The organism is Flavicella sediminum, assembly GCF_006381105.1.
Classification (GTDB): Bacteria; Bacteroidota; Bacteroidia; order Flavobacteriales; family Flavobacteriaceae; genus Flavicella; species Flavicella sediminum.
In genome coordinates, this window is the sequence record NZ_VDET01000007.1 from 346,029 (window position 1) to 461,371 (window position 115,343).

The following is a 115,343-nucleotide window of genomic DNA, read 5'->3' on the forward strand; positions in this document are numbered from 1 at the left end:
TCTATATCTTCACCATATAGTTTAATGGCAATATCTTCTCTAACACCTTCAAGCAACTCATTAAAACGCATTTCTATGGGTTGCGTAAATTCATAATTTACACCCGGTAGAATTTCTACGGCAGCTTTCATTTTTTCAATTAGTTCATCTTTGGAAGAAACCGTTGTCCATTCACTTTTAGGTTTTAGAATGACAATGACATCTGCCAAATCCATAGGCATTGGATCCGTAGGAATTTCAGCTACTCCAATACGGCTTACAATTTTATCTACTTCCGGAAAATTATCTTTGACTATTTTTTCAATTTTAGTCGTCGTTTCAATGGTTTCTGTAAGTGAACTTCCTGGTTTTAAAATGGCATGAAAGGCAATATCCCCCTCATCCAACTGCGGAATAAATTCGCCACCCATTTTTGAAAACATAAAAACAGCCAAACCAAATAAAAGTAAGGCTACTCCCATAATAATTTTTCCTTTTTTCAAAGTTTTCTCTAATAAAGGCTGGTAGGTATTTTCTGCCCACTGTACAAATTTATCGCCATACGATAGCTTTGTAGATTTTGGAGCTCTTAAAATTAAGGCCGACATCATAGGAACATACGTCAAACACAAAACCATAGCCCCAATCATGGCAAAAATAAAGGTCATAGCCATCGGTTTGAACATTTTACCTTCAATACCCTGCAGTGCTAATATGGGCAGAAACACAATTAAAATAATTAGCTGACCAAAAAAGGCAGCGTTCATCATTTTTTTTGAGGCATTTGCCGCTACCTGATCGCGTTCACTTGCTGTTAATTGTTTCTTTTTTAAGATTTGTGTTGCAATCAGAAAAACCGTGCTTTCGACAATTATAACGGATCCATCGACGATAATTCCAAAATCGATTGCCCCTAAACTCATTAGGTTTGCCCAAACATCAAATACGTACATGAGTATAAAAGCAAACAATAAAGACAAGGGAATGGTAGAAGCCACAATCAATCCACCCCGCCAATTTCCTAATAAAAAAATCAAAACAAAAATAACGATCAAAGCTCCTTCAATTAAGTTTGTTGAAACTGTAGATGTGGTGTTTGCAATTAATTTACTTCTATCTAATAAAGGTTGAATGATAACCCCTTCTGGCAAAGATTTTTCTATAAGTGCCATTCGAGCTTTTACATTTTGAATAACATCATTTGAGTTGGCGCCTTTTAACATCATCACCGTTCCTCCTACAACTTCTCCTTCTCCATCTTGGGTAAGTGCCCCATAACGAATAGCAGCACCAAATTGAACCGTTGCAATATCGCCAATGGTAATAGGAATGTTATGCTGATTTTTTACGGTAATTCTTTTGATATCTTCCAAACTACGAATCAATCCTTCACCACGAATAAAATTAGCTTGATGATTTTTTTCGATATAAGCCCCACCCGTATTTTGGTTGTTTGCTTCTAAAACATTAAAAATATCGGTAATGGTAAGTCCCATAGAATTTAAAACATCTGGGTTTACCGCAACTTCATATTGTTTTATTTTACCTCCAATGGCGTTGACTTCAATTACGCCTTCTACCATAGCCATTTGGCGTTGAACAATCCAATCTTGCATGGTTCGCAATTCGGTAATGGAATATTTTCCCTTAAATTCAGGTTTTACTTTTAGAGTATATTGATAAATTTCTCCTAAACCAGAAGAAATAGGTCCCATAGTTGGTTCGCCAAATCCACTAGGGATTTGTGATTTGATTTCATTTAATTTTTCGGCCACTAATTGACGAGGCAAATAGGTTCCAGCTGCATCATCAAAAACAATGGTGACAACAGATAAGCCAAAACGAGAAATAGATCTAATTTCTTGAACATCGGGAAGGTTACTCATAGCCACTTCCACAGGATAGGTGATAATTTGTTCAATATCTTCCGTTCCTAAATTGGGTGCCTGAGTAATTACTTGCACTTGATTGTTTGTAATATCGGGTACAGCATCTATAGGTACTTTGGTCATACTCCAAAGTCCGGCTGCTACAATGGTAAGCGTAAGCAAACCAATTATAAATTTGTTATTGATTGAAAAATCAATGATTTTATTAATCATAGAAAATGTTTTTTTCAGTTAAACGTTTCAAAGAATTTCCTTTCTAAAGTAGAAAAACTTCAAAATAAATAGAAGCCTAAAGGCTCAAAATTGGATATAACTATCCTTAAAAAAACTGAATTATGCCCTAGGAGGCTGTAAAATGGAAGAAGTAAAATCTTTTTCGGTACCACTTAGGTAGAAAAAATCTTGTGTAGAAAAATACGCAATAGCAAATTTTTCATTTACAAATTTGATTTGAATGGCATTGACATGACAACACTGACAAATACAAAAAGGAGAACATAAATCGGTTCCTTGATGTTGATGCTCATGATCTGCTGCTTGTGAAATTTCTGTTTTAAATCCCTCCTCATGTGCCAAATAATCATCACAAGGCACTAAATTTAGTACAAAGATATAAATGGACAATATGAGGGCTAAAAATTTCATTGCAACAAATATATCATTTATTTCTTGTACTATTCATACAAATAATTGCAATTCAAAAAAAATATAAAAAGCTTCCGTTTAAGTTTTTTGTTTATGAAACTAGTGCATGCTTTTAGCTGAAATAAATTAGCACATACCAAAGTATTGGAATAGATTCTACCAAAAATGATGCATAATATTTAGATTGTTTTGTTTTTGAATAAAAAAGAAGCAAAGTCAAACAAACATAAATGAGCAAGCTAGAAAAGAAGAAATCAAATGCAAATACATACAAATGCAAACACAATGAAAGCAACAAGCAAAAACTTCCTACTATTTTTGTTTTGAAAAGCCCTATGACTTGTGGAATTGTTCGTAAACTACTTTGATCGAATGCAATATCTCTGATATCAAAAGGCAAGGTCAGTACAAAAACAAACAGCAGTATTTGAAAAAAATAAAAAATCTCAATTGTATCAATTGCATATGCTGCATAATATAAAGGTAGTAAAGAACCAAGACCGGCCCAAGAAAAGGCAATGCTAAATATTTTCACACCAGGAATATTCCGAAGTGACATTTTATTTTTACCGATTTTTAAAAGCGGAAGCATGTACAAAAATGTAATGATACCAAAAGGAAAAACGAGCCATAATTTTTCCAATCCGATTTTAAACGTAACAAATAGCAAAGCGGAAATTGCTAAAACAACAAAAATAAATAGCAAAGTATAGGTCTTTTGAAACCAATCTAAAATTTCAACTTTTAAAGTTTCCGTTTTAGCTTTTAAAAAGCGAATAAAATTATAAGATATAAAAGTAGACAGACCAATAAACAAAGCCAAAAGCCCTACATTTATTTTATAAAACTCTCCGGTAAGTAAAACCAAACACGCAGACGCAATAGACACGTGGATATTGGAATGCACATAAAATCGAAAAAAAATCAGTAAATTTTTCATTAGAGAATTCAAAGATAAAAACAACACTTTGAATATAACCAAAACATATCTCAAATTATTGAATACGAAACTGAAATTAATTCAATAAATAATGTTAGCTTTTTCTTTTCTCAATTAAATGCGTTAATTCTTCTTTAACAATAGGATTCCAAAGTTCATAGCCTTTCTCATTTAAATGCATCCCATCAGACAAGAAAATACTGGCTTGCAAAGTCCCATTAGCTTCATACATCGGTTTTGTAATATCTAAAAAGCAAACATATTTTTTTTGACGACTGTAATTAGCTAATAATTTATTCGCTATAAATTTATTTTCTCTCACCTTTCTACCCAAAAAATCGTCTATTAATGTAGGTTTCATAGACATTAGTAAAACATGAGTTTTAGGAAAATCGTTATGTATTTTGTCTGTCAAAAGTTTAAAAGAATTCAAAACATCAAGCGGTGCTTCACCCATTTCGATATCAATATCACAATACACAACCACTACAGATGGTTGGTATTTTAAAAGCAAAACATCGTAATAATGTAACAACTCTGGCAAACTTATCCCTCCAAGTCCTCGGTTTACTACTCGTAATTCTGGAAATGCTTTCCCCGTTTTCCATCCAGAAATACTTGAACTTCCAACAAACAAAATCGGGTTTTTAGGAGGTGAATTCTTCTGCTCAAAGAGCTCAAAATATTCTAACTTCTTTTTATAACGCTCAATTTTTCTGTTGTTGTTTTTATGAAACTTTTCTTTGGTTTTATAAAATAACTCTAGTGTTTCAGCATATTTTTCGGGCTGCAAGTTATAGGCTATTTTATGTTGATGCCAATAGGCCCATGACTTTTGTTTAAATTCTTTACTGGTTTCTGTATTTACAACCTGTTTACGTAAAGCTTCTTTTAAATAATTTATAAATTCCGTATCACCACTTGTACTTGTTACCTGCTGTGCTTGACATGCCACACAACAACAAGCCAAAAAGTAAACCAACATCCTATTTTTCATTTCTGTACTTTTTAACCTCGTAAAAACCTTTAAACTATGTTAATTTTTTCAACCAAACAACAAGTATAATGCCAAAAACAAAATTTATACATTCTATTTTTAACACAATTATGTTTTCGTTTCGTTGAGCTTTTTTTTAATAAAATGAATAAACACCAAAGCCGCTGCACCACTACTAAAAGAAATAACTGCATTCAAAATAAACAAGCTGGTATTAAAAGAATTTAGATATACAATAGAAGCTGGATCAAAACCTAACCGACCAAAGGATTTGATTATAAAAACACTTCCAAAAACACCTGCTATGGTATTTCCTATAATTCCGAAAGAATATTTTTCCAAATAAAAACCCAAGCTTATGGCGCCTAAAATCCCTAAAAGAATACTGATTAATGAAATTAAAGTTGCCGTCATAAATTTTATTTAATGACCGTAATCCATTGTATCTACTTTCCCTCCCATCAATCTTTTTTGAATAATTAAGTAAACAAATAGCAAAATAAATCCAATAATTCCCCAATTCATTGCTACAGATAATCCATACTCTTCCGTAGCCATATTATAAATAGTTAAAGGTTCATTTATAGTATTTGTAGAAGGCAATAATATTGGAAATATAGATGCCAATGAGGAAGTAATTCCACCTAAAATAAGCAAGGTAGATGCTAAAAAGGCATGACTGTCTTTTTTAATTTTCTTGACAAAAAATAACGAAATCAATCCTGAAAAATAGATTAGTGGAAAGATCAACAGATAAGGTTTGTCCATAAAATTATGCAAACATTTTGGATTCACAATATTCCAAACAATTAAAGAAAACAAGGTTAAAACCGAAAGCACAATATTTAATTTAAGCACCACATTTTTCAATTCCTTATTGATGGATGAATTTGTTTTTAAAACAATCCAATTGGCACCATGAATCGCCAAAGTAACAACGGTAATAAGCCCTATAATTATAGTAAACCAATCTATAACGCCTGGGGTTTGACTCATAGGACTAAAACTGCTGTCCCATAAAGGCAAGAAAAAGTAGTGTTTTTCATATACAGAAACACCGTTTTCAACACCTCCTAAATTTACACCTCTTACAATATTCCCTAAAGCAATTCCAAAAAACAAAGCCAATAATAAACTAGAAATTCCAAAAGACTTGTCCCAAATATCTTTCCACATTTTGTAGTTAAACTGACTTCTAAACTCCAATCCAATAGCTCTAAAAACAATCAACCATAAAACAATAATTAAAGGAAGATAAAATCCACTAAATACCGAAGCATAAAATGTAGGAAAGGCCATAAAAAGCATTCCACCTGCTGCCACCAACCAAACTTCGTTTGAATCCCAAAACAGTCCAGCAGATTTTGCAATTACTTCTTTGTCCTTTTCTTTTTTCGCTAAAAATAAATGAATAATTCCTGCGCCAAAATCGTAACCATCTAAAATAAAGAAAACCACCAAAACAATGGCAATTATTACAAACCAAAATACTTCCATAATTTAATGTTTTTGAGGCGTAGGACCTTCGTGAATAGTTTTACCAACCAATACTAAAAATAACAAACCGAGCAACATGTACAAGGCGACAAAACCCAACAAAGTAAACAAGGTATTTCCTGAAGAAACGGTAGGTGAAATTCCGTCGCTAGTTCTTAACAAACCATAAACTAAATAAGGCTGACGTCCTAATTCTGCCACATACCAACCTGTAAGATTTGCAATGTATGGAAATGGAACCAAGAACATAATCGTCCACAATAAAGGTTTTAATGTATACAATTTCTCTCTCCATAAAAAGAAAACTGCCAAGGCCATAATACCAATAAAAATAGTACCTAAACCAACCATAATATGGTAAGCGTAATACAAAGCAGGTACATTATCAGGCAATTCGTCCTTTTCAAACTGATCCATTCCAGGAATTTGTCTATCCCATTCTTGATGCGTTAAAAAACTTAAAATATTGGGTACGGCTATTTTGTTGTCTAATTTTTTTTCCACCATATTCGGCTGACCTATCAAAACAATTTCTGCTCCTGCTTCTTCTGTTTCAAAAATCCCTTCCATGGCTGCAAAAGCGGCCGGTTGATATTTCGCTACATTTTTCGCATTTAAATCGCCTGTAGGAAAAGCCAATAACAGACTAGAAACCAGGCCAAAAACGACACCTGTTTTTAAAAACAGCTTTCCGTAGGCTACGTTTTTATTTCTTAAAATATAAAAAGCACCAATACTAGCAACCACAAATGAGGAAGTCGCTACAGAAGCCACTTGATTGTGTAAGAAAGCAGGTAACAGCCATGGATTTGTAAATAAAGCTGAAAAATTCTCTAAAACAAACTTTCCGTTTTCTAAAACTTCATGCCCTACCGGGTGCTGCATCCAAGCATTAGTCGCCAAAATAAACCAACCACTAGCCCATGAACCTAAAAAAACTAAAAATCCGGTTAGGAAATGTAATTTTTGTCCCATTAATTTTTCACCAAAAATGAAAAGTGCCAAAAAAGAAGATTCTAAAAAGAAAGAAAACATACCTTCCATAGCCAATGTTTGTCCGATAATACCTCCTGTTAATTCAGAAAACTTAGCCCAATTGGTTCCAAACTGAAATTCCATAGGAATACCCGTAACCACACCCATGGTAAAATTAATGGCGAAAATTTTCATGAAAAATTTAGCCGCGTCGTTATATTTTTCAACATTTCCACGCAAATACTTCCATTTAAAATAGACAATCATTAGGGAGAGCCCCATGGTTAATTGTGGAAATATATAATGGAATGTTATTGTAAAAGCAAATTGCAATCGATCATAAAAGAGCATATCCTCCATGTAGTCTAGTATTTAATATTTAGAAATAATTTTTTCAATGTTCAAAACACATTTTATAACAACATTACTTTTTTAATGTCTTCAGCTCCTAAAGCTTCATTCATCATGGTTCTAATTTTTTCTTTTCCGTAACTCAATTCTTCTCTTAATACAGAAGAAGACAGTTTTACAAAAAGTGTTGTTCCTTTCAATTCTACTTTTTCAGTATAAGAAGCGACACCATTTCCCATCAAGCTATCCCAGTTTTCCTTAACTGAAATTTTCTTCATTCCACCGGAAAGATTATTTTCTTTTATAAAAGACCCCATTAGGTCTTTCATTGCTACATATTCATTTTCACGTTTTGCCATTTTATTTTATACTTTTTACATTTCGTTATTTACTTTTAACAAGGAAAACTCTGTTTTATAGATGTACTTAAGCAGCTATAATTGAAACATTTTATAAGATTTGTTAATTCTTTTTACAACTTCTTCTGTTCGTTCCGCATGGGTATCGGTAATAAATATTTGCCCAAAATTATCTTGATCCACCAAACGGATAAGCTGGGTCACTCTATTTTCATCCAGTTTATCAAAAATATCATCTAACAACAATAAAGGAGTGACTTTTGATTTTTGTTTGATAAAATCGAATTGAGCTAATTTTAAAGCAATCAAATACGATTTTTGCTGCCCTTGCGAGCCAAACTTTTTCACAGGAAAGCCATTAATCTCAAAAAGCAAGTCGTCTTTATGTACACCAGCACTTGTATATTGTAAAACTCTGTCCTTTTCTAAGGAATTCTTTAATAAATCTTCAAAATTCATATCAGACAACTGCGATTTATACACCAAATCTACTGCTTCTTTTCCAGCGGTTATTGTTTTATAGCGCTCATTAAATATTGGCACAAAGGCTTCTAAAAATGCATTTCTCTTTTCAAAAATAATAGTTCCGTAAGCTACCAATTGCTCATTATATACAGATAAATTTACGGGATCAAAAACCCTATTGGCTGCAAAATACTTTAGCAAAGCATTTCGTTGGGTGACCAATTTATTATAAGCTATTAATGTTTTTAAATAACCTTGATCTTGCTGCGAAATTACATTGTCTATAAATTTCCTTCTGGTTTCGCTCCCTTCAATAATTAAGTCTCTATCAGCCGGTGAAACAATTACCAAAGGAAACTGTCCTATATGGTCAGAAAACTTATCGTAAGCCTTCCCATTTCTTTTCACAACCTTCTTTTGACCTTTTTTTAAGCTACACACCAAAACTTCCTCTCGATCATTAATTTGATAGCTTCCTTCCAACATAAAAAATTCTTCTCCATGCCGAATATTCTGAATAGCCACCGAATTAAAATAACTTTTTGCAAAAGACAAATAATAAATGGCATCCATTACATTGGTTTTCCCTACACCATTATGGCCAACAAAACAATTGATTTTCTGTTCAAAATCAAACACTTGATGCACTAAATTCTTATAATTAACAAGCGATAGTTTTTGTAAATACATGCCTTTTTTTCCAATTATTTAAGAAAGTGCAAATTATTAAAATTTTGCCGAAAAGACCCTTTTAAAATCCAATTAAAAAAACTATTTTTGCTTCCCTGTGTATAAAAATGCAGACGTATAATTACGTAGCTATTTTGAAGCACATTATTAATTTTTAAGAAGAAAAGAAACATGGCAACATACAAGAAGAAAGGTCAAAAGAAAGTAAAAAACGAACCAGTTCAAGAAGTAGAAGAAGAAAGCACAACGGCTGAAGTATTTAACACCTTAGACGAAACTGCTTCAAAATCGGAAGAATGGGTTGAGAAAAATCAAAAACCTTTGTTTTCTGGATTGATTGCTATTGCTGTTGTAATTTTAGGTTATTTAGCCTATACAACCTATGTAACGGAACCTAAAGAAATTGATGCCGCCAACGAATTGGCTTTTCCAAAAGAAAGTTTTGACTTAGCTGCTGAATCAAATTCTGCTGCAGATTCATTATTTACCGTTGCTTTAGAAGGAGCAAATGGAAAATACGGTTTCTTAGATATTGCTAAAAAATACGCGGGAACAAACGCAGGAAACTTGGCAAATTATTACGCAGGTATTTCTTACTTAAAAACAAAACAGTACAAAAGCGCTATTGAGTATTTAGGGAAGTTTTCTTCAGATGATGCTTTATTAGGACCTGTTGCTCTTGGAGCTATTGGTGATGCTTTTGCAGATTTAAATCAATTAGAAGATGCTTTGTCTTATTACGAAAAAGCGGCAAACGCTAGTAGCAATTTAGCTTCTACTCCTTTATTCTTATTAAAAGCAGGAAATACCGCTTTAGAATTAGGTAAGGCAGACCAAGCTGAAAAGTTGTTTACAGAAATAAAAACAAATTATTCAAAATCAAGTCTTGCTAACAATATAGAATTATCTATCAACAAAGCAAAGTACGCTAAATAACACCTATGGCTACAACCGACTTATCAGCATACGATAAAACAAAAGTCCCAAATGCGAAAGATTTTCGATTTGGGATTGTTGTTTCTGAATGGAACGAAACTATTACAAACGGACTTGCACAAGGTGCTATAGACGCATTTATAGACAATGGTGTTTCGGAAGAAAACATTATTAGATGGGATGTTCCTGGAAGTTTTGAATTGATTTACGGATCTAAAAAAATGGTGGAAACACAAGATTTAGACGGTGTAATTGCTATTGGAAGCGTAATCAAAGGCGAAACAAAACATTTTGATTTTGTTTGTGATGGTGTTACCCAAGGAATTAAAGATTTAAACATACAACAAAACATTCCAGTAATTTTTTGTGTACTTACCGATGATACGATGGAGCAAGCAATTGCTAGATCTGGTGGAGCACATGGAAATAAAGGTGTGGAATGTGCTATTGCAGCAATTAAAATGGCGGTGTTAAAACAACTATAATTTTTCTTTATTCGCTTGACCACCTGTTTTAATTTCTGTAGTTTTGATTATCACTCTCAAATTTAAACATTATGTTAGGTACTCCTTTTAAACAAAGAGCTCATTACGTTTTCAATTACAAACCTCGTTACTTTGACGAGCGTAAACAACGTTTGGAAAATTTAGAAAAAAAGTACCATTCTGAACACGCAAACGAAGATTCAGATTACCATATTACACTTACAAAAAACAATTTAAAAGACAATTGGGCGAAGGCTAAAAATAGTGGTGCTGATACCAGTACCAGTAAACGCTTGGCCATTATTATTGCTATTCTTGTAGGAATTTGTGCCTATATTTTTGAATTACACACACTTATTTAATGTCAGATATCATCCAATTACTTCCCGACCATGTTGCCAATCAAATAGCAGCCGGTGAAGTAGTGCAAAGACCTGCTTCTGTTGTAAAAGAATTGCTAGAAAATGCGATTGATGCAGGAGCTTCTCAAATAAAACTTATCATTAAAGATGCCGGAAAAACATTAATTCAAGTAATTGATGACGGTAAAGGAATGAGCGTAACCGATGCACGATTGTGCTTTGAACGTCACGCGACTTCTAAAATAAAAGATGCACAAGATTTATTCAATTTAAATACCAAAGGATTTCGAGGTGAAGCGATGGCTTCTATTGCAGCAATTGCGCATGTCGATTTAAAAACACGACAAGAAAATGAAGAGCTAGGAACTTGTATCAAAATTGAAGGTAGTAAAATTGTGTCACAAGAAGTAGACGCTACTTCAAAAGGAACAAGTGTTGCTGTAAAAAATTTATTTTACAATATTCCTGCCAGAAGAAATTTCTTAAAATCAGATACTGTTGAGACTAGGCATATTGTCAATGAGTTTCAACGTGTGGCCTTGGCGCATAATGAAATTGGATTCTCTATGAATCATAACAATTCTGAAGTCTACAATTTAAAAGAAGGAAATCTAAAACAACGTATTGTTGCGGTATTAGGTGGTAAAACCAATGAAAAATTGGTACCTATTGAAGAACATACCGATGTGATAGAAATAAGTGGATTTGCGGCAAAACCTGAATTTTCTAAGAAAAAAAGAGGGGAACAATTCTTTTTTGTAAACGACCGATTTATTAAAAGTTCGTATTTGCATCATGCCGTTACAAGTGCTTTTGATGGTTTGTTAGGAAGTGGCTACCATCCCTCCTACTTTTTATATTTAAGAGTACCACCCGAAAGTATTGACATTAATATTCACCCAACAAAAACGGAAATTAAATTTGACAATGAAAAGGTGCTTTATGCTATTATTAGAGCTTCAGTAAAGCATAGTTTGGGTCAGTACAATGTAGCACCCGTTCTCGATTTTAACAGAGATTCCTCTATGGACACACCTTATGCATTGTCTAGTACTTCGTATTCCAGTACACCAAACATTACGGTCGACCCAAATTTCAATCCTTTTGAAACAAGTGCACCAAAAGTTAGCTCGAGTCATTCTCCTAGCTCACATTCAAATTCGAATCATTACAACTATCAAAAAGAAAATACCGACAACTGGGAGGCTTTATATACAACCATTGAAACAGACGAACCTTCTTTTAGTCAATCTGAAATGAGTTTTGAATCGGATTTTGAAAACGAAACAACAGGAAAAACTTTTCAAATTCAAAGAAAATATATTTTAAGTTCAATTAAATCAGGTGTGGTTTTAATTCATCAAAATTTAGCACATCAAAGAATTTTGTACGAAGAATTTTTAGAAAACATTACGGTAAAGGAAGCTCCCAGTCAGCAACTTTTGTTTCCGGTTGAAATTTCTTTTGAAAAACAAGACATCGAGTTGATCAAGGAATTGCAAGAAGATTTAGAAAATACCGGTTTTTTATTTGATAAAATCACGAAGGAATCTATTGTTGTCAAAGGAATACCCACTACCATTACGGAAAGCCAGATCAATATTATTATAGAACAACTTTTGGATGATTTAAAAGATGAAATTCCGGAAACTAGTTTTAGTCAGTTAGATATTATTTCAAAATCGTTAGCAAAATCGTTGGCTATAAAAACAGGAAATACTTTGTCTGGAAAAGAGCAAGAAAATTTGGTAAACAACTTATTTTCATGCAAAGATCCATCCATTTCTCCTTTTGGAAAGAAAACATTTGAAACATTAACTATTGGAGAATTGGATAAAATATTCACCTCAAAAATTTAGCTATGGGAAGAATTACTGAAGTTATAAAGCATCTGATTATTATCAACGTAATATTTTTTATTGCGCCGCAGTTATTGCAAGCCATTGACCTGCAAAGTCTGTTTGCCTTGTACCTTCCAGAAAATCCGAATTTTGGTTTTTGGCAATACCTAACGCATATTTTTATGCATGGTAGTGTATCGCATATTTTATTTAATATGTACGGTTTATGGGCCTTTGGTACTCCATTAGAACAAATGTGGGGGAAAAATAAATTTATCTTTTTCTATTTCTCTGCAGGCTTAGGTGCAGGATTAATTTATACGGCCGTCAACTATTTCCAATTCAATGGAATTTATGAGCAATTGGTTCAATTAGGTTTGTCGAGCACCGATATTCAAAATATTTTAGACACAGGAAAATACAATCAACAAGTAGTCACTTTATCAGCGGAAGAATTGGGGAAATTCTATAGTTTGTATCATGTACCTGCCGTAGGTGCATCTGGTGCAGTATACGGAGTCTTAGTAGCTTTTGGCTTATCATTTCCTAATTCAAAATTGGCTTTGATCTTTTTACCGATACCAATTGCGGCTAAATATTTTATTCCGGTGATGATTTTCGGTGATTTATTTTTCGGAGTAACAAAATACTCCATTGGAAACATTGCCCATTTTGCTCATATTGGAGGTGCTTTGATTGGATTTATCATTGCCTGGTATTGGAGAAACAATCAATTTAAACGTTGGAATTAATAGCTATTTAAATATATGAACTCAACAGTTAACAACCTTTTATACAAATATAAAAACGGAAGCATCGTAGAAAAATTGATCTACCTAAATGTGGTTGCCTTTTTATTAATGTATGTCGTAAATTCTGTCGCTTTCCTTTTCAATTACCAAGGAGCGAACTTTGTTTACGAATGGTTTTCAATGCCTGCTGATGTCGATTATTTGATCACTCGTCCATGGACCATCATCACTTATGGTTTTTTACATGGCGATTTTTTACATATCCTATTCAACCTCATTTGGCTGTATTATATAGGTAATTTATTTATCGATTATTTTACCCAAAAACAATTGTTATCTTTTTATATCTACGGAACCGTTTTTGGAGGTTTGATTTATTTGTTGAGTTATAATTTCTTTCCAGCCTTACAAAATACAAACGCAACATTGGTTGGTGCCTCTTCAGCCGTTTCTGCCATATTTATTGGTATTGCTACCTATATTCCAAATTATGAATTCCGTTTGCGATTTATCGGTTTTGTGAAATTGTGGGTGTTGGCGGCTATTTTTGTTGCCATTGATGTTATTCAACTACCTTCAGGAAACACGGGTGGGCATTTGGCACATTTAGGTGGAGCTTTATTTGGTTATTTATATGTGAGACAATTTAAAAAGTCGAGTGTAAAAATTTCCAATCCGTTTGCCAATTTATTCAAAAGAAAAAGCACTTTAAAAACAGTTTACAAATCAAAACGTAAAACAAGTACAACAGCTTCAGACAAAAACAGTCAGCAACAAATAGATGCTATTTTAGATAAAATCAGTAAATCTGGTTATGATTCTTTAAACCAAAAGGAAAAGGACTTATTGTTTAAACAAAGTAAAAAGTAAGTCGTAAACCCTAATGAAAAAATTACCTTTTACTGACAAACTTATTTTTATACTTAATTCCTTGGCGGGGTTTATATTGTTGTGCTGCTATATACTTCCATATATTCCTCCAAAACAATATCCGCTTGCCCCAATTTTTGCTTTGGCTACGCCAGGAATTATTTTGGTGAATTTTTGTTTTGTTATTTATTGGGTCGTCAAACTAAAAAAGCAATTTTTCCTTTCTACCATACTTTTAGCTTTAGGCTACAGTTATCTAAACAATTTTATAGAAATTTCGGAAAAAAAAGTTTTTTTAAATGATGATTTAAAAATCATGTCCTACAATGTCCGGTTATTTAATGCCTATGAATGGTCGAAAAAAGACAGTTTAAATTTTAAAATTTATGATTTTATCAAAGATAAAGATCCAGATATTTTAGCCATTCAAGAACATTATTTAAAAAAGGAACATCAAATACACTATAAATACTCCTATTTAAAAAAGCCCTTACATAAAAGAGCATCGACTAGTTTGGGTATTTATTCCAAGTATCCAATAATCAATAAAGGTTCTTTAGGGTTTAAAAACTCAGGTAACAATACCATTTTTTGTGATGTAAAATTCAAAAAAGATACTCTTCGCATTTATAATATTCACTTGCAATCCTTAAGCTTGGATAAGAATAAGGAAAATTTTGGAGAAGAAAATTCAGAAAAATTAATTTCTATTTTTAAAAAGTCTTTTACAGAACAACAAAATCAAGTTGTTCAAATTTTAGAGCACGCGAATAAAAGTCCGTATAAAAATATATTTATGGGCGATTTTAACAACAATGCTTTTTCTTGGGTTTACAAAGAACTTTCAAAAAACAAAAAAGACGCTTTTAAAGAAGCTGGTTCAGGACTCGGAAAATCATTTGATTATTTTTTCCCTTTCCGAATCGATTTTATGTTGACTGATAAAAGTATACAAATCAATAATTTTAAAACCTATTCTGTAAAATATTCCGATCATTACCCAATAATGGCCAGAATAAATTTGGCAAATTGATATCTTTACACAAAATAAAAATCACATGAAAATATATGACGTTGCAATAATAGGAAGCGGTCCTTCTGGTGCTTCTGCTGCCTTAAAACTTGCTGAGAACGGTATTTCTGCAGTTATTATTGAAAAAGAAACTTTGCCTCGTTACAAAACTTGTGGTGGTGGCTTTGTGTATCGTGGTCGCAAAAACATGCCTTTTGACATCAGTTCTGTGGTTTCTAAAGAATTCAACAAAATTGAAATTTATTTCGACAAATCAGGACAACACCTTACTGCCGAACGCCCAGAACCTTTAGTTACGATGGTAATGCGTGACGAGTTTGACAATTTAATTGTTGAAAAAGCAAAGGAAAAAGGAATCACGCTTTTGCAAAATCATAAATTAACTAAAATTTCTTTCGAAGAAAATATCATATTGCATACTTCGGAAGGTGAGGTACATACAAAATTTGTCATCGCAGCAGATGGCGCTCTAGGACCAACTGCAAAACTTACGGGTTGGACAGATACCAGATATATGATTCCTGCGCTTGAATATGAAGTAGAAGTATCTCCAGAAGATTTTGAGCGTTTGTCTAAAGAAGCACGCTTTGATTTTGATGCTGTTCCTTTGGGATATGCCTGGAGTTTTCCTAAAAAGAATCATTTATCCTTGGGGGTAGCCACCATGCGAAGAACAAAAATTGACTTAAAAAAATACTATAGAGACTATTTAAAAACACTTGGAATTAAAGAAGTCATCAAAGAAGAATTTCATGGTTTTCAAATTCCTGTGGGTGCAAGAACCGATGGATTTGTAAGAAAAAATGTTTTCTTAGTAGGTGATGCTGCTGGTTTTGCCGATCCAATTACTGCTGAAGGAATATCCAATGCTATTTTAACCGGTGTTATGGCTGCTGAAGCAATTGTTGAAGGAAAACTTGACTCGAAAAAATCGCAAGAATTATACGAAGCAAAATTAAATGAAGTTTTAATACCTGAGCTAAAAACAGGAGCCTACTTGGCTAAACTTTTTTATGAGAATACCAGTTTAAGAAACCTATTAATGAAACGTTACGGATCTCGTATGTGTGAGGCCATGACAGAAGTATTTATGGGAGAAAGAACCTATCCTGCAGATATCAAAAAGAAAATCACCGAAAAATTTAAAGGTATGGTTTTTAACAAATTCAAAAACTAACAATTCCAACATGCAAACCAAAAGACTAAATAAAGCCATTTCTGAAACTGGATATTGTTCTAGAAGAGCCGCTGATAAATTAATAGAAGAAAGAAGTGTCAAAGTAAATGGCGAAATAGCAGGACTTGGCGTTAAGGTTACTGCATCAGATGTTATTTCTGTTTACGACCAAGTCATTACCAAAGATGTAGAAAACATTTACTTAGTCTTCCATAAACCTGTTGGCATTACCTGTACAACCGATACGAAAATAAGGGGTAATATTATCAACTATATCAACTACCCTGAAAGAATTTTTCCTATTGGTCGTTTAGATAAACCCAGTGAAGGGCTTATTTTCATGACCAATGACGGTGATATTGTCAATAAAATTTTACGTTCAAAAAACAACCACGAAAAGGAATATATTGTTTCAGTAGATAAAAAAATAACGGAATCTTTTATTAAAAAAATGGCAAATGGAGTCCCTGTTCTTGATACCATATCTGATCCTTGCAAGGTTGAAAAAATAAACGAATACACCTTTAAAATTATTTTGACCCAAGGTTTGAATAGGCAAATTAGAAGGATGTGCGAATATTTAGGCTACGAAGTACAAAAATTAAAAAGGGTACGAATCATGAATATTGCCTTAGGAAATTTAAAACCTGGAAAATACCGCTCGTTTACAGAAAGAGAATTGCAAGTCATGAATCACCTTGTTGGTCATTCAAGTAAAACAGAAGAAGCTTCAAGATAATTGTATGAGTACTTTAGAACCTGCTTTGACAAAAGAAGATTTTCAATCCATTTTAAAAGTTGCCGCACGAAGAATAGGCTTACTTTTTCTATTTGTATTCGGCTTGTATTTTGATGGAAAAGGATTTGCAAAGATTGTCCCAAACAATCAGTTCTACCTGAATATCTTAATGATTACGGCTTTTTTCATTCTGTATTACCGTTCTACACCCAGAACAAAAAAACTTATGATTTATGGTGTTGCCATTGGTTTTGTCGGTGAACATTTATTTTCAAGAATTTTAGGGATGTACACCTACCGTTTAGAAAATGTTCCGCTCTATGTTCCCTTTGGACATGCTGCTGTATATGCCCGTGTATTTATTTTTGCGAAAGCTTCTATTATTCAAAAACACCACGACAAGATTGTAAAATTTTTAAGCATACTCGTAGCGATTTACGCCACATTATTTTTAATTTTTCTAGGAGATGTTTTCGGATTTGTCATGACCCTTGTTATTTTTCTTATTCTTTGGAAAAGACCCAAAGACAGAATGTTTTTTTTAACTATGTATACCGTGGTAGCTGTATTAGAAATTGGTGGTACTAGTTATGAATGTTGGTATTGGCCAACTACGGCTTTTGATGCTTTTCCATTCCTAAAAAGCTACAATCCACCTAGCGGAATTAGCTTATTTTATTATACTTTAGATATTGGCTGTTTTGTTTTTTACAGACTTTTTAACAAACAAGTTTGGCAACGCTATACACAAATAAAAAAAGTAACGACCTAAAAAAAGCTCTGATTCAAATCAGAGCTTTTTTTATCAAATAATAATTATTTATTTACTTGCAAACATTTTCACATCGGCTTCGGAAATTTCGTTTCCACCTAAAATAAGTAACCTTTCTACTACATTTCGTAATTCTCTCACATTACCTGTCCAATCATAACCTTTAAGTAAACTCATAGCCTCTGCAGAAAAACTTTTATTAATGGCTCCTTGTTCTTTAGAAATCATTTTTGAAAAATGAGTCACCAACAAAGGAATGTCCGACCTTCTATCATTTAGCGCTGGGACTTTTATTAGAATAACAGCCAACCTGTGGTACAAATCTTCTCTAAACCTGCCTTCTGCTATTTCTTTTCTTAAATCTTTATTGGTAGCTGCTACAACACGAACATTCACTTTAATATCCTTATCGCTACCTACCCTACTAATTTTACTTTCTTGTAAAGCCCTTAAAACTTTGGCTTGTGCCGAAAGGCTCATATCTCCAATTTCATCTAAAAAAATGGTTCCATTATTCGCGGCTTCAAATTTCCCTGCTCTATCTTTATTAGCCCCTGTAAACGAACCTTTTACATGTCCAAACAACTCACTTTCAATCAATTCAGAAGGAATCGCTGCACAATTTACCTCTATTAATGGAGCTGATGATCGCGTACTTTTTTCGTGCAACCAATGTGCGACTAATTCTTTTCCTGTACCATTAGGGCCGGTAACCAAAACTCTAGCATCTGTTGTAGCTACTTTTTCAATCATGTCCTTTATGGCAATAATTGGCGCGCTTTCACCAATCATTTCATAGCCTTTGCTTACTTTTTTCTTTAAACGTGCATTTTCAACTACCAATACTTTTCTATCTAAAGCATTTCTAACAGTATTTAATAGTCTATTCAAATCTGGTGGTTTTGATATATAATCAAATGCTCCCAACCTCATAGTATGAATAGCCGTATCTAAATCACCATGACCAGAAATCATGACAATTGGAATTTCAGGTTTAATTTTTCGTGCTTTTTCCAATACTTCCACACCGTCCATTTTAGGCATTTTAATATCACATAAAATTAAATCATAATCTTCTTTGGTTAATTTTTCTAGTCCTTCTAAACCATCTTCAGCTTCTTCTACATCATAAGAACTATTTTCTTCTGAAATAATTTTAGTCAATACTCTACGAATTGCAGCTTCATCTTCAATTATTAATATTTTACTCATTCTCTAATTTCTTTAATTAAACATCGTTAAAATTAATATTTCAACCACTTGTATAAATCTTTATAAGTAGGCTTCTTTCCATACATTAAAATACCAACTCGATAAATTTTTGCCGCCACCCAAACCATACCCACAAAACTTAGGGTAAGTAATAATAGTGAAAGTAATAGTTCCCACCAAGGAACTCCGAAAGGAATCCTCATTAACATTACAATGGAAGAAGTAAAGGGTATAATTGAAAAGATAGTCGCCACTGGGCCATTAGGATCACTTAACACAGAAGCAAAACCAATATATACCGCCAACATTAAAGGCATAATTACCGGCATCATAAATTGCTGGGTGTCTGTTTCACTATCTACTGCGGCTCCAATGGCTGCATAAATAGAGCTGTATAAGAAAAAACCTCCAATAAAATAAAAAATAAATAATACAAACATTTTAAGCAATGGCAAAGCGAGAATTTCTGCCAATAAATTTGTCAATTCTTCTGCTTTAAATCCCGATTCTTGCATCAATTCTTTGGATGGTGTATTTTGTAGATCTCCAAATTCTACTCCTACAAACAAGGAAACCACAGTCCCTAATATAAGTAACAATACAATCCATACAAAAAATTGCAACAAACCCGCACAGGCATTTCCTATAATTTTACCCAACATTAATTGAAAAGGTTTTACCGAAGAGATAATTATCTCTATAATTCTACTGGTCTTTTCTTCAATCACATTTCGCATGACAGAATTGCCATAAATAATAATAAACATCATGAGCAAATAACCAGAGCCCATACCCAAACCAATTTTTAACCCATTCCCTAATTTTGATGATTTTTCTCCAGAGGAATTACTTTGTTTGATGTTTACTGCAAAATTTGCCGCATTAATGTTTTTTTGACTGATGCCTAATTCTTTAAGTTTGTATGCTTTTAATTTATTGGCAACTAATTTTTCCAAATGCTCTAAAAACAAAATACTTGGCGCTTCTTTAGAATAAAAGGCAACAGAACTGGCCAATTCTTTTAGCCCGTTGGCTTCTGAAGGAATAGTGACCAAACCATAATAATGACCTTTGTCTATTTCTTCTTTAGAAAACGCAACTCCAAGTTGGGTAACATCTATATATTTTGTGTTTTTAGTTGTTACAAAAACCTCTTCAAAATTTAAAGACGATTCATTTACATAGGCTATTTCCTTTGCTGAATTATTATTGACTTTCGTTAAATAAAAAATTAACAGCCCCATTCCTATCATTAAAACAGGACTTAAAAAAGTCAGTATGATAAATGATTTATTTCTAACTTTTCCGATAAACTCGCGATAGATAATTAATTTTAATTTTTCCATATTATGCTGAAATTTTATCGTTACGCTTTGAAACTGCCTCTAAAAAAATTTCATTCATGGTCGGAATTTTTTCTGTAAAATGTGTCAAAGGCCCAAAGGAAGTTAGTCGATTAAAAAATGTATGCTGATCCATTTCTGGTGGCAAGGAAACGTTTAAGCGAAGACTGTCATTTAAAGAAGCAAAATTAGCCTCAGAAATCAAAAACTCTGAACTTATTTCTTTTTGTACTTTCTCCTTGTCTAAACATTGGATTCCTACTTCAAATAAATTTGTTTTGTAATCCAATTGAATCTTTTTTAAAGGCCCTTCTAAAACCTTTTCTGATTTATGGATCAAAGCAACATAGTCACACATCTCCTCTACCGACTCCATTCTATGCGTTGAAAATATTATGGTGGTCCCTTGATCTCTTAACGCTATAATTTCTTTCCCAATTAATTTTGCATTCACAGGATCAAATCCACTAAAGGGTTCATCAAAAATCAATAATTTGGGTTGGTGCAATACGGTAACAATAAATTGAATTTTTTGAGCCATTCCTTTCGACAATTCTTGAATTTTTTTATCCCACCAATCAGTAATTTCAAATTTTTCAAACCAATAGTTCAATCGCTCTGTAGCTTCAGCTTTTGTCAAACCTTTCAACCTTGCCAAATACAAAGCTTGCTCACCTACTTTCATCGACTTGTACAAACCTCTTTCTTCAGGTAGATAGCCTATCATTGAAATATGTTCTGGCGCTAAAGGTTCATTGTCTAAATAAATGGTTCCAGAATCGGGTAATAATATTTGATTTACCATTCGAATCAAAGTTGTTTTCCCAGCTCCGTTTGGTCCAAGTAATCCATAAATACTTCCTTTAGGTACCTGAATAGACAAATTATTCAAAGCCCTATAATTACCAAAATTTTTGGTTAAATTTTCAATTTTTAACAAGTGTATGTCTTTTAAGAATGCATTCAAAGATAGAATTTTTATGAGAAAAATATTTAACAGATTTAATTTTGTTTCTAGCAAATATTTTGATAGTTTTACTGTGCACGCATAATAAATTTCAAAATGAATTATAGAGAAAGTACTGTTTGTCACCACTTAAGGGCCACCTGGCAAACGGTTGCAAAAATGTATAATGAAGAAGCGAGTCATCATGGAAGTACAATGGCCACAGGATTTGCCCTCTTAAATATTGATTTAGAAACAGGAATTCAATCTACTGCACTAGGCCCCCAAATGGGCATGGAAGCAACAAGTCTTTCTCGATTATTAAAAAAAATGGAATCCAAAGGATTCATTTATCGAGAACGAAATCCAGAAGATGGCCGAGGAGTTTTGATCAAATTAACAGAATTAGGAAAAGAAAAAAGAGAAGTCTCTAAAGGAAGCGTATTGCAATTTAATAAAATTGTAAAAGACAATATCACCGAAACTCAATTGCAACATTTTTTTGAGGTGTCTAATAAAATTAATCAACTGATTTCAGAAAAAACAATCTATAACAAAAAATGATCTTAAGATCGAATACTATAAAATGAAAAAACGAATTAAAAAAATCGCAATTATTGGTTCTGGTATTATGGGATCAGGTATCGCATGTCATTTTGCCAATATTGGTATTGATGTTTTACTCTTAGACATTATTCCTAACGAATTAAATGACAAAGAAAAAGCTAAAGGACTTACTTTAGAGGACACAGTTGTTAGAAACAGAATTGTTAATGACAGTTTAAATGCTTCCTTAAAATCAAAACCCTCGCCTATTTACATACAAAGTTTTGCTGATCGAATTCGCACAGGAAATCTAGAAGACGATCTTTCTAAAATTTCTGATGTGGATTGGATTATGGAAGTTGTTGTTGAACGTTTAGACATCAAAAAAATAGTATTTGATAAAATAGAAAAATTCCGAAAACCAGGAACTTTAATTACTTCAAACACCTCGGGTATTCCTATTAAATATATGAATGAAGGAAGAAGTCAAGATTTTAAAGAGCATTTTGCGGTGACCCACTTTTTTAACCCTCCTCGCTATTTAAAATTATTTGAAGTCGTACCCGGACCTGATTGCAAACCCGAAGTTGTTGATTTTTTAATGGCCTATGGAGAAAAATTCTTAGGTAAGACTTCAGTATTAGCCAAAGACACACCCGCTTTTATAGGAAATAGAATTGGGATTTTTGGAATCATGAGTTTATTTCATATTGTAAAAGAATTAGGACTTACTGTTGAAGAAGTTGACAAACTTACTGGTCCTGTCATAGGAAGACCAAAATCTGCCACCTTTAGAACGGTGGATGTTGTTGGTTTAGACACCTTAGTGCATGTGGCCAATGGACTTTATGAAAACTGTCCGAATGATGAAGCGCACGACTTATTTAAATTGCCAGATTTTGTAAAATCCTTATTGAAGAACAAATGGTTAGGGAACAAATCAAGACAAGGTTTTTATAAAAAACAAACAGATAGCAAAGGCAAACGAGAAATATTGGCTTTAGACTTAAATTCGATGGATTATGGTCCTGCTAAAAAAATAAATTTTGCAACGCTTCAAATGACGAAAACCATAGATCATGTGATCGATCGGTTTAAAGTACTTGTAAAAGGAAAAGACAAAGCTGGAGAATTTTACAGAAAAACATTTGCCGCTCTTTTTGCCTATAGTGCCAATAGAATTCCTGAAATATCTGATGAATTGTACCGAATTGACGATGCTATGAAAGCTGGTTTTGGTTGGGAACATGGACCTTTTCAAATTTGGGATGCCATTGGTGTAGAAGCAGGAATTGAGTTGATCAAAGCTGAAGGGCTGACATTAAATAGTTGGGTTAAAGAAATGCTTTTGAAAGGACAGAAAAGTTTCTATTCCATAAAAGAAGGAGCTACTTATTATTATGATATTCCTTCTAAAGAAAATAAAAAAATTCCAGGACAAGACAGTTTTATTATTTTAAATAATATTAGAGAAACCAAAACCATTTGGTCTAATAATGATGCTGCCATTCAACATTTAGGCGATGGAGTTCTAAATGTTGAATTCAAGTCTAAAATGAATACCATTGGTGGTGGTGTATTGCAAGCCATTAATAAAGGAATTGATTTAGCAGAACAAGAATACGAAGCAGTAATTCTAGGAAATCAAGCCGCCAACTTTTCTGTGGGAGCCAATTTAGCAATGGCATTTTTATTGGCTATTGAACAAGAATACGATGAATTAAATATGGCTACAAAATTATTTCAAGACACGGTTATGCGTCTTCGATATTCTTCTGTGCCAACACTACTTACACCAAGAGGAATGACTTTTGGAGGAGCGTGTGAAATGAGTATGCATGTTGATAAAGTGGTTGCTGCTGCAGAAACTTATACTGGATTGGTAGAATTTGGTGTTGGAATTATTCCTGCCGGTGCCGGAACCAAAGAAATGACCTTAAGAGCTTCAGAATCATTTTTAAAAGATGATGTAAAATTAAACAGACTTAGAGATAGTTTTATCAATATTGCCATGGCTAAAGTTGCTACTTCTGCCCATGAAGCCTTTGATTTAGGATTTTATCAAAAAGGAAAAGACATGGTGGTCGTCAATGCCGACCGTCAAATTGCAACCGCCAAACGTTATGCTTTACAAATGTTAGATGATGGGTATACACAACCCACTCCTAAAAAAGTTAAAGTATTAGGACAACAAGTTCTAGGAATGTTTAGAGTGGGAACAGACAGTTTACAAAAAGGACATTATGCCTCTGAACACGATAAAAAAATAGCCAACAAACTTGGTTATATTATGGCAGGTGGAAATCTTTCTGAACCAAGTTTTGTAAGTGAGCAATATTTATTGGATTTAGAACGAGAAGCTATTTTATCTTTATTAGGGGAGAAAAAAACCTTAGAAAGAATTCAGCATACATTGAAAACAGGAAAACCGTTAAGAAACTAGTATTGAGTAGAAGATTCGAAAATTAAATCTGACACCATTACTAATAAAAAAATCTAAATCACAATGAAAACAGCATATATAATACAAGGATACAGAACAGCCGTAGGAAAAGCTCCTAAAGGGCTCTTCAGATTTAAACGTCCAGATGAATTGGCAGCAGAAACCATAGAACACTTATTAAAGAATGTTCCTGAATTAGACAAATCTAGAATTGATGATGTCATTGTAGGAAACGCCATGCCTGAAGCGGAACAAGGACTGAATATGGGTAGGTTAATTTCTTTAATGGGACTTAAAATTGATACCGTAGCAGGAATGACAGTTAACAGATACTGTGCTTCTGGATTGGAAACAATTAGTATTGCAGCCGCAAAAATTCAAGCTGGAATGGCCGACTGTATTATTGCTGGTGGTGTGGAAAGTATGAGTTATATTCCTATGGGTGGTTACCGCCCTGTTCCAAATTACAAAGCAGCAGCCAATGGACATGAGGATTACTATTGGGGAATGGGATTAACCGCAGAAGCAGTGGCAAATCAATACAAAGTTTCTAGAGAAGACCAAGATGAATTTGCCTTCAATTCCCATAAGAAAGCTTTACATGCATTAGACAATTCTATTTTTGATGACGATATAGTACCGATAAACATTGAAGAAATTTTCGTGGACTCGAATGGAAAAAAACAAACAAAATCTTATTCTGTAAAGCAGGACGAAGGTCCTAGAAGAGGAACTTCTGTAGAAGCTTTGTCTAAATTAAGACCTGTATTTGCTAGTGACGGAAGCGTTACAGCAGGTAATTCATCACAAATGAGTGATGGGGCTGCCTTTGTTTTAGTCATGAGTGAAGAAATGGTGAAAGAATTAAATCTAGAACCGATTGCCAGAATGGTTTCTTTCGCTGTGGCCGGAGTACCTCCAAAAATTATGGGAATTGGCCCTATAAAAGCCATCCCAAAAGCTTTAGACAGAGCAGGCATGAAATTACAAGACATAGACTTAATTGAACTAAACGAAGCCTTTGCGTCGCAGTCATTAGCTGTGCTACGAGAATTAGAAATCAATCAGGAAATTGTAAATGTAAATGGTGGAGCTATTTCTTTAGGCCATCCACTGGGCTGTACAGGTGCTAAATTATCTGTGCAACTATTTAATGAAATGAGAAGAAGAAAAAATAAATATGGTATGGTTACCATGTGTGTAGGTACAGGGCAAGGAGCCGCTGGTATTTACGAATTTTTAAAATAATTTAAACTAAACTAACACCAATTCACATGGAAACTATAAAAGGAGGAGAATTCTTACTAAAAGAAACTAAATCAAACAACATATTTATTACTGAAGATTTTTCAGAAGAGCAATTAATGATGAAGGATTCAATTCAAGAATTCATCGATAAGGAAGTATGGCCACATAAAGAACGATTTGAAAAAGGTGATTATGCCTTTACCGAAGAGTTGATGACAAAAGTAGGTGAAATGGGCTTACTAAGTATTTCCGTTCCGGAAAGTTATGGAGGAATGGGAATGGGTTTTGTATCTACCATGTTGGTTTGTGATTATATATCAGGAGCTACAGGGTCCTTAGCTACAGCATACGGTGCCCATACTGGAATTGGAACCATGCCCATATTGTTGTATGGTACGGAAGAACAAAAACAAAAATACATTCCAAAACTTGCCACAGGTGAATGGTTTGGATCTTACTGTTTAACGGAACCTGGTGCCGGTAGTGATGCAAATTCAGGAAAAACAAAAGCAACATTGACTGAAGATGGAAAACACTATTTGCTTAATGGTCAAAAAATGTGGATTTCAAATGCAGGTTTTTGTAGTTTGATGATTGTTTTTGCAAGAATTGAAAATGACAAAAATATCACTGCTTTTATTGTTGAATATGATAAAGAGAACCCAAATGGAATTACTATGGGGGAAGAAGAAAAGAAATTAGGAATTAAAGCTTCCTCTACCCGTCAAGTATTTTATAGTGACACCAAAGTTCCTGTAGAAAATATGCTTTCTGAAAGAGGAAAAGGTTTTAAAATTGCCATGAACTCTTTAAACGTTGGGCGTATAAAATTAGCAGCAGCTTGCTTAGATGCTTGTAGAAGAGTGAATACCGAAAGTGTTAAGTATGCCAACGAAAGAAAACAATTCAACACCGCTATTTCTTCATTTGGTGCTATTCAATACAAATTGGCTGAAATGGCTACAAAAACTTTTGTCACAGAAAGTGGAAGTTATCGTGCTGCGAAGGACATTCAAAATAAAATAGATGAATTATTAGCTTCTGGGTCAAGTCACCAAGAAGCAGAATTAAAAGGTGTTGAAGAATATGCTATAGAATGTGCTATTTTAAAAGTTCATGCTTCAGAAACAGCTCAATATGTTACGGATGAAGGTATTCAAGTTTTTGGAGGAATGGGATTTTCTCAGGAAACTCCGATGGAATCTGCTTGGAGAGATGCAAGAATTGGTAGAATTTACGAAGGAACAAACGAAATTAATAGATTGCTTATTGTAGGTATGTTACTAAAAAAAGCCTTCAAAGGTGAATTAGATTTAATGACACCTGCTATGGCTGTAGGAAACGATTTAATGTCTATTCCTTCTTTTGAAACACCTGACTACTCAGAATTATTTTCAGAAGAAAAAGAGATGATTGCAAAAATGAAAAAAACATTTTTGATGATTGCAGGTAAAGCTGTTGAAACTTATGGAATGGATTTGGAAAATCACCAGCAACTAATTATGGTAGCCTCAGATATTGTTATTGAAACCTATTTAGCAGAAACGGTTATCTTAAAAACAGAGAAGTTAATTTCTATGAAAAGTGCCGATGCATGTAAAGAACAAATTGCCATAGCGCAATTAAATTTATTTCACGCCGTAGAAAAAGTAAATAACAAAGGAAAAGAAGCTATAGTTTCTTTTACTGAAGGCGACGAACAGCGTATGTTGTTAATGGGCTTAAAGCGATTTACAAAATATACCAATCATCCAAATGTAATGAATTTAAGAAAAATTATTGCAGAAAAATTAATTGCAGAAAACAAATATTGTTTCTAAAAAAAATCACCTAATTTAATATTCCAAATCGTCTAAAAAGAAATTTTTAGACGATTTTCTATTGAAATCAAATACAACCAGACTATAATTATTCGCCCATAAAAACATTGTGAATCCTTCTTGAAAACACTAATTTGCGAATCAAATTTCACGAAAAAAAGTAATGCTATTTAACTCAATAGATTTTGCCATATTTTTACCTACTGTATTTATACTGTATTGGTTTGTTGCAAACAAAAATTTAAAACTTCAAAACTTATTAATCGTTCTGGCTAGTTATTTATTCTATGGTTGGTGGGATTGGCGGTTTTTATCCTTAATTTTATTCAGCACTATAATTGATTACAGTATTGGTATTCGATTATCAAATGAAGAAAACACATCAAAAAGAAAGATTTTATTATGGATAAGTATTTTGATAAATATTGGATTTTTAGGATTTTTCAAATATTACAACTTCTTTTTAGATAATTTTATTTCTGCTTTCTCCCTTTTTGGAACTACAATAAATTCCAGTGGGTTGAACATAATTTTACCTGTTGGAATAAGCTTTTACACTTTTCAAACATTGAGTTATACAATAGATATCTATAAAAAGCAACTGGAACCTACAAAAGACTTTATTGCGTTCTCTGCCTTCGTTAGCTTCTTTCCTCAATTAGTTGCTGGTCCAATTGAACGAGCTTCCAATTTACTTCCTCAGTTTTATATTAAAAGAACTTTTGAATACAATAAAGCAGTTGATGGGGCAAAACAAATAGCATGGGGCCTCTTTAAAAAAATTGTGATTGCTGACAATTGTGCCCAATATGCTAGTATTATTTTCAATAATTCTCAGGAATATTCAGGAAGTACTTTGGTGCTAGGAGCCCTATTTTTCACTTTTCAAATTTATGGAGATTTTTCTGGCTACTCAGATATCGCTATTGGGACCTCTCGTCTATTCGGTTTTAACTTAAAACAAAATTTTGCTTTTCCATATTTCTCAAGGGATATCGCTGAATTTTGGAGACGATGGCATATATCTCTTTCTACCTGGTTTCGTGATTATGTGTACATTCCTTTAGGCGGAAGTCACGGAAGTACTTGGAATAAAATAAGAAATGTTTTTATTATTTTTATTGTAAGTGGCTTTTGGCATGGAGCTAACTGGACATTTATCGCCTGGGGAGCTTTAAATGCACTCTATTTTTTACCTATACTTTTGACTAAAAAAAACAGACAACACTTAAATACAGTTGCACAAGGTAAACATTTTCCAAGTTTTAAAGACTCTTTGTCCATACTTTCAACATTTGCTCTAACGGTTTTAAGTTGGATTTTTTTTAGAGCTAATGATATGGGACATGCCATACACTATATTTCAAAAATTTTTTCAAGATCCCTTTTTACCATACCTGTATTCGAAAAAGACGATTTCACTAAGCCTTTATTTCTTTTGATATTTGTTTTCTTAACACTTGAATGGTTTGGAAGAGAACAAAAATATGCTATCGCTCAATTAGGTTTAAAATGGAAGTGGCCATTTAGATACTTCGCATACTACCTATTAATAATTGCCATTTTTTGGTTTTCCGGAAATAAACAAGAGTTTATATATTTTCAGTTTTAATTATGAAAAAATTCATTACTAAAATCATCTTTCTAGCTTTACCAATCATTGTTTTAATGTTTGTTGCTGATTATTATATAACCCAAAAAACAAAAAACAACCACGAAGGACCTGGTGAAATTGAAGTTTGGAATGATATATATAATGGAAATATAACTGCTGATATAGCAATATATGGTTCTTCTCGCGCTTGGGTTCATATAAACTCTAGTATACTAGAAAATTATCTAGCTACAAAAGTTTATAATTTTGGTATGGATGGTCATAATTTTTGGTTGCAATATTTAAGACATCAAGAATATTTAGAACACAACAAACCTCCAAAAATTATTGTTCTTTCTGTTGATGTTTTCAGCTTAAAAAAAAGAAAAGATTTATTTCGATCTAGACAATTTATACCATTTATGTTTTGGAACAGTGCCATTGAAAAGTTCACCTCATCCTATAATGGTTTTGGTTTTGAAGATTATTACTTTCCTCTTTTTAGGTATTATGGCTCAACAAGTGGAGCCAGCTCTTTACTCAAACCTGCATCCTATATAAAACCTTATCGAAATAAAGGCTATAGAGGTCATGAATTACAATGGAATCATGATTTAGCTAAAGCAAAATTGAGTGACGAAAATCGTTATATAGCTATAGATTCTAGCAGTGTATCCTTGTTTGAAAAATTTCTTATAGAATGCAAATCGAAAAAAATAAAAACACTTTTTGTTTATACACCAGAATATATTGAAGGTCAAGATTTTATTAAAAACAGAAAGGAAATTTTTGAAATTTATATGCGTTTTTCAGAAAAATACAAAATCCCTTTTCTTGACTATTCAAATGACGATCTATCTCACGATAAAACTTTTTTCTACAATGCCTCACATTTAAATAAAAAAGGTTCTGATCTGTTTTCAAAAAAATTAGCTAACGATTTAAAACCCCTCATCCAAAACCGCTTGCTCAACTAACAAAATAATATAACTTATCAACAAGCGTATTAAAATTTCTTTTTACAAACTAATTCAAAACAAATCGGACACTTGTGCTATTTTCTGTTATCCTATCTATTTTATTCAAAAACTACTTCTTGGAAAACAAATAACAACAAAACAGAACATAAGAACCATTGTCCAAATAGGATTATTTAGCTCCAACAAAAAACAAGCGTCTTGAAAAAAAATTAACAAGCCTTTATTTTTATCTCAAAAATTAAACTTTTAAAACTATTTTTGGTCTAAACTTTGAGAGTCAAAATTGACAAACTAATTAAGAAAAAATTTCCAATGAAAAAATCGCTATTGCTAATTGCGCTATTTATAGCCGCGACTTCTTTCACTTTACTAAACAACCAATTTTCTGATACGATCATTGCTAAATTAGAAGAGTACGCTACAAAAAATTATCCAGAAAAAATTTACGTTCAAACCGACAAACCCTACTACTCTCAAGATGAAACTATTTGGTTTACAAGTTATTTGGTAAATGGAATTACTCATAAAAAAACAGAAAAAAGTAGAGTCGTTCATGTGGAATTTATCAACGCACAGGATAGTATTTTAGACCACAAAAAATTATACATAGATCATATAAGTGGGTCTGGTGATTTTAAAATTTCTAAAAATTTAGCGGCAGGTAAGTATTTATTACGTGCCTATACCAATGATATGAGAAATAAAAATGAACTAGATTTCTTCCAAAAAGAAATTTCTATTTTATCTCTCAAAAACCCAGACAGCACAGCGCAAGCAACAATTGCACCAAAAAAAATTACTGCTTTTCCAAGGCCCAACTTACGTTTCTTTCCTGAAGGGGGTTATTTGCTAGAAGGAATTGCCAATAAGGTAGGGATTGAAATAAAAGACAAACACTATAAAAACAGTTCTTTAAGTGGAACCATTAACGACAATGAGGGGAATGAAATTTTTAATTTTAAAACCTTAGATTTTGGCTTGGGCGTTTTTAGTTTGACCCCTGAATTTGGAAAAACGTATTATGCAAGTATTTACATCAACGGTGCAGAAGAACAATATCCTTTACCAAAAGCCTTGCAAACTGGTCATAGTTTTAGCGTTACCAATAACGGAAACCAACTTTTAGTAAGTGTCAATTCTACAAAAAACAGTAATTTAGAAGGAACTTTTTTGGTGGGACACCAAAGAGGTCAGTTGATCTTTAAAAAATTTCAAGAAGCGGCTGTCAAGCAATATTCAATCATGTTACCCACTACTAAAATTGATGATGGTGTTGTGAATATTACCTTGTTCAATAAAGAAGGAAATCCAACCGCGGAACGTTTGGTTTATGTAAACAATCCTGGCAACAACCTAAAAGTTGTCTTCAAAAAAGAGAAAGAAAAGATTAGTCCGAGGCAACCATTTAAAGTTGCTGTTGCAATTAACGACGACAAAGGAAATAAAGTAGCTTCTGTATTATCAATGGCGGTTAGGGATATGGCCGCTGTACCACAAAATACGCGAACGGAGAATATAAAAACTTGGTTGTTATTGAATTCTGATTTAAGAGGACAGATAGAAAATCCAGGTTATTTCTTCGAAAAGGAAAATGATATTAAAAGACGTTATTTATTAGATTTAGTAATGTTGACCCATGGTTGGAGAAAATTCACATGGAATGAATTGTTAAACGGCAATATAGACTCCAATCAATACCCTATTGAAAAAGGATTGTTTATTACCGGGACTACAAAAATGTTGAAAAGACCGTATTCACCACACTCTTCTCCTACCCGTTTGACTTTTATGGGAAAACAAATTCACCAAGAGCCAATTCAACAATCAGACTCCTTAGGAAGATTTAAATTTGGCCCTTTTGTATTTACAGATTCTATTCCAACACTTTTAGAGGCTCGAATGGATAAATTCAAATCGAGTAAAAGAAAATCGAGAGACGTAGTAATTCTTGTGGACAAAGCCCAATCAAATAGCCCAGCAGTAAATAGAAGTATGCTTTTAAAATCGAATACTAGTGATGAAAAACAACTGGCTGCATTTTTGAAAATTTCTAAATACATCCAACAGGTTAATTTTGAATACGAAGAATCGGTTAGACAATTGGACGAAGTTATTGTAAGAGCAAGAAGAAAAACGGAGCTTGAAAAGCGCGAAGAAGAAATGAACGATAGAACCGATTATGGTTATGCCTCAAACCGACAAGTAATTGCAGATTTAGGTCCATCTGCGGGTTCACAAACCGCTTTTGAAGTGATTAGTTTTATGAATGGTGTTTCCGCACAAGGAGATACAATTTACTTAAGAAGAGCTGGTATTCCTCAGGTGTATTTAGACGGAATGCAAGTGGATGCAGATATGTTGCGAAGTTTTAATGCAGAAGATATCGCTTTTGTAGATATCTTGACAGGTGCCGAAGCCGCAACTTTTTCGAATGCAGGAAATGGAATTATTGCCGTTTATTCTAACACAGGAAACGTAAGAACAAAAAACATCAAAAGAAAACCTGGAATTATCGATTTTCAAGCAGAAGGTTTTTATACCGCTAAAAAATTCTATGCACCAGATCATATCAATGGTATTGAGGAATCCATGAAAGCAGATATCAGAACAACGCTTCATTGGGAACCATTTATTCGTACAGCAAAAGAAACCAACTCTGAAGTTTCATTCTTTTCATGTGACACCAAAGGAGATTATATTATTGAAGTCGAAGGAATCTCTGACGAAGGAGTTCCTGTTCATGGCTTTACAAGCTTTACGGTAGATTAAAACAAAAAAAATCCCAATANNTATTGGGATTTTTTTTGTTTTTGATTTATTTCAAATCGCCTGCAAAGTTTTTTAAAAATTTTTGCAATTTCGGATTGATCACTAATTTGCAATAAGGCTCTTCTTGGTGTCCTTCAAAATAATTATCATGATAAGCTTCTGCCGGATAAAAAGCTTCAAACGGAACCACCTCCGTTACAATTTCATCATGAAAAACGCTAGCCTTTGTAAGCTCCGTAATGAATTCTGAGGCTATTTTATTTTGTGCTTCATTATGATAAAAAATAGCCGATCGATATTGTGTTCCTATATCATTACCTTGTCTATTTAACGTAGTCGGATCGTGCGTTGCAAAAAAGACCTCCAATAATTTCGAAAATGAAATTAAACTGTCGTCATAACTTATATGCAAAACCTCTGCATGTCCAGTTCTACCCGTAACTACTTCTCTATAGGCGGGGTTTTTAATTGCTCCTCCGCTAAACCCTGAACGAACACTTATAACTCCTTTTAATTTTTGAAAAACAGCCTCTGTACACCAAAAACATCCATTCCCCAAAGTTGCTAATTTATTTGTCATAATTTTCTTTATATCATTTTCAAAATAGACTCTAATAAGGACAATTCCTTACAGGAAATGAATGTAGAGAAATTCTAGCAAACCCTTAAGCTAAATCATTAATTTGCTTATTTTTGTTTTATGATTACACAAGAACAGCTTGCAAAGTTATCTGAAAGAGCCAATAAACTAAAATCGTATTTAGAAATTGACAAAAAACAGATTCTTATAAAAAATGAAGAAGAAAAGAGTGCCAACCCAAATTTTTGGAACGATCCTAAAGCTGCAGAAATTGTTTTAAAAGAATTACGTACCTTAAAAAAGTGGGTTGAAAATTATCATGATATTTTAAATGGTATAGATGACCTTGGCATCTTACTTGAATTTTATAAGGAAGGAGAAGCTAGCGAAAAGGAAGTACAAATTGCAGAAAATAAATTGGTCAATTTACTAGAAGATGTTGAGTTTAGAAACATGCTTTCTGAGGATGGAGATCAACTAAGTGCTGTTTTACAAATTACAGCAGGTGCTGGTGGAACCGAAAGTTGTGACTGGGCGCAAATGTTGATGCGTATGTACATGATGTGGGCTGAAAAACAAGGATTCAAACTAAAAGAACTGAATTATCAAGAAGGAGAAGCTGCAGGAATAAAAACCGTTACCCTAGAAATTGATGGCGATTTTGCTTTTGGTTATTTAAAAGGAGAAAATGGTGTACATAGATTGGTAAGAATTTCTCCCTTCGATAGCAATGCAAAAAGACATACAAGTTTTGCATCCGTTTATGTCTATCCGCTGGTAGATGATTCTATTGAAATTGTCATCAACCCCGCAGATATTAACATTACCACTGCAAGATCAAGTGGTGCTGGTGGACAAAATGTAAATAAAGTTGAAACAAAAGTACAGCTAACACATAAACCTTCTGGAATTCAAATTTCCTGTTCTGAAACACGTTCGCAACATGAAAATAGAGACCGAGCTATGCAAATGTTGAAATCGCAATTGTATGAAATTGAATTGCGAAAACAACAAGAAGCTAGAAGTGATATTGAAGCTGGAAAAATGAAAATTGAATGGGGAAGTCAAATTCGAAATTATGTCATGCATCCTTATAAAATGGTAAAAGATGTAAGGACAGCTCATGAAACCGGTAATGTAGATGCCGTAATGAATGGTGAAATTGATGGTTTTCTAAAAGCATTTCTAATGAAAAGCAGTCAAAGTGAAGAAACAAACGAATTGTAAAAAAATGCAAAATAAAATAACAACTGTCGTTTTTGACCTAGGTGGTGTGCTAATTGACCATCATCCTGAAGTTGTTTTTCTTAAAGAATTTAAGGGCGACCAAGCAAAAACAGATTGGTTTTTAAATACTGTTTGTACAGCTGAATGGAATTTAGGACAGGATGCTGGAAGAACTATTGAAGAAGCCAACCGTTTAAAAATTGCAGAATTTCCAGAGTACGAAAAGCAAATTTTAATGTATTATGGAAATTGGGAACACATGTGTGTCGGTTCTATTGAAGGAACTTTAGCTATTTTTGAAGCGTTAAAAAAAACAAAGCAATACAAACTATACGCACTGACAAATTTTAGTTCAGAAACCTTTCCAAAGGCTCTAAAATTATTCCCCTACCTAAATACTTTTGACGGACGTGTAGTTTCTGCTGAAGAAAAAGAAATAAAACCTTTTGATAAAATCTATCAAATTCTTTTTGAGCGCTTTGACTTTGATCCTACTAACGCCGTTTTTATTGACGACAAATTAGAAAATATTGAAGCTGCCATTCGAAATGGCATGCACGGAATTCATTTCAAATCGCCAGAACAACTAGCAAAAGAATTAAGCCTATTTGGCGTTAGTTACTAAAAACAAAATATCATGAAAATATACCATAACCCACGTTGTACAAAAAGTAGACAAGGAGTGGCTTTTTTGGAAGAAGCAAAAGTAGACTTTGAAATTATTAAATACCTAGAGACACCTTTGAAGAAGGAAGAATTAAAAGACATACTTGTCAAATTAAACTATACTCCTATTCAATTGGTTCGAAAAACAGAAGCTATTTGGAAAGAAAATTTTAAAGGAAAAGAATTATCTGACGAGGAGATCATTGAAGCCATGGTTTCCAATCCTAAACTAATAGAACGTCCTATTATTCTAAAAGATAACAAAGCTGTTGTAGCCAGACCCACTGAAAAAATTTCAGAATTGCTCTAAGTTTTGGTTTCACTAAGATTAAAAATTAAAATGTTTTCTTCCTTTTAAAGACAAGAAGCAATTCATAAAAACAAACTGTTTAACAATAACAACAATGTGTTAAACATTTAATATCTTTGCGGCCACAAACATTCATGTTATAATGAAGAAAACAGAAAATGGGACTTGGATAAGTTGGAATGAAAATATTCAACATACTTATGATAATTTATACCAAATTACCACAGAAGAAGAATTAACAAAAATTATAGCTAGCTCTAAAAAAGTACGCATCTTTGGAAACAAGCAATCATCAGCCGACATAAGTGCTGGACTTGCCACATTGATTGATATCAAAGCCTATAATAAAATTTTACATTACAACGATGCAACTAGACAAATAACTGTTCAATCAGGAATAAAATTAGTTGACTTAATTGAAGCGGTAGAAGCCAAAGGCTGGTGTATACCTTGTTTGCCTGATATAAATACAGTTACCCTAGGCGGTGCTTTGGCAACAGGAACACACGGAACCAGTGGTAAATTATTAGCGAGTTATGTTTATCAATTTAGAGTTGTTTTAGCCGATGGAAGCATTAAAGAAATTACAGCAGGCGAAGAACTGATGGACGCCTTTAGAGTTTCAATAGGCGTTTTAGGAGTCATATCAACCATAACGTTTACTTGCAATCCAATTTATACTTTGCACATCAAAGAAGGGCCTCAAAAAGATGCTCTTTGGATTCAAAACTTAGAACAAAAATTAAAAAACTACGATTTTCTAAGAATTTTATGGCTTCCTCATACAGGTAAAGGATATGTGATTACAGGTAAAAAAATTCCTTCGGACACAATTATTTCTGAGAAAACAGGTCCGTCTTATTTAAAACATCGTCGAACAGTTTCCAAAATACTTTACAAATACACCCATCTCTTTCCTTGGTTTACTTCTATTGCTAATAAAATTTTGGGGTTTATATTCTTTAACAGCAATAAAGAATACAAAGGGAGTTTGTACCAAGCAACCGTCACCAAATCAAGAGGTGCCACTTTGGAATTGGCAGAATGGTCTGTTCCGTTGTCTGTGTTTCCAAAAGTCTTTCAGGAATTAAAAAAAGAAATCAACCAATGGAACAATTCTTCATTTATTCACATTCCAATGGATGTTCGTTTTGTAAAAAAAGACAATTCTTGGCTAAGTTATGCCTATAAAGAAGATACGGTAACCATGGGCTGTGTTTCTAGAAATGCATCAACTGCAGATAGCTATGAAGCTTTTAAAACGATAGAAACTATTTTCATAAAATATGGCGGTCGCCCCCACTGGGCAAAACGTTTTAAAGCAAAAGATGCACAATTAGGAAAAATTTATCCTAAATGGAAAGATTTTAAAAAATTGCGTAAAGAACTAGATCCCACTAATAAATTTTTGAATGCCTACCTCAAAACAATATTCAATGAAAAATAATACCCCATTTCCAATTGCTGTTTTATTCGATTTTGATGGTGTTGTTGTCGATAGCTTTGAAAGTCACTTTCATGCATGGAAAACTGCTTTTTATGAGATGTTTCAGAAAAACATCCCTCCTTTCCCTCATGAAAAACTCTCAGGAAAATCACCTTTACTAATTGCCGAATATTTTTGTGAATTAGCAGGTGACGTTTCTAAAACAGAGGATTTTTTCCATTTAAAAGCCAAACACTTACATGAAAGTGGAACCCCTCCAAAATTATTACCCGGTGTACATGAAATACAAAACTACTTAAAGGAACATAACATACCACATGGAATTGCCAGCAATGCTACTCGTAAATTTATCAAAAATTCTATTGCACAATTATCTCTTGGCTTTGAAAAGTATTTAGGAATTGAAGATTACCAATACCCTAAACCACATCCCGAAGCTTACCTTTCGTTGGCAAAAGAATTGCAAATAAAACCCGAAAACTATAAAAATGTTTGGGTCTTTGAAGACAGTATTACAGGAACAACTTCCGCTAAAGAAGCAGGCATGATTCCTATTGGAATTTTAACGCTCAATTCAGAAGCAACGATGAAAAAAGCAGGAAGTCGATTGGTGTTTCCAAGCTTATTTGAAGCTTGGCAATATATACAGTTACAAAACGCTTAATTTATAAATTTACATAAAAAGCTCAATTTTAATTAAAAAAAATGGCTATATCCTGTTGTTTATTTCAATTTAGAAATCAACTGAAAAAAGATTTTATTTCGTCTTCTAAAACTAATAATTGGCATTAACTTTGTTTCAAAGGAATCTCTTCAATTCATGAGGTTCCCCTGCTTAATGCAGTTAACAGAAAAATAAGCTATAAAATGAAACCTTTTTTAGAAAACATAATTCTTCGGACGACTCTCAAATTTAAACAGCATAAAAACAAGCATCTTGAGAAACCTTCCGAATACCAATTGGCTAAAAAGTACCGTGAATTAATTATTTCATTTAAAAGAAATATAAAAAATCTAATTTTAATCGTAGTTGGTATTTTTTCGGCCTCTTTTGGTTTTAAAGGTTTTTTATTAACAAACGATTTTATTGACGGAGGAGCTACTGGTATTTCATTACTTATTGCTGCTATAACAAACATTCCCTTGTATCTGTTAATCATTGCTGTAAATTTTCCTTTTATTTTATTAGGATACAAAATTATGGGGAAACGATTTACCATAAAAACAGCATTGGCTATTTCAGGACTTGCAATTTGTGTTGCACTGGTCCCGTTTCCAAATGTTACAGATGATGACCTATTAGTTGCTATTTTTGGTGGTTTTTTTCTTGGAGCAGGAATCGGATTGTCTATAAGAGGTGGTGCGGTGATTGATGGAACTGAAATATTAGCGATTTACCTAAGTCGAAAATTTGGAACTACCATTGGTGATATTATCATACTAATTAACATTGTTATTTTTTCAGTTGCTGCGTATTTTCTATCTATTGAAATTGCGCTTTACTCCATGATTACCTATATATCGGCCTCTAAAACATTAGATTTTATAATTGAAGGAATTGAAGAATATATTGGAGTCACCATTGTAGCCTCCCAAAGCAATCGTATCAAGGAAATGATTATTGAAAAAATGGGACGTGGCGTCACTATTTACAAAGGACAGGGTGGCTATGCAAAAAACGGAATTGAAAAAGATGTCAAAATTATTTACACAGTTATTACGCGACTAGAACTCAACAAACTGAATACTGAAATAGAAAAAATAGAACCTACAGCTTTTATTGTCATGAATAGAATAAAAGATATTAAAGGTGGAATGATCAAAAAAAGACCTTTGCACTAAGTCTTTTTTAGTCTTCTCAAAAAAAATATTGTCAATTTATACCCTATTCTTCTTCAACTAAAAAGAATAAAACATCGTTTTTAAAACTCATAAGTAATGAAATTAAAACGCAAAAGAAAACTAGTTAAATATCTAAGTATATTAGACCAACCTATAAAATTTAACCCATTTGTTTTTAGTAGAACTTTTGTGCTTTGGGCTTTATTAGGCTTGTTAGGCGGTAGTATTGCAGGTGTTTATTGGATAGTTTTAGAGTTTTTGACACATAAAATCGCCTTTTTTACTGGATGGTTGGTTATACCGATTATGACTTTTTGTGGTCTTTTAGCAGGATTGATCATTCACTTTATTGGGGATCCAGGTGAAATTCATTTAATTGTAAATAATATCCGCTTTAATAAAGGAAAACTAGATCCTAAAAATAATCCTTCAATGGTACTTTCTTCCCTAGTTTGTGTCGCCTCTGGCGGAAGTCTTGGTCCAGAAGCACCTCTTGTACAAGTAACAGGATCTACGGGTACATGGATTGGAAAATTATTTCGCTTCAAAGGAGAAGAATTAAGATCATTAACCATTGCAGGAATGGCCTCTGGCTTTACAGCGCTATTTGGTGCCCCTTTAGGAGGAAGTTTATTTTCTTTGGAAATACTACACCACAAACATGCTGTAGAATACTACAAAGCGATTATGCCGGCCTTTGTAGCGAGTTCTTTTAGTTATTTGATTTTTGCATTGATTATACACTTAGGTCTTGGACCTACTTGGGATTTATCCTCTTATGAATATTCTGGAGTGTTTGATTTTGGTTATGCCGTAGTGTTCGGAATTGTAGGGACCGCTTTCGGTTGGTTGTTTATTTTTTCTGTAAAATTTTTCAAAACTATTTTTGAACTAAAGCCATTGCCTATTTACATAAAATCAACTATTGGTGGATTAGCACTTGGTTGTATTGCCTATTATCTTCCTATTACACGCTACTTTGGACACCATGAAATAAATGAACTTTTATCGCATCAATTTTCATTAAGCCTACTCATGGCTATTTTAGTTTTCAAAATTATAGCCATTTCTATTACGGTAACTTCGGGGTGGAGAGGTGGATTTATTATTCCGTTGTTTTTTGTAGGTGCTACTTTAGGGCTTATACTCCATCAATTATTTCCTTCTATAAACACAACTTTAGCTATTGTTAGCTGTATGGCTGCCATAAATGCTTGCGTTACTAGAACCCCCATGAGTACTACTATTTTATTAGCAACTTTAACAGGTTTTGGACACCTTATCCCTATTCTATTTGCTAGTTTAACAGGGTATTTTTTAGCGCCAAGAATCCCTTTTATAGGTTCACAAATGAATAAAGAATAAGCAATAACTTATTTTCAAATAGCTACTATTTCTTCCTTAAAATAATTATACACCAAATGCAGAAACAACCAAAGTTCTAGCACCTCCATAATTGCGATGTTCACCTAAATAAATTCCTTGCCAAATACCTAAATTTAATTTACCGTTTGTAATTGGTATTTGAACCGAACAGCCTAACATAGAAGATTTAATATGCGCTGGCATATCATCACTACCTTCATAATCATGTTTGTAATAAGGTATATCTTCAGGAATCATTTTATTTATATGTGTTTCAAAATCTTCTCTAACCGTAGGATCTGCATTTTCATTTATGGTTAAACTAGCCGATGTATGTTTAATAAACACTTGCAAGTGTCCTTGTTTAATTTTTTGAATTTCGGGCAGCTCATTAATAATTTCATTTGTCACCAAGTGATAGCCCCTCGTTTTGGCTTGTAATTTAAATTCCTTCTGATAAAATTTCATATAAATGTTATTTATTTACTGATACAAAAATAAAAAAGCCGCTTTAGTTTCCTAAAGCGGCTTTTAAAATTATTCTAAAAGGAATTACTTCACTTCTTCGAAATCTACGTCTTCAACAGCATCTCCTTCAGCGTTAGCTTCTGGTTGTGCAGCTCCAGCCTCAGCTCCTCCCTGTGCTCCTTGAGCAGCAGCTTGGAATTCAGCAGCAGCTCCTTGCAAAGCTGTATTTAAAGCTTCAATAGCTGTATCGATACCTGTGATATCTTTAGCAGCATGTGCAGCTTTCAATTCAGTTAAAGCAGCATCAATTGGTGCTTTTTTATCTTCTGGAAGTTTTCCTTCTACTTCTTTCAATTGTTTTTCCGTTTGGAAAATCATTTGATCTGCAGTATTCAACTTTTCAGCAGTTTCTCTTGCAGCAGCATCAGCTTCTGCATTTGCTTCTGCATCTGCTTTCATTTTAGCAATATCTTCTTCTGACAATCCAGATGAAGCTTCAATCTTAATTTCTTGAGATTTGTTGGTTGCTTTATCAATTGCAGATACTTTGATAATACCATTGGCATCAATATCAAAAACTACCTCAATTTGAGGAACTCCTCTTTGTGCTGGTGGAATATCTGTTAATTGGAAACGACCAATCGTTTTATTATCTGCAGCCATTGCTCTTTCTCCTTGTAATACATGGATATCAACAGATGGTTGGTTGTCTACAGCTGTAGAGAACACTTGAGATTTTTTAGTTGGAATAGTTGTATTTGACTCAATTAATTTAGTAAATACATTCCCCATAGTTTCAATTCCTAAAGATAAAGGCGTAACGTCTAATAACAATACATCTTTTACATCTCCAGATAAAACTCCACCTTGAATAGCAGCTCCAATTGCAACTACTTCATCAGGATTCACACCTTTGTTAGGTTCTTTTCCGAAAAATGCTTTTACTCTTTCTTGAATCACAGGAATACGAGTAGAACCACCTACTAAAATTACTTCGTCAATTTCAGAAATATCTAAATCTGCATCCGCTAAAGCCTTTTTAACTGGCTCCATAGAACGGTTTACTAAATCAGCAGCTAATTGCTCAAATTTAGCACGTGTCAATGTTTTTACTAAATGCTTAGGTCCTGAAGCAGTAGCAGTAACATAAGGTAAGTTAATTTCTGTTTGAGCAGAAGATGATAATTCAACTTTTGCTTTTTCAGCAGCTTCTTTTAAACGTTGTAAAGCCATTGGATCTAAACGTAAATCTACTTCCTCTTCTGTTTTGAAAGCATCTGCCAACCAGTCAATAATTACTTCGTCAAAGTCATCACCACCTAAGTGTGTATCACCATTTGTAGACAATACTTCAAATACTCCTTCTCCAATCTCTAAGATTGAGATATCAAAAGTACCCCCACCTAAATCGTATACTGCGATTTTTTGATCCGTTCCTTTTTTGTCGATACCATAAGCTAATGCCGCAGCAGTTGGCTCGTTGATAATTCTTTGTACTTTTAAACCTGCAATTTCACCCGCTTCTTTTGTAGCTTGACGTTGTGCATCGTTAAAGTATGCTGGTACTGTAATTACAGCCTCAGTTACATCATGACCTAAATAATCTTCAGCAGTCTTCTTCATTTTTTGAAGCGTCATTGCAGAAATTTCTTGAGGAGTGTATAAACGTCCGTCAATATCTACTCTTGGCGTATCGTTGTCTCCTTTTACTACTTTGTAAGGTACTCTTCCTACTTCGTTAGAACATTCAGAAAACTTGTTCCCCATAAAACGTTTTACAGATGCAATCGTTTTTAACGGGTTTGTTACTGCTTGTCTTTTTGCAGGATCTCCAACTTTACGTTCTCCTCCTTCAACAAAGGCAACGATAGATGGTGTCGTTCTTTTTCCTTCTGCATTAGGGATTACAACTGGTTCGTTACCTTCCATTACGGCAACACAAGAGTTTGTAGTTCCTAAATCAATTCCAATAATCTTACTCATAATATTTATATTTAATATTCTTATTTCAGTTTTACAGAAACACAATAGTCAATTGTTGTGCCAATTAAAAAAGCGCTAGGAATTGTCATATTTTAAGATTATTTTGTGACAGTCTGACAGATTTCATCTTATGAATTCTAAAAATACGAGGTGAAACTGACAGAATCTGAATGTACCCTTGCTACAAGAATTGGCAGAAATTGTATTTTTGTCAAAAAAAACAGCTTATGACAATCCCTACAATTCAAACATTCGACAAAAAAATTATTATCGGTAAAAAAACACGCATGTCATTGGTACAAAACAAAACGCAAAAGTTATGGCAATGCTTTATGCCTAAACGAAACGAAATTGAAAACACCAAAGGCATTGAATTTTTCTCTATCGAAATTTATGACAATTTAGATTTTTTTAAAAACTTCAATCCCAACAATCAATTTGAAAAATGGGCCGCAGTAGAAGTAACAAAGATTGGAAAATTTCCTTCCGATTTTGAGGTGCTTGAAACTATTGAAGGAGAATATGCCGTGTTTCATTATCATGGTGATGCTGCCAACGCTTTTAATTTTTATCAATATATTTATGGTGATTGGCTTCCAAATTCAAAATATATTTTAGACAAAAGGCCTCATTTTTCCATTATGGGAGCTGCCTACAAAAACAACGACCCAAATTCTGAAGAAGACATTTGTGTTCCTATTCGTTTAAAATAAATATTACAACTTAGCACCTATAGAACCTTCAGTAGCTTCTTCTAACTTATAAGTGTGATCTGGTTCCAAACCTTTTTCCATGATATGCGAAACATAAATTATGGTGGTTCTGGTTTCTTTGGCAATTTTATTAATCAATGCCACAATTATGGCAATACTGTCTTTGTCTAAACCTGAAGTAGGCTCATCTAATATTAATAAAGGTGGATGTTTTACCATGGCTCTTGCAATTAACACCATACGTTGCTGACTCATAGTTAGCGTGCAAAAAGTTTTGTTCGCTAAGTCCGTTAATTGCATCAACTCCAACCACTCTTTCGCCAACTTTACATGAATGTCAAGTGGTTTTATATACAAGCCAATAGAATCATAAAAACCAGACAAAACCATGTGTAATACAGAATGTCTTCGATTAAATAACTCCGTAATGTTTGGCGTAAAATAACCGATTTTCTGTTTTATTTCCCAAACATTTTCTTCCGTTCCTTTAAGCTTATCGAACAATACAATGTTTTGTCCATAAGCTTTGTGACTGTCTCCAGTAATTAAAGAAAGTAAAGTAGTTTTTCCTGTTCCATTTGCACCTATCAATTGCCAAAATTCACCTAGTTTTATTTCCCATGAAATATTTCCAAGGACTTTCTTTTCGTAAAAACTTACCGACACATCTTGTAATTTCACAAAAGTGTTATAGGCATAGGCATATTTGGTGGTTGTTTTAGGAATTGAAAAATCATCAAATATTTTAGTTTTCTCTTCAAAAAAACTTTCTATTGCTTTTTTATAAGGAACAATGTCTTTCGCATTTTCAACGACAAAAAAATCTTTTATAAAGGGTAACAATTCGTCCTGACGAGCAACCACTTGTATGATGGAAATTTTCTTAGCAGCTTCCATCAAAAGCGCTTCAATTAACTTTCTATTCTCTACATCTAAATTGTCGAATACATTTTCTACAATTAAAAACTTAGAATCCAACGATAATAAATATTGTAAAAGTGCTCTTTTTCTTTCTCCACTAGACATGGAGCGCAAGGACTGTCCATTCTTTACTTCAAAAATAGAAACATCTCTTTTTACTTCATCTTCAATTAGGTGTTTTAATGTTGCAAGAGAATAGGTCAATAAAGTTCTTTTATAACCCGTGGTAGGCTCCATGTAGCCTTGTTGCACCAAAAAACTGGTCAAATCGATGACTGATTTTTGACTTTTTAAAATGGCAACATGTTGTATTTCTTGTAAAGACATACCTAATTTAATTTATTATTTTTCTGTCAAAATAGCTGCTTATAAAAATTCCTAAGGAATACGCTAGCAAATCCAAAGGATCAAAATTGGCACCTAAAACCACATGTCCAAAACTTCCTTTCGAGAAACCTAATACTTCAGCCAATTTAAAATATTGTGAAAATTCTACTAGAAAAGCAAAGAGCAAAACGCCTATACTTACATAAAACCCTTTTCCTGTATAAAAAATTCGAGCCAAAGAAAACAATAAAATAACCGACAATACATCTCCAACAAATGGACGTATAAATCGGTCGTGAATCGTTAGAGCTATGAGAATTTCTATCAATAACAAAACGAGAGAAATAAAAAGATAGCTTTTATTGAATTTCATTCTTTACTTAAATCAAATTTCTTAACGAACAAACACAAATTCACTTTCCGAAGAAAGTTCTTCATTGTATTCGTAATTCCCGTAATTAAATCCTTTCAAAGATTCCGCATCATTGATATCGTTATCAATAATATAACGTACCATCATACCCCGCGCCTTTTTCGCGAAAAATGAAATTATTTTTAATTTTCCGTTTTTATAATCTTTGAAGTGTGGTGTAATTATAGGAGCATTGATCAACTTTGGTTTTACAACTTTATAATATTCTGTACTTGCCAAATTCACCAATACCTCTCCTTCTTCTAGCTCTGCATTTATCGCCTCAGTAACTTTGTTGTCCCAAAATTGGTACAGATTGTCATTTCTTCCAACTTTTAATTTGGTGCCCATTTCCAAACGGTAGGCCTGCATTAAATCGAAAGGTTTTAAAATTCCGTACAAACCTGACAAAATTCTTAGCTTGTCTTGTAATTGATCTAATTTTTCTTCAGGAATGGTATAGGCATCTAAGCCCAAATACACATCTCCTTTAAACATATAGACGGCTTGCCGTGCATTTTCTTTGGTAAAAGGTAAGGACCAATCTTGATTTCTTTGCCAATTCAATTCGCCCAAATTTTCAGAAATACTCATTAATTCTGACAATTTTTTAGGGGATTTTTTTCGCAGTACCTCTGACAGTTTTTGAGAATCTTCTAAAAACTGTGCATCGCTATAACGACTTGTTGGTATTGGAGTTTCTAAATCCAATGATTTGGCTGGTGAAATTACTATTTTCATGATATTATACTTTTACTAAAGTAGTTTGCTATTTTCTATTTTACTTGCTCCTTAACAGACGTCTAATGCTCTTCTTTTGCATTAATTGTATAAGCTCTCCAACGTTCCAATGCTGTTGTAATATCTTCAGGAATTTCTGAATCAAAGCGCATCATTTCATTGGTTACAGGATGAATAAATCCTAAAGTCTTAGCATGCAATGCTTGTCTAGGTAAAGCTTTAAACGTATTTTCTACAAACTGTTTGTATTTGGTAAATGTGGTCCCCTTTAAAACTGCATCACCACCATAACGGGCATCGTTAAACAAGGTGTGACCTATATATCTAAAATGGGCTCTAATTTGATGTGTTCTTCCCGTTTCCAACCTGCACTCTACTAAAGTTACATAGTTAAAACGTTCAATTACTTTGTAATGCGAAACGGCAGGTTTTCCGAAATCTGCATCTGGAAAAACAGACATTTGCAATCTATTCTTTAAACTTCTTCCAATATTTCCTTCAATGGTTCCTTCATCTTCCACAACATTTCCCCAAACAAGGGCATGGTATACACGTTCCGTACTTTTGTCGAAAAATTGTTTTGCCAAATGTGTCATGGCCTGCTCTGTTTTTGCCACCACTAATAAACCACTGGTATCTTTATCAATTCGATGTACCAAACCAGGTCGTTCATTACTGTTTTTTGGTAAATTTTCTATATGATGAATCAAACCATTGACAAGTGTTCCTGAATAATTTCCATGTCCTGGATGCACCACCATACCGGCAGGTTTATTAACAACCATTAAAGTATCATCTTCATAAACCACATTGATTGGTATGTCTTCTGCTACCAATAAATTTTCATGCGGTGGATGTTCCAATACAACACGTATGACATCTTTTGCTTTTACTTTGTAACTCGATTTAACAGCAACATCATTGGCCAATATATTTCCATTTTTTGCTGCTTCTTGAATTTTATTTCTAGTGGCATTTTCGATAAAATTCATTAAAAATTTATCCACACGTAAAGGTACTTGCCCATCACTAGCTACAAATCTAAAATGCTCATATAAATCATCCTGCTCTAACTCCTCTGCTCCTTGTTCTTCTATCATTTTCTTATCGTTTACCATTACCTAACACCAAATCTATAACCGATTTTTTAGGTAGTTTATCTCCTTTATTAATTTCCTTTCCTTTGAATTTCAATTTTCGAACCACATCTTTTCCTAAATCTTGAATATAAGAATAGTCTCCAATTACAAATCCAACAGCTCTTAACTGCGCTTCCACTTCATTTTTAGTCTTCCCGTAAAAATCTACAATATGTACATCGCCATATTTTGATGGATTCAATGTTAAATATATTTTTCTGTTTTCTTTTACAAATTCTCCTTCAGTAGGACTTTGTTCTATCACTGATTTTCCTGGGTAATTTGGATTAAAACTAGCTGAATCTATCACTTCATAACGAAGGTTTAGTTCTTTTAAAACAGTTTCAACTTTTGAAAACTCCATTTTAGACAAGTCTGGAACTTGAATTTTTTGATCATGATTTGTGGTTACAAACAACCAATTTGACAGTGCAAAAAAGCCTCCAACAACTATAACAGCAACGATTACTAACTGCATTATAAATTGCTTACTAACGATAAATTTTATAAAACTCATTTTTGATTCAATTTTGAACAAAGATATAAAACGAATAGGTTCACTTTTAATTTATATTTGATATTTTTGAAACACAAATTTAGCACAACAAAATGAAGAAAAATATTGCCGTAATCATGGGAGGTTACTCTTCGGAGTACAAAATTTCTATAAAAAGTGGAAATGTCGTATTTCAACACATTGACAAAAACAAATACAATGTTTATTGTGTTCATATTTTAGAAGAGAAATGGGTTGTTTTGATTGATGATATTGAATATGCAATAAACAAGCATGATTTTTCAGCTAAAATTAATGAGCAGACTTTAACTTTTGACTATATATTCAATGTCATTCATGGTACACCTGGTGAGGATGGTGCTATTTTAGCTTATTTTGATTTATTGAAAATTCCGTACAGCTCTGCTCCTTTTTATCAAATGGCCTTAACTTTTAACAAAAGAGATTGTTTAAGTGTTGCGAAGAACTATGGAATTCATACCGCCATTTCTTATTATTTAAATGAAGGCGACAGCTATAATATTGAAGAAATTATTGAAAAAGTAGGCCTACCGTGTTTTGTAAAACCAAACAATGCAGGTTCTAGTTTTGGTATTTCTAAAGTACATAGCATTGAAGATTTTTTACCGGCATTAACTACCGCTTTTAATGAAGATTCAGAAATTCTAATAGAATCTTTTCTTAACGGAACGGAAGTTTCTGTAGGTGTCATTCAATATAAAGGTGAAATTAAGGTATTGCCAATTACAGAAATTGTTTCAGAAAATGATTTCTTTGACTATGAAGCTAAATATTTAGGAAAATCTAAAGAAATTACACCTGCCCGACTTTCAGCCGCACAAGAAGAAAATGTAACGAAGGCAGCCAAACATATATACAAATCATTAAATATGCGTGGATTTTCTAGGTCTGAATTTATTTTTATAGGAGATATTCCTTATTTTTTAGAAATGAATACAGTTCCAGGAATGACAGAAGCAAGTTTACTTCCACAACAAGCAGAAATTGCAGGAATTTCATTAGCCGATTTATTAACGGACACCATTGAACGAAGCTTTTAAAAAAACAGATCCATGAAGACTTATATTGACATATTTCGCAATGAATTTTTCGGCATGACTTCATGGGTATGGAATCAAATTACCTTTCAAGAGCTTTGGTACCAAAATTATTTTTATGGCCTAATCGCCATTTCTTTAGTTGTTTGGGTTTTAGAAATTCTTTTTCCTTGGAGAAAAGAACAAGCTATTATAAGAAAAGATTTTTGGCTAGATGTTTTCTATATGTTCTTCAACTTTTTCGCTTTTAGTATTTTTATATACGGCTTCTATGGAATTATACAACATAGCGCTTCAAGCATTGGCTTTAATTTAAATTCGATCACCTTAATTGATATAAAAAAACTTCCGCTTGGCTATGGACTTTTGGTGTTTTTTATATTAAACGACTTTGTACAATGGCTTACGCATGTGCTCTTGCATCGTTTTGATTTTTTGTGGCAATTCCACAAGGTACATCATTCGGTAGAAGAAATGGGCTTTGCTGCGCATTTACGCTACCATTGGATGGAGAATTTATTTTACAAACCCCTAAAAACATTGATTGTTATGTTTCTTGGTGGTTTTGAACCAGATATGGCTTTTGCTATTCATTTTTTATCCATACTAATTGGTCATTTAAACCATGCCAACTTAAAAATCACTTGGGGACCTTTGAAGTATATTTTCAACAATCCGGTAATGCATTTGTACCATCATGCAAAAGCGCTTCCTAAAAATAGATTTTATGGAGTCAATTTTGGGATTTCTTTAAGCCTGTGGGATTATTTATTTAAAACAAACTATATACCCCAATCAGAAGATGGAACAATTGAACTTGGATTTGATGAAGTAGAAAACTTTCCTAAAAAATTTCTTCAACAAATCACCTACGGTTTTACTAAAAATGCATCCAATCAAAATCACAAGTAAATTTCCGTATATTACTACTCTATTTGAGATTCAAACAAGATATTATGAAAAAAGCAGTTTTTCCAGGTTCCTTTGACCCAATTACCTTAGGCCATGTTGACATAATCAACCGCGCCATTCCTTTGTTTGACGAAATTGTCATTGCTATTGGTGTCAATGCGGATAAGCGTTATATGTTTACTTTGGAAGAGCGCATTGAATTCATAAAAAAAACCTACGCACACGAACCGAAAATTTCTATACAAAGCTATAGCGGACTTACCGTAGATTATTGTAAATCTATAGATTCGAGTTTTATTTTAAGAGGATTGAGAAACCCAGCCGATTTTGAATTCGAAAAAGCCATTGCCATTACCAACAGAAAATTATCGGGTATAGAAACGGTTTTCCTATTGACCAGTGCAGAAACTTCTTTTATAAGTTCTAGTATTGTAAGAGATATTCTAAAAAACAAAGGAGATGCTTCTATTTTAATTCCTAAAGGAATATTATAGTGACAAATACACTTTTCAATTAAAGTACAAAAGTGAGTACCTTATATTAAGGTAAACAAAAAGATAGCATAGACAAAGAAACGCACAAAACGAAACAAACCTAAGTAAGCCGCCCATTTAATAGGATAACCTGTTATTCCACAAACCATCATAACCATAGAAAACGGAACCGGCAATAAAGCAGAAACAACCACAAAAAAACCACCCCATTTCTTTAAATTCTTAAAAAGATCGCCATATTTTCTAATGGCCCAATCGTGAATTTTAGGAACGTGGATAATCTTTTCTCCCAAATAGAAAGATACGAGACCACCCGCATAGGAAAGCGCAGCCAAAATAGCGACCAATATCCAAGCATTTACGTGAACATGTGTACTGAGTTCTTTAGACCAAATGATAAACAAATCTGGAGGTAAAATTCCGAGAAAAGATTCAGAAACCGTAAATATTAAAAAGACCGCCCATGTATCAACATTGGTAACAATAAAGCTAAAAATTTCTTTTAGCGTAATTACATAGGTTTCCATTAAAAAAATCAATCCAAAAAACACCCCAATAACAATCCCTAATTTGGTAAGGTTGCTACCTAAAAAAGAAAATAAACCTGTTCTTCTTAAATAATGGTAATACAATTTTGAATATCTGTTCATAGCTACTTTTATATTATTTGGAATAAATACCTTTTGTAAAACTTTCAGGATCGGCAGCTAAATGATAACGAGGATCGTCAATATCTTCAATTACTACCTTATGAAAACTATCGTCACTTTTGTACAACAACACTTTACACTCTTCACTCAAATGTTTTAACTTAATTGTTTTCCCTGCCTTTTGATACTTGTCAACTATATTAGAAATAGCTTCAATTGCCGAATGGTCACTAACACGAGATTCAACAAAATCAATTTCTACCTGATCTGGATCATTTTTTACATCAAATTTTTCATTAAAACCAGATACAGAACCAAAGAATAGTGGTCCCCAAATTTCATAGGTTTTTGTTCCATCTTCTTTTAGTCTTTTTCTAGCTCTAATTTTTGTCGCATTTTCCCAAGCAAAAACCAATGCTGAAATTATAACCCCAACAAATACGGCAATTGCCAAATCTTCAAACACGGTTACTAAAGAAACGGTAATTAATACAACCGCATCTGCCACTGGAATTTTACGAAGAATTCTAAAACTTGACCAAGCAAAAGTTTCAATAACCATCATAAACATTACACCTACTAAAGCCGCAATCGGCACTTGTTCAATATATTGATCTGCAAATAAAATAAAGATTAACAGAGTAACTGCGGTAATAATCCCAGATAATCTTCCTCTACCACCTGCGTTGATATTAATTACTGTTTGTCCAATCATACCACAACCTCCGGTACCTCCAAACAATCCACTTACAATATTTCCAGCACCTTGTGCAATACATTCTTTATTTCCATTTCCTCTTGTTTCTGTTAGCTCATCTACCAAGTTCAAGGTCATTAAAGATTCTATCAGACCAACAGAAGCAGCTAAAAAAGCAAAGGGAGCTACAAATAATAAGGTATCTAAATTAAAAGGTAAATTGGCCCAAAGCTCTTTATTTGGGGTTGGAAATTTCCCTTCCAATCCAGTCCCTCCACCTTCTCTTATATAAGAACCTACAGTAGAAACATCTAAGTCTAGAAAAACAACCACACCAGTTGTCACCAATATAGCCGTTAAGGCTGCAGGAATTTTTGTAGTGATTTTAGGTAAGAAAAATATGATGGCCATGGTTAATGAAACCAAACCAATCATTAAATACAATTCCGAACCTTCCATATAAATGTTCAAGTATTGCTTTACACCTTCTGCAGAAACGTTCATTTCTTTGTGAGTGAACATTTTTACTTGTGCCATAAAAATCACAATCGACAATCCGTTTACAAACCCCATCATAACAGGATGTGGAATTAAACGAACAAAACGACCTAATTTTAACAAACCAGCACTAATTTGAAATAGCCCCATTAAAACAACAGCCGCTAACAAATAAAAATACCCCATATTTTCAACAGGAGCATCAAACAACATTCCTTTGGTATGACCTTCAGCAATCATACTAACAAAAATAACCGCCACGGCACCGGCAGCACCAGAAATCAATCCAGGTCTACCACCAAAAATAGCGGTAATTAAACCCACAATAAAAGCACCTGACAACGCTACTAAAGGATCTATTTGTGCAACAAAAGCAAATGCAACAACCTCAGGAATCATTGCTAAAGAAACTGTTATTCCAGCTAAAATATCATCTTTCGGATTTTGAACTACTTTTCGTATAAATTCAGTCATTACAAATGTGTTTTTTTATAGAGTGCAAAAATACGCTTAATATTTATATTGACAAGCTTTCTAAACAACAGTTTAAGGCCTTCTGCAAGATTGCATAAAGCCTACTTAAATTTAGCAACAAATTTGACGAGTTAAAACAGTAATTTAATGTTTGGATAAGTGTTTTTTAATGCCACTTCCGTTTCCATTTCATTTTTAAACAGCACATCCGTTATTCCTTCTTCTTCTTGCGGAACTAGCGCTCCTGAGTAATCAGTTTTCATTAAATACCAATAGGTAACTTTTAAACGCCACTCCTCCTTAAAATAAAAAGTATGGTAAGTTGTCTCCAATGGAGAAATGATTTTTAATTCATTTACCCCGCACTCCTCTTCAACTTCTCGTATGGCAGCCGTTTCTTTATCTTCTCCTTTTTCAATATGCCCTTTAGGCAAATCCCATTTATCAAAGCGGTAAATAAATAGGACTTCCTTATTATTATTTAAAACTTTTCCGCCAGCGGCTTCAACAACTTTAAATTCTTTTTTAAACAATTCCCAATCTTCTGAAAGGTTTTCTACAAATAAAAACACACCTTCTACCTCCTTTTTTGCAAGAACTTTAATGACATTTTCCAAGTTCCATATCTTCATATCAAATAAGACAAAATTATTTCTCTTTTTAAATGAATCTATGAAAATAATTGGCTTGTCATTCATAAAAACTTTATACATTTGCAACATGATTTTGAACAAAGATACAGCAAATGCTACAGCTAAATTGCTTTTGCAAATAAAAGCAATAAAATTAGAGCCAAACACACCGTTTACTTGGGCTTCAGGATGGAAATCGCCAATCTATTGTGACAATAGAATCACGCTTTCGTTCCCACCAATTCGTAATTTCTTAAAAGAAAATATGGCTAAAATTATCGTTGAAAAATACGGTAAACCAGATGTCATTGCTGGCGTAGCTACAGGGGCTATTGCTATTGGTGTATTGGTAGCTCAAGAATTGGGAGTTCCTTTTGTTTATGTACGACCAGAAGCTAAAAAACACGGACGTCAAAACCAAGTGGAAGGCTTTTTAGAAACAGGATCTAACGTAGTTGTTGTAGAAGACTTAATTAGTACCGGTAAAAGTAGTTTACATGCCGTTGAAGCTTTGAATAAAGCCAATGTAAATGTAAAAGGAATGATTGCCATTTTTACCTATGGTTTTGAAATTGCTGACGCTAACTTTAAAGAAGCGAATATTGACCTTACTACTTTAAGTAATTACGAGCACTTATTAGAACAAGCCTTAAAAGATAATTATATCACACAATCTGAACTTGGAGCACTTTCTCAATGGAGAAGAGACCCTAGTACTTGGAAACAATAAACTAGAATTATGCAAATAGAAGGAAAAAAAATCACTGCTTGGAAAGGCTCAGAAGACATCTTCGGTTTTTTAACAAAACTAGAAAACTACGAGCAACTGATGCCTGAAAACACAGAGAAATTTCAAATTGATGGAGATTCTTTTATTTTCGGTTTAAAAGGAATGCCTGAAATTAGATTGATTATTAAAGAAACAACACCAAATACATCGGTTATTTTAGGTGCAGCTAGTAGCAAAATGCCTTTTACTTTAGCCATAGCTATAGCAGAAATTTCTGAAAATAGTTCTGAAATTCAATTACTATTTAATGGTGACTTTAATCCAATGATTAGCATGATGGCTAAAAAGCCATTGACTAAATTTATTGAAGCATTAACTGAAAATATCGAAAAACTTTAATTAGTTGATCAATTGGATCTCTTTTATTTCAAATTCTTTAATAGATTCGTCTTCTAACTCCACTTGAAGTTTTCCTAAATTAGAGACATTTTTGATTTTACCTATAAAAACAGCATCCTCACTATCTTTAAACATAGTGGGGATTTCTTTTTTATACAAGGCCTGCAAATAACTTGCTTTAATTGCCTCAAAATTTTCCGGCACACAAAATTCGATATGACTTTTTATAGAGACTATTAGGTCGTTTAGCAACACAGTTCTATCAATATTTTTACCTAATTTTTTCTTTAAAGAACTAGCTTTACCAAATTCTTCAGAAAACTTGGATTGATTTACATTTAAGCCCACTCCGATAATAGAATGCTTAATTTCTTCTTTATTCAAAACATTTTCAATAAGAATTCCGCCAATCTTTCTGTTCCCTGCCATAATGTCGTTAGGCCATTTGATCTTCAACTTTGAGAGTCCGTACCTTTTCAAAACCTCAAAAACGGCCAACGAAACGGTATAATTTAAATAAGTATAATCAACAAATTTAAACTTCTGAAAACCACAAAAAACACTAAACATCAGGTTTTTACCTGGTTCAGAATACCATTTAGCACCTACCTGTCCCCTACCATGAGTTTGTTCTTCGGCAGTTACAACGGTATAGTTTTCAACACCACCATTGCTTACGTAATCTTTTAAAAAAGTATTGGTAGAACCAATGGCATCAAGTTTGATAATATGCATAGAGAAAATATAAAGAAATGTAAGTTATTATATAGTATTTTAATAACAAAAAAGTAATAACTTTGCTGCAAAATTAAATAATTTTTAATGTCTAAAAAAAATATAAGTACAGATCAGCTAATTTCAATCATAATTGAAGGGATTGAAGATGTCAAAGGAGAAGATATCCAGCTGTTAGATCTAAGAGATATAGAGAATACCGTTTGCGATTATTTCGTAGTTTGTTCGGGTAATTCAAATACACAGGTTAAAGCCATTTCAGGAGCAATTCAAAAGAAAGTTGGTAAAGAAGGTCAAGAAAAAGCTTGGCATGTTGAAGGTGAATCAAATGCTGAATGGGTCTTAATTGATTATGTTCATGTGGTGGTTCATGTTTTCCAAAAGCAAATCAGAGAATTTTACGACATTGAAAGTCTGTGGGGTGATGCAAAAATCACCAAAATTTCTTCTTCTCTATAACCCATTATAGTTTACAACGCATGTCTACAAAAAATAAAAAAAGCAACAATCTTAAGGACTCTAATTTCAAACCTAAATTCAATTTTTATTGGATATATGGTGGACTTTTTGTCTTATTAGTTTTTTATCAATTCTTTACTGCTGGTGATCTTCCTCAAAAAGAAATCACGCAAAATAAATTTGAAACTATTTTAGAAAGTAATGACATTGACAAAATTGTCATTCTTAATAATCGTGTTGCTCAATTATTTATAAAAGAACAAGCGTTAGAAAAAGAAGAATACAAAAAATTCAAAAAACCAGCAGGTTTATTCCAAGGAAAGACAGCCTTATTTGAATACAAATTTGGAGATCTTCAAAACTTCGAGAAAAAATTAGAAAAAGCTAAAGAAGAATACGGATTAGAATTTGACAAAGCCAATAGAGAACAAACGGATTTATTTGATACTATTTTGTCTTACTTACCCTTTATCTTCCTTATTGGTTTATGGATTTTCTTTATGAGACGTATGTCTGGTGGAGGTGCTGCCGGAGGCGGTGGTGGTCAAATATTTAATATTGGTAAATCTAAAGCCAAGTTATTTGATCAAGATCAAAAAGTGAAAACGACATTTAAAGATGTAGCAGGATTGCAAGGAGCCAAAGAAGAAGTACAAGAAATTGTAGATTTCTTAAAAACACCTGAAAAATACACTTCTTTAGGAGGTAAAATTCCAAAAGGTGCTTTGTTGGTAGGTTCGCCTGGTACAGGTAAAACTTTATTAGCAAAAGCAGTTGCTGGGGAGGCAGGAGTTCCTTTCTTTTCTTTATCTGGATCAGATTTTGTTGAAATGTTTGTTGGTGTAGGTGCTTCACGTGTTCGTGATTTATTCAAACAGGCACAACAAAAATCTCCTTCAATTATTTTTATTGATGAGATTGATGCTATTGGTAGAGCGCGTGGTAAAAACAATATGACTGGCGGTAATGATGAACGTGAAAATACGCTGAATCAATTACTAACAGAAATGGATGGTTTTGGTACAGACACCAATGTAATTGTTTTAGCTGCTACAAACAGAGCAGATGTACTTGATAAAGCTTTGATGCGTGCAGGTCGATTTGATAGACAAATTTTTGTTGACTTACCAGACATCAATGAACGTAAAGCTATTTTTGAGGTTCATATGAAACCTTTGAAATTAGGAACGGATGTAAACGCAGAATTCTTATCACAGCAAACGCCAGGTTTCTCTGGAGCTGATATTGCTAATTTATGTAACGAATCTGCTTTAATTGCTGCCAGAAAAGGAAACACGGAAATCCATAACCAAGACTTTTTAGATGCTGTTGACAGAATTGTGGGTGGTTTGGAAAAGAAAAATAAAATTATTTCTGTTAAAGAAAAGAAAACAATTGCTTATCATGAGGCTGGTCATGCAACCGCAAGTTGGATGCTTGAACATGCCGCTCCTTTGGTAAAAGTTACCATTGTACCAAGAGGTCAATCTTTAGGTGCTGCTTGGTATTTACCTGAAGAAAGAATGATTGTACAAACAGAACAAATGCTTGATGAAATGTGTGCTACCCTTGCCGGAAGAGCTGCAGAGAAAATCATGTTTGATAAAATATCAACAGGAGCATTAAATGATCTTGAAAAAGTTACAAGACAAGCAAAAGCCATTGTTACTATTTATGGTTTGAATGAAAAGATTGGTAATATCACTTATTACGACTCTTCGGGACAAAGTGAATACAGCTTCTCTAAACCTTATAGTGAAGACACTGGAAAAATAATTGACCAAGAGATTTCAAATATAATTGAAACACAATACCAAAGAGCTATTACTATTTTATCTGAAAACAAAGACAAACTAATTCGTTTGGCTGAGTTACTTTTAGAAAAAGAAGTTATTTTTAAAGATGACTTGATTGAAATTTTTGGTAAAAGACCTTTTCAAGAAAATGTTTTGGTAAACAATAACAAGTCGAAAGAAATTATTGAAGAAAGCCCAACAGACAAAGAAGTAAAGAACGACACGGAAATTGAAATAACTGAATAAATAGTAATACTTAAAATTTACCCTTTAGTAAATGAATATTTTTAAGAAATTATTTAACATTCAAGAATCCTCTAAAGACAAGGAAATAAAAAAACAAGATGTACATCTATCCTTAGATGACCTATTTGTTCATCATTTCATTGACAAAGGAGGTAAATTTCTTTATTCGACTTCCTTACAAGAAATAGCAAACAATTTAATTTGTGTTCTTGAAGAAAATAATTGGAAAAACATTACCTGTTTGGATCCTGATCAATTGAGTGTATACACAGATCAACTATCCATTGAAGTAAATTCGAATATTGAAACCAAAACACCTATATTTACTAGCTGCGAACATTTAATTGCAGATTCTGGAAGTATCTTATTTTCTTCTAATCAATTAAAAGAAAATAAATTAAATACGCTCAGTAAAGACTTCATCGTTTTTGCTAAAACAAGTCAACTTGTAAAAAATATGGGGGAAGGTTTAACGGGAATTAAAAGTAATTTTAAAGAAAACATTCCTACAAACATTTGTGCAGTTAAAAACTACTCACTTGATAAAAGTGATGACAATGACTTGACTTTCGGACTTAATAATTCGAAAAATTTATATTTATTATTACTTGAAGATCTATAATCTATGAACAATATGCTTACAAGAGCAATTGCAGGTGCTGTATTTGTTTCTTTATTAGTTTTTTCATTGCTATTCCACTCCTATTCATTTTTAGGCTTGTTCTATTTCTTTATGATCGTTAGTGTTTTTGAAATGTCAAAAATGCTTCAAGTGAAAAATAAAATTATTTATTTAATAGCAACACTACTATTTTTAACACATAGTAATTTACTACCTGTAAACTATATTAGTTATTTAGAAGCGGGTACAATAATTGCCTGTTTAGGCCTATTTGCAAACCAATTGTTTACTATAGAGTCCAACGCTATCAAAGAACTAGGTGCCGCTTTTTTAACCCTACTTTACGCCTGTGTCCCTTTTTTATTCATGATTAAAATTCCTTTTTTTACGGGAGCATATGAAGGCACCGTATTACTAGGATTATTTATTTTGATTTGGTCAAATGACACCTTTGCCTATTTAACAGGAAAAAGTATCGGGAAGCACAAATTAATGGAAAGAATTTCTCCTAAAAAAACGATTGAAGGTTTTGTAGGAGGTTTTATAGCAACCATGCTTATTGGATATTTTTTAGCATTTTATTTTCAAATATTGACCAGCCTACAATGGTTATTAATAGCCCTAATTGTAAGTTTATTTGGCGTAGTTGGCGATCTAACAGCCTCTATGTTTAAAAGATTAACAGGAACAAAAGACACTGGAAAAATAATTCCAGGACACGGAGGCATCATAGATCGACTAGATAGTATTATCTTTGTTGCTCCATTTATATATTTATACTTAAAAATCACATTAGAAAATGTTTCATAAAGAAGGTTTTAAACTTATTGTCGGTACACTAATACTTGTAACTGCTGGAGTACTCTTAACAGATAAATTTGTAAATATTGCCTGGCTGCAATCTCTAATATATTTAATTTTCACATTTTTCCTTGTCATTATATTACAGTTTTTTAGAAACCCTAAAAGACATACTAAAATTGGAGACAGTCATGTAGTAGCACCAGTTGATGGAAAAGTTGTTGTGATTGAAGAAGTTTTTGAAAAAGAATATTTCAAAGACAAACGTATTCAAGTTTCCATATTCATGTCTCCTTTAAACGTTCATGTTACAAGATATGGATTAAGCGGTAAAGTTAATTTCAGCAAATACCACCCAGGAAAATTTTTAGTCGCTTGGCACCCTAAAGCTTCTGAAGAAAACGAAAGAACCACAGTTGTTGTTGAAAACAAAGTTTTTGGAGAAGTCCTTTATAGACAAATTGCAGGTGCATTGGCTAAACGTATAGTTAACTATGCTAAAAAAGACATGAATGTAATTCAGGGAACAGATGCTGGATTTATAAAATTTGGTTCAAGAGTAGATTTATTTTTACCTTTAGATGCAGATATTAATGTCGTATTAAATCAAAAAGTGAAAGGTGCCGAAGATATAATTGCAACTAAAAAATAAGATGACTGGCGTAGTATGGGAGAAAAATTAGACAAAGAATTTAATGAAGCCTTTGAGAAAGCATCGGCAATGACTGAAAAATTGCCACAAGATGTCATGCTCAACTTTTATGCCTACTACAAACAAGCAACTTCCGGTGATAACTTTTCCTTCAACGCAAATTTTGATGTTAGAAATGCTTTTAAGTTTAATGCTTGGATGCAATTAAGAGGAATAACCCCCGACGAAGCGAAGAAAAAATATATTGAATTAGTAAATGAATACTCAAAAACTAGATAGCATGAAAAACATTCTTAAAATAAGCCTTGCATTATTTCTTGTCTTTAATCTTCAATCTTGTAAAAATAAACCTGCAAAAAAAGAAGTAAAAGAAAAAACCTATGCCATTGATGCCAATAAAACCGATATCAATTGGACTGCCTACAAAACAACAGACAAAGTACCTGTAAAAGGAAAATTCACCTTGCTTAACATCACAAAAGCAAGTCCGGCAACTACCCTAACAGAAACTTTAAATAACACGGAATTTTCAATTCCTGTTAGTAGTATATTTTCTAACAATCCTGACAGAGACAACAAATTGAAAACTTTGTTTTTTGGGGTAATGAAAAACACAGAACTATTAGCAGGAACCCTACATATAACAAACGAAACTAGTGGATATGTAGATTTTAAAATGAATGCCGTTGTTGAAAAATTACCATTTACTTATATCGTAGAAGGCAATAAAATTCAACTAGAAGCAATTATGAATACGGATTCTTGGCAAGCGCAATCTGCTATTGAATCTATCAATAAATCTTGTTTTGATTTGCACAAAGGAGCCGATGGAATAAGCAAAACCTGGAGTGACGTTGCTATCTCAATCAGTATTTATTTGAAATAAGAGAAAAATACCTACTAAAAAAGCCTTGAATTTATTTTCAAGGCTTTTTTTAATTCAATTGATATACAAAACAACAGTTTAATTCACAATAAATTTAACATTTATTAATATTTCTCTTATTATTATGTTATTTTTTTTAAGTATTTGACTAAAATCAAAGTATTTTGTTATATTGTTGAACCAATAACGACTATGTTACAATAAAAAATTTAGTTTTGTACCGAGTTAATTAAATCTACAAAAAACCACACTACATGGATATTATAGAAAGAGCCTTAGAATTTGAAGAAAATGAATCGACATTCAAGTCGAGAGACGAAAGAATTAGAGCTTCACATACTGCTAAAGAATTAGTTCTTGAGTTGAATCAGATTTACAAAGAAGATAAAGATCCAAAGATTATGGATATCATGAAAAGAATTACTGCTATTAAGCAAAAATTCGAAAAAAGATTAAAAGGAAGATTAAGTGCTTAATTTATAAGCACTTTTTCTTTTAGTGCTGCAATTACATATTGCAAATCTTCTTGTTTAGTAAACTTGCTAAATGAAAACCGCAAAGAAGTATGAATAGCTTCTGTCTCAGAAAGAATCGTGTTTAACACATGTGAACCTTTATTACTTCCGCTTTGACAAGCACTCCCTCCTGAGACTGCAATACCCTTCATATCTAAGTGAAATAACAAAAAAGCGTATTCTTTTGGCAATTGAACATTTACAATTGTCGACGTACTTTTGCTTACATCTCCTGAAAGACCATTAAATTTCACACTCGGAATTTCCTTTTGTAAATTCACTAAAAAATCACTCTTCAGATTTTCTAGATACAAACTGTCTTCTGTTAAATTTTCTAAAGACATTTTCAAAGCTTTTTCCATTCCTAAAATTGAATGAACCGCTTCTGTTCCGGCTCTAGCTCCTTTTTCTTGTTCTCCTCCAAACAACATCGGCTTTACCCCCATTCCTTTTTTGAAATAAGCAAACCCCACTCCTTTAGGACCATGAAACTTATGTGCACTCGCTGCAACAAAATCTACAGCTAGCTCTTCAAGATCTACAGGCAAATGCCCAATAGCTTGTACAGCATCAGAATGAAAAAAAGCCTTGTATTCCTTACAAATGGTAGCCACTTTTTTTACATCTAAAATATTTCCAATTTCATTATTCACAAACATAAGACTAACCAATGATTTGTGATTTTCATCAGCCAATAAAGATCGGAGATGTACCAAATCAACAGTTCCTTTCTCATCAATGTCTACAAAACTTATCTTTACTTTATGAAGTAAATGCAGCTCATTTACCGTTTTAAGTACGGCATGATGCTCTATTTTAGAAGTAATAATTTGTGTAACTCCCAAATTTACTACAGCATTATTTAAAATTAAATTATCTGCTTCGCTACCTCCTGAAGTAAATATAATTTCACTTGCTGACACCTTTAATAAATTGGCAATGGTTTTCCGAGCGTTTTCAATAGCTGACTTTGCCGTTCTCCCAAATTGATGTGTAGAAGACGGGTTTCCATACATGGTTTTCATGGAGTTTGTCATTTCAGCAATTACCTCATCATACATTGGGGTCGTCGCAGCATTATCTAAATATACTTTTCTCATGTTAGTTCCTTGTATTTCTTTAATTTTCAAAAAAACCTATTCAATAAAAAAGCTTTTTATGGGACAAAAATATGTTAATTAAAATTAACAAAAAACACTTTTACCAATCCTTTTAAAACCACTACATTTGTGATATAATTAATATTCTAGAATGAAAAAACTTAGCTTCTTAATCCTGCTTTTAACAATTAATTCTTGTGATGATGGTGATTTTGATGTCCCTTCATTTGATTTTGATGGAATTACCATCAATAACTGTGGAAATTTAGTTTTCCATAAAATAAGCTCAAGTAAAACAGAAGCATTGATTTTAAACTTAAGCGTTGACAACGAAGAAAATGCATATTTCACAACTGAATTAACAGACAAAACTTATAGCATTACAGAGACTGGGTCAAATACATTGACCTATAGAATTTTTAATGGAGAAGTATCAAGTAGCTATTTCTGTCAAGACATCCCTTCTGTTAGTCCAACTGTTTCTAAAGAGTGGTTAGGAAATGGAACCTTGGTTGTTAACAATACAATCACCTTAGATGATGAAGATGGAGTTCTAGCAGCTATAGAAAATGACTTATCGGCTTATGTCGACTTATTTGACGCTACGGTTGATTTAAACGATATTGATGGTGATGGATATCCTAATTATATTGACACAGATGATGATGGGGATAATATTACAACGCTTAAAGAAGATTTAGATGGCGATGGAGATCCAACGAATGACGATACTGACAATGATGGAATTCCAAATTACCTAGACGCCGATGATGATGGAGACGGAGTGCCTTCGATCAATGAGTCTAAAACAGCTGATGGCGATGGAGACATCCTGTTAGTTGATTATCTTGATGCTGACACGACCACTGTATTAGAACCTGTTACAACTCCTGTAAACAACTACAAACAAAGTTATGTATTGGATTTTATTTTCAGTTCCCTAAACTTAAGGAATGATGAAAGTGAAATTAATTATGCTGACGGATTTACTTACGGTTCTAAAACGGGAACATTTACTATTTCTGACTTACCAGAAGCTGAATAAATTATTTATTTTGCAAAATATACACTTCCGTTGCTCCCAATCCGTATTTCTGATAGGAAGCTTCGGTAATTTTTACTGGATACTTTGCAAACAAATAGGCCAATTCTTTTTGCAGCACTCCTTCCCCAACACCATGTATAAATATAACTCTAGGGATTCTTTTTCGTATTGCGAATTCTAACTTGTATTTTGCTGTATCTATTTGCATAGTCAACATGTCATAATTTGACATACCTTTTGGGTTCTTGACCAAATTTTGAATATGCAAATCAACTTCCATAGCAGTTTGATCAGCTTCTTTTTTTACTTTAAGCTTGCTACTGCGTTTTGGTTTTGGTGTTTCGTATAACTTTTGTCTAAATAATGAATTATTGATATCTGAAAACTTTGAAAGCTCAGATTGATCCTTCTCAATTTTCACCAATTCTATTGCTTTAAACCACAACTCAAAACCATTTTCTTCTTCTACAAGTACCGTTTCACCTTTGCATTTTACTACCACACCTCTAATGGTAGCTTCTAACACCGCCACTTTATCTCCTGCTTTAAACTTCACAATTCACCGTAAATTTATACTTCCCTATTTTTATCGTAAGGAATTTGTTTCAACAAATACTCTATAGAATTCATTCTCGCCATCGTTTTCCTGTTTGCATTGATTATTTTCCATGGCACACTGTCTTCATTCACATTTTCAAACATTTTCGTTTTATAACATGTATAATCATCCCATAATTCCTGCGCCTTTTTATCTACATCCGTCATTTTCCATTGTTTCAATGGGTTCTTCTGAATTTCTTCAAAACGTCTTTCTTGTTCCTTTTTTGTGATAGACATATAGATTTTAACCAACTTGATTCCTGACTGGGTAATCATACGTTCAAAATCATTTACTTGATTCATAAAACACTCGTACTCTTCTTTCGTACAAAATCCATTTACAGGTTCTACTACAGCTCTGTTATACCAACTTCTATCAAAAAACACAATTTCCCCAGCTTTTGGAAATTTTCTTATATACCGCTGAAAATACCATTGTGTTTGCTCTTCTTTTGTTGGTTTTGGCAAGGCTATTATTCTAAAATGTCTAGGATTGATCCTTTCCGTAATTCTTCGAATTGCTCCCCCTTTACCAGCCGCATCACGTCCTTCAAATATGACAATTACACGTTCGTTATTTTCTATGACCGAGGTTTGCATTTTAATCAGCTCTACTTGTAGTTTTTTAAGACGCTTAACATAGCCTACAATTCTTAATGAGCGATCAATACTAATAACCTTTTTTGACAGCAATGCCTTAACACCTAATTTGGTGTTTAATTTTTCTATTGCATTTAAATTATCTATCGACTTTTCCATACGATTAATCTATTTGATGAGATGAACGAAAATAGTGCATAATTACATTTGGATCTGGAAATAAGTTTGCATTTGCTTCTTCCTTACCTTCATAATCAAACTTAGAAAGTACATATCTGATACATTCTAATCGAGCCACTTCTTTGTCATTGGTTTTTACGATAACCCAGGGACTGTAACTCGTGTGGGTTTTACTGTACATTCTATCTTTATACAAGGAATATTTATCCCACAACTCTTGTCCTTTTTTATCAACGGGACTAAATTTCCAGCGCTTTAAAGGATTTTTCATTCTTGAATTAAAACGTTTTTGCTGTTCATCTTTTGAAATAGATAACCAAAATTTAATAATGATCAAGCCATCTTCATAAAGCATGTGCTCAAACTCGGGTACTTGCGACATAAATTCATTGTATTCATCTGTCGTACAAAACCCCATTACAGGTTCGACTACAGCTCTATTGTACCAACTTCTATCGTAAAACACAATTTCACCTGGATTGGGCAATTCCTTAATGTATCTCATAAAATACCATTGCCCTCGTTGAATTTCGGTAGGTTTATTCAACGCTACTAATCTTGAGGATCTTGGATTTAAATGCTCCATAAAACGTCGAATTGCGCCACCTTTCCCTGCTGCATCTCTTCCTTCAAAAATTACAGCAACACGTTTGTTATTTTTTGAAATCCAATTTTGAAGTTTTACAAGTTCTATTTGCAATTTTTTTAGTTCAGATTCGTACTCAACTGTTTTAATTATTTTTTTAAACTTTCCTCCTTTACTTTTTATTATATTTTTTAATTCTTCAGAAGTTTTGGATTTTTCAATCTCTTCTAAAGTGATTTTTTGCTGCTCATTCATCCCTCTCTTTTTTTTGTAATTCCTTAAATTCAAGTCAAGCACTAAGATAGTTTTTTTGCAATAATTTTCACTTAAAAAAAAGGCTAATTCTACACTAATTTACCGTAAATAAAAAGAGAGTTGGCGTCACCAACTCTCTTTTATATTCCTTCAAATATTTTTGTTAGTTTCCAACATCACTCATGAATTTAATTCGCATCAATCGCAAATCTTCCTCTTCATAATCCCCATCAAATTCATCCAATGCCTCTTGAATATCATCAGTTTCAGCATCCATAAAATAATCTATAATTTCTTCTTGTTGCTCTTCGTCAAATACTTCATCAACGCAATAAGAAATATCTAATTTAGTTCCTGAATAGACAATGGTTTCAATCTCTTTGATCAGCTCTCCCATCTCCAATCCTTTAGAGCTTGCAATATCTTGCAGCGATAATTTTCGATCTGTATTTTGAATAATATACAACTTCAATCCAGACTTTACACCGGTTCCTTTTACAATTAAATCATCTGGACGAGTGATATCATTCTCTTTTACATAAGAAGCTATCAATGCCACAAATTCTTTTCCAAATTTCTTAGCTTTTCCATCTCCTACACCATGTACATTGGACAATTCTTCTATAGAAATAGGGTATCTTAATGCCATGGCCTCCAAAGATGGATCTTGAAAAATAGCAAAAGGAGGAACTCCTTTTTTCTTCGCCATTTTCTTTCTCAAATCTTTTAAGATAAGCATAAGCTTTTGGTCACTAACCCCTCCTGTTTGACGATTGTTAACAACTCCGTCGCCTACTTGCTCTGTTTCAGAGTACACGTGATCTGCAGTCATCATAAACGACTTAGGATTTTTTATAAATTCAGCTCCTTTGTCTGTTAATTTAACAACCCCGTATTGTTCAATTTCTTTTCTTATAAAATGAACCACTAAGGTTTGTCGGATAAGCGCCATCCAATAATTTGCTTTATGTGCTTTTCCCACTCCAAAAAACGGACGTTCATGGGTTTTATGAGAAGTCAACATAGCATTTTCTTTACCAATTAATGTTGCTACAATATCTTTGGCCTTGTATTTCTCTTTGGTATCTCTTACAACTTCTAAAAGTTGTTTTACTTCCACTCCTGCTTCTACTTTTGGTTTTGGCGTTCTGGTATTATCATCCATATCCGCCCCCAAACCATTTACTTCATCAAATTCTTCTCCAAAATAATGTAATAGATACTTTCGTCTACTCATAGACGTTTCGGCATACCCCACAACTTCTTGCAATAATGCATGCCCAATTTCCTGTTCAGCAACCGGCTTACTAGCCATAAATTTCTCTAGTTTCTCTATGTCTTTGTATGCATAATAAGCCAAACAATAGCCTTCACCATCATCTCTTCCGGCTCTTCCTGTTTCTTGGTAATAACTTTCCAAACTTTTTGGAATATCGTGATGGATTACAAAACGAACATCAGGTTTATCAATTCCCATTCCAAAAGCAATGGTTGCCACAATGACATCTGTATCTTCCATCAAAAACATGTCCTGATGTTTAGCTCTTGTCTTTGCGTCTAATCCTGCATGATACGGCAATGCATTGATTCCGTTAACTTGCAGTATTTGCGCAACTTCTTCAACTTTTTTTCTACTTAAGCAATAAATAACTCCAGACTTTCCTTGATAGCCTTTTACAAAACGAATGATATCACTGTAAATATCTTTTGTTTTTGGACGAACATCATAAAAAAGATTGGGTCTATTAAAAGAAGCTTTAAAAGTTCTAGCGTCAGAAATACCTAATGTTTTTAAAATATCTTCCTGTACTTTCTCTGTTGCCGTAGCGGTAAGACCAATTACTGGAACATTATCAATACTTTTGATAATCGCTTTTAAATTTCTGTATTCTGGTCTAAAATCGTGTCCCCATTCAGAAATACAATGGGCCTCATCTATGGCTACAAATGAAATTTTTTGAGCCTTCAAAAAAGTAACATATTCTTCCTTAATCAACGATTCTGGAGCCACGTATAGTAATTTCGTCACACCGCTGACGATGTCACTTTTTACCAAGGCAATTTCAGCTTTATTCAAAGAAGAATTTAACACATGCGCTACCCCGTCGTTTTCAGAAATACCACGAATAGCATCTACCTGATTTTTCATCAAGGCGATGAGCGGCGAAATGACAATTGCCGTTCCCTCTTGCATCAATGCAGGCAACTGGTAACATAAAGATTTACCTCCACCCGTTGGCATAATTGCAAAAGCATTCTCACCTTCAATCACACTCCTTATTACTTGTTCCTGTAATCCTTTAAATTTTGAAAAACCAAAAAACTTTTTCAATGGACCGTACAGGTCAATTTCCTTTCTATTCATTACCTATTTTAATCTAATTTTAGATACATTTGCAAATAAAGGTATCACTTTTTTTTATTCTAAAAAATTATAATTTTTGAAAAAATCAAATACAGTTCTCGAATACGCTAGACAAACTATTGATATAGAAAGCAAAGCGGTTGAAAATTTAAAAAAATTAATCAATTCTGATTTCGAAAATGCAGTGAATTTTATTTTCGAATCTAAAGGAAGAGTCATTATAACTGGGATCGGAAAAAGCGCTATTATAGCTCAAAAAATCGTGGCAACTATGAATTCTACTGGTACTCCAGCAATTTTCATGCATGCTGCAGATGCCATTCATGGCGATTTGGGAAATATTCAAACAGAAGATACCGTTATTTGTATTTCTAAAAGTGGAAACACTCCTGAAATAAAAGTTTTAGTGCCACTTATTAAAAATTACGGAAATAAATTAATTGCACTTACAGGGAACCCGGATTCTTTTTTGGGAACAAATTCCGACTTTACCATTAATTGCCATGTAGACATGGAAGCTTGTCCGAATAATTTAGCACCAACTACTAGTACTACCGCACAATTGGTTATGGGTGATGCCTTGGCCGTTTGCCTGTTAAAATTAAAAGATTTTTCTAGCAAAGATTTCGCCAAATACCATCCTGGTGGTGCTTTAGGAAAACGCTTATATTTACGCGTTAGTGATTTGATTGAAAATAATGATTTACCGATTGTTTATCCAAACACCAAAGTGAAGGACGTCATTATCGAAATTTCAAACAAACGATTAGGTGCGACAGCTGTTTTAGAGAATGATAAAATTATTGGTATGATTACCGATGGTGATGTTAGACGAATGTTAGAAAACAACGATTCTATTGCAGGCTTAACCGCCGTAGATATCATGTCTAAAAAACCAAAAACAATGAACTCTAATGCCATGGCTATTGACGCATTGAATACTTTGGAGAATTTTGGAATTACACAAATTTTAGTACAAGATAAAGATGAAAAATATGTAGGTATTGTACACTTACATGATTTAATTAAAGAAGGAATATTTTAAAGATGAGCGAAGAAAAAAATCAAATGTCATTTCTAGGACATCTTGAAGAGTTAAGATGGCATTTAGTAAGATCTACAGCTGCTATATTTATTTGCGGAATTGTATTATTCGTATTTAAAACAGAGGTCTATGATCATTTTTTATTAGCCCATTTAAAATCTGATTTTGTTACCTATCAGTGGTTTTGTGATGTTTTTAAACTTATTGGTGTTGATAGCGATTTTTGTGGCGTTCAATTCCCTCAAAAACTACAAAGTCTATCTTTAACAAATCAATTAATGAATGCCATTTGGTCTTCTTTAATCCTAGGACTTATCATCGCATTTCCATATGTTCTATGGGAACTATGGCGATTTATCTCACCAGGATTGCATGAAACTGAAGTAAGTAAATCCAAAGGGTTTTTATTTATTACATCTGTGCTATTTTTTACAGGTGTCTTATTTAGTTTTTATGTAATTGTACCTATGTCTGTCTATTTCTTCTATCATTTTGAAATTACGGATACCATACAAAACAACTTTACCTTGTCTTCTTATATTTCTATGGTTACAAATACAATCTTAGGAGTATCCGTTGTTTTTGAACTTCCTGTATTGATTTTCTTTTTAACCAAATTAGGCTTAATCACACCACAGTTTTTAAAAACATACAGAAAGCACGCCTTGGTAGTTGTTTTGCTTTTATCAGCAATTATAACACCACCAGATGTTGCCAGTCAAATTATTGTATCTATTCCTATTTTAATTCTGTACGAAGTAAGTATACACGTATCTAAGTTCGTTGTAAAAAAACAAGAAAAAGGCTATAAATAATTAGTTTTATGTTTTTTTAAAGAATTGCATTCAAATTAATAGGCTAGTTTTACCAAGGATAAAAAACAAGAGATTCACTATGAAGCTTCGAGCAGAAAACATTCAAAAATTATACGGAAACAGAAAAGTTGTAAAAGGAATTTCTTTAGAAGTAAATCAAGGAGAAATTATTGGTTTATTAGGACCTAATGGTGCTGGTAAAACCACTTCTTTTTATATGATTGTTGGTATGATCCAACCAAATCATGGTAAAATTTTCTTAGACGATCAAGAAATTACAGAATTTCCGATGTACAAAAGAGCACAGCATGGAATTGGTTACTTAGCACAAGAAGCTTCTGTATTTAGAAAACTTTCTGTTGAAGACAACATTCGTGCTGTATTGCAATTTACTGGACGAACAAAAGCTGAAGAAAACGAAAAATTAGAATCTTTGATCGAAGAATTTAGTTTAGGCCATGTACGAAAAAATCGTGGTGACTTACTTTCTGGAGGAGAACGTCGTAGAACTGAAATTGCACGTTGTTTGGCTTCTGACCCTAAATTTATTTTATTAGATGAGCCCTTTGCTGGAGTAGATCCGATTGCTGTTGAAGATATTCAGAGTATTGTTGCTCAATTAAAAAACAGAAATATTGGTATTTTAATTACCGATCACGATGTACAAGCAACTCTAGCAATTACTGACAAAACCTATTTAATGTACGAAGGTGGTATTTTAAAAGAAGGAACTCCACAGGAATTAGCAGATGATCCTACCGTAAGAAAAGTTTATTTAGGTGAAAGTTTTATTTTACAAGAAAACAAGTTCAAGTAAAAGTTAAACGATATAATATTGATTTCTACTACCGAAGTACTAGAAATCAATATTTTGTCTTAAAAAAAACTCTACCAGCGAATAAATACAGACCCCCAAGTAAATCCACTTCCAAAAGCAGCTAATACGACTAGATCTCCATCTTTTATTCTATCTTTTCCCCAAGCTTCACTTAAAGCAATAACTACAGAAGCTGCAGTGGTATTCCCGTAATTCATAATATTATTATATACCTGGTCATCGTTCAATTTAAATTTTCTTTGAATAAATTGAGCGATTCTTAGATTGGCTTGATGCGGCACTAATAAATCAATATCACTTGCTTCCAAATTATTTTTTTCTAAACCTTCAATAATAGCTTCAGAAAAACGAGTGACGGCATGTTTAAAAACAAATTGACCATTCATATACGGATAATAAGATACATCATTAGGATCGTTATTAGCCAATATTTCAGGTACCCACCTAGCCGTACTTGGACCTTCTAAAACCAATTCCTTTGCATGTTTCCCTTCAGAATGCAAATGTGTTGATAATATCCCCTTATTTGAATCTTCCGTTCTACTTAAAACAACAGCACCAGCTCCATCGCCAAAAATAACCGATACATTTCTTCCTCGGGTTGTTTTATCCAATCCTCCTGAATGATTTTCAGAACCAATGACCAAAATATTTTTATACATTCCTGTTTTTATAAACTGATCGGCTACAGACATGGCATATACAAATCCGGAACATTGATTCCGCACATCAAGTGCCCCAATAGTATCCATTCCTAATAGTTCTTGAACTTCCACTCCACCTCCTGGAAAATACATATCCGGACTTAAAGTCGCGAATACGATAAAGTCAATTTCTTCTTTTTTTAATCCAGATCGTTCTAAAGCGGTACGAGCAGCTTTTGCCCCCATAACTGAAGTAGAATCTCCAGAACCTTCTTTGATCCATCTACGCTCTTTGATTCCTGTTCGTTCTTGTATCCACTCATCATTGGTGTCCATAAATTTGGACAAATCGTGGTTGGTAACTACATTTTCTGGCACATAAAAACCAAGCCCTGTTATTTTTGAATTATACATCGTATTTTCTTTAGAAGTGAATTCTAAATTTAGGAAATAATTTCGGCTTATAAAACAGTAAAAAAAACTTTCGCAATCCATTAAAATTTAATGGACAATATATCAAAACAAGGACAAAAAAAATCATCCAATAATTTGGATGATTTTTTTATTTATAAATGTTCTAGAAATTACTCTTCAACCAAAACCCAGTCGCCTTTATCTAACAAAGGAATGGCTTGCTTAAATTTAACTTCTTTATTTTCTCCACTCATCACATTTTTTATCGTCACGCGTTCGTTACGACCAATTTTACGTTCTTCTCGAACTATTGTTTCTGGAGCTTTTGGCTCTTGCGTATTGTGACTTTCGTTTGTGTTTTGAACGTCTGGCTTGCTTAATTGCAACTTTTCACGTTTTTGTTCGCGAGCTTCAGAAATTTGATTTGCATTCTGATTTGGAAGTTCTCCTTTAAATAAAAATGACAAAACATCTCTATTGATCTTATCCAACATTCCTTTAAACAACTCAAAAGCTTCAAACTTGTAAATTAACAATGGATCTTTTTGTTCATAAGAAGCATTTTGTACAGACTGTTTCAATTCATCCATTTTACGTAAATGATTTTTCCAAGTCTCATCAATAATGGCTAAAGTAATGTTCTTTTCAAAATCATTGACCAAGCCTGTCCCTTCAGATTCATAAGCTTCTTTTAAGTTTGTAACCACTTGAAGCGTCTTCTTTCCATCTGTAAAAGGAACGACTATACGTTCGTATTTATCGCCTTCATTTTCAAAAACATCTTTAATTACAGGAAATGCTGAAGCAGCATTTCTAACTGATTTTTCTTGGTAGTAGGCATACACTTTGCTATACAAACTATCAATCAATTCAGCTTCTTGCATTTTTTTGAACTCCTCAACCGTAAAAGGTGACGGCATTGCTGAAAAACTAATCAATTCAAATTCAAAATTGGTATAATCGTCTGTAGGTTTGTTTGCTGAAACAATTGCTGCACAGGTATCATAAACCATGTTTACAATATCAATTTGCAAACGTTTTCCATCCAAAGCATGTCTACGACGTTTGTAAACCACTTCTCTTTGTGCATTCATAATATCGTCATACTCTAACAAACGCTTACGAACACCAAAATTATTTTCTTCTACTTTTTTCTGAGCTCTTTCAATAGATTTAGAAATCATAGAATGCTGAATAACTTCCCCTTCTTCAAGTCCCATTCTATCCATCATTTTGGCAATTCTATCCGAACCAAAAATACGCATCAAATGATCTTCCAAAGAAACATAAAACTGAGAAGAACCTACATCTCCTTGACGACCAGCACGACCTCTTAACTGTCTATCTACACGACGAGAGTCATGACGTTCTGTACCTATAATTGCCAAACCACCTGCTGCTTTCACTTCTTCAGATAATTTAATATCTGTTCCACGACCCGCCATATTTGTCGCAATAGTTACCATACCAGAATTACCTGCATCAGCCACAATTTGAGCCTCTTGCTTGTGCAATTTAGCATTCAATACATTGTGCTTTATTTTACGCATTGACAAGGTTCTAGATAGCAACTCAGAAATCTCAACTGAAGTAGTACCAACAAGTACGGGTCTTCCTTCTTTTACCAATCTTGTAACTTCGTCAATTACGGCATTGTATTTTTCACGTGTTGTTTTGTAAACTAAATCTTCTTTATCATCACGTTGCATCGGTCTGTTTGTTGGAATTTCAACAACATCCAATTTGTAAATTTCCCAGAATTCACCTTCTTCTGTAATCGCTGTTCCGGTCATACCAGAAAGCTTTCGGTACATTCTAAAATAGTTCTGTAAAGTTACAGTTGCAAAGGTTTGTGTAGCCGCTTCAATTTTTACATTTTCTTTTGCTTCAATAGCTTGATGCAAACCATCTGAATAACGACGACCATCCATAATACGCCCAGTTTGCTCATCAACAATTTTTACTTTGTTGTCCATGACCACATACTCTTTGTCTTTTTCAAACAAAGTGTAGGCTTTTAATAACTGATTTAGGGTATGAATTCTTTCGCTTTTGATACTATACTCTCTGTAAAGTTCTTCCTTTTGAGAAACTTTTTCTTCCATAGTGGCATCGCTCTTATCTATTTCGCCAATCTTTACACCAATGTCTGGTAATAAAAAGAAGTCTTTATCTCCATCTCCAGATAAGTGGGCAATCCCTTTTTCTGTCAATTCAATAGAGTTGTTTTTTTCTTCGATGACAAAATACAACTCCTTGTCTACCTTAGGCATTTCTCTATTATTGTCCGCCATATAAGAATTCTCAGTCTTTTGAAGTAATTGTTTTACTCCTTCTTGACTCAAGAATTTAATCAAGGCTTTATTTTTAGGAAGACCTCTATAAACACGTAATAAAAGCAGACTACCTTCTTCAGTATTTCCTTCTTTTATCAACTTTTTAGCTTCTGCCAAAACTCCTACCAAATATTGACGCTGAATTTTTTCAATTGCATCAATTTTAGGTTTCAATTCATTAAACTCATGACGGTCTCCTTCTGGAACAGCTCCAGAAATAATTAACGGAGTTCTCGCGTCATCAATCAATACTGAATCCACCTCATCCACAATGGCATAATTTGGTGCTCTTTGTACCAAATCTTTTTGTGAATGTGCCATATTATCTCTCAAATAATCAAAACCAAATTCGTTATTTGTTCCATAAGTAATATCTGAGTTATAAGCTTTTCTTCTTTCTTCTGAATTTGGTTGGTGATGATCGATACAATCTACACTCAAACCATGGAATTCCCAAATAGGTCCCATCCAAGCAGCATCACGTTTTGCTAAATAATCATTTACCGTTACAACGTGAACTCCATTTCCTGTTAGGGCATTTAAATAAATTGGCAAGGTAGCTACTAAGGTCTTTCCTTCCCCTGTCATCATTTCTGCAATTTTACCTTTATGCAAAACAGAACCACCTATCAGCTGAACATCGTAATGAACCATTGCCCAAGTAACAGGAGTTCCTGAAGCATCCCATGAATTTTGCCAAATAGCTTTGTCTCCTTCTAAAGAAATGTATTCTTTATTTGCAGACAGCTCTCTATCAAATGCAGTTGCTGTTACTTCAATACTTGAATTTTCAGTAAATCGTTTTGCCGTTTCTTTTACCACCGCAAAAGCTTCGGGCATAATTTCTTCAAGCACAGCTTCAGACGCAGCATAAGATGCATCTTTTAAAGCATCAATTTCGGTATAAATCTCTTCTTTTCGATCAATATGTGCCGTTTTAGCTTCTTCCTCTAAGGCTGCAATTTTTTCATTAAAAGGTGCAGTTGCAACATTTAATTTATTTTTAAACTCCGCAGTTTTCAAACGCAAATCATCAATGGATAGCGTATTCATCTCTTTTTCAAAAGCACGGACTTTATCTACAATCGGTTGTAATAGTTTTAAATCTTTTTTCTGTTTGTCTCCTACAAAAATCTTCAGGACAGAATTTAGTATACTCATAATTATTTATTTATATCATTTCAAAAATACACAAAAAAAAAGCCTCAATAGAGACTTTTTTTGTGTTTTAAATAGTTTTTTTTTAATATTCATCCTCGTTCCAAAAATAATCTTCTTCGGTAGGATAATCTGGCCATATTTCAACAATTGAGTCGTATGCATCTCCTTCATCCTCCATGCTTTGTAAATTTTCAACTACTTCAAGAGGTGCTCCTGTTCTAATTGCGTAATCTATCAATTCGTCTTTTGTTGCAGGCCATGGTGCGTCTGCTAAATACGATGCTAATTCTAATGTCCAGTACATGTTTAAAAATTGTTTTGTTTTTTGCAAAAATAATTTTTTTTAGCAGAAAACCAAGTCTTTTTTTGTTTTTTCATGAAATCTAAAGAACTTTATCTAAAACCTTAGGGAATCCATTTGATTTCCTTGGCTTTACAATCAAAAGTCAACTTCCGTGCCAACACAAATAAGTAGTCAGAAAGTCGGTTTAAATACTTTAAAACACCCAAATCCACTCCTACTTCTTCATTTAACGTCACTGTTAAGCGTTCGGCTCTTCTACAAATACAACGTGCAATATGACAATATGACACCGTAGTATGACCACCTGGCAAAACAAAATGAGTCATCGGCTCCAAAATTTCATTCATTACGTCTATTTCATTTTCCAAATACAAAATAAGTTCTTCCTTAATTTGCTGAGTTTCTAATCGGTTTTCACCATTTTTTAAAAGCATCTTATCATATGGTGTTGCCAAAATAGCCCCAACATCAAATAATTCCTTTTGAATTTTAACCAAAGATTCAAAACTTGCTTTATCTATTTTCTGATCTCTTATCAAACCGATATACGAATTCAATTCATCTATAGTTCCGTAAGCTTCAATTCTTAAGTGATTTTTAGATACTCTATTCCCCCCGTACAAACCTGTTGTACCCAAATCACCTGTTTTTGTATAAATCTTCATTCTTCTCTCAATTAAACGCGTATTACAAAATGTTCTTTTACCTGTTCTTTTCTGAAAAACACCAATCCCCATTGAAAAGTGTCTAACGTTACTTTTACCTGTTCGTGTTTCTTTATTTCTTCCCAAGCCTCATCCATTTCATCACTCCAGTGAATATCATCAAAAATAAACACTGTATTGTTATGAATCGAAGGTAAACACAGTTTGAAGTACTCTAATGTTGCTTTTTTGGTATGATTTCCATCGAAATAAATCAAATCATACTTTTTATCTTCAACCAATTCTGGCAATACTTTTGAGAATTCTCCCGTCAATAAGTTGATGTTTTTTAGTTTAAAATAATCAAATTGATTTTGAGCCATGGCAGCTGTATTCGGACAGCCTTCAACGGAGACCACCTCTCCTTTTAAATTAGCTTTCGCCAAACAACTAGTTCCCACACCCAAGGAAGTTCCTATTTCCAGAGTCGTATTTATTTCTAAATATTTGACCAACCTCATAAGCATTAAGGCATTTTTCTTTTTTATAGAAGCTACTTTTGCGATTTTTGCAACCTCTCTATAATTTGTTTTAAAAACTTTAGATCCTTTCCCAAAATCGGTTACTTCAATTTTTTCTTTAGATTTTTTCAAGCGATTTAACACATCTGAATAAAACCCTATTTCTTCAACCTTATTTTTTTCATACAAACATTTCGTAATCAATTCATATACAAAAGGAGAATGCACCCCATGCTCATTTGTGGATTTTTTTAAAAATGATAGGTATTTTACAACTATTTGAAACATACTATTGTCTGATTAATAAAGCGAAAGTAGTCGATTTTTATTGTTTGTAAAACAATAAAAATTATATTTGCTGTTAAATCAAATTCATCCTAAATGAACAACTCATTTTTCTGGACTTTAATTGTCATAATTTTCGCATCCTGTGTCCCTCATAAAGATTTGGTTTATTTTCAGGGGGAACCCATGACGAAAGAAAACATCTACAAACTAAATAACACGCCTTACAAGTTAGAAGTCAACGATATAATAAACATCGAAATTGTTTCCGAAAACTCAAAATTAGTAGCCTTATTCAAAAATACCAATACGACTATCGATCAAACCAATGCTTCGACTTCATATTATTCTGGCTATTCCATTGACCAACATGGAAATATTAGAATTCCGTACATTGGAGATATTAACGTTTTAGGCTACACAACAAAAGAAGTTCGAGAGAAAATAGAAATAGAGCTAAAAAAATACATTTCTCACTCTAATAAAATATTCGTAAAGGTTAAATTGAGTGGTATTAAATACACTATTTTGGGAGAAGTTAAACAACCAGGAACTCAGACTTTGACTCAAAACGAAGTAAATATCATTGAAGTTATTTCAAAATCTGGCGGTATTTTGTCTTCAGGAAACAACAAACAAATAGAGGTCTTACGTAAAGAATTTGATGGTATAAAAAAATATACAATTGACCTTACTCAAATAGACCTATTTGATTCAAAAGTTTTCAATATTTTACCAAATGATATTATATATGTTAAGCCATTCAAGCGAAAATCTTGGGGACTTGGAACTACCGGAATAGATGCTTTTCAAACCTTTTCATCAGTATTTGCGGTAATTACGACAACATATTTATTGATCAAAACTCTATAATTTAAATAGATGCAAAAAAATAACAAAGCAATAAATTCAAACGAGCTTCCAACCATTAATTTAAAGGAATTTTTCTTTAAAATAATTAGTTATTGGAAATTATTCGTTATTTCACTTATCATTGCTTTAAGTATTGCTAAATTTAAAAATGGTTATGAAGAAAAATCGTATACCATAGATACCTTAATTACTACTGAAGACGAGCAAAACCCTTTGTTCTCCTCTAGTACAAACATTGCTTTTAATTGGGGAGGAGAAAGTAACGCTGTTGAAATTATTAAAGAACACTTTAAGTCGAGAACACATAATGAAAAAGTTGTTAAGTTATTGCAATTTTATATTGAGTACTTAGTAGAAGGAAGATATAGAATGGAAGATGTTTATGGAGCAGTTCCTTTTAACGTAGAAATTGACACCAACAACTATCAACTTTTGTCTCACCCTATTAAAATCAAATTTACTAAAAACAATAAAGTTAACATACACGTAGATTTTGAAGACGAAACAAAATCTCGAAAATTAATCAATTACGCAAAATTTAATCAACTAAGATTTACACCTCAAAAACTAATTTACGACGAAACATTTGATGTTTCCGAAAACATAATTACTCCTTTTTGCAATTTCAAATTAAACAAGTTGCATGATTTTGAAACTTCAAAGGAATATTTCATTCGTTTTAAGACATTAAACTCAACCGTTAGTAAATTCGAAGGAATTTCCATCTCTAATTACAAATCTGGAACTTCTATTTTAGAACTCTCATTAACGGGGTCTAACAAAGCTCGCTTAGTAGATTATTTAAAGACTTCAATTTCTGTTTTAGGTGAAGATCAAAAAAAGGCCAAAATTGCCTACGCAGTCCGATCTAAAAATTACATAGACACGATTTTTAAAAGAGAGGAAAATAAACTTTTAGATATTGAGAAGAAGATTTCAAAATTCAAGGATTCTAACAATATTTACAACGTAGATACTGAGGGACAGTTAATCTTCAACAAAATTAACTCATACGACGAAGAGATTCTTAATTTAAAAAGAAAAATAGATTATGCAGATAACTTATTGTTTTTTATAAATTCTCATAATATTGAAGGAAATAGTATTCCGGTTGCTACAACTGTTGGATTTGACGCTCCACAAGTAAGTAGTAGCCTAAATGAACTGGTAACTTTAACACTATTAAAAAACACCTTAGAATCTGAAGGCGTAACATTCCGACATCCAGAAATGATAGATATAACCAGTAGAATTAAATCTACTAAAGATATTATCTACAAAAAATTAACGTCCTTAAAAACTAAATTAAAAAAAGATTTAAACGAGGTTAACAAAAATTTGAATAGAGCTACTTATGAATTAAAAAAGATTCCTAAGCTAGAACAAGAATTAATTAAATTTCAAAGAAGTTATACACAAACTGAAATTAATTACAGTTACCTAAAACAAAAAAGCTACGAAGCTGGTACGGCAATTGCAGCCAATGTTTCTGAAATAAAAGTCATTGATGAAGCCAAAGACACCGGTCAAGGATCTTCCAAACCAAAAACGGCATTTAATTACCTGGTCGCAGTACTTTTATCTCTAGTTATACCATTGTTTTACATTACTGTTAAGCAATTGTTAGACGATAATATTATGACGGTCGAACAAATTGAAAGTCTTTATAAAATACCTGTTTTAGGCGTTGTAGGAAGAAATACATCAGGATCTAATTTGGCCGTCTTTGAAAAACCAAAGTCTTCAGTTGCCGAATCCTTTAGAGCCTTACGTTCAAATATTCAATTTTTATTCGACAACAATACCATAAAAAATAGAACCATTGTTTTAACATCTTCTGTAAGTGGAGAAGGAAAAACCATGGTTTCCATAAACATGGCCACCGTTTTAGCACTTAGTGGTAAAAAAACAATTTTAATTGGACTCGATCTTAGGAAACCAAAAATATTTGGAGATTTTGATTTAAAAAATGACAATGGAATTGTCAATCATTTGATTGGACAAAAAACAATTAAGGAAGTTACCCATAACACTAAAATACCAAATCTCGACCTAATCATCTCAGGACCAATACCTCCAAACCCTTCAGAATTAATCCTAAGTAAAAACACAGAGCTTATGATTGCAAATCTAAAGCGAGAATATGATTATATCATTATTGATACACCACCCGTAGGTCTGGTATCAGATGCTCTTGAATTATTTAAATACGCCGATGCCAATATCTATGTTATTAGACAAAGTTATTCTAAAAAAGGAATGATGAAAATGATTGATGACAAATACGTAAATGGTGAAGTTAAAAATATCGGATATGTATTAAACGATTTTAAAGTTGGCGGAAAATATGGTTATGGCTACGGATATGGCTACGGATATGGTTATGGTTACGGTTATGGAAACTATGGCAATAACTACCACGAAAACCCTGAAAAAAAGGCCGTATTTAGTTTAGAAAATATTCTAAATAAGTTCAAAAAAAGCTAACTGATATTTGCCCAAATACTCGTATTCTTAGCTATTTCTTGATATGCTTTTGCCAAAGGTGCATTTTCTTGTTTCAATAAATTCGGATCTTCCGACAGCAAACTATGTGCTTCTTGTCTAGCAGCCTCTAATAAAGGCCCGTCTTTAGAGATGTCGGCAATTCTTAAATTTAATACGCCACTCTGTTGAGTTCCCATGATATTTCCTGGACCTCTCAGCTTAAGATCCACTTCTGCAATTTTAAAACCGTCAGATGTGGTCACCATTGTTTCCAAACGCGTTTTTGCATCTTGTGACAATTTAAAACTTGTCATTAAAACACAATAACTTTGCTCTGCACCTCTTCCTACTCTACCTCTTAATTGATGTAATTGTGAAAGTCCAAACCTCTCCGCACTCTCTACAATCATAATACTAGCATTTGGCACGTTTACTCCTACTTCTATCACCGTAGTTGCCACCATTATTTGGGTATCACCTCGTACAAACCGATCCATTTCAAAATCTTTATCTACAGGTTTCATTTTACCATGAACGATGCTTAATTGATATTTTGGTGAAGGAAATTCTCTAACAATACTTTCGTAACCATCCATCAAATCTTTATAATCCATTTTTTCTGATCCTTCAATCAATGGGTACACAATATATACTTGTCTACCTTTTTCAATTTCATCCCTCATAAACTTAAAAACAGCCAACCTATTCTTGTCATATCTATGTACGGTTTGAATTTCTTTTCTACCTGGAGGCAATTCGTCAATTACCGAAATATCCAAATCGCCATACACACTCATAGCTAATGTTCTTGGGATAGGAGTGGCGGTCATGACCAATACATGTGGTGGATTTGTGTTTTTAAGCCACATCTTCATTCGTTGCGCAACACCAAATCGATGTTGTTCATCAATAACAGACAAACCTAGATTTTTAAATTTTACTTTATCTTCTAAAATGGCATGTGTTCCAATTAATATGTGCAATGTTCCATCCTCTAAGCCTGCATGAATCTCTTTTCTTTCTTTCACTTTTGAGGAACCTGTTAATAAGGACACTTTAATCCCCATGCCATCTAAACTAGCGTTAATAGAAGTGAAATGCTGATTTGCTAAAATAGAAGTCGGGGCAATTAGCGCTGCTTGAAAACCATTATCAATAGCCATTAGCATAGTTAACAAGGCTACAATTGTTTTACCTGAGCCCACATCTCCTTGCAACAATCTATTCATATGTGTTCCTGAACGCATGTCATTACGAATTTCCTTTAAAACTCGCTTTTGGGCACCGGTCAGCTCAAAACTTAATTTAGAATTATAAAAATCGTTGAAAAAAGCACCGATTGCAGGAAACTTAAAACCTACAATCTTATTTTTGCGAACCACTTTTTTACGAACCAATTGTAGCTGAATAAAAAATAGCTCTTCAAACTTAAGGCGATTACTTGCTTTGGTTAACATTTCCTGATTTTTAGGGAAATGAATATGCAACAATGCTTCTTTTTTTGAAATCAGTCCATGTTTTTCAATAATTGTTTGACTTAATGATTCGGGAATTTGACTATAATATGCTAAAAATAATTCTTCAAAAATTTTAGACATTACTCTGTTAGAAACACCTCTGTTGGACAACTTCTCAGTAGATGGATAAATAGGTTGTATTGCTTTTTTTATTCCGCTTTCATAAACAGATTTTAATTCCAATTCAGGATGCGCAATACTTTTTTTGCCTTTGAAATCGTTTACTTTACCAAAAACTACATACAATTCATTTAAGACAATAGAATCTTTGATCCATTTTGCACCTTTAAACCAAACAAGTTCTATTGTCCCTGTAGCATCGGCAAATTTAGCTACCAAACGAGAACCATTCTTTTGTTTGACAGTTGTTAGACCAATTATTTTACCAATAATTTGTACTTCCGAAGAATTCTCATTTAACTCATTTACCTTGTAAAACTTTGTCTTATCGATATACCTATTAGGAAAAAATGCAAATAAATCTTTGATCTCACGTAACTTTAATTCCGAAGCTAAAAGTTGCCCCCTAGCAGGACCTACTCCCTTTAAATACGCTATAGAAATTTGAGTTTTTGGACTAGACATTTTCTTTTTTTACAAAAGTAGAAAAAACAAATGTCCTTTTTACAAATAAAACATTGAAAACATTTTGTTTTTCTATTAAAAAGAATATATTTGTCTATATAATTTTGGTAAAACAAAGTTTATACATACCCCTAAGAATGCACAAAAAAAGAACTACATTAAAAATAGTATTATTACTATTTGTTTGTCTACATATACAAGGACAAAACCGAAATAACGCAACCAGTAAAAGTGTTGGCGTTTCCTCATCCAAAAAATCAGTTGGTGTTTCCGTATCACCTGCGCACTTTCATTTAGATTTAAAACAAGGCGAGTCAAAAACATATAGTATAACTATAAATAATGACACACCCGTTTCTAAAAGTTTCAACTTAAACATGTTTGACTTTAATATGAACGGAAAAGGTAAAAGTGCTTTTTTACCTGCCGGTGAAGGAGAATACTCTTTATCTAAATGGGTAAATATAACCCCTACCTTTGTTGAGTTAAAACCAAGAGAAAAAAGAAAAGTTGAATTTACCGTTTCTGTTCCTAATACGAGCGAAGGTAAAAAAGCTGCTTGGAGTATTATCATGGTAGAATTGCAAGAAGCAAGAAAAAGATTAGATCCTTCCAATAAAACGGCAAGTACTGTTGCCTTAGGAGTTGTTCCTACTTATGCTTTTGGAGTTTTTGTTTATCAAAACCCTCCTAATGTAGATGTCAATCAAGTTGAATTCGTAGATTTTTATGTTTCAGATGATGATGAAAAATCTAAAAAAATAGCCATTGTCTCTGAAAATAAAGGAGACGGAATAGCCTATTGTACTTCTTATATAGATGTAACAAACCTAGAAACTGGTGAACAAGAAAGATTGACCGTAAAGAAATTTACCATCTTACCAGGATTAATTAGAGACTTTATTTTCCCGATACCAGAAAGATTGCCAAAAGGTAAATATCTAGCTGTAGGAGTTTTAGATTTTGAAAACTCAGAGGAAATACAAGCCGCCAAAATGGAATTCGAATTATAAGTACAATAAATATTTAACACTAACCCCTAAATTACCCATTATGAGAAAAAACAAATTGAAAGTGTTTATCGCAGCAGCTGCTTTAATCGCTACAACCGCTAATGCACAGTTGATCGACGAGAAAGATGTATCAATCACTCTAGACCTTCAACCAGTATTACAATTGGAAATGACGACTCCAGATCAAATCGAATTCGTATTTGATGAGATTAACGAGTACCAAGCGGGAATTACAAAGTATGCTGCAACTATTTTAAAAGTAAGTTCTACTGTAAGTTGGGATTTATATGCAGTAGGTAGATCACAAGGAAACAACGGTGCCAATTTTTGGGATCAACAAATTGATTATGGAAATGACAACTTAAATGCAATTCCTAATCTTCCATTAAGTTTATTAGAGTTGAAACAATCTCATGCTAACACAGGAGATGGTGCTGCTTTACCTTCTAATCAATCTGATTACAGTACAGTATTCTCTAATGCTAAGTCTCCATCTGGAAACAACAGTATTTATGTAAATGGTGGTACAAGTACGCCTCCAGGAAACACAGATAAATATATTGCTGGTCACTCTGGAACAACAGGTGTAACAGGAGATGATTATATGGTTGGAGGAAGTTATTTAACTCAAACTGGAAGAAGCTCTGATTATTACTATGCAATTGACTATAGAATTTTACCAGGATTGCCTGCTATCTTTCCAATGGCATTTGACAAAGATAATGTTGCTGAAGATTTAGTTTCTGCTAACACTGCTGCTTCATATGCTGAACCAGGAGTTTACACAATGTATGTACAGTACATTTTGTTGGAAGATCAATAAAAATTTTTTAAGTTCATACAAATATAAAGGGTGTAGTTTTCTACATCCTTTTATTGTAATATATTATTTTTACTAGGTGCAAATCAAAAAAAACATAGTACTATTATTTCTATTTTCCACTTTGATAAACGTTAGTTATTCACAATTACATTGTGATACCGTTGAACTTATCTTAGAGGAACAAGGAAGTAATGTATTTACTTTTAACGATTTCAGCTCCTATGAAGGTGGTATAGCCAGAACCACAGTAGCCCGTTTAAAAGTTAGAGTTATAGACAAAGCCGTTTCTGACGGTTTGTGTTCTTGGTCACTATTCATGAGTTTAGACAATAATGGCTCTCCCATAGATGAATGGGAAGAACTAACATTGTATAGCAACGGATTGGCAAGCAATCCATTAACGAGTCTTTTAGAGATTCGAATAACCAATGATTGTGCAACTTCTAATTTAGATGGCGTTTTTACAAGTTTTACTGATGTTTCTGCCATAAATATTAAAGAAATTATAGAACCAATTATTCTTGATGCTTTGAATATAAATCATCCTGGCGCCTGCGGTACCAAAAACGTAAACGGTCCTGGAGATTATATCAATAACTACACAGAATTCACTTTCAAAATTGAGGTTAGAATAAAGCCTGGTATGGCCTATAACCCTGGGAGATTTGGTTTAACCCTCAACTTCAGATTGGAAGAAAACATTTAGCCTCATTGAGATTAAAAAACTCTCTTAAATGTATCCTTAAAGTCACACTATTTGTACTAATTGTGTGTTATTCACACGTGTCTTATTCTCAAAAGACCGAAACAGAATCGGAAACTCCTACTCCGAATGCCTTCAAAGGAGGTACCAACGACATTGCAAGAACTAAGTTTATAAAACCCATTATTGAACTAAAAAAAGGGAGTCTTATTTCCAATGTTCTAAAAGTAATAAACAATAGCAAAGAAAACTTAAATTTTACGGTAGATGTTTTACTACCTAGTGGATGGAATAGTATTATAGACTACGACAAAGTTTATAGCGCCAGCGTAAGAGACACCATTATTATCCCTGTTTTAATTGTTCCATCAAAGCTAAACACAGGAAGTAGCGAAGTTATTATCAATGCTTTTCTTATCGATTTAGATGGACAACAAATTGGTGACAATGCCTTCGTTTTAAAAACTAAAAAGAAAATATCTTGGGATGTTGTCGTAAAATCAGCCAATAAATTTTACTTTAAAAACGAAGAATACAATAAAAAATTTGAATACAGTATTATCAATAAAGGAAACTACAAACAAGACATTTTTGTAAATCACTTATTTCCTAAACGAGATTTATTTTTATCGGATACCATTCACTTAGAAGATAAGATTAACAACCCTAGTAAAACTATTTCCTTAGAAGTTGGAGAAGAAACAGCCTTGAGCTATTATGCTTCTGCCGTAAAACTGAACAAAAGGAATTCTAAAAAAATATCGATTACCAATTACAAACCCAATAATGGTGATTATTTCAAAAAATATGGAATGATCATTAATAGTAGTGAACCTAAAAGTTATAGCAAAACGGCCTTTAAAAAATCGAATAAGGTTTCTTTTATAAAACTTCCTAACGAAACAGAACTGCAACCTTTTGGCTACCCTTCTATTCCAATGACCTTTGAATTAAATGTTCAAAATATTTTAAGTGATTATCCTTTTATGTCTATGAACTTTAGGGGACTTAAACAACTGAATGAAGAAGCAAATCTGGTTTATTCAGCTGAAATAAATTACACACGTTCCTATTACGACAATGATTTGTTCAAAAATATTCCTTGGTATTTGGGCTATTATGACGATACCAAATCGGTAGAACTAGGTCAGGTTAGTGCAGATATTGTTGGTATTTCAAGCTTTGGAAAAGGAATTAGAGGAAGTTACAAATTTGGTGAACACCATAAAGTTTCTGGTTTTTTAATTGGAAACGATGGTATTTTCGGCTCATCTACCAGTAAATCCTATGGAGGTTCTTACAATTTAAAAGTGAGTGATGCTTTGAAGTTAGTAACAAAAATAGGTCACAATGAAAATAACAGAACCAATAGAAATATTGATGTTATTTCTTTACAACCAAAAATTAGGATCAATAGAAGAACAAACTTAAATCTTTCGCTAACACAATCTACTTTAAACAGAGAAGGCCTAGATAAAGTGACGGGGTACTTATACAATGCCAATTTTTCGACGAGCTTTTTTAAAAGATTTAGATCTAGTATTAACGGACGTTATAATGATAAAAATTTTAGTGGTGGTAATTACGAACGTTTAGGTTTGTCACATCGTGTATATTTTGATTTGAACGATCGTTGGTCTAGTTATATGACCAATTCCTATCAAAGTATCAAATCTACCGTTTCGGCACTAAACTCAAATATACCTTACCATCAAGTTCTTTTATTTAACAATGTAATTCTATCTAAAAAAATTAAAAACGGTTCTTTACAACCGGGTATTTATTACGACTATAAATTAAATCTTGGACAAGAAATACAATCTAAAGGATTAACGTTTAGAACTTCTACCTATAATTATAGTAAGAATTTAATTACCTCTATGTTTTTAAAAGGAGGCTATACAAAAACTACCATTAACGAACCTTCAAAAGAATTATTCAATGCAGAAGTTTCTGGTTTGATACGATACAAAACATGGAATTTGGCCATGAAATACAATTATGGTACCATTGCTTCTATCAATACTTCCAATGGAATTGATGATGAAATAACACCACAATTATTTAGAATTTCCTTGCAAAATCAATATGTATTAAAAAACAACAAATTAGTTTTAGAGTCTAGTTTTAATTATAATTATCAAAATACCACCAATAGTAATTCTATCGGTTTTTATCCTGAATTGTACTATTTCTCCGACAAAGGTTGGAGATATAGTTTACGCGTTGGCTACTCCTACAGCAGCATCGATTATAGCAACTTGATCAGCTTTGATCAAAACTTAGGTGAAATTCCTGACAATAGATCTGGGCAAAACATCAATTCAAATTTAAATATTGGCTTTTCACTTCGCAAAAATTTAGGGATTCGAATTCCTTTCCTAAAAAAGAATTCTTCCAATCTTGAATTTATCTCTTTCCTAGATATTAATGGAAATGGTTTAAAAGATGATGATGAGACAACTATTAAAAATGTGGTGGTAAAATTAGACGACAACGAAGTAATCACCAGCAACTCTGGAGTAGCGCATATAAACAAAGCACCGAATAAAAAATATGCCTTAGATATCTTTCCTTTGGAAGAATTAGAAGGTTGGTTTCCAAACGTACAAGATTCACTTTTTGTAGGAAAAGATGAAACTGTATTTCTTCCTTTTGTACGTGGTGTCAAAATTTATGGGGATGTAATTCTAGATCGACAAAAAATTGCCGTGGCTGATGAAAAACCAATTGACCTGTCGAGAATAAAAATTACGGCAACCAAAGATCAAGTATACCATACCTTAACCGATTCTAAAGGACATTTTGAATTCTATTTACCTAATGGTAAATACATTCTAAACATGGATGATAGCATCTTGGCTAAAAATTTAAGACTCTCTAGAAATAACATTCCGCTGGTTTTAAAAAACACGCAAGATGGTGCTTATGTTTCCTTTTATATCATCGAAAAACGAAGAAAAGTAATTATTCGAGATTTTTCTAAAAAGAAAAGATAGTACTTACGCTATCTCCTTTGATTTAAGTACCTTTGCATTCCAAAATTTACCAAATGCGATTACATAGAAATTTAGTTTTTACGGTTATAGATTCATTAAATGCAATATTTAACGAAGGTGTTTATGCTGACAAGGCAGTGGAAGCTGCTTTAAAAAAAGATCCTAGATGGGGTGCCAGAGACCGAAAATTTGTTGCTGAAACTATTTATGAAATTGTTAGATGGAAACGTTTATACAATGAAATTGCTGAAACAAAAGATCATTACACACGTGAAAATATTTGGAAAGTATTTACTGTTTGGGCGGTATTAAGAGGAATCAAACTTCCAGATTGGAAGTATTTTGAAAATGCTCCTGAACGTCGTATCAAAGGAAAGTACGACCAAGTTCAATCTATTCGTAAAATAAAAGAATCTATTCCAGATTGGATGGATGAACTATGTTCAAAAGAATTAGGAAAACAATGGGACAAAGAAATTACAGCTTTGAACATTCAAGCTCCTGTTGTTTTAAGAGCAAATACACTAAGAACTACTAGATTGAATCTTGAAAATGCATTAAAAGCGGAAGAGATTGAAACAATAGTTAATCCAGATTATAAAGATGCACTAATCCTTAAAGAACGTAAAAACGTTTTTAGAACCGATGTATTTAAAAGTGGTTTTTTTGAAGTACAGGATGCTTCTTCACAGCTTGTTGCTGAATTTTTGGATGTAAAACCTGGAATGCGAGTTATTGACACCTGTGCAGGTGCCGGAGGTAAAACCTTACACTTGGCGGCTTTGATGGAAAACAAAGGGCAGATTATTGCAATGGATATCTATGCAGGTAAACTTAAAGAATTAAAAAGACGTGCAAAACGTGCTGGTGCTCATAATATCACTCCACGCGTCATTGAATCTACAAAGGATATTAAAAAATTAAAAGATAGTGCAGACCGTGTTTTAATTGATGCTCCATGTTCTGGTTTGGGAGTTTTAAAAAGAAATCCGGATGCCAAATGGAAACTGCAACCTGAATTTATTGACAATATCAAAAAAATACAGGCTGAAATTTTAGAAAGCTATTCAAGAATGGTGAAAATAGGTGGTAAATTAGTCTATGCGACTTGCTCAATTTTACCTTCTGAAAATCAAGAACAAGTGGCCAAATTCCTTGCTCATAATCAGAACTTTGAATTGGTAAAAGAACAAAAAGTCTCACCTGCTAAAAGTGGTTTTGACGGATTTTATATGGCATTGATTGAAAGAAAAGCATAATTTTTTCAAAACAAGCAAAAAAAAAGGACTAACAATTAAATTGTTAGTCCTTTTTTAATTCTGCAACTGTCGCAAGCCTTCTCCTAAAGCCATAGCGACGGCATTTCCTAGATTAAAACTTCGAACAGTTCCCGGAAATGGTATTTTTACACATTGTTCTTTATAACGCTCTACAATTTCATTTGCCAAACCATCTGCTTCTCTACCAAAAACCAGCCAGTCTCCTTCTTGGTATGCGACATCATAATATGTTGACTCCGCGCGTGTCGTGAAAAAGAAAACTCGAGACATGTCCGGAATTTCGTCTACTAGATTTTCGAAGTTATCATGATAAGTCAAATCTAAGTCTCCCCAATAATCCAAACCGGCTCTTTTTACCCGACTATCAGTAATTTCGAATCCAAGTGGTTTTACCAGATGCAGTTTACTTAAACTCCCCACGCACAAACGACCAATATTCCCCGTATTATTAGGGATTTGAGGATTGACTAAAACGATGTTAAAATTAAATTTCACTGTTGAATTGTTGAGTGTTGAGTGTTGAGTGTTGAGTGTTGAGTGTTGAGTGTTGAGTGTTGAGTGTTGAGTGTTGAGTGTTGTAATCTATTGATATCAGCTTACAACTAAGCACTAAAAACTTATAAATTAAAATTTAACCTGCGTTTCTAAATAATGCTCTTCGATTCCGTAAGCATCTTTGATCCCTTTTATTTTAGCATTCAATCCCTTTTCATCAATTTCTTTTGTTGATTTAGTAGCCACCAACATGATGTTTTTTCGGGTATGTTCGTTAGAAACGAATTCAAATATTTTTGTTTGATAATGTCTTTTTTCTAGAATTAACGCTCTAATGGTATCTGTTACCATTTCAAACTGGCGTTCTTTAAAAATACCATACTTCAAAATTGGATCTTCTTGTTCCTTCCCTTTTAAAGATTGGCGTACTTGCTTATGACAACAAGGTGCACAAACAATCAATCCTGCTTTTGCTACAATTCCTTTTGTAATAGCATCATCTGTTGCCGTATCGCAAGCATGTAATGCTATTAAAATATCAATTTTTTTATTAGCGTATTCCTGTATCGGCTTGCATTCAAACTTTAAATTTTCAAACGCACATTTTTCAGCAACACCATTGCAATAATCTACCAATTCTTGGCGCAATTCAATACCCGTTACGGTGACATCCATTTTTCTTTGTACTACTAAATAATCGTACAAGGCAAAAGTTAAGTAACCTTTACCAGAGCCCATATCTACAATTTGGATTTGTTTCGGCAATTTTGCATTTGCAATTAAGCCTTCCATTATTTCCAAATATTTATTTATTTGACGAAATTTATCCGCCATTTTTGGAATCACATTATTCTCAGCATCGGTTACTCCTAAATACCTTAAATAAGCACCCATATCAGCTCTTTTTTCTTTAGGCTTGTCGTGTGTTATTGGTGGTTTATTTGCAAAGCTTGGCGCTCCACTTTTAAAAGAAACTACTTTTTTCTTCGATACAAAAACCTGTAAATCTTCTTTCAAAGTAAAAACAACGGCAGTTCTAAAAGTTGTTAATAAAAATTCTTTTAAAACTTCTATTCCTTCACTAATGCCATAATTTTTTACCTGGTCATTTGTTTTGTAATGATACGTAAAAGACATTTTCACTTCCTCCTGAATCAATACCAAACGAACATAGATATTTCTCAATCCATCGTTTTTACGTAAAGGTTTACTCAAGGTAATTTTAACAAAATCATCTGCTGCAATACTTGATTGAACTAAGTCTGAAAAAGTGCTAAATTGATCCATATATAAATTATTTTTCTACTATTAAAAACGAAACCTAACAGGTTAAAAAAAACTGTTAGGTTTGTGAAAACGTTTTTTTCTATTATTACAAAGCTTTTAAACTAGCTTTTAAAGTTTCAATTTTTGCCAAGGCATCTGCTTCTTTTTTGCGTTCGTTTGTAATTACTTGCTCTGGAGCATTGTTTACAAAACGTTCGTTACTCAATTTCTTTTGAACTGATTTTAAAAATCCTTCTGTATATTTTAATTCCTCTTCTAAAGTTGCTTTTTCTGCTTCTACATCAATAGCCCCTGCAATAGGTATAAAATATTCATTCGACTTGATACGGAAACTCAACGCTCCTTCCACAGCGTCTGAAACAGTAGCAATATCTGAAGTATTTCCTAATTTTTGGACAATAGCATTAAAAATAGGATTTGCTTTTTCATTGTCTAAAACCGACAATTCAAGAATATCTTTAAAAGCTATTTTTTTATCTTTTCTAATTTTTCTTATTCCTGAAATTACTTCTGCAGCAAATTCAAAATCGGCAATTAATTTTTCATCAAAAGAAACCAATTCTGGGTATTCCGCAATAATTAAAGCTTGTTCTGGTGTTCTTTCTGAAATAGTCTGCCAAATTTCTTCTGTTAAGAAAGGCATAAATGGATGCAATAATTTCAAATTCGCTTCTAAACAAGCAATCGTTTCTTTATACGTTACCGCATCAATTGGTTGCTGGTATGCCGGTTTGATCATTTCTAAGAACCATCCAGAATAATCATCATAAATCAATTTGTAAATCGTCATTAACGCTTCACTAATTCTGTATTGTTCAAAAGAAGCTTCAATTTCAACCAAAGCTTTTTGGAACTTGGCATTGTACCATTTGATTGCTATTTTAGAAGATTCTGGTTGCTCTATCGTTTCAGAAACTTCCCATCCCTGGGTTAAAGAGAATCCACTCCAAATTTTACTAGAGAAGTTACGTCCTTGTGCGCATAAATCTTCATCAAACATCAAATCATTTCCTGCAGCAGCACTTAATAGCAATCCTGTACGAACACCATCTGCTCCATATTTCTGCATCAATTCAATTGGATCAGGAGAATTCCCTAAAGATTTAGACATTTTTCTACGTTGCTTATCTCTAACCAAGCCTGTAAAATAAACATTGCTAAATGGTTTTTTATCGGTAAATTCATACCCCGCAAAAATCATACGTGCTACCCAAAAGAAAATAATATCCGGACCTGTTACCAAATCGTTTGTTGGATAGTAATAATTGAATTCTTCGTTGTCTGGATTTTTAATTCCATCAAACAAAGATATAGGCCACAACCAAGAAGAGAACCAAGTATCCAAAGCATCTGGATCTTGAGTTAAGTCCTCAATTGTTAATTTAGTGTTTTTAGTTATTTCAATTGCTTTTACCAATGCTTCTTCTTTGGTTTCGGCAATTACATACTCTTCCAAACCTTCTCCATAGAAATAAGCCGGAATTTGATGTCCCCACCACAGTTGACGAGAAATATTCCAATCACGGATATTTTCTAACCAATGTCTATACGTATTATTGTAATGCTTAGGATACAACTTAATTTCTTCATCTTTCAATACAGCATCCAAAGCAGGTTTTACAATATCTTCCATTTTCAGGAACCATTGTACCGAAATTTTAGGCTCTATAACCGCTTTTGTTCTTTCAGAAACACCAACTTTATGTAGATGTTGTTCCACTTTTACCAAAGCGCCCAACTCTTCTAATTCTTTTGTAATCTCTTTACGAACAACAAAACGATCTTTTCCTTCGTAATGCATTCCTAATGAATTTAGACTTGCATCGTCATTCAAAATATCAATAACTTCTAAATTATGCTTCTCCCCTATTAATTTATCATTTTGGTCGTGAGCAGGGGTAATTTTTAAACATCCTGTTCCAAATTCAATATCAACATATTCATCCTCTATAATTGGAATGACTCTGTTTGCAATCGGAACAATTACCTTCTTTCCTTTTAAATGAGCAAAACGTTCATCCGTAGGATTGATACAAATTGCAGAATCGCCTAATAAAGTTTCAGGACGTGTTGTTGCAATCATTACTTTTTCATCAGAACCTTCTATCTGATAATTGATATAATATAAGTTTCCTTGTTTCTCAACAAATTCCACTTCTTCATCAGATAAAGTAGTCTTTGCCTCAGGATCCCAGTTGACCATGCGGTACCCTCTATAAATTAATCCTTTCCCATATAAATCAACAAAAACCTTGGTAACTGCACCACTAAGATTGTCATCCATGGTAAAAGCTGTACGCTCCCAATCACAAGATGCACCCAATTTTTTTAATTGCTCTAAAATAATTCCGCCGTGCTTGTCGGTCCAATCCCAAGCGTGTTTTAAAAACTCCTCACGTGTTAAATCTTCTTTGTTAATTCCTTCAGATTTTAACTTCGCCACAACTTTTGCCTCTGTAGCAATTGATGCATGGTCGGTACCAGGAACCCAACACGCATTGTAACCTTTTAAACGTGCACGACGAATTAAAACATCTTGAATGGTGTTATTTAACATATGTCCCATATGCAATACTCCAGTTACGTTTGGAGGTGGAATGACAATTGTGTAGGCTTCTTTTTCGTTTGGTGTTGAATGAAAATATCCATTCTCCATCCAATAGCTATACCATTTGTCTTCTACGTTTTCTGGATTGTATTTATTTGGAATCATATTGAGTCTCTATATCTAAATTGAAAATAACATTAAATTGTTCGCTATAGTCCTAGAAAATTCCTAGAAAAACTATTTTAACAGTGCGCAAAAATACAATTATCTACTTTAACTAAAAAGTAACACATTCATATTTTATTTACTTAAAATATTGCTTACTTTAGAGCCTTTAAAATTAAGACAAAATGAAAAAAATAATTCTTAGCTTCAGCATCCTTTTTATGGCTGTATCGACCTTTGCACAAACGGCAAAACCAACTGAAAATTTTGATGCAGACGCACCTGTATTTAAATTTGTTGATGAAGTAATTGATTACGGGAAAATTGAACAAAATGCAGATGGAAACAGAGAGTTTGTATTTAAAAATGTTGGAAATACACCTTTAGTTATTTCAAACGCCAAAGGAAGTTGTGGATGTACCGTTCCAACGTACGACAAAGACAAGCCAATTATGCCAGGTCAGACTGGAGTTATAAAAGTAAAATATGCAACCAATAGAATTGGACGTTTTTCTAAAACCGTTACTATAACTTCTAACGCTTCAGAAAAAAATAAAGTAGTTCGTATTAAAGGAGAAGTATTAGCACCTGCAAAAACAGAATAACTTTTTCCTATAATTTCATAAAAAAGCCATCAAAATAATTATTTTGATGGCTTTTTTATTTTTGTTTTTTTAGGTCCTTAACTCAAACAGAATCTCAAAAATATGTGCATCGAGTTCTGAAAAAGTTTCTTTTTTAAATTCTTGTATTTTTTTTGCAGCCTCTTTTGCTTTTTCTAAAGCATAAACTTCCTTTGGAGTTCCCCAACTAAAACTAGGTAAAAACTTATCAGGGAAATCAGCACCAAAAACATGACAACAAACACCGGTAATGGTTCCTGTATTTAAGGATGTATTAATGGCCGTTTTGGTATAATCTCCTAATACGGCTCCAAACTTTAAAGAACCTGTATCTTCAAATCGCTCGGTTTCAAAATCCCAAACATGTACATTAGAAAATGTATTTTTTAAATTGGAACCATTTGTATTGGCTCCTAAATTACACCATGCTCCTACTACCGAGTCTCCCAAATAACCATCATGACCTTTGTTTGAATTTGCTATAAAAATGACATTTTTTATTTCTCCTCCTACAGTACAATTTGGACCAACGGTGGTGGCTCCGTATATCTTCGCTCCCATTTTTACTACTGCTTTTTCATGAATTGCAAATGGCCCACGAATCATACTACCTTCCATAATCAAACTGTTTTTTGCTATATAAATTGGTCCCGTAGTGGCATTTAACATAGCAAATTCAACCGTAGCACCATCTTCTATAAAAATATTTTCAGCTCCTAAAACTTGATTTGTGTTACTTAATTCTGCAGATACTTTATCTTTAGTTAGCAAGTCATAATCTGCACGTAATGCCTTGTCGTTGAATAGAAATAAATCTTTTAAATTAGAAATCTGTATTAGGTCACCCGAATATTCTTTTGCCTCATACTTGCTAAAATCTACCTGTTCCTGATCCATACCAGCATAAAAAGCAAGCACTTCGTCCTTATGCACTAAAAGTTCGTTCTCACTCAAAAATGAAATTTCTTCCGCTAAACTTTCCGTTGGTAAAACAGAAGCATCAATAAAAATATTTTGCTCCATTTCCACCATTGGAAACTTCTCCTCTAAATAATCTTCTGTTAAAACCGTACACGTACTGCCTAAATGTTTTTCCCACTTCTCTTTAATAGTTAAAATTCCTATTCTCAGTTCGGCAACGGGTCTGGTATAGGTTAAGGGTAAAAATCGATCTCGAAACGGACCGTCAAATAATATATAATTCATAGAAATTTTAACTGCTAAATTCTTTATTCGTTTAACTATGGTATTGACAATAACTCAACTTCTAAAACACGCGGTACAAATTAAATCCGAAAAACACATTTCCATCAGACCAATCTCCATTGGCATGAATAAAACCAGCATCATTCATACGTTGTGAATTTGAAAAATGCAATTGAAATACATGGCCACCTGTTTCAATATCTACCCCAACAGAAAGTGGATTTTGAAACGTATTTTCTGTAGCTCTATTAAAATGTGCCAAATAGTCAAGATTTAAAGTCAGCCGTTTTGTTAGCTTATAACGCCCTCCTAGTCCTAAACCATACTGGCTATTTTTTTGTGTATCAAACTCGGTAAAATTTTCATGTAAAAAAGTTGGAGAAGCCTGTAGAGAGAGTTTCTCATTCATTTTTCTAGAAACTAACAACTGTGCTAAATAATTAGCTCTGTGTTTGTTTTCATAAAGCACAAAAGTAGGATCCGGATCTCCTGTTTTATAGCCCATAGCAGCAAACCCGACAATATTTAGTGGAAAGCCATTTTTTTCTTGGGTCTTCAATTTCAACTTAGTGGTTAAATCAAATGTTTTTTCAATAGAACTTCTAGACAAACCGGCAGTCCACCAATCGTTAAATCCATAAATAAAACTAAAGCGAATATTTGACTCATCCAAACCAAACAAATCTTTAAAACCATTTTTAACCGTTCCAAAACGATGTGCAATTACAAAATAGAAGTCGCCTTTAGCAGCCATTTTTGTGGACTCTAAATTGACGATTTTCAAACTTTTAAAAACAGAACTCACTTCTGAGCTTTCTTCTAATTCGTTAGTTAACTCATCTAACAAATCATTTTGTGCAAATACACTTGAGCTTAGCAATAAAACGAAAACATTTATAAGGATATTTTTCATACAATGAAATTAGGATTTGGTAATTTGTTTTGGTAAGAAATTTTTATTCTATCAAGGAACATTGATCTAGTTTTACAACTTCTAAAAGTTCATCATAACCGATACATCTTCCTTTAATAGTTACTTCCGTTGCTATTTGAATATTTGCATCTAGTCCGTCTAAATAACATAAAATTGTTGTTCCCAAAGTTACGCTTTCCATATCTTTTTCAGACAACTCACCGCTAATCAAAATGACTTTATTTAAATATTTTTGACTTGCCTTATCAAAATCAACGCTAAATTCATTTCCTAGTGCTTCGGCTGTTGTCTTAAAATCTGCTTGAGAAACTTCAATATTTCGATGTCCTTTATAGATATAGGTATAACTAGCAACAGCTATTCCTATAAACGCTAGGGTAAACAGTAATACTACGTTTTTTTTCTGCATGATACTAAAGTATCAAATTCTTAGTAGAATGTAAAACCAAATGTATTTTTAATACAAATTTTTATCTTATCTTAAAACCTTTGTAATTAAAATACTAATTATTCGACAATTCAATTATTTACATGTAAAATCAACTTATGTCTAAAAACATTCTTATTGCCTTATGCATCCCTCTTTCTTTCCTTAGCTGTGCCTCAGATTCAGCCGAAGATTTAACAGAAAAAACAACAGATCCAATTAGCTACACCAATACAATAGAAGCCATTATTACCCCCGGTTGCGCAAGTTCAAACTGCCATGGAGGAACACAAAACCCGGAACTTACATCTTATGAATTGGTTAAAAGTGCTTTTCAATCTACTGGTGGATCAAGTGCCTTGGGTAGAATTGAAAGTGGAAATATGCCAAAAAACGCGAGTGCATTTTCTTCCAGTACCATCAACACTATAAAAGAATGGATTGCTACAGATTTCCCTAACTAAACCTATTATGAAAAAAATATTCTTATACGTACTCTTGTTAAATGGTCTATTTGCTTACAGCCAAGAAAAATACTTTACAAAAAATGGTACAATAACGTTTGAAGCCTCTGTCCCTTCTTTTGAAGAAGTAAAAGCAACAAATAACAAAGTCACCGCCATACTAAAAACAGATACGGGTGAATTAGCCGCCTTGGCCTTGGTAAAAGGTTTCCGGTTTAAAATTGCTTTGATGGAAGAGCATTTCAATGAAAATTATGCCGATTCAGACACCTACCCAAAGGCAAAATTTACAGGAAAAATTGTTGCCTACGATCATCAAATCTTTTTACAAAAAAAAGAACGCAAAATAGAAATAGAAGGAAACTTAACTTTTCATGGTGTCACACATAAAATTAAAACACCTGCCAACCTCAGCTTTTCAAACAACAGCCTAAAACTTTTAGCAAACTTCAAGGTCAAACCACAAGACTATCGTATTGAAATTCCGAATCTACTTCGTAAAAAAGTAGCCGAAGAAATTGACATTCAATTAAACTTTACTTTAGAAAAAAAATAACCTCAACCCACATTTTTTTATGAAAAACTTACTACCACACTTAGTAGCCACAGCATTTTTATTTGTTATTTCAGCATGTTCTTCTTCAGGAGGCAGCGACGAACCTATTGACACAAGTACTTTTAGCATTGACCTTAGTGCTACTTCCTTTGATTTTGGAGATGTAGCTACTGATGGTACAGGAACAGAAAATTTTACCATTAGCAATACGGGTACCGGAAGTATTTCTATTACAGGTATGACTAGTAGTTCAAATTTCACTGTAAACCCAAGTACAAGTACCATAGCTGCTGGGACGAGTAAATCGTTTAGCATTACTTTTTCTCCAGATGCACAAAAAGCTTTCAGTCAGACTATCGCTGTTAGCTCCAATGCGACGAATGGTTCTAAAACCATTGCCTTGACAGGATACGGAGTCGAGCCTTTTTACGAAAATATCATTGCACCTATTGTAGCTAATAATTGCTCTACCACCGGCTGCCATTCCACAGCTAGTAAATCGGGAGGTATTGCGATGACCACATTTTTAGAATCTAAAAATGCTTTTGTTACAGACAAAGCTTGGGATGAAATTCAAAGTGGAAGAATGCCAAAAGGAGGATCATTGACAACAACACAAAAAGATGAATTGTTAAAATGGATCGAAAGTAATTATACCGATGGAATTGTACCGGTAAGCGCCAGCTACCAAACAGACATTGCTCCGATTATCAATCAAAGTTGTGCAACCACAGCTTGTCATGATAGCAATAGTCCAAAAGCAGGTTTAGATTTATCAACCTACGCATTTGTAAAAACAGCATTTACTGCTACAGGTACTTCTAGTGCAATAGGAAGAATTGAAAGCGGAAATATGCCGCAAGGAGGTTCCAAATTGTCACAAACTAAAATAGACCTGATTAAAAGTTGGATTGCTGGTGGATTTTCAGAACAATAGAATACAAAAATTCTAAACATAAAAAAGGCTCCCAATATACTGGAAGCCTTTTTTTTATACTAAGATTTAAAACTTATGAGATCGATTCGATCCTATTTGTTCAAATACATTTTTCTTCTAGAGTACAATTCATAAAAAGCATCATCTTTCAAGTTATCAATAAATAAGATAGACTCTCCTGTTGATTTCATTTCAGGTCCTAGTTTCTTATCTACATTCGGGAACTTATTGAAAGAGAAAACAGGCTGTTTGATTGCATACCCGTCTAATTTAGGGTTGAATTTAAAGTCGGTTACTTTATTTACACCCAACATTACTTTCGTTGCAAAATTCACATAAGGTTCTCCATAAGCTTTCGCTATAAAAGGAACTGTACGAGATGCTCTTGGATTTGCTTCAATGATATAAACCGTATCATCTTTTACAGCAAATTGAATATTCATCAATCCAACTGTTTTTAATGCGATGGCTATTTTCTTTGTATGCTCTTTAATTTGATCCATAACAAACTCTCCTAAGTTAAAAGGAGGTAAAGTTGCATTTGAATCTCCAGAATGTACTCCACAAGGTTCAATATGCTCCATAATACCGATTATGTATACATTTCCGTCAGCATCACAAATAGCATCCGCTTCCGCTTCAATGGCACCTTCTAAGTAATGATCTAACAACAATTTATTTCCAGGAATAGAACGTAGCAAACTTACGACATGCTCTTCAAGTTCTTCTTTGTTGATCACAATTTTCATTCCTTGACCACCTAATACATAAGAAGGACGAACTAAAATTGGGAAATCTAAGGTATCTGCTATTTTTAAAGCTTCATCTGCATTTGTAGCTGTTCCAAACTGAGGGAAAGGAATATTTAATTCTGTTAACATTTCAGAAAAACGTCCTCTATCCTCTGCTAAATCTAAAGCTTCAAAACTAGTTCCCATGATTTTAATTCCATAAGCTTCTAATTTCTCTGCCAATTTCAATGCCGTTTGTCCACCTAATTGAACAATAACTCCTTCTGGTTTTTCATGACGAATGATGTCGTAAATATGTTCCCAGAATACAGGTTCAAAGTATAATTTATCTGCTGTATCAAAATCTGTAGAAACTGTTTCAGGATTACAGTTGATCATGATCGTTTCATAACCAACTTCTTTTGCTGCCAAAACTCCATGTACACAACAGTAGTCAAATTCAATTCCTTGTCCAATTCTATTTGGTCCAGAACCTAGTACTACTACTTTTTTCTTATCTGTAACAACCGACTCGTTATGTGCATAAGGTTTCCCTCCTGCAACGGTCATCGTATTTTCAAAAGTAGAATAGAAATAAGGGGTTTGTGCTTCAAACTCTGCAGCACAGGTATCTACTAATTTATAAACACGGTTGATGTTTAATTCTTCACGTTTGTTATAAACTTCAGATTCTAAACAACCCAACATGTGTGCTATTTGTCTATCACCGTATCCTTTTTGTTTTGCTTCTAACAACAATTCTTTAGACAAAGTATCTAATTTGAAAGTAGAAATTTCTTTTTCCAAAGTAAACAACTCTTCGTATTGTTTTAAGTACCACATATCAATTTTCGTGATATCGTGTATTTTACTTAAAGAAATACCAGCTTTGATAGCATCGTAGATAGTAAATACTCTATCCCAAGACGCATAGGTCAATTTAGAGATAATTGTATCGTAATGTGTTTCTTCTTTTCCATCAGCACCTAAACCGTTACGTTTAATTTCTAACGACTGTGTAGCTTTGTGCAATGCTTCTTGGAACGAACGTCCAATTCCCATTACCTCACCTACAGATTTCATTTGAAGACCTAAAGTTCTATCAGCTCCTTCAAATTTATCAAAGTTGAAACGTGGTATTTTTACAATTACATAATCCAACGTAGGCTCAAATAAAGCAGAAGTTGTTTTTGTAATTTGATTTTTCAATTCATCTAAATTATACCCTAAGGCTAATTTAGTAGCAATTTTTGCAATTGGATACCCAGTCGCTTTTGATGCCAAGGCAGAAGAACGAGATACACGAGGGTTAATTTCAATGGCAATAATATCTTCTTTTTCATCAGGAGAAACTGCAAACTGTACGTTACATCCTCCTTCAAAATCTCCAATTGAACGCATCATATGGATTGCCATATCACGCATTTTTTGGAAAGTAGAATCACTTAAGGTCATTGCTGGAGCAACTGTAATCGAATCTCCGGTATGAATTCCCATAGGATCCATATTTTCAATAGAACATACAATTACAACATTGTCATTTGCATCACGTAACAATTCCAATTCGTATTCTTTCCAGCCCATCATGGCTTTGTCAATCATTACCTCATGGATTGGAGAAATTTCCAGTCCTCTAGATAACAATTCATCAAAATCATTTTCATCATAAACAATAGCGGCTCCTGCACCTCCTAAAGTAAATGAAGAACGGATACACAATGGAAAACCAAATTCTTGTGCGATTGTTTTTCCTTGTAAAAAAGAAGTTGCTGTAGCTTGAGGTGCCATGTCAACACCGATTCTTCCCATTAATTCACGGAATTGTTCTCTATCTTCTGTAATATTGATGGCATCGATATCAACACCAATCATGTTTACATTGTGATCTTCCCAAATTCCTTTTTCATCAGCTTCAATACATAAGTTCAAAGCTGTTTGACCTCCCATGGTTGGTAAAACAGAATCAATGTTTGGATGCGCTACTAAAATTTCACGAATTGAATTGGTGGTTAAGGGTTTTAAATAAACATTATCCGCTAATGACGGATCTGTCATAATGGTTGCAGGATTAGAATTGATCAAAGTTACTTCAATTCCTTCTTCCTTTAAAGAGCGTATAGATTGAGAACCTGAATAATCAAATTCACATGCTTGTCCAATAATAATTGGACCAGAACCTATAATTAAAACCGACTTGATGTTTTTGTTTTTTGGCATGCTTCTAATTAAGTTTAATGTGTTAAGGTTTTATTTTTCAGAGTTCTAAAAGGACTTCTTTTTAAAACAATAACGGCATTCATTCTTACTTCTTAAATTTTTACTACTCGTTGACAAATATATTCAAAAAAAAGGTGTTACTAAATATTAGCAACACCTTATATATGAATCAAATATTCATTATTTCTTTGGTCTAGGATCTGAAGAAACAGATAATCTTTTTCTTCCTTTAGCACGTCTTCTAGCTAAAACTTTACGCCCATTAGCTGAAGCCATTCTTTCTCTGAAACCGTGTTTGTTTCTTTTTTTTCTTTTCGATGGTTGGAATGTTCTTTTCGGCATTACTTATATTTTTAAAATCTTATTTTATGAATCATAGTTTCGGTACTAAACCATCCACTAAAAGCGATGGCAAATATACAATTACTTTTGTGTACTACAAGCGCTTTTATTAAAAAAATATTAAATTATTTTTCTTTGGCTAAATATCTGATAATAATGTCATTTTCATCGCATATAAACCTCGTTACAATTACTTCTAATCCTAATAAAAGCTTTTAAATGTCATCTTGTCATTTAAATCTGTCTTGTCGTCATAAATAATACTTTGGTATTTTATTTGACTAGTACCTTTATGTAAAAAATAAATTTAATAATAAACATATACTTATGGCTAAAGGAAACATTAATGTATCGGTAGAAAATATTTTCCCGTTAATTAAAAAGTTCTTGTATTCAGATCACGAAATCTTTTTAAGAGAATTGATCTCTAATGCAACAGATGCAACTTCTAAAATGAAACATTTAGTTGCTATGGGAGAAGCTGAAGGCGTTGAATACGGAAATCCAAACATTGAAATTATTGCTGACAAGGAAGCAAAAACACTTCGTATTATTGACCAAGGGATTGGAATGAGCGAAGAAGAGGTTGAAAAATACATCAACCAAATTGCTTTTTCTGGTGCTGAAGAATTTATCGACAAGTACAAAGATAAAGTAGAAGATTCAGGAATTATTGGTCATTTTGGACTTGGTTTCTATTCTGCTTTTATGGTTGCTGAAAAAGTTGACATTATTACAAAGTCTTTTAAAGACGCTCCTGCCGTTAAATGGTCTTGTGACGGTTCTCCAAACTACACCATTGAACCTGCTGAAAAAGAAACAAGAGGTTCTGAAATTGTATTACACATTGCAGACGATTCTTTAGAATTTTTAGAAGATTCAAGAATTAATGAACTTTTATCTAAATACAATCGTTTCAACCAAATTCCAATCAAATTTGGAACTAAAGAAATAAACGATCCTGAGTTTACTCCACAAACTACGAAGGATGAAGACGGAAAAGAAACGACAGAACCACACAAGAAAATTAGCGTTGATAACATCATCAACAATACCGCTCCAGCATGGACCAAAAAACCTGCTGATTTAGAAACTGAAGATTACAATAATTTTTATAGAGAATTGTATCCTGCGCAGTTCGAAGAGCCCTTGTTTAACATTCACTTAAATGTTGACTATCCGTTTAACTTAACAGGTATTTTATACTTCCCTAAGTTGAGTAGAAACATGGATATCCAAAAGGATAAAATTCAATTGTACCAAAACCAAGTGTTTATTACAGATAATGTTGAAGGAATTGTACCTGACTTCTTACAGATGTTAAAAGGGGTAATTGATTCTCCAGACATTCCTTTGAATGTTTCTCGTTCTTATTTACAAGCAGACGGTGCTGTAAAGAAAATATCGGGGTATATCACTAAGAAAATTGCAGACAAATTAAGTTCTTTATTCAAAAACAATAGAGAAGACTTTGAGCAAAAATGGGATGACATCAAATTGATTATTGAGTACGGAATGTTGTCTGATGATAAGTTCTATGACAAAGCTCAAAAATTTGCCTTGTACCCAACTGTTGACAATGCGTATTTTACTTTTGAAGAATTCAAAGAAAAAATAAAGGATGCGCAAACAGACAAGGATGGAAATACAATTGTATTGTATGCTGCTCATAAGGAAGCGCAACACGGTTATATTCAAGAAGCTAAGGAAAAAGGATACGAGGTATTGTTATTAGACTCTCCTATCATTTCTCACTTGATTCAAAAATTAGAAGGAAGCAACGAGAAAGTAAAATTCACTCGTGTAGATTCTGATCATATTGACAACCTTATCAAAAAAGACGAAGAAAAAATAAGCAAACTTTCTGATGAAGAAAAAGAGGCTTTAAAACCTATTATTGAAGCCAATGTTCCTAAGGAAAACTATACAGTTCAATTAGAAGCTTTGGATTCTTCTTCAAATCCTTTCAGCATTACGGTACCTGAATTTATGCGTAGAATGAAAGAAATGAGTCAGTCTGGAGGTGCAGGAATGTTTGGAATGGAAAACATGCCTGAAATGTACAACTTGGTTGTAAATACAAACAACGACTTGATCAAGGAAATTTTAGATACAAAAGATGAAGCTGCTCAAAAAGCATTGATCAGTCAAGCTTTTGATTTAGCAAAATTATCTCAAAACCTATTGCATGGTGAAGAGTTGACAAACTTTATCAAACGTAGCTACCAAATGATTAAATAGTAGTCAAAATACTTTTAAACACAAATCCCATCATTGTTCTCAATGATGGGATTTTTTATTCTTAGAATGCAACCGCTCTCTTTAAGCTTTGATTACTTTTTTTACTACTTGTCCACTATTTGTTTCAATGACTAAAAAGTACATTCCAGCAGGAAATTCAGAAATATCCAAACTTGATTGGTTTGTTTTCTTTAGCACAGCACTAGAAAAATTCAGCAAACGAACTTCTTTTATTTCTACACCCTTTTTTAAACGAACGTAAATTTTATTTTTTGCAGGATTTGGAAAAACGCTGCTACTTTTTTCTAAAGAAAAGGAAGCCACCGCCAAATTACCAGAAACACCAATGGAACCTCCACTACTATAACTGTGTAATTCGTAAACTGTAGTATCACTAGTATCCCAATTAGCCGGATTGTGAATAGCCGCTCTTAACTGAGACAACCCTCCTACTATTTTTCCTTTATACACTGCGTTGTTCAATTCTGGATCTATTTCAATAGCATTGATTCCTAAAGTCAGATTCGATGGTTTACAACCAGCGGTATTTCCACCTCCCACACAGAGTTGTCCATTCATTCCTAAAACAGCAATAAATTTAGATACATCAGCTTCATCTGCAGGTTCTGAACCTTGATAAGCATACAAAACATCTCCATTGGCATTAAAATTCATATAGCCAGAACCTTGATCTTGCGTCACCGCATCTGTTCCAATTTCTGAAGTCCCCACGTAAGCTTTACTTTGGTTAATTCTAATAATAGTCCCTGAAGAATAACTCCTATCTGCTGTCCAAGTTACCGTGTCATCCACAGAAAAAGCAGAACCTGAACCAGAAACCAACCAACCTCCAGGAGCCTTCCATCCTCGATCACAAAATGAAATGCTTGTATTCGGACTGATATCCTTCAACAGCATAAACGCAAAATCGTGTTCCGCAGCACCTTCTGAACTATTGTAGCCCACAAAGGCAATATCACCCGCAGTCAATATCGTTGGTGTTCCGCTAGCTTCATCGGTTATTGTAATTTGTGCAGCCGTTGTATTAACACTTCCTAATGAGGTACTTGACAAGGTTATTTCTATGGTTTCAACGCCTTCTTCCAAAGCATCTTCTAAAACAACTATAGGAATACTTACTGAATTATTACCTTCTAAAATAGTTACAGCACCTGATAGGTTTTCATAATCAACTCCTTCTATAGCCGAACCTGAAACAGAAAACTGAACCACTATATTTTCACTAGCTACAGCTCCTTCTGGCAAACGCACCGTAAACAAGCCATTCGACAAGGCTTCAATTCCGTTTGTTGTTCCTTCTACAAAAACTTCACTCAACGCACTTTCTAGTTGCAATTGAGCACTTCCAAAAAGTTGGTCATAGGCAGGCAAAGTTCCATCATTCCAAAAACCAGAATGTGCATGTCCACTGCCATCTCCATCATTGTCAAACCACGCAGGCTTTTCATCTTTAAAATCTTTGACCACAACAACTGCCTGGTCTAATAAATCTTGAATGATTGTCTCCGCATTTGTTTCAGTTCCGCTAACATCTGTAGATTCTCCAGGATCTGTTACAATATTATACAAACGCCAACTTCCATTGGTAGCCGTTTTAACAATTTTCCATGGATAAGAAATCACCGCTGCATTGTGAAATCCGTTTTGCGGTCGCATTACATAAATAGGTTCCCCGTCAGGTCTAATTCCTTGTCCAACTATAAGGTCATCCATAAAATTTTTACCATCTATGGTTTTTCCTGTTGGTACAGATCCCCCCGCAAGATCAATAAGCGTTGGATAAATATCTAAGGCACTGATTTGTTTGTTGTAAATAGCAGGACTTGTAATTTTATTTGGCCAATGCACAAACATAGGTACTCTATGACCGCCTTCTAACACACTTCCTTTTAAAGCATCTAAGGGAAAATTTACCGCTCCTTTGCTATAGGTATACCCACCATTATCACTAATAAAAATAATGACTGTATTGTTATACACCAGCATGTCTTTTTTCAGTTCCGCTACCAACCTACCAATATTCGTATCTAAATTGGTAACCATAGTTGCGTAGGTAATTCTATCTGCCACAAACTCTTCAATTTTTGCCGCTTGCTCCTCTTCAGGCCATTTGGTAACCTGATTCGCCTCTGTCAAATAGGTGCTATTTCTCACCAAATTTTCAAAATCAGGATTTGCAGCTTTAAATGCAGCAATCTCATCAGAAGGCGCTTCCAAAGGCGTATGTGGCGCATTGTAAGACAGGTACATGAAAAAAGGATCTGAATCCCCGCTATTCGCATTCATATAGGTTATAGCATCATCAGTAAGAATATCTGTTAAATAATCTTCATCGACCGCATTGCTAAATTCATTTCTATCTACATAACTCCTATTTCTTTGCAAAGGATCTTGGTATTCATTGGTTACCGGATTGGAACCATTCAATCGGTTGTAAAAATTATCTTCATAGCCGTTTTCAAAGTAGCCCTTTCCTCCTCCTAAAAAACCAAAGAAATAATCGAAGCCTCTGTCCAAAGGTTGAAAAGCACCTTCTTTAAATCCTAAATGCCATTTTCCAAAAGCCGCAGTATTATAATTGTTGTTTTGAAGCACTTTCGGAAAATAAGTTTCGGAAGTTGGAATCCCCAATTCTGAGGTAATGTCGTTAGGTAAATTGTACTGCGCTCCTATTCTATGAGGATACATTCCTGTAAGCAAAGCCGCTCTACTAGGTCCACAAAAGGGATGAGCCACATGGGCATTTTTACAGATAATTCCACTATTGGCCAGTACATCTAACTGTGGCGTTGGAATAATTCCTCGATCCGCTGGAAAAGCTTCTGCATTTGTAGCTCGGTTAAAACCAACATCGCCATAGCCTAAATCATCGGCAACTATTAAAATAATATTTGGCCTTGTATTGGTGGTCGATTGTCCAAAAGTAACTGCTGAAATAAGCAGAGTAAAAAATACAATTTGATGTTTGATATTCATTAGAATTGGTTATAAAATTAATGGTTGAATTTTGTTTTGAATCGTGCCCAAAACTTGGTCTTGTAAATTTAGTTCTGTAAACCAAAAAATTTACGGAGAATATTAACTGCTACTTCCTCTATTTTACCCTAAAAAAACAAACAACAACTAAACATGGCGACTAAACAAGTACCTACAAACGCTTTGTTTATATGAATAAATTGCAGAACTGACATTTTTCATAAAAAAACTAAACACCCCAAAAAGTGTCTGAAAAAAGGAAAAATTGTTTGTTTATTCGTTTCTCTACTTCGTCCTTTATTTTTGGTTATTTTTGCCCCATAAAACAGGATTAGATGTTCAGCAAAGAAGAAGCAGCAATTATTAGAAAGGATTTTTGGGTGAGTTATGGAAAATCGTTTCCCAGAAAATGGTTGAAATACAATACCAAAATAAAAAATTTCAGCTTTAAGTTTTATGCCGACAATAAAATTGCACGTGTCATGCTAGACATAGAGCCCACAAGTGAAGCCAAAAGAGAATTGTTGTACCAGCAAGTTTTGGCTTTAAAAACAGTATTGACAGAAGAATACCTACCGGAGGTTATTTTTGATGAAAATCATTTTTTAGAAAACGGAAAGTGCTTGTCGAGAATTTATGTACAACTAGATGCCAAATTTAGTATTTACAATAAAAATACCTGGGGCGTAGCTTTTGAATTCTTTAATGAACATATGCATCAGTTTGAATTGTTCTTTTATGAATTTGAAGATTTTATCAAGCAGGCGGACCTATAAATAATTGTGAGTGTTGAGTGTTGAGTGTTGAGTGTTGAGTGTTGAGTGTTGAGTGTTGAGTGTTGAGTGTTGAGTGTTGAGTGTTGAGTGTTGAGTGTTGAGTAAATATATTTTTTTTAACTAAAAACTAAAAATTTAACACTCATAATATTCAATCTAGTTTGAATATTTCGACAAACTCAAGGTACGTGCTCAGAGAACAATTCTCTAATGTAAATCAAACACTTCCCCTGTCTCTTTGAGTGAAATAGCTTGTAATGAAACGGAAAACTGTTTTGTATCGAGAAACTCTTAAACCATTGTTCTTCATTTTCTTTTTCCATTGCTGAAAAAGAAACAAAAAATCTAGTCTTGAATTCTCATCGGTCTTTACACATTTGGAAATTGAAAAGAAAAGAACTCGAACTCCGTTCTCAAACAGCTTTTCTTTTTACAACTTCTTCAATGGTACGACGCTCGATTACGAATTCTATGACCTTTAAAAAAAGCTATATTTCAAACTGACTTACTTGTCTCTTCAAGTGAATTACGAAATGTAATGGATTATTTGTGCCTAGACTGAGCATAGTCAAAGTATCGAGAAGCCTCCGTTAACCTATTCAAATCCTTGAGACTTCCACTACACTCAGCCACCAAAAAACTAAGTCACTCTGGAACTCAAAAAAACAACTAAAAACTCAAAATAGACTTCTTATTAATTATCTTTGCCGCATGAATCAACAAGATACTATCGTTGCCTTAGCAACCGCGGCCGGTGTAGGAGCCATTGCTATTATCCGTTTGTCGGGTGCAGATGCTATAAAAATTGCAGATGCTCACTTTCAATCTATTCACAAAGAAAAATCTTTAGTAGCTCAGAAATCACATACCCTTCATTTAGGACATTTAATGGATGGCAAAAGAGCCATTGACCAAGTTTTGGTTTCTATTTTTAAAGATCCGAATTCGTATTCAGGTGAAAACACGGTAGAAATTTCTTGTCATGGTTCTGTATACATTCAACAAGAAATTATTCAGCTATTTTTAAGAAATGGTTGTAGAATGGCAGATGCCGGTGAATTCACCTTACGTGCTTTTTTAAACGGAAAATTAGATTTAAGTCAGGCCGAAGCTGTGGCAGATTTGATTGCTTCTGATTCTGAAGCTTCACACCAAGTAGCCATGCAGCAAATGCGTGGAGGCTTTTCTAATGAAATTCAATTGTTACGAGAGCAGTTATTAAATTTTGCTTCCTTAATAGAATTAGAATTGGATTTTGCTGAAGAAGATGTAGAGTTTGCCGATAGAGAACAATTTAGATCATTGATTGCAAGAATTCAGTTGGTTTTAAAAAGATTGATTGATTCTTTTGCTGTAGGAAACGTGATTAAAAACGGAATTCCTGTGGCTATTGTTGGGGAACCCAATGTTGGAAAATCTACTTTACTAAATGCTTTGTTAAATGAAGATAGAGCGATTGTTTCTGAAATTGCAGGTACAACTAGAGATACCATTGAAGATGAAATAATTATTGATGGTGTTGCTTTTCGGTTTATAGATACGGCTGGAATTAGAGAGACAGAAGATGTGGTTGAAAATATTGGAATTAAAAAAACTTTCGAAAAAATTACCCAGGCACAAGTCGTTATTTATTTGTTTGATTTATCGAGTGTAAAGTATCAGGTATCAAGTAGCCAAAATCAGTTGACTACCATTAAAACTGAAATTGAATCTATCAAAAATCAGTTTCCTTTAAAACAATTAATTGTTATTGGAAACAAAGCAGATACCATTTCTACAGACGAATTGGAAAATTTAAAAACGGTTATCCCTGAACTGCTAGCTATTTCTGCCAAACAAAAAATGGGAATCGAAACCTTGACCAATCAGTTAACAGCCTTGATCAATACGGGTGCTCTTCAAAATAACGAAACCATTGTGACCAATTCTCGCCATTTTGATGCTTTGTTAAAAGCCTTGAATGAAATTAATAAAGTAGATGAAGGAATGCAACTGGGCTTGTCTGGTGATTTGTTGGCCATTGACATACGTGAAGCTTTGTACTTTTTCGGCTTAATTACCGGTGAGGTTACCACAGATGATTTGTTAGGAAATATTTTTGCGAACTTCTGTATTGGCAAATAAATAGGGCAAAACAACCCAAAATAAACCAAAACAAAACATAAAAAACCCTGTAGAATTAATTGCTACAGGGTTTTTTGTTGATTTCTTATTTATCGTTATTTATACATGTTTTGCTCCCTTTTGTACCTTTATTGTACCTCAAAACGCTCTAGCTTTTTGGTGGTGAGATAAAAAGAATAATTATGAACCTTAAAAAAACTGATTGATACTGTTTGAACGCTTATGACACATTTTGACACAGTTCAAAAGATTAACTCAGAACTCTATTGACACAATAATAAGTTGTTTTTAAGACTTTCTATGATTACTCATTTTTTAATAACAACAAAACACCTATTTTTGATATGAAAATTAGAAAAACTTGTGAATTCTGTTCCAAAACATTTTACGCAAAAAGATTGAGTACTAGATACTGTAGTTCAAACTGCAACAGTAAACATTACAAACAAAAAAAAAGAGAAGAGAACATAAGTGTTTCCAATACGAAAACATTACATATTTCAAATAACATTACACCAGATCTTTTAAACAAACCTTATTTAAGCATCCTTGAAACTTGCATAATTTTAGGTATTAGTAGATCTTCAGTTATGAGAATGCTAAAATCAGACAAATTAGAGTCTCATAAAATTGGTGGAAAACGCATTATTAAAAGAGATGATTTAGACAATTTATTTAAATCATTTGAATTTGTTGAAATACCTGATGAAGCGATAAAAGTAAAAAGTGATTATAATATCGATAATTGCTATTATATAGGAGAAATTCAAAATGATTATCATATTTCCTCTAGCCATTTGAATAAACTTCTTAATCAAAAAAAGGTTGAAAAAATTCAAATAGGAAAACATAAATACGTTTTAAAAAAAGAAATCCATCAAATATTAGGAACACCAAAAAACAAGCAGCTATGATAACCGTAAACTTAAGAAAGAAAAAAATAGCCAATGACAAATACAGCTTGTATTTAGATTTCTATCCTCCTATCATCAATTCAAAGACTGGAAAGCCTTCTCGTAGAGAGTTTTTAAAGTTGTACCTAAATGAACCTCCAAAAAACAGTGTTGAAAAAAGTCAAAATAAAAAGAACCTAGAATTTGCTGAACTAATAAGATCCAAAAGACATGTTCAACTTAGAGATAGAGAATATGGTTTTGAAGACAATGTTCGATTAAATATAGATTTTATTGAATACTATGATTCTATAGTAGCATCTAAGTTTGAATCAGAAAATATGTCGAATTATTCCTGTTGGAAATCATCCTTAAAGTACTTTAAAGCTTTTTGTGGTAATTCTGTTGTATACTCTAATTCTGTAAGTTTACAAATGGCGAATAATTTCAGAAGGTATTTATTAGCCGCTTATCAATTCCGAAGTAAAGAAAAAAAGCTTTCGACAAATACAGCTTCAAAATATTACAAGATTTTTATTTACGTTTTAAAACAAGCTTATAAAGAAAATATTTTAACAAAGAATATTGCTGAGGATATTAGCTTTATTAAAGAGGAAGAGACTTTTAGAGAATATTTAAGTGAGGAAGAAATAACGAAACTATGGAACACAAAAATTAGCAAACCTATTGTTAAGAGAATGGCTATTTTTTCAGCCTTCACAGGACTTCGATTTTCTGATATACTAAAGTTAAAATGGGATGATATTTATGGAGATGAGCATCAAGGTTATTATATCCAACTTCGCCAACAAAAAACAAAATCTACCCAAAACCATCCCATTTCACCTAATGCCTATAAAATTCTTGAAATAGACAAAGAACCTAATGCTATTTTAATTTTTAACAATATTACCTATCATGCCATTAACAGACCTTTGAAAGAATGGATCACAAACTCTGGTATTAGGAAAAAAATTTCCTTTCATAATTTCAGACACAGTTATGCAACTTTACAGTTAGCTAAAGGAACGGACATCTATACCGTTTCAAAACTATTAGGACATAAAAATGTAGCTACCACACAAATTTACACGAAAGTCCTAGACAAGAATAAAATAAAAGCAGCTAACCTTATAAATATTGACCTTGATGGAATATCATAAAATTTTCAAAACGAATAAACAAAATACACTTAATGAGCAAACTGCTTCTGCAAAAATAATGTTTCAGCAAGCCTACAAAAATGAACTCGCTTATATTCCCGTTTATAATAAAATTCTATTTCACCTAAATCTAGAAATAAAAAAATTATACATATACACTTCTAACTGGGTACCAACACTTAACAAACTCTATGAAGAACAAGGTAACTACAATAAAAACTATGAAATAAACGTCTTTAAAAATGAATTCAAAAACTACTTTGAATCAAATGACAGGTTGGCTATTCCTGACAGCCATACTCCTGCATTGATACTTCAAGAATTTGGAATTTATAGAGGTCTAGAAGAAGCCAAAAGATTACTAAGTAGAAATAGCAATTTATATGAACTAATGTATAAAACAAATGAGTTTGGTAAATTTGAATTCATCAAATATGAAAACGGAATAGAAATATTGCCTGAATACAATAGATTGATGGAAATAGTTAGCCCAAAAAACAATTCCAATCTATCTACAGATTCTAAAAAACAAGATAAACCATTAATCAACATCAATAAAACCAGCGAAGTTAAACCTTTAAAAATAATCCTTGAACAACAACAGCAACTGTACCTATTGTATTTAATGAATAAAAACTTAAAAGAATTGAACAAAACAGATTTGTTTAAAATTATCTGTCTTTGCTCAATTAATTACAATCCAAGTATATTTAGTGGTGCCATTTCTGACTCATACGAGTACAAAATATTTACACAAGGTTACCTTTCTAAAAACACAAATACTAGAGTTCAATTTGTAGAAAATATTATGAACTTAGTAAAACCACTAAATTTTAAAAAGTTAAATCAACTATTAACCGACCAATACAATAAAGAATTATCGCTTACTTTGAATAAAAAATAAACCTATTGAAAGGAAAATATTATTCAAACCAGGATAACAAAATTACCCTGGTTTTTTTATGTTTATTTATCAATACTTTTGTTTTACGCCATTCTGTACTAGTGTAACACTATAAATAGCTTCATTTTTTACCGTACTTTCCTTGTTGTTTTCAAACAAAATAAAGTTAAAACAAAAACAACTCTAAAAACGACTTTGAAAAACAAAACATAAACAACTACATATCAAACACATACAACCAGTTTAGTTTCCGTACAGTTTCCGTACTCCTCTCCGTACAGCTTCACTTTACATATTTCTCGAGATTTGAAATATGTCAAAACAAACAATTATAATGTTCAATGACGAAGGTATTAAAGTACTCATTGAACAACTTGCAAAAAAACTTCAACCATTTCTAAAAACCTCTAACTCTATACCGGAAATAGAGAAAGAACCTTTTATTACTTTGGACGAAGTATCAAAAATTCTAAATCTAAAAAAAGCAACCATTTACGGATATACGCATAAATCCACTATCCCATTTAGAAAGCAAGGAAAGAAACTCCTTTTTTTAAAATCTGAAATATACGCTTGGATAGACGAAAGAAAAAACACAACAAAAAACGATTTAGAAATGAAGGCTGATGCCTATCTATTAAAAAATAAATTATAATGGAGAAGCTCAATATAGAAGAAATAAGAAGTCAAAACGATATTCTATTTCACATTGAAAACCTAAAGAAAGATTTTAAAACATCTCAATATAATGCTAACAGAAATAGAGGCATTTATTTAGCATATGAATCTCATTTTAAGCGACTCATATTAATTGAAGAATTGATCTGTAAAAAAACTCGATTTCCTTGGATGGAAATCCAAAATGAAATGGATTTATTACACGGTTTAGATAAAACCATATCTGGGCATAATATTACATTTGATTACAAGCCTGAAGCAACTCATAGAGGTCAGATAATATACAAACATTATAATAATAACCCGTTAAAACTTTAATTATGCCGTACGTTAGAATTGGAACAGATTATTATAAAAAAGGAGAAATACCTTTGCATAGCGGAGACACTTATAATACATTATTAAAATGGAAAAAAAGTGAAATTGTGACTGATATGGGAAAAGATTACTTACATCAAATAAAAAAATATGATGGTTTTTGTTTGATTCCATCACACACTGAATATAAGCAAGAAATCAAATGTTTCTATAATAAATATGAAGAATTAGATCATCATTTTTCAGAAGGAACCTATCACAAAACAAAGACGTTTCTAAAACATATATTTGGAGAACAATACGACTTAGGTTTAGATTTTCTATCTATTTTATGGCATAAACCATCACAAGTCTTACCAATTTTATGTCTTGTTAGTAGTGAACGTAAAACAGGTAAAACTACCTTTCTTAACTGGCTTAAAATGGTCTTTCAAGGAAATATGACCATTAATAAAAATGAAGATTTCAGAAGTCGATTCAACTCTGACTGGGCTGAGAAATTAATTATTGCCGTTGATGAAGTTTTGCTAGATAAAAAAGAGGATAGTGAACGAATTAAAAATTTGTCTACTGCTAGATCTTACAAAAAGGAATCTAAAGGTGTTGATAAAGTTGAATCCTATTTCTTTGGAAAATTTATTCTTTGTTCAAACAATGAAGACAATTTTATTTGGATTGATAAAGATGAGATTCGCTATTGGGTTAGAAAAGTTCCCACGTTTAAAGATTCTGAAGAAGATCCTGATCTATTGGACAACCTTAAAAAGGAACTTCCCCAATTCATGCAATTTCTTCATACTAGAAAAATTAAAGCACCAAAGAAAACAAGAATGTGGTTTACAAAAGACCAAATAAATACTGAAGCATTAAACAATCTTGTAAAAGGAAATAAAACCTATCTCAATAAAGAAATTGAAGAAGTTCTATCTGATGCTTTTATAAAGTTTGAAGTCGATGAGTTGAAATTTTCTTTAAGTGATTTAGTTGATATGCTTTCCAAAAACAACATCCGTGTTTCAACTTCTAAAATTTCAGAGTTTCTAAAAAATCATTACAAACTTGAAAGCAAAAATGGAGCGTATTCAAAATACCATGTTGCGGTAAGCCCATTTAATGGAAGTCTATTTACAGAAGAGACAAAACACAAAGGAAGATATTTTACATTTAATAAAAAGGACTTTCAAAATGATTAATCCCTGTTGAAATGTTGACTTAACCAAGTAAAAAACTAATTAACAAATAGTTACAAAAACTTTTTAAGTCAACATTTTATCAACATACAACTAAACCCAAAATCTATCAACCAATTACACCCAACCTATTGTTGACCTCTTGTTGAATAGAAATCGATAATCAAAACACTCATTAACAATAGTTTGCATAAACTTCAACAATTCAACAGTCTTTCTACTGAAAAGTTTCTAGAAAATCATTTACTCAACTTTCTATTAAACTCTAGACCTACTTTGGCAATAATTTTTGTTGCAACAATAGTAAAATAATACCAACAACTTCATTAGTAGTACAAACATTGCAAAAACCTATGTTTTCAACAGTTTCAACAACATCAACAATGGAATCAACAACGGCTCCAACAACTTTTGCAACATTACCAACAACAGTTTCAACAGATTTTTTAACTCCTCAACAATTACATCAACAAACTTTGCAACAGTAGCAACAATCTTTTCAACAAGACCAACATCGGAATCAACAACTTTTTAATGCTA

106 protein-coding genes (1 of these 106 only partly in view) are annotated in these 115,343 nt (G+C 33.1%); 62 read left to right on the top strand and 44 right to left on the bottom strand.

Annotated elements, in window-relative coordinates; all coding sequences use genetic code 11:
* The 9 genes from FGM02_RS09440 to recF form a co-directional block, all read right to left on the bottom strand.
* Positions 1 to 2,081, bottom strand: the 5' portion of a protein-coding gene (locus FGM02_RS09440; RefSeq protein WP_139958118.1) for a CusA/CzcA family heavy metal efflux RND transporter. Its footprint begins 2,248 nt before the window's first position; 2,081 of the gene's 4,329 nt are visible here — the first part of the coding sequence; its start codon is at positions 2,079 to 2,081; its stop codon lies off the left edge, out of view.
* Between the two features lie 120 nt (positions 2,082 to 2,201).
* Complete coding sequence (locus tag FGM02_RS09445) at positions 2,202 to 2,513, bottom strand: DUF6660 family protein (protein WP_139958119.1); 312 nt, start codon at positions 2,511 to 2,513, stop codon at positions 2,202 to 2,204.
* A 112-nt stretch (positions 2,514 to 2,625) separates the two neighbouring features.
* Positions 2,626 to 3,453 (bottom strand): UbiA prenyltransferase family protein, encoded by an 828-nt coding sequence (locus FGM02_RS09450; protein WP_139958120.1) that lies wholly within the window; start codon positions 3,451 to 3,453, stop codon positions 2,626 to 2,628.
* Positions 3,454 to 3,547: 94 nt separating this feature from the next.
* Complete coding sequence (locus tag FGM02_RS09455) at positions 3,548 to 4,450, bottom strand: SGNH/GDSL hydrolase family protein (RefSeq protein ID WP_139958121.1); 903 nt, start codon at positions 4,448 to 4,450, stop codon at positions 3,548 to 3,550.
* A 108-nt stretch (positions 4,451 to 4,558) separates the two neighbouring features.
* On the bottom strand, positions 4,559 to 4,864 hold the full coding sequence (locus FGM02_RS09460; protein ID WP_139958122.1) for a hypothetical protein: 306 nt from the start codon (positions 4,862 to 4,864) through the stop codon (positions 4,559 to 4,561).
* Positions 4,865 to 4,873: 9 nt separating this feature from the next.
* Positions 4,874 to 5,947 carry a cytochrome d ubiquinol oxidase subunit II gene (gene cydB / locus FGM02_RS09465; protein WP_139958123.1) on the bottom strand — a complete coding sequence of 358 codons (1,074 nt, stop codon included), beginning with the start codon at positions 5,945 to 5,947 and terminating at the stop codon, positions 4,874 to 4,876.
* A 3-nt stretch (positions 5,948 to 5,950) separates the two neighbouring features.
* The gene (locus FGM02_RS09470; RefSeq protein ID WP_139958124.1) at positions 5,951 to 7,282 is read right to left on the bottom strand and encodes a cytochrome ubiquinol oxidase subunit I; all 1,332 of its coding nucleotides are present in this window, start codon (positions 7,280 to 7,282) and stop codon (positions 5,951 to 5,953) included.
* Between the two features lie 53 nt (positions 7,283 to 7,335).
* Complete coding sequence (locus tag FGM02_RS09475; protein WP_139958125.1) at positions 7,336 to 7,632, bottom strand: DUF721 domain-containing protein; 297 nt, start codon at positions 7,630 to 7,632, stop codon at positions 7,336 to 7,338.
* Between the two features lie 75 nt (positions 7,633 to 7,707).
* Complete coding sequence (gene recF, locus FGM02_RS09480; protein ID WP_139958126.1) at positions 7,708 to 8,787, bottom strand: DNA replication/repair protein RecF; 1,080 nt, start codon at positions 8,785 to 8,787, stop codon at positions 7,708 to 7,710.
* A gap of 171 nt (positions 8,788 to 8,958) precedes the next feature.
* On the opposite strand from recF, the gene FGM02_RS09485 reads away from it, so the two are divergent.
* The 10 genes from FGM02_RS09485 to FGM02_RS09530 all read left to right on the top strand — a co-directional run bounded on the left by FGM02_RS09485 (position 8,959) and on the right by FGM02_RS09530 (position 17,754).
* The gene (locus FGM02_RS09485; RefSeq protein ID WP_139958127.1) at positions 8,959 to 9,723 is read left to right on the top strand and encodes a tetratricopeptide repeat protein; all 765 of its coding nucleotides are present in this window, start codon (positions 8,959 to 8,961) and stop codon (positions 9,721 to 9,723) included.
* 5 nt (positions 9,724 to 9,728) lie between these two features.
* Positions 9,729 to 10,208 carry a 6,7-dimethyl-8-ribityllumazine synthase gene (gene ribH, locus FGM02_RS09490; protein WP_139958128.1) on the top strand — a complete coding sequence of 160 codons (480 nt, stop codon included), beginning with the start codon at positions 9,729 to 9,731 and terminating at the stop codon, positions 10,206 to 10,208.
* Positions 10,209 to 10,279: 71 nt separating this feature from the next.
* A complete protein-coding gene (locus FGM02_RS09495) occupies positions 10,280 to 10,570 on the top strand; it encodes a hypothetical protein (RefSeq protein WP_139958129.1) in 291 nt (96 codons plus the stop codon).
* The gene (gene mutL, locus FGM02_RS09500) at positions 10,570 to 12,429 is read left to right on the top strand and encodes a DNA mismatch repair endonuclease MutL (RefSeq protein WP_139958130.1); all 1,860 of its coding nucleotides are present in this window, start codon (positions 10,570 to 10,572) and stop codon (positions 12,427 to 12,429) included. The genes FGM02_RS09495 and mutL overlap by 1 nt, the downstream gene beginning before the upstream one ends.
* 2 nt (positions 12,430 to 12,431) lie before the next feature.
* Positions 12,432 to 13,163 (top strand): rhomboid family intramembrane serine protease, encoded by a 732-nt coding sequence (locus FGM02_RS09505; protein WP_139958131.1) that lies wholly within the window; start codon positions 12,432 to 12,434, stop codon positions 13,161 to 13,163.
* A 15-nt stretch (positions 13,164 to 13,178) separates the two neighbouring features.
* The gene (locus FGM02_RS09510) at positions 13,179 to 14,033 is read left to right on the top strand and encodes a rhomboid family intramembrane serine protease (RefSeq protein WP_139958132.1); all 855 of its coding nucleotides are present in this window, start codon (positions 13,179 to 13,181) and stop codon (positions 14,031 to 14,033) included.
* A 13-nt stretch (positions 14,034 to 14,046) separates the two neighbouring features.
* Positions 14,047 to 15,066 carry an endonuclease/exonuclease/phosphatase family protein gene (locus tag FGM02_RS09515; RefSeq protein WP_139958133.1) on the top strand — a complete coding sequence of 340 codons (1,020 nt, stop codon included), beginning with the start codon at positions 14,047 to 14,049 and terminating at the stop codon, positions 15,064 to 15,066.
* A 25-nt stretch (positions 15,067 to 15,091) separates the two neighbouring features.
* Complete coding sequence (locus FGM02_RS09520) at positions 15,092 to 16,243, top strand: geranylgeranyl reductase family protein (protein WP_139958134.1); 1,152 nt, start codon at positions 15,092 to 15,094, stop codon at positions 16,241 to 16,243.
* A gap of 10 nt (positions 16,244 to 16,253) precedes the next feature.
* A complete protein-coding gene (locus FGM02_RS09525; protein WP_139958135.1) occupies positions 16,254 to 16,982 on the top strand; it encodes a pseudouridine synthase in 729 nt (242 codons plus the stop codon).
* 4 nt (positions 16,983 to 16,986) lie between these two features.
* Positions 16,987 to 17,754 carry a hypothetical protein gene (locus FGM02_RS09530; protein WP_139958136.1) on the top strand — a complete coding sequence of 256 codons (768 nt, stop codon included), beginning with the start codon at positions 16,987 to 16,989 and terminating at the stop codon, positions 17,752 to 17,754.
* A 48-nt stretch (positions 17,755 to 17,802) separates the two neighbouring features.
* Here the strand turns inward: FGM02_RS09530 and FGM02_RS09535 are convergent, their stop codons facing one another.
* From FGM02_RS09535 to FGM02_RS09545, 3 genes are read right to left on the bottom strand one after another with little or no spacing between them, the layout of a single operon-like run.
* Positions 17,803 to 18,966 carry a sigma-54-dependent transcriptional regulator gene (locus tag FGM02_RS09535; RefSeq protein WP_139958137.1) on the bottom strand — a complete coding sequence of 388 codons (1,164 nt, stop codon included), beginning with the start codon at positions 18,964 to 18,966 and terminating at the stop codon, positions 17,803 to 17,805.
* 32 nt (positions 18,967 to 18,998) lie between these two features.
* Positions 18,999 to 20,312, bottom strand: coding sequence for an ABC transporter permease (locus FGM02_RS09540; RefSeq protein ID WP_139958138.1), 1,314 nt, complete (start codon positions 20,310 to 20,312; stop codon positions 18,999 to 19,001).
* A 1-nt stretch (position 20,313) separates the two neighbouring features.
* Positions 20,314 to 21,276, bottom strand: coding sequence for an ABC transporter ATP-binding protein (locus tag FGM02_RS09545; RefSeq protein ID WP_243739388.1), 963 nt, complete (start codon positions 21,274 to 21,276; stop codon positions 20,314 to 20,316).
* Positions 21,277 to 21,372: 96 nt separating this feature from the next.
* Here FGM02_RS09545 and FGM02_RS09550 point away from each other — a divergent pair, with 96 nt between their 5' ends.
* From FGM02_RS09550 to FGM02_RS09580, 7 genes are all read left to right on the top strand, one after another.
* Positions 21,373 to 21,819: a MarR family winged helix-turn-helix transcriptional regulator gene (locus FGM02_RS09550; RefSeq protein ID WP_139958139.1), complete on the top strand. Its 447-nt coding sequence runs from the start codon at positions 21,373 to 21,375 to the stop codon at positions 21,817 to 21,819.
* A gap of 22 nt (positions 21,820 to 21,841) precedes the next feature.
* Positions 21,842 to 24,244 (top strand): 3-hydroxyacyl-CoA dehydrogenase/enoyl-CoA hydratase family protein, encoded by a 2,403-nt coding sequence (locus FGM02_RS09555; RefSeq protein ID WP_139958140.1) that lies wholly within the window; start codon positions 21,842 to 21,844, stop codon positions 24,242 to 24,244.
* 63 nt (positions 24,245 to 24,307) lie between these two features.
* Entirely contained in the window at positions 24,308 to 25,492 is a 1,185-nt protein-coding gene (locus tag FGM02_RS09560) for an acetyl-CoA C-acyltransferase (protein WP_139958141.1), read from the top strand.
* A gap of 26 nt (positions 25,493 to 25,518) precedes the next feature.
* Positions 25,519 to 27,312 (top strand): acyl-CoA dehydrogenase family protein, encoded by a 1,794-nt coding sequence (locus FGM02_RS09565; RefSeq protein ID WP_139958142.1) that lies wholly within the window; start codon positions 25,519 to 25,521, stop codon positions 27,310 to 27,312.
* A gap of 163 nt (positions 27,313 to 27,475) precedes the next feature.
* Positions 27,476 to 28,924 carry an MBOAT family O-acyltransferase gene (locus FGM02_RS09570; protein ID WP_139958143.1) on the top strand — a complete coding sequence of 483 codons (1,449 nt, stop codon included), beginning with the start codon at positions 27,476 to 27,478 and terminating at the stop codon, positions 28,922 to 28,924.
* A 2-nt stretch (positions 28,925 to 28,926) separates the two neighbouring features.
* Complete coding sequence (locus tag FGM02_RS09575) at positions 28,927 to 29,883, top strand: hypothetical protein (RefSeq protein WP_139958144.1); 957 nt, start codon at positions 28,927 to 28,929, stop codon at positions 29,881 to 29,883.
* A gap of 315 nt (positions 29,884 to 30,198) precedes the next feature.
* The gene (locus tag FGM02_RS09580) at positions 30,199 to 32,655 is read left to right on the top strand and encodes a Plug domain-containing protein (RefSeq protein WP_139958145.1); all 2,457 of its coding nucleotides are present in this window, start codon (positions 30,199 to 30,201) and stop codon (positions 32,653 to 32,655) included.
* A gap of 46 nt (positions 32,656 to 32,701) precedes the next feature.
* Here FGM02_RS09580 and msrA read toward each other — a convergent pair whose 3' ends face one another.
* Positions 32,702 to 33,235, bottom strand: a complete 534-nt coding sequence (gene msrA / locus FGM02_RS09585; RefSeq protein WP_139958146.1) for a peptide-methionine (S)-S-oxide reductase MsrA — start codon at positions 33,233 to 33,235, stop codon at positions 32,702 to 32,704.
* A gap of 120 nt (positions 33,236 to 33,355) precedes the next feature.
* Here msrA and prfB point away from each other — a divergent pair, with 120 nt between their 5' ends.
* The 7 genes from prfB to FGM02_RS09620 all read left to right on the top strand — a co-directional run bounded on the left by prfB (position 33,356) and on the right by FGM02_RS09620 (position 40,092).
* Positions 33,356 to 34,462, top strand: a complete 1,107-nt coding sequence (gene prfB, locus FGM02_RS09590; protein WP_139958147.1) for a peptide chain release factor 2 — start codon at positions 33,356 to 33,358, stop codon at positions 34,460 to 34,462.
* Between the two features lie 4 nt (positions 34,463 to 34,466).
* Entirely contained in the window at positions 34,467 to 35,087 is a 621-nt protein-coding gene (locus FGM02_RS09595; protein ID WP_139958148.1) for an HAD family hydrolase, read from the top strand.
* Between the two features lie 9 nt (positions 35,088 to 35,096).
* Positions 35,097 to 35,438, top strand: coding sequence for an arsenate reductase (glutaredoxin) (arsC, locus tag FGM02_RS09600; RefSeq protein ID WP_139958149.1), 342 nt, complete (start codon positions 35,097 to 35,099; stop codon positions 35,436 to 35,438).
* 142 nt (positions 35,439 to 35,580) lie between these two features.
* A complete protein-coding gene (locus tag FGM02_RS09605) occupies positions 35,581 to 36,885 on the top strand; it encodes a D-arabinono-1,4-lactone oxidase (RefSeq protein WP_139958150.1) in 1,305 nt (434 codons plus the stop codon).
* Positions 36,875 to 37,549 (top strand): HAD family hydrolase, encoded by a 675-nt coding sequence (locus FGM02_RS09610; protein WP_139958151.1) that lies wholly within the window; start codon positions 36,875 to 36,877, stop codon positions 37,547 to 37,549. The genes FGM02_RS09605 and FGM02_RS09610 overlap by 11 nt, the downstream gene beginning before the upstream one ends.
* Positions 37,550 to 37,752: 203 nt before the next feature.
* Positions 37,753 to 38,727: a YitT family protein gene (locus FGM02_RS09615; protein ID WP_139958152.1), complete on the top strand. Its 975-nt coding sequence runs from the start codon at positions 37,753 to 37,755 to the stop codon at positions 38,725 to 38,727.
* Between the two features lie 96 nt (positions 38,728 to 38,823).
* Positions 38,824 to 40,092: a chloride channel protein gene (locus tag FGM02_RS09620; RefSeq protein ID WP_139958153.1), complete on the top strand. Its 1,269-nt coding sequence runs from the start codon at positions 38,824 to 38,826 to the stop codon at positions 40,090 to 40,092.
* Between the two features lie 45 nt (positions 40,093 to 40,137).
* Here FGM02_RS09620 and FGM02_RS09625 read toward each other — a convergent pair whose 3' ends face one another.
* On the bottom strand, positions 40,138 to 40,560 hold the full coding sequence (locus FGM02_RS09625; protein ID WP_139958154.1) for a secondary thiamine-phosphate synthase enzyme YjbQ: 423 nt from the start codon (positions 40,558 to 40,560) through the stop codon (positions 40,138 to 40,140).
* An 84-nt stretch (positions 40,561 to 40,644) separates the two neighbouring features.
* Positions 40,645 to 42,543 carry a molecular chaperone DnaK gene (gene dnaK / locus FGM02_RS09630; RefSeq protein WP_139958155.1) on the bottom strand — a complete coding sequence of 633 codons (1,899 nt, stop codon included), beginning with the start codon at positions 42,541 to 42,543 and terminating at the stop codon, positions 40,645 to 40,647.
* Between the two features lie 227 nt (positions 42,544 to 42,770).
* Here dnaK and FGM02_RS09635 point away from each other — a divergent pair, with 227 nt between their 5' ends.
* Positions 42,771 to 43,256, top strand: coding sequence for a GyrI-like domain-containing protein (locus tag FGM02_RS09635; protein WP_139958156.1), 486 nt, complete (start codon positions 42,771 to 42,773; stop codon positions 43,254 to 43,256).
* 3 nt (positions 43,257 to 43,259) lie between these two features.
* Here the strand turns inward: FGM02_RS09635 and FGM02_RS09640 are convergent, their stop codons facing one another.
* The 5 genes from FGM02_RS09640 to FGM02_RS09660 all read right to left on the bottom strand — a co-directional run bounded on the left by FGM02_RS09640 (position 43,260) and on the right by FGM02_RS09660 (position 47,313).
* A complete protein-coding gene (locus FGM02_RS09640; RefSeq protein ID WP_139958157.1) occupies positions 43,260 to 44,504 on the bottom strand; it encodes an ATP-binding cassette domain-containing protein in 1,245 nt (414 codons plus the stop codon).
* Between the two features lie 7 nt (positions 44,505 to 44,511).
* On the bottom strand, positions 44,512 to 44,877 hold the full coding sequence (locus tag FGM02_RS09645; protein ID WP_139958158.1) for a ribosomal maturation YjgA family protein: 366 nt from the start codon (positions 44,875 to 44,877) through the stop codon (positions 44,512 to 44,514).
* 21 nt (positions 44,878 to 44,898) lie between these two features.
* Positions 44,899 to 45,657 carry a peroxide stress protein YaaA gene (gene yaaA / locus FGM02_RS09650; protein WP_139958159.1) on the bottom strand — a complete coding sequence of 253 codons (759 nt, stop codon included), beginning with the start codon at positions 45,655 to 45,657 and terminating at the stop codon, positions 44,899 to 44,901.
* 62 nt (positions 45,658 to 45,719) lie between these two features.
* A complete protein-coding gene (locus tag FGM02_RS09655; RefSeq protein WP_208021493.1) occupies positions 45,720 to 46,757 on the bottom strand; it encodes an RluA family pseudouridine synthase in 1,038 nt (345 codons plus the stop codon).
* 4 nt (positions 46,758 to 46,761) lie between these two features.
* Complete coding sequence (locus FGM02_RS09660; RefSeq protein ID WP_139958160.1) at positions 46,762 to 47,313, bottom strand: PASTA domain-containing protein; 552 nt, start codon at positions 47,311 to 47,313, stop codon at positions 46,762 to 46,764.
* 92 nt (positions 47,314 to 47,405) lie between these two features.
* Here FGM02_RS09660 and FGM02_RS09665 point away from each other — a divergent pair, with 92 nt between their 5' ends.
* Genes FGM02_RS09665 through coaD form a run of 3 tightly spaced genes read left to right on the top strand, consistent with a single transcriptional unit; the run spans position 47,406 to position 49,777 of the window.
* Positions 47,406 to 48,374 (top strand): D-alanine--D-alanine ligase, encoded by a 969-nt coding sequence (locus tag FGM02_RS09665; RefSeq protein ID WP_139958161.1) that lies wholly within the window; start codon positions 47,406 to 47,408, stop codon positions 48,372 to 48,374.
* A 12-nt stretch (positions 48,375 to 48,386) separates the two neighbouring features.
* On the top strand, positions 48,387 to 49,283 hold the full coding sequence (locus tag FGM02_RS09670; RefSeq protein ID WP_139958162.1) for a sterol desaturase family protein: 897 nt from the start codon (positions 48,387 to 48,389) through the stop codon (positions 49,281 to 49,283).
* Positions 49,284 to 49,327: 44 nt separating this feature from the next.
* Complete coding sequence (gene coaD / locus FGM02_RS09675) at positions 49,328 to 49,777, top strand: pantetheine-phosphate adenylyltransferase (protein ID WP_139958163.1); 450 nt, start codon at positions 49,328 to 49,330, stop codon at positions 49,775 to 49,777.
* Positions 49,778 to 49,818: 41 nt separating this feature from the next.
* Here coaD and FGM02_RS09680 read toward each other — a convergent pair whose 3' ends face one another.
* The 3 genes from FGM02_RS09680 to FGM02_RS09690 form a co-directional block, all read right to left on the bottom strand.
* On the bottom strand, positions 49,819 to 50,427 hold the full coding sequence (locus FGM02_RS09680; protein WP_139958164.1) for a YqaA family protein: 609 nt from the start codon (positions 50,425 to 50,427) through the stop codon (positions 49,819 to 49,821).
* Between the two features lie 13 nt (positions 50,428 to 50,440).
* Complete coding sequence (locus FGM02_RS09685; protein ID WP_139958165.1) at positions 50,441 to 52,096, bottom strand: SulP family inorganic anion transporter; 1,656 nt, start codon at positions 52,094 to 52,096, stop codon at positions 50,441 to 50,443.
* 131 nt (positions 52,097 to 52,227) lie between these two features.
* Entirely contained in the window at positions 52,228 to 52,809 is a 582-nt protein-coding gene (locus tag FGM02_RS09690) for an NUDIX hydrolase (RefSeq protein ID WP_208021494.1), read from the bottom strand.
* Between the two features lie 7 nt (positions 52,810 to 52,816).
* Here FGM02_RS09690 and pyrE point away from each other — a divergent pair, with 7 nt between their 5' ends.
* Positions 52,817 to 53,458, top strand: coding sequence for an orotate phosphoribosyltransferase (gene pyrE, locus FGM02_RS09695; RefSeq protein WP_139958166.1), 642 nt, complete (start codon positions 52,817 to 52,819; stop codon positions 53,456 to 53,458).
* A gap of 9 nt (positions 53,459 to 53,467) precedes the next feature.
* Entirely contained in the window at positions 53,468 to 53,857 is a 390-nt protein-coding gene (locus tag FGM02_RS09700) for an SRPBCC family protein (RefSeq protein ID WP_139958167.1), read from the top strand.
* On the opposite strand, the gene FGM02_RS09705 is transcribed toward FGM02_RS09700, so the two are convergent.
* Positions 53,858 to 54,592 (bottom strand): biotin--[acetyl-CoA-carboxylase] ligase, encoded by a 735-nt coding sequence (locus tag FGM02_RS09705; RefSeq protein ID WP_139958168.1) that lies wholly within the window; start codon positions 54,590 to 54,592, stop codon positions 53,858 to 53,860. It lies immediately after the preceding gene.
* 87 nt (positions 54,593 to 54,679) lie between these two features.
* On the opposite strand from FGM02_RS09705, the gene rsfS reads away from it, so the two are divergent.
* From rsfS to FGM02_RS09745, 8 genes are all read left to right on the top strand, one after another.
* Complete coding sequence (gene rsfS / locus FGM02_RS09710; RefSeq protein ID WP_139958169.1) at positions 54,680 to 55,051, top strand: ribosome silencing factor; 372 nt, start codon at positions 54,680 to 54,682, stop codon at positions 55,049 to 55,051.
* Positions 55,052 to 55,071: 20 nt separating this feature from the next.
* Positions 55,072 to 57,093, top strand: coding sequence for an ATP-dependent zinc metalloprotease FtsH (ftsH, locus tag FGM02_RS09715; RefSeq protein ID WP_139958170.1), 2,022 nt, complete (start codon positions 55,072 to 55,074; stop codon positions 57,091 to 57,093).
* Positions 57,094 to 57,124: 31 nt separating this feature from the next.
* The gene (locus FGM02_RS09720) at positions 57,125 to 57,715 is read left to right on the top strand and encodes an LUD domain-containing protein (protein ID WP_139958171.1); all 591 of its coding nucleotides are present in this window, start codon (positions 57,125 to 57,127) and stop codon (positions 57,713 to 57,715) included.
* 12 nt (positions 57,716 to 57,727) lie between these two features.
* A complete protein-coding gene (locus FGM02_RS09725) occupies positions 57,728 to 58,525 on the top strand; it encodes a phosphatidate cytidylyltransferase (RefSeq protein WP_166461157.1) in 798 nt (265 codons plus the stop codon).
* Complete coding sequence (locus FGM02_RS09730; protein WP_139958173.1) at positions 58,515 to 59,168, top strand: phosphatidylserine decarboxylase family protein; 654 nt, start codon at positions 58,515 to 58,517, stop codon at positions 59,166 to 59,168. The genes FGM02_RS09725 and FGM02_RS09730 overlap by 11 nt, the downstream gene beginning before the upstream one ends.
* 15 nt (positions 59,169 to 59,183) lie before the next feature.
* Positions 59,184 to 59,447, top strand: a complete 264-nt coding sequence (locus tag FGM02_RS09735) for an acyl-CoA-binding protein (protein WP_139958174.1) — start codon at positions 59,184 to 59,186, stop codon at positions 59,445 to 59,447.
* A 1-nt stretch (position 59,448) separates the two neighbouring features.
* Positions 59,449 to 60,054, top strand: coding sequence for a YceI family protein (locus FGM02_RS09740; RefSeq protein ID WP_139958175.1), 606 nt, complete (start codon positions 59,449 to 59,451; stop codon positions 60,052 to 60,054).
* A 254-nt stretch (positions 60,055 to 60,308) separates the two neighbouring features.
* On the top strand, positions 60,309 to 60,530 hold the full coding sequence (locus tag FGM02_RS09745; RefSeq protein ID WP_139958176.1) for a hypothetical protein: 222 nt from the start codon (positions 60,309 to 60,311) through the stop codon (positions 60,528 to 60,530).
* Here FGM02_RS09745 and FGM02_RS09750 read toward each other — a convergent pair.
* Positions 60,527 to 61,669, bottom strand: a complete 1,143-nt coding sequence (locus FGM02_RS09750) for a cysteine desulfurase family protein (protein ID WP_139958177.1) — start codon at positions 61,667 to 61,669, stop codon at positions 60,527 to 60,529. The genes FGM02_RS09745 and FGM02_RS09750 overlap by 4 nt on opposite strands.
* Positions 61,670 to 61,820: 151 nt before the next feature.
* Here FGM02_RS09750 and FGM02_RS18190 point away from each other — a divergent pair, with 151 nt between their 5' ends.
* Positions 61,821 to 62,714: a hypothetical protein gene (locus tag FGM02_RS18190; RefSeq protein WP_208021495.1), complete on the top strand. Its 894-nt coding sequence runs from the start codon at positions 61,821 to 61,823 to the stop codon at positions 62,712 to 62,714.
* Position 62,715: 1 nt separating this feature from the next.
* Here FGM02_RS18190 and FGM02_RS09760 read toward each other — a convergent pair whose 3' ends face one another.
* The 4 genes from FGM02_RS09760 to FGM02_RS09775 form a co-directional block, all read right to left on the bottom strand.
* Positions 62,716 to 63,270, bottom strand: a complete 555-nt coding sequence (locus FGM02_RS09760; protein ID WP_208021496.1) for a DNA mismatch repair protein MutS — start codon at positions 63,268 to 63,270, stop codon at positions 62,716 to 62,718.
* Between the two features lie 14 nt (positions 63,271 to 63,284).
* Entirely contained in the window at positions 63,285 to 64,073 is a 789-nt protein-coding gene (gene ppk2 / locus FGM02_RS09765) for a polyphosphate kinase 2 (RefSeq protein WP_139958179.1), read from the bottom strand.
* Positions 64,074 to 64,077: 4 nt separating this feature from the next.
* Positions 64,078 to 64,935, bottom strand: a complete 858-nt coding sequence (ppk2, locus tag FGM02_RS09770) for a polyphosphate kinase 2 (RefSeq protein ID WP_139958180.1) — start codon at positions 64,933 to 64,935, stop codon at positions 64,078 to 64,080.
* 163 nt (positions 64,936 to 65,098) lie between these two features.
* The gene (locus FGM02_RS09775) at positions 65,099 to 67,300 is read right to left on the bottom strand and encodes an ATP-dependent DNA helicase RecQ (protein WP_208021497.1); all 2,202 of its coding nucleotides are present in this window, start codon (positions 67,298 to 67,300) and stop codon (positions 65,099 to 65,101) included.
* A gap of 76 nt (positions 67,301 to 67,376) precedes the next feature.
* On the opposite strand from FGM02_RS09775, the gene FGM02_RS09780 reads away from it, so the two are divergent.
* The 3 genes from FGM02_RS09780 to lptB all read left to right on the top strand — a co-directional run bounded on the left by FGM02_RS09780 (position 67,377) and on the right by lptB (position 69,977).
* Positions 67,377 to 68,345, top strand: coding sequence for a KpsF/GutQ family sugar-phosphate isomerase (locus FGM02_RS09780; RefSeq protein ID WP_139958181.1), 969 nt, complete (start codon positions 67,377 to 67,379; stop codon positions 68,343 to 68,345).
* A gap of 2 nt (positions 68,346 to 68,347) precedes the next feature.
* Positions 68,348 to 69,160, top strand: a complete 813-nt coding sequence (tatC, locus tag FGM02_RS09785; RefSeq protein ID WP_139958182.1) for a twin-arginine translocase subunit TatC — start codon at positions 68,348 to 68,350, stop codon at positions 69,158 to 69,160.
* A gap of 79 nt (positions 69,161 to 69,239) precedes the next feature.
* On the top strand, positions 69,240 to 69,977 hold the full coding sequence (lptB, locus tag FGM02_RS09790) for an LPS export ABC transporter ATP-binding protein (protein ID WP_139958183.1): 738 nt from the start codon (positions 69,240 to 69,242) through the stop codon (positions 69,975 to 69,977).
* Between the two features lie 71 nt (positions 69,978 to 70,048).
* Here the strand turns inward: lptB and FGM02_RS09795 are convergent, their stop codons facing one another.
* From FGM02_RS09795 to FGM02_RS09815, 5 genes are all read right to left on the bottom strand, one after another.
* Positions 70,049 to 71,056, bottom strand: coding sequence for a 3-oxoacyl-ACP synthase III family protein (locus FGM02_RS09795; protein ID WP_139958184.1), 1,008 nt, complete (start codon positions 71,054 to 71,056; stop codon positions 70,049 to 70,051).
* A gap of 170 nt (positions 71,057 to 71,226) precedes the next feature.
* Positions 71,227 to 74,553 carry a preprotein translocase subunit SecA gene (gene secA / locus FGM02_RS09800; protein ID WP_139958185.1) on the bottom strand — a complete coding sequence of 1,109 codons (3,327 nt, stop codon included), beginning with the start codon at positions 74,551 to 74,553 and terminating at the stop codon, positions 71,227 to 71,229.
* Between the two features lie 82 nt (positions 74,554 to 74,635).
* Positions 74,636 to 74,857: a DUF2795 domain-containing protein gene (locus FGM02_RS09805; RefSeq protein WP_139958186.1), complete on the bottom strand. Its 222-nt coding sequence runs from the start codon at positions 74,855 to 74,857 to the stop codon at positions 74,636 to 74,638.
* 101 nt (positions 74,858 to 74,958) lie between these two features.
* Positions 74,959 to 75,522, bottom strand: a complete 564-nt coding sequence (locus FGM02_RS09810) for a cob(I)yrinic acid a,c-diamide adenosyltransferase (protein ID WP_139958187.1) — start codon at positions 75,520 to 75,522, stop codon at positions 74,959 to 74,961.
* Between the two features lie 11 nt (positions 75,523 to 75,533).
* On the bottom strand, positions 75,534 to 76,310 hold the full coding sequence (locus FGM02_RS09815; RefSeq protein ID WP_139958188.1) for an O-methyltransferase: 777 nt from the start codon (positions 76,308 to 76,310) through the stop codon (positions 75,534 to 75,536).
* A gap of 93 nt (positions 76,311 to 76,403) precedes the next feature.
* On the opposite strand from FGM02_RS09815, the gene FGM02_RS09820 reads away from it, so the two are divergent.
* Together FGM02_RS09820 and FGM02_RS09825 are read left to right on the top strand one after the other, a co-directional pair.
* Positions 76,404 to 77,180 (top strand): polysaccharide biosynthesis/export family protein, encoded by a 777-nt coding sequence (locus FGM02_RS09820; RefSeq protein WP_139958189.1) that lies wholly within the window; start codon positions 76,404 to 76,406, stop codon positions 77,178 to 77,180.
* Between the two features lie 9 nt (positions 77,181 to 77,189).
* Positions 77,190 to 79,667, top strand: coding sequence for an exopolysaccharide transport family protein (locus FGM02_RS09825; RefSeq protein ID WP_139958190.1), 2,478 nt, complete (start codon positions 77,190 to 77,192; stop codon positions 79,665 to 79,667).
* Here FGM02_RS09825 and recG read toward each other — a convergent pair.
* On the bottom strand, positions 79,664 to 81,769 hold the full coding sequence (gene recG / locus FGM02_RS09830) for an ATP-dependent DNA helicase RecG (RefSeq protein WP_139958191.1): 2,106 nt from the start codon (positions 81,767 to 81,769) through the stop codon (positions 79,664 to 79,666). The two genes, FGM02_RS09825 and recG, sit on opposite strands and share 4 nt — an antisense overlap.
* Before the next feature lie 137 nt (positions 81,770 to 81,906).
* Between recG and FGM02_RS09835 the strand changes: the two genes are divergently transcribed.
* The 5 genes from FGM02_RS09835 (at position 81,907) to FGM02_RS09855 (ending at position 88,566) form a co-directional block, all read left to right on the top strand.
* Positions 81,907 to 82,782 (top strand): WxL protein peptidoglycan domain-containing protein, encoded by an 876-nt coding sequence (locus FGM02_RS09835; protein WP_139958192.1) that lies wholly within the window; start codon positions 81,907 to 81,909, stop codon positions 82,780 to 82,782.
* 40 nt (positions 82,783 to 82,822) lie between these two features.
* On the top strand, positions 82,823 to 83,605 hold the full coding sequence (locus FGM02_RS09840; protein ID WP_139958193.1) for a hypothetical protein: 783 nt from the start codon (positions 82,823 to 82,825) through the stop codon (positions 83,603 to 83,605).
* Positions 83,606 to 83,726: 121 nt separating this feature from the next.
* Positions 83,727 to 84,311, top strand: a complete 585-nt coding sequence (locus FGM02_RS09845; protein ID WP_139958194.1) for a hypothetical protein — start codon at positions 83,727 to 83,729, stop codon at positions 84,309 to 84,311.
* 62 nt (positions 84,312 to 84,373) lie between these two features.
* The gene (locus FGM02_RS09850; protein WP_139958195.1) at positions 84,374 to 87,307 is read left to right on the top strand and encodes a hypothetical protein; all 2,934 of its coding nucleotides are present in this window, start codon (positions 84,374 to 84,376) and stop codon (positions 87,305 to 87,307) included.
* Between the two features lie 53 nt (positions 87,308 to 87,360).
* Positions 87,361 to 88,566: an RsmB/NOP family class I SAM-dependent RNA methyltransferase gene (locus tag FGM02_RS09855; RefSeq protein WP_139958196.1), complete on the top strand. Its 1,206-nt coding sequence runs from the start codon at positions 87,361 to 87,363 to the stop codon at positions 88,564 to 88,566.
* A gap of 54 nt (positions 88,567 to 88,620) precedes the next feature.
* On the opposite strand, the gene FGM02_RS09860 is transcribed toward FGM02_RS09855, so the two are convergent.
* The 3 genes from FGM02_RS09860 to FGM02_RS09870 form a co-directional block, all read right to left on the bottom strand.
* Positions 88,621 to 89,082 carry a tRNA (cytidine(34)-2'-O)-methyltransferase gene (locus tag FGM02_RS09860; RefSeq protein ID WP_139958197.1) on the bottom strand — a complete coding sequence of 154 codons (462 nt, stop codon included), beginning with the start codon at positions 89,080 to 89,082 and terminating at the stop codon, positions 88,621 to 88,623.
* Positions 89,083 to 89,211: 129 nt separating this feature from the next.
* Positions 89,212 to 90,369: a class I SAM-dependent methyltransferase gene (locus FGM02_RS09865; protein ID WP_139958198.1), complete on the bottom strand. Its 1,158-nt coding sequence runs from the start codon at positions 90,367 to 90,369 to the stop codon at positions 89,212 to 89,214.
* 85 nt (positions 90,370 to 90,454) lie between these two features.
* Positions 90,455 to 93,082, bottom strand: a complete 2,628-nt coding sequence (locus FGM02_RS09870) for a valine--tRNA ligase (protein WP_139958199.1) — start codon at positions 93,080 to 93,082, stop codon at positions 90,455 to 90,457.
* 185 nt (positions 93,083 to 93,267) lie between these two features.
* Between FGM02_RS09870 and FGM02_RS09875 the strand changes: the two genes are divergently transcribed.
* Complete coding sequence (locus tag FGM02_RS09875) at positions 93,268 to 93,687, top strand: DUF1573 domain-containing protein (RefSeq protein ID WP_139958200.1); 420 nt, start codon at positions 93,268 to 93,270, stop codon at positions 93,685 to 93,687.
* A 69-nt stretch (positions 93,688 to 93,756) separates the two neighbouring features.
* Here FGM02_RS09875 and FGM02_RS09880 read toward each other — a convergent pair whose 3' ends face one another.
* The 3 genes from FGM02_RS09880 to FGM02_RS09890 form a co-directional block, all read right to left on the bottom strand.
* Positions 93,757 to 94,911, bottom strand: coding sequence for a putative sugar nucleotidyl transferase (locus tag FGM02_RS09880; protein WP_139958201.1), 1,155 nt, complete (start codon positions 94,909 to 94,911; stop codon positions 93,757 to 93,759).
* Between the two features lie 61 nt (positions 94,912 to 94,972).
* Positions 94,973 to 95,824 (bottom strand): DUF5777 family beta-barrel protein, encoded by an 852-nt coding sequence (locus FGM02_RS09885; RefSeq protein ID WP_139958202.1) that lies wholly within the window; start codon positions 95,822 to 95,824, stop codon positions 94,973 to 94,975.
* A 43-nt stretch (positions 95,825 to 95,867) separates the two neighbouring features.
* Positions 95,868 to 96,254, bottom strand: a complete 387-nt coding sequence (locus FGM02_RS09890; RefSeq protein ID WP_139958203.1) for an OB-fold protein — start codon at positions 96,252 to 96,254, stop codon at positions 95,868 to 95,870.
* 137 nt (positions 96,255 to 96,391) lie between these two features.
* Here FGM02_RS09890 and FGM02_RS09895 point away from each other — a divergent pair, with 137 nt between their 5' ends.
* From FGM02_RS09895 to FGM02_RS09905, 3 genes are read left to right on the top strand one after another with little or no spacing between them, the layout of a single operon-like run.
* Entirely contained in the window at positions 96,392 to 96,736 is a 345-nt protein-coding gene (locus FGM02_RS09895) for a hypothetical protein (RefSeq protein ID WP_139958204.1), read from the top strand.
* Positions 96,737 to 96,743: 7 nt separating this feature from the next.
* Positions 96,744 to 97,292, top strand: coding sequence for a YceI family protein (locus FGM02_RS09900; protein ID WP_139958205.1), 549 nt, complete (start codon positions 96,744 to 96,746; stop codon positions 97,290 to 97,292).
* Positions 97,293 to 97,311: 19 nt separating this feature from the next.
* Positions 97,312 to 98,229, top strand: coding sequence for a choice-of-anchor D domain-containing protein (locus FGM02_RS09905; RefSeq protein WP_139958206.1), 918 nt, complete (start codon positions 97,312 to 97,314; stop codon positions 98,227 to 98,229).
* A 92-nt stretch (positions 98,230 to 98,321) separates the two neighbouring features.
* Here FGM02_RS09905 and carB read toward each other — a convergent pair whose 3' ends face one another.
* Both carB and rpmH read right to left on the bottom strand, forming a co-directional pair.
* On the bottom strand, positions 98,322 to 101,177 hold the full coding sequence (carB, locus tag FGM02_RS09910) for a carbamoyl-phosphate synthase large subunit (protein WP_139958207.1): 2,856 nt from the start codon (positions 101,175 to 101,177) through the stop codon (positions 98,322 to 98,324).
* 180 nt (positions 101,178 to 101,357) lie between these two features.
* Positions 101,358 to 101,519, bottom strand: a complete 162-nt coding sequence (gene rpmH, locus FGM02_RS09915; protein WP_139958208.1) for a 50S ribosomal protein L34 — start codon at positions 101,517 to 101,519, stop codon at positions 101,358 to 101,360.
* 327 nt (positions 101,520 to 101,846) lie between these two features.
* On the opposite strand from rpmH, the gene htpG reads away from it, so the two are divergent.
* The gene (gene htpG / locus FGM02_RS09920) at positions 101,847 to 103,760 is read left to right on the top strand and encodes a molecular chaperone HtpG (RefSeq protein ID WP_139958209.1); all 1,914 of its coding nucleotides are present in this window, start codon (positions 101,847 to 101,849) and stop codon (positions 103,758 to 103,760) included.
* 81 nt (positions 103,761 to 103,841) lie between these two features.
* On the opposite strand, the gene FGM02_RS09925 is transcribed toward htpG, so the two are convergent.
* On the bottom strand, positions 103,842 to 106,757 hold the full coding sequence (locus FGM02_RS09925; protein WP_139958210.1) for a sulfatase-like hydrolase/transferase: 2,916 nt from the start codon (positions 106,755 to 106,757) through the stop codon (positions 103,842 to 103,844).
* A 335-nt stretch (positions 106,758 to 107,092) separates the two neighbouring features.
* On the opposite strand from FGM02_RS09925, the gene FGM02_RS09930 reads away from it, so the two are divergent.
* From FGM02_RS09930 to FGM02_RS09970, 8 genes are all read left to right on the top strand, one after another.
* Complete coding sequence (locus tag FGM02_RS09930) at positions 107,093 to 107,533, top strand: DUF4268 domain-containing protein (protein ID WP_139958211.1); 441 nt, start codon at positions 107,093 to 107,095, stop codon at positions 107,531 to 107,533.
* A 711-nt stretch (positions 107,534 to 108,244) separates the two neighbouring features.
* Positions 108,245 to 109,657 carry a tRNA uridine-5-carboxymethylaminomethyl(34) synthesis GTPase MnmE gene (mnmE, locus tag FGM02_RS09940; RefSeq protein WP_139958212.1) on the top strand — a complete coding sequence of 471 codons (1,413 nt, stop codon included), beginning with the start codon at positions 108,245 to 108,247 and terminating at the stop codon, positions 109,655 to 109,657.
* 344 nt (positions 109,658 to 110,001) lie between these two features.
* Positions 110,002 to 110,571: a helix-turn-helix domain-containing protein gene (locus tag FGM02_RS09945; protein WP_139958213.1), complete on the top strand. Its 570-nt coding sequence runs from the start codon at positions 110,002 to 110,004 to the stop codon at positions 110,569 to 110,571.
* Entirely contained in the window at positions 110,568 to 111,713 is a 1,146-nt protein-coding gene (locus tag FGM02_RS09950; protein WP_139958214.1) for a tyrosine-type recombinase/integrase, read from the top strand. The genes FGM02_RS09945 and FGM02_RS09950 overlap by 4 nt, the downstream gene beginning before the upstream one ends.
* Positions 111,700 to 112,617 carry a hypothetical protein gene (locus tag FGM02_RS09955; RefSeq protein ID WP_139958215.1) on the top strand — a complete coding sequence of 306 codons (918 nt, stop codon included), beginning with the start codon at positions 111,700 to 111,702 and terminating at the stop codon, positions 112,615 to 112,617. Before FGM02_RS09950 ends, FGM02_RS09955 begins: the two co-directional genes overlap by 14 nt.
* A gap of 313 nt (positions 112,618 to 112,930) precedes the next feature.
* Positions 112,931 to 113,272, top strand: coding sequence for a helix-turn-helix domain-containing protein (locus FGM02_RS09960; RefSeq protein ID WP_139958216.1), 342 nt, complete (start codon positions 112,931 to 112,933; stop codon positions 113,270 to 113,272).
* Positions 113,272 to 113,613 (top strand): hypothetical protein, encoded by a 342-nt coding sequence (locus tag FGM02_RS09965; protein ID WP_139958217.1) that lies wholly within the window; start codon positions 113,272 to 113,274, stop codon positions 113,611 to 113,613. The genes FGM02_RS09960 and FGM02_RS09965 overlap by 1 nt, the downstream gene beginning before the upstream one ends.
* A gap of 2 nt (positions 113,614 to 113,615) precedes the next feature.
* Entirely contained in the window at positions 113,616 to 114,806 is a 1,191-nt protein-coding gene (locus FGM02_RS09970) for a primase-helicase family protein (protein ID WP_139958218.1), read from the top strand.
* The last annotated feature ends 537 nt before the right edge of the window (positions 114,807 to 115,343 follow it).

What these genes read in the sequence shown, in the direction of transcription:
- ppk2 (WP_139958179.1), bottom strand. Translation starts at nt 64,073, where the DNA reads ATGGAAAAGTCGATAGATAATTTAAATGCAATAGAAAAATTAAACACC.
- FGM02_RS09735 (WP_139958174.1), top strand. Translation starts at nt 59,184, where the DNA reads ATGGGAGAAAAATTAGACAAAGAATTTAATGAAGCCTTTGAGAAAGCA.
- FGM02_RS09890 (WP_139958203.1), bottom strand. Translation starts at nt 96,254, where the DNA reads ATGCAGAAAAAAAACGTAGTATTACTGTTTACCCTAGCGTTTATAGGA.
- FGM02_RS09520 (WP_139958134.1), top strand. Translation starts at nt 15,092, where the DNA reads ATGAAAATATATGACGTTGCAATAATAGGAAGCGGTCCTTCTGGTGCT.
- FGM02_RS09840 (WP_139958193.1), top strand. Translation starts at nt 82,823, where the DNA reads ATGAGAAAAAACAAATTGAAAGTGTTTATCGCAGCAGCTGCTTTAATC.
- FGM02_RS09825 (WP_139958190.1), top strand. Translation starts at nt 77,190, where the DNA reads ATGCAAAAAAATAACAAAGCAATAAATTCAAACGAGCTTCCAACCATT.
- FGM02_RS09445 (WP_139958119.1), bottom strand. Translation starts at nt 2,513, where the DNA reads ATGAAATTTTTAGCCCTCATATTGTCCATTTATATCTTTGTACTAAAT.
- FGM02_RS09555 (WP_139958140.1), top strand. Translation starts at nt 21,842, where the DNA reads ATGAAAAAACGAATTAAAAAAATCGCAATTATTGGTTCTGGTATTATG.
- FGM02_RS09725 (WP_166461157.1), top strand. Translation starts at nt 57,728, where the DNA reads ATGCTTACAAGAGCAATTGCAGGTGCTGTATTTGTTTCTTTATTAGTT.
- carB (WP_139958207.1), bottom strand. Translation starts at nt 101,177, where the DNA reads ATGCCAAAAAACAAAAACATCAAGTCGGTTTTAATTATAGGTTCTGGT.
- FGM02_RS09670 (WP_139958162.1), top strand. Translation starts at nt 48,387, where the DNA reads ATGAAGACTTATATTGACATATTTCGCAATGAATTTTTCGGCATGACT.
- FGM02_RS09885 (WP_139958202.1), bottom strand. Translation starts at nt 95,824, where the DNA reads ATGAAAAATATCCTTATAAATGTTTTCGTTTTATTGCTAAGCTCAAGT.
- FGM02_RS09740 (WP_139958175.1), top strand. Translation starts at nt 59,449, where the DNA reads ATGAAAAACATTCTTAAAATAAGCCTTGCATTATTTCTTGTCTTTAAT.
- FGM02_RS09560 (WP_139958141.1), top strand. Translation starts at nt 24,308, where the DNA reads ATGAAAACAGCATATATAATACAAGGATACAGAACAGCCGTAGGAAAA.
- FGM02_RS09485 (WP_139958127.1), top strand. Translation starts at nt 8,959, where the DNA reads ATGGCAACATACAAGAAGAAAGGTCAAAAGAAAGTAAAAAACGAACCA.
- FGM02_RS09900 (WP_139958205.1), top strand. Translation starts at nt 96,744, where the DNA reads ATGAAAAAAATATTCTTATACGTACTCTTGTTAAATGGTCTATTTGCT.
- FGM02_RS18190 (WP_208021495.1), top strand. Translation starts at nt 61,821, where the DNA reads ATGAAAAAACTTAGCTTCTTAATCCTGCTTTTAACAATTAATTCTTGT.
- FGM02_RS09460 (WP_139958122.1), bottom strand. Translation starts at nt 4,864, where the DNA reads ATGACGGCAACTTTAATTTCATTAATCAGTATTCTTTTAGGGATTTTA.
- FGM02_RS09615 (WP_139958152.1), top strand. Translation starts at nt 37,753, where the DNA reads ATGAAACCTTTTTTAGAAAACATAATTCTTCGGACGACTCTCAAATTT.
- FGM02_RS09495 (WP_139958129.1), top strand. Translation starts at nt 10,280, where the DNA reads ATGTTAGGTACTCCTTTTAAACAAAGAGCTCATTACGTTTTCAATTAC.
- FGM02_RS09880 (WP_139958201.1), bottom strand. Translation starts at nt 94,911, where the DNA reads ATGAATTATATATTATTTGACGGTCCGTTTCGAGATCGATTTTTACCC.
- FGM02_RS09875 (WP_139958200.1), top strand. Translation starts at nt 93,268, where the DNA reads ATGAAAAAAATAATTCTTAGCTTCAGCATCCTTTTTATGGCTGTATCG.
- dnaK (WP_139958155.1), bottom strand. Translation starts at nt 42,543, where the DNA reads ATGAGTAAGATTATTGGAATTGATTTAGGAACTACAAACTCTTGTGTT.
- FGM02_RS09625 (WP_139958154.1), bottom strand. Translation starts at nt 40,560, where the DNA reads ATGAAATTTTATCAGAAGGAATTTAAATTACAAGCCAAAACGAGGGGC.
- ftsH (WP_139958170.1), top strand. Translation starts at nt 55,072, where the DNA reads ATGTCTACAAAAAATAAAAAAAGCAACAATCTTAAGGACTCTAATTTC.
- FGM02_RS09795 (WP_139958184.1), bottom strand. Translation starts at nt 71,056, where the DNA reads ATGTATAATTCAAAAATAACAGGGCTTGGTTTTTATGTGCCAGAAAAT.
- FGM02_RS09925 (WP_139958210.1), bottom strand. Translation starts at nt 106,757, where the DNA reads ATGAATATCAAACATCAAATTGTATTTTTTACTCTGCTTATTTCAGCA.
- FGM02_RS09660 (WP_139958160.1), bottom strand. Translation starts at nt 47,313, where the DNA reads ATGAGTTTTATAAAATTTATCGTTAGTAAGCAATTTATAATGCAGTTA.
- FGM02_RS09955 (WP_139958215.1), top strand. Translation starts at nt 111,700, where the DNA reads ATGGAATATCATAAAATTTTCAAAACGAATAAACAAAATACACTTAAT.
- FGM02_RS09700 (WP_139958167.1), top strand. Translation starts at nt 53,468, where the DNA reads ATGCAAATAGAAGGAAAAAAAATCACTGCTTGGAAAGGCTCAGAAGAC.
- FGM02_RS09550 (WP_139958139.1), top strand. Translation starts at nt 21,373, where the DNA reads ATGAATTATAGAGAAAGTACTGTTTGTCACCACTTAAGGGCCACCTGG.
- FGM02_RS09455 (WP_139958121.1), bottom strand. Translation starts at nt 4,450, where the DNA reads ATGAAAAATAGGATGTTGGTTTACTTTTTGGCTTGTTGTTGTGTGGCA.
- FGM02_RS09565 (WP_139958142.1), top strand. Translation starts at nt 25,519, where the DNA reads ATGGAAACTATAAAAGGAGGAGAATTCTTACTAAAAGAAACTAAATCA.
- mutL (WP_139958130.1), top strand. Translation starts at nt 10,570, where the DNA reads ATGTCAGATATCATCCAATTACTTCCCGACCATGTTGCCAATCAAATA.
- FGM02_RS09510 (WP_139958132.1), top strand. Translation starts at nt 13,179, where the DNA reads ATGAACTCAACAGTTAACAACCTTTTATACAAATATAAAAACGGAAGC.
- FGM02_RS09525 (WP_139958135.1), top strand. Translation starts at nt 16,254, where the DNA reads ATGCAAACCAAAAGACTAAATAAAGCCATTTCTGAAACTGGATATTGT.
- FGM02_RS09635 (WP_139958156.1), top strand. Translation starts at nt 42,771, where the DNA reads ATGACAATCCCTACAATTCAAACATTCGACAAAAAAATTATTATCGGT.
- ribH (WP_139958128.1), top strand. Translation starts at nt 9,729, where the DNA reads ATGGCTACAACCGACTTATCAGCATACGATAAAACAAAAGTCCCAAAT.
- rsfS (WP_139958169.1), top strand. Translation starts at nt 54,680, where the DNA reads ATGTCTAAAAAAAATATAAGTACAGATCAGCTAATTTCAATCATAATT.
- mnmE (WP_139958212.1), top strand. Translation starts at nt 108,245, where the DNA reads ATGAATCAACAAGATACTATCGTTGCCTTAGCAACCGCGGCCGGTGTA.
- FGM02_RS09530 (WP_139958136.1), top strand. Translation starts at nt 16,987, where the DNA reads ATGAGTACTTTAGAACCTGCTTTGACAAAAGAAGATTTTCAATCCATT.
- FGM02_RS09865 (WP_139958198.1), bottom strand. Translation starts at nt 90,369, where the DNA reads ATGGATCAATTTAGCACTTTTTCAGACTTAGTTCAATCAAGTATTGCA.
- FGM02_RS09610 (WP_139958151.1), top strand. Translation starts at nt 36,875, where the DNA reads ATGAAAAATAATACCCCATTTCCAATTGCTGTTTTATTCGATTTTGAT.
- FGM02_RS09835 (WP_139958192.1), top strand. Translation starts at nt 81,907, where the DNA reads ATGCACAAAAAAAGAACTACATTAAAAATAGTATTATTACTATTTGTT.
- recG (WP_139958191.1), bottom strand. Translation starts at nt 81,769, where the DNA reads ATGTCTAGTCCAAAAACTCAAATTTCTATAGCGTATTTAAAGGGAGTA.
- lptB (WP_139958183.1), top strand. Translation starts at nt 69,240, where the DNA reads ATGAAGCTTCGAGCAGAAAACATTCAAAAATTATACGGAAACAGAAAA.
- coaD (WP_139958163.1), top strand. Translation starts at nt 49,328, where the DNA reads ATGAAAAAAGCAGTTTTTCCAGGTTCCTTTGACCCAATTACCTTAGGC.
- FGM02_RS09945 (WP_139958213.1), top strand. Translation starts at nt 110,002, where the DNA reads ATGAAAATTAGAAAAACTTGTGAATTCTGTTCCAAAACATTTTACGCA.
- FGM02_RS09855 (WP_139958196.1), top strand. Translation starts at nt 87,361, where the DNA reads ATGCGATTACATAGAAATTTAGTTTTTACGGTTATAGATTCATTAAAT.
- FGM02_RS09805 (WP_139958186.1), bottom strand. Translation starts at nt 74,857, where the DNA reads ATGTACTGGACATTAGAATTAGCATCGTATTTAGCAGACGCACCATGG.
- FGM02_RS09515 (WP_139958133.1), top strand. Translation starts at nt 14,047, where the DNA reads ATGAAAAAATTACCTTTTACTGACAAACTTATTTTTATACTTAATTCC.
- FGM02_RS09820 (WP_139958189.1), top strand. Translation starts at nt 76,404, where the DNA reads ATGAACAACTCATTTTTCTGGACTTTAATTGTCATAATTTTCGCATCC.
- FGM02_RS09895 (WP_139958204.1), top strand. Translation starts at nt 96,392, where the DNA reads ATGTCTAAAAACATTCTTATTGCCTTATGCATCCCTCTTTCTTTCCTT.
- FGM02_RS09970 (WP_139958218.1), top strand. Translation starts at nt 113,616, where the DNA reads ATGCCGTACGTTAGAATTGGAACAGATTATTATAAAAAAGGAGAAATA.
- secA (WP_139958185.1), bottom strand. Translation starts at nt 74,553, where the DNA reads ATGAGTATACTAAATTCTGTCCTGAAGATTTTTGTAGGAGACAAACAG.
- rpmH (WP_139958208.1), bottom strand. Translation starts at nt 101,519, where the DNA reads ATGCCGAAAAGAACATTCCAACCATCGAAAAGAAAAAAAAGAAACAAA.
- FGM02_RS09960 (WP_139958216.1), top strand. Translation starts at nt 112,931, where the DNA reads ATGTCAAAACAAACAATTATAATGTTCAATGACGAAGGTATTAAAGTA.
- FGM02_RS09475 (WP_139958125.1), bottom strand. Translation starts at nt 7,632, where the DNA reads ATGGCAAAACGTGAAAATGAATATGTAGCAATGAAAGACCTAATGGGG.
- FGM02_RS09965 (WP_139958217.1), top strand. Translation starts at nt 113,272, where the DNA reads ATGGAGAAGCTCAATATAGAAGAAATAAGAAGTCAAAACGATATTCTA.
- FGM02_RS09570 (WP_139958143.1), top strand. Translation starts at nt 27,476, where the DNA reads ATGCTATTTAACTCAATAGATTTTGCCATATTTTTACCTACTGTATTT.
- FGM02_RS09665 (WP_139958161.1), top strand. Translation starts at nt 47,406, where the DNA reads ATGAAGAAAAATATTGCCGTAATCATGGGAGGTTACTCTTCGGAGTAC.
- yaaA (WP_139958159.1), bottom strand. Translation starts at nt 45,657, where the DNA reads ATGAAAATAGTAATTTCACCAGCCAAATCATTGGATTTAGAAACTCCA.
- FGM02_RS09540 (WP_139958138.1), bottom strand. Translation starts at nt 20,312, where the DNA reads ATGGAAAAATTAAAATTAATTATCTATCGCGAGTTTATCGGAAAAGTT.
- cydB (WP_139958123.1), bottom strand. Translation starts at nt 5,947, where the DNA reads ATGGAAGTATTTTGGTTTGTAATAATTGCCATTGTTTTGGTGGTTTTC.
- prfB (WP_139958147.1), top strand. Translation starts at nt 33,356, where the DNA reads ATGATTACACAAGAACAGCTTGCAAAGTTATCTGAAAGAGCCAATAAA.
- FGM02_RS09595 (WP_139958148.1), top strand. Translation starts at nt 34,467, where the DNA reads ATGCAAAATAAAATAACAACTGTCGTTTTTGACCTAGGTGGTGTGCTA.
- ppk2 (WP_139958180.1), bottom strand. Translation starts at nt 64,935, where the DNA reads ATGAATGAGCAGCAAAAAATCACTTTAGAAGAGATTGAAAAATCCAAA.
- FGM02_RS09575 (WP_139958144.1), top strand. Translation starts at nt 28,927, where the DNA reads ATGAAAAAATTCATTACTAAAATCATCTTTCTAGCTTTACCAATCATT.
- FGM02_RS09620 (WP_139958153.1), top strand. Translation starts at nt 38,824, where the DNA reads ATGAAATTAAAACGCAAAAGAAAACTAGTTAAATATCTAAGTATATTA.
- FGM02_RS09580 (WP_139958145.1), top strand. Translation starts at nt 30,199, where the DNA reads ATGAAAAAATCGCTATTGCTAATTGCGCTATTTATAGCCGCGACTTCT.
- FGM02_RS09690 (WP_208021494.1), bottom strand. Translation starts at nt 52,809, where the DNA reads ATGTATAAAGTTTTTATGAATGACAAGCCAATTATTTTCATAGATTCA.
- FGM02_RS09605 (WP_139958150.1), top strand. Translation starts at nt 35,581, where the DNA reads ATGAAGAAAACAGAAAATGGGACTTGGATAAGTTGGAATGAAAATATT.
- FGM02_RS09705 (WP_139958168.1), bottom strand. Translation starts at nt 54,592, where the DNA reads ATGCATATTATCAAACTTGATGCCATTGGTTCTACCAATACTTTTTTA.
- FGM02_RS09655 (WP_208021493.1), bottom strand. Translation starts at nt 46,757, where the DNA reads ATGATAGAAGAACAAGGAGCAGAGGAGTTAGAGCAGGATGATTTATAT.
- FGM02_RS09950 (WP_139958214.1), top strand. Translation starts at nt 110,568, where the DNA reads ATGATAACCGTAAACTTAAGAAAGAAAAAAATAGCCAATGACAAATAC.
- FGM02_RS09720 (WP_139958171.1), top strand. Translation starts at nt 57,125, where the DNA reads ATGAATATTTTTAAGAAATTATTTAACATTCAAGAATCCTCTAAAGAC.
- FGM02_RS09645 (WP_139958158.1), bottom strand. Translation starts at nt 44,877, where the DNA reads ATGAAATTCAATAAAAGCTATCTTTTTATTTCTCTCGTTTTGTTATTG.
- FGM02_RS09470 (WP_139958124.1), bottom strand. Translation starts at nt 7,282, where the DNA reads ATGGAGGATATGCTCTTTTATGATCGATTGCAATTTGCTTTTACAATA.
- FGM02_RS09745 (WP_139958176.1), top strand. Translation starts at nt 60,309, where the DNA reads ATGGATATTATAGAAAGAGCCTTAGAATTTGAAGAAAATGAATCGACA.
- FGM02_RS09730 (WP_139958173.1), top strand. Translation starts at nt 58,515, where the DNA reads ATGTTTCATAAAGAAGGTTTTAAACTTATTGTCGGTACACTAATACTT.
- FGM02_RS09815 (WP_139958188.1), bottom strand. Translation starts at nt 76,310, where the DNA reads ATGTTTCAAATAGTTGTAAAATACCTATCATTTTTAAAAAAATCCACA.
- FGM02_RS09535 (WP_139958137.1), bottom strand. Translation starts at nt 18,966, where the DNA reads ATGAGTAAAATATTAATAATTGAAGATGAAGCTGCAATTCGTAGAGTA.
- FGM02_RS09750 (WP_139958177.1), bottom strand. Translation starts at nt 61,669, where the DNA reads ATGAGAAAAGTATATTTAGATAATGCTGCGACGACCCCAATGTATGAT.
- FGM02_RS09905 (WP_139958206.1), top strand. Translation starts at nt 97,312, where the DNA reads ATGAAAAACTTACTACCACACTTAGTAGCCACAGCATTTTTATTTGTT.
- recF (WP_139958126.1), bottom strand. Translation starts at nt 8,787, where the DNA reads ATGTATTTACAAAAACTATCGCTTGTTAATTATAAGAATTTAGTGCAT.
- FGM02_RS09450 (WP_139958120.1), bottom strand. Translation starts at nt 3,453, where the DNA reads ATGAAAAATTTACTGATTTTTTTTCGATTTTATGTGCATTCCAATATC.
- FGM02_RS09930 (WP_139958211.1), top strand. Translation starts at nt 107,093, where the DNA reads ATGTTCAGCAAAGAAGAAGCAGCAATTATTAGAAAGGATTTTTGGGTG.
- FGM02_RS09685 (WP_139958165.1), bottom strand. Translation starts at nt 52,096, where the DNA reads ATGACTGAATTTATACGAAAAGTAGTTCAAAATCCGAAAGATGATATT.
- FGM02_RS09870 (WP_139958199.1), bottom strand. Translation starts at nt 93,082, where the DNA reads ATGATTCCAAATAAATACAATCCAGAAAACGTAGAAGACAAATGGTAT.
- FGM02_RS09775 (WP_208021497.1), bottom strand. Translation starts at nt 67,300, where the DNA reads ATGAATAGAAAGGAAATTGACCTGTACGGTCCATTGAAAAAGTTTTTT.
- msrA (WP_139958146.1), bottom strand. Translation starts at nt 33,235, where the DNA reads ATGACAAATAAATTAGCAACTTTGGGGAATGGATGTTTTTGGTGTACA.
- FGM02_RS09810 (WP_139958187.1), bottom strand. Translation starts at nt 75,522, where the DNA reads ATGAAGATTTATACAAAAACAGGTGATTTGGGTACAACAGGTTTGTAC.
- pyrE (WP_139958166.1), top strand. Translation starts at nt 52,817, where the DNA reads ATGATTTTGAACAAAGATACAGCAAATGCTACAGCTAAATTGCTTTTG.
- FGM02_RS09680 (WP_139958164.1), bottom strand. Translation starts at nt 50,427, where the DNA reads ATGAACAGATATTCAAAATTGTATTACCATTATTTAAGAAGAACAGGT.
- FGM02_RS09640 (WP_139958157.1), bottom strand. Translation starts at nt 44,504, where the DNA reads ATGTCTTTACAAGAAATACAACATGTTGCCATTTTAAAAAGTCAAAAA.
- htpG (WP_139958209.1), top strand. Translation starts at nt 101,847, where the DNA reads ATGGCTAAAGGAAACATTAATGTATCGGTAGAAAATATTTTCCCGTTA.
- tatC (WP_139958182.1), top strand. Translation starts at nt 68,348, where the DNA reads ATGAGCGAAGAAAAAAATCAAATGTCATTTCTAGGACATCTTGAAGAG.
- FGM02_RS09505 (WP_139958131.1), top strand. Translation starts at nt 12,432, where the DNA reads ATGGGAAGAATTACTGAAGTTATAAAGCATCTGATTATTATCAACGTA.